This window comes from Paenibacillus konkukensis (assembly GCF_023523925.1).
GTDB lineage: Bacteria > Bacillota > Bacilli > Paenibacillales > NBRC-103111 > Paenibacillus_S > Paenibacillus_S doosanensis.
The window spans coordinates 2,910,001-3,024,196 of sequence record NZ_CP027059.1; the positions used below are offsets into that span (position 1 = coordinate 2,910,001).

Consider the following 114,196-nt stretch of genomic DNA (forward strand, 5'->3'; position numbering starts at 1 on the left):
ACACCCAAAAAAACGAAGCGGGAAATGCCGGGAATGCCTGATTTCATGCGGGTTTAGGTGGGATGGAGCGAGGTTAGCGTGACAAGTATCTTGAGAATGACAAAAAAGAAACTTAATAGAGTGAAAATGATAGAAAAAACGCCCGAAACCCTTGGTATATAAGGAAAAACGGGCGTTTCGTGTTTTTGGAATGATATTTGAGTCGATGGAGATTCCGAGCAAAAGAAGCGAAGCGTTAGAACGTTGCGTTATTAAGCGTTAAAGCTCGTTACTAAAAACTTCGGAAATCTCGGAAACCGCGATGGCACAGGCTTTTCTTGGTTGAATCATCGTCGATTATAATAACGTTTAATCATGAAAACAACGAAAAAAGTGCAGAATTGAATGGGACAAATCGTTTAATCGGTGCAGAATTGGTCCCATTGCAGCAATGGCGCGGGTTTCAGGCATTTTGAGACCTCTTAAAACCAGCTGTTTTCAAAGGGACACAATTCTGCAAAAAAACGATCATTTCGCAGCCTGTTTGCGCCCCTTGAAATGCTCCAACAAAAATCCTCCAATGAATGGGACAACAAAGAGCGCGACGACTATCAAGGCTCCCCACCACGCTACTTGCCACAAACCGAATGCCAGTATGGCAAGAATGCCATATGCAATCATGTTTTTAATTTCCTTGCGAAATATGATGACGATGACCAGCAGGATGAACAAGAGAATCAACAACATCCGGATATACCTCCTCTCACGCAGCGAATTAACATACCATAATTTTACTATAAATCGTCATTGTTTGCGATAAAAATATCGCCAACCCAGGTCAGTTATAAATCACTAGCAATTAGGTTGAAATCGCCAAAAAAATGATATAAAACTAAATCATTTAGGACATAAAAATTAACTCACGTCACTGATCCCGGCGGACAGTTCGTCTTCCGCGCCAGGTTGCGAGTTCGATGACATCCGCTTTCTGCTGTTCTGGGCGTCTTTGCCCAAACGAGCATATTTACGCTCAATAATTTCGATTGCCTCCTCTTGATTGTCTACGTCCAATGATCGCAGCTTAAGGATTAGTTCGTATTCTTCAGGACTTATGTCAAATCCCCTGTTCTCCACTTTCTCCTTCTCCACTTCCCTTTCGACACCCGTGAGAAGCCATTCCATAGACACACCACACAATTGTGACAGACGGAGCAGAATAGTTGCATCGGGTATCCTGCCCCTAGCGTAATTGTTCACTGCATTTTTGGACAAGCCAAGCACTTCCCTGGCACTGTTTTGAGTATGCCCTGCACGTTTTAGCGCTTCCTTCAAACGATCTCCAAACGTCTCTGACATTTAATCACCCCACGAAAATGTGTTTTATCAAAATAAATACCCCATAAAAGTGTGTTTTCTTTGTTGACTCCACACGAACGTGTGGTATATAATTAAAGCATGCTTTAGAACTACACCAATTCAAATTTTACCACACATCATGAACCCACAACAGGCGCAACAAAATAGCCGCCGTCTTGCACAACGGTAGGCCGTATGCTCTTTGAAAAGTGAATAGCAATATCGATTCAATCAACTACGTGCAAGCAGGAGGTGATCGCAATTGTCGCAAAACCAATGGACGCATTTGTATAAGAAGGGATTTGCTCAAATATCATCTTTCGTTGAGCAAGTCGAGGAATTCGCTCCTGAAACAGCAGACATCATGATTGAATCTCTTAATGAAACAAATAGACGGCTGCTGCAAGAGGTTCGCGCCGAAAAGGAGGAACTGGAGGAAGAACTGAAACGGTTCCTTGCTCGGGTGAATGGGAAATTATCGTATTTGAAAAGCATGGAGAACCATTTGGCGGAATGGGAGAATCACTTCGATACTTTGAAGGAAGGGGCCGCCAATGTTACTGAAGGGGGTAAACGCCATGAGAAAGAAACGCGAATTGACTCCGGTCGGCAAAGTAGTTAAAAAACGCCTGATCGAAGTTGGAATAACACACCGGCAATTAGCCCAAAAAATCGGAACAAGCGAGCAATATTTGAATTCTATTTTGTTTGGCGCTCGTTCGGGGAGAAACTACCTCCCGAAAATAGCCAGGGTACTGGACTTGGATTTGGAAAGCTTGAAGGTGTCCGCATGAAAGCGAGCAGATGCAATAAGGGAAGTACAGGGAGAAGAAGGCAACAAAAAAGGAGCGCTCCTCCAGCAAGAGTAACCGCTCCTAGTCCCGAGAATAGCAAAAAGCTATTCCCCCTTATTGTACCATGCGGGTGATGGAATGGAAAGGAGGGGAAGCCGCTTGACGGACGTGTTTGTCTCATTAGAAGACGCTGCCGGTTACGAAGGCATCAGTTATGAAGCGATCAAGAAGAAGGTTCAACGAAACCCAGCTCTATTCAATGTGAGAAAAGAGCCGGTTTCAAGTGGCGGCAAGCCTCGGATTCTAGTTGCTCTATCTTCCCTCTCAAAGAAGGCTCGGAGAGCTTACAAGGAAGCGCAGAACATCGAGGGAGGGGATGAAGTCGTGATCGAAGAACGCACCAATTCGGACGATGTGCCTTGGTACATCGACGCCGACCTGGATGAATACATCAAGAAATTCGGGAAGCGGTATTACGAAGCGGTCGAGCTGGCGAAGCACATTCAGGAATTTTTGAACTATGCCGACCGCGACCGGACGGGCTTCGCGGAAGAGTTTGCCGCCCAGCTCGGCATGAGCCAGCGGACGCTATACCGACATTCGCAAGCGTATCTCGAAGCGAGCGCCTGGGCGCTGAAGCTCGGGAAACAGGACGGCAAGAATTACGATTATTTGAAAGTGCTGGCATTATGCCGGAAGCCAAAGGAAACCTACACGTTCCCATCGCTCTCCGAGCCGATGAAAGCCTGGATCGAAAATCTGTGGTTCGACAAGCGATTCGCGGAGAACCAAGGAACCATCGATATGCTTTACACCAAGCTGCAACAAGTTGCATCTACCAACAGTTGGGACTATCCATCCTATCCGACGGTGGCGCGTTACATAGGTTACTTGATGGAAGTCAAGCGCTATAAGAACGCGCACTACCTCGCCGAAAAGGGCGAACGGATGTATCGGAACAAGAAGCTGCGCAAGGCGCTGCAAGATATGAAGTCGGTGCCGGTCATGGGATTGGTTCAGGGCGACGGTCACACCTTCGACGTGTGGGTTGAATACACCTACCCGAACGGCAAGAAGACCGCGATCAAGCCGATCCTGGTCGGTTGGATCGACACGCGAAGCCGCTGCATCGTCGGCGACATCATTTGTCACACGCCGAGCGCCCAGGTCATCAAGCAATCGATGCTTAACATGATCTATAACGAAGTCGGCGGCGTTCCACAATGGATCAAGATCGACAACGGCAAGGATTTCACCGCCGAAACACTGACGGGCCGCAAACGGACCGAGCGAATGAGTTTGGACAGCGAAGCCATCGGCTTCTATCGATCCATCGGCATTCAGGACGATTTCCGTTCGCTGCCATATCAGCCTTGGGGCAAAGCAGCGATTGAACGATTCTTCCTGACGCTGATCAACCGGTTTGAGAAGTGGTTGCTTAGCTATACGGGAACGCTGACCGGATCGCGCACATCCAGCAAGATCAAGAAGGACATTCCGGGCATGCTGGAACGCGGCGAGCTGATCACGATGGACGAGCTTTGCACCCTGTGGCGCAAATGGCGCGATGAAGAGTATCACACCCGGAAGCACCGGGGCCTCAAGGATCAAGGCGAACAGTGGCATACGCCGCTGGAAGTATTCCAAAACGCCGAGCGCTACTTCAAGGCGGTTCCGCCAAGATCGGTCGCCGCCACTTGGCTGATGCAGGCAGAAGAGCGGGTTCGCGTTTACCAGGTCGGCATTCGCCGGTTCGGGTACGAATACCGCGCCCCCGAGCTGGACGCCTACATCGACGACTATGTCAACATCAAGTGGGACGCGAACGACGTCACTCGGCTTCATGTGTATGACCGGATCACCGGTGCTAAGATTTGCGAGGCTGAAAGCCAGGAGTTGCTTCAGATTGCCCCGCGTGCGCCGCAAAAGGCGCTGGAGGAACACAAGCGGGCGCAAAATCAGCAGCTCAAGGCGGACAGACAGCGCTTGAAGGAGCTGACCACGCCGCTGGAAGAGCGGATCGGACAACACATCGCTGCCGAGGACAATATGGCAGGCGTGTTCATTGGACAAACGGCAAAAGGCAAAGCGCCCAAGGTCGTGGCGCTGCCGCAGGACAAGCAGTATAAGGAAGACGTTCGCAGCAAAAAGGCCGCTCGGCCCGCTGCTGTGGAAAACGATTATTACCAAAAACGTGCCGAGGCAGCTTTGGCTAAGCTGAAGGAACTTGGCTAACGGAGGGGTTTACACATGGCAATGGAAGCGACGAAGCTTTATACAATCAAAACGGACCTTGTCACTCGGGCAAATGAATACATGAACCGGACGGGCAGCACGATTACGGAAATGGCTCGAATCATGGGTGTCTCCAGACCGGCCTTGTCCCGGTATCTCTCGGGCAAGTACGACGCCGAGAACACCAAGATCGAACCGGCTGTCCTGAAGTTTCTCAACGAGCATGATCAAGTCGGCGAAACCTCCGCGATCCCGGCGACCGCACCGAAGTTCTTCGCCGGTCGGGACGCCCGCGACATCCTCGGCCTTTGCGCCGAATGTCAAGATCACAGCAAGCTGGGCATTGTCACCGGTCGCACCGGCTACGGGAAGAGCCATACGCTCAAGCATTACGCGAAGATGCCCCGCGTGGCCTATATCGAATGCGATGACAGCATGGGTTGCAAGGACCTGATCGACGCTATCGAAGCGGCGCTCGGCATCCCGTCCGCATCCGGTAGCATCTACCGCAAGAAACAAGGCATCATTCAATTTTTCGAGGTAAACAAGGGGTATCTGCTGATCGTGGACGAGGCCGACAAGCTGATCAATAAGTACACCCAAAAGAAGATGGAAATTCTGCGCTCCATCTACGGCGACGCCCGCGTCGGGCTGGTGATTGCCGGGGAACCGAAGTTGGAATCGCTGATCAAAGGATACCTGGAGCGCTTCGCGAACCGGGTGGATGCCCGGACGGCACTTGTCGGGCTGACGGACAAGGAAGTCCGCGACTATCTGGAAGGATTTCCGTTTGAGCCGGACGCCCTGGAAGAAATGGTCGCTCGCGGAACGAACGGCAAAACGGGCTGCTTCCGCTTGCTCGCCCGAACGCTCGACAACGTGCTGCGCGTCCACCGCGAGGACGGCGGCGAAACCATCACGCTGGACACGATTTATAAGGCCAGCAGCATGATGATGCTGTAAAGGAGGTCGAACCTATGATCAAAGTTGAAATGGAGCTGATCACATCGGAGGTCGAGCTGGCGCGGGCGGCGTTGCGATTACGCGCCCGCGACGCCTCGCAGCCATCGGCGGCGGTGTACGAACGCCTGGCCGAGAAGCTGGAGTCTGTTGGATTGTACGACTTCACGAAGCTGGAATTGGTTTGCATATCGGTCGCGCTGCATGAACTGTCGGAGCTGGCCGGGCAGATCGGCATGACCGGGCTGTCGTCCCGAGCGCTGAAGCTGTCGGATGACTTTCTTCACAAGTGCCTGATGACCGAGCCGGAAGGAATGCGTCGGCAGCTCGCCCGAGCGATAGGAGGCAGACGAAAGGCAGGTGCGCGAAGTGTCATCCGAGCAACTGGATTTGTTTCCCGACTTGCCGCAGCCGTCCGAATCGCCCGCCCCGCAGCCGGAAACCAAGTGCGCCCATTGTGATCATATCGTGGCGGTGCGCTTCCAAAGCGGAAACCTCTTCTTCTGCGCCGTTCAGCGCGGCGGGCAATATGGCAAGAAGATACGCAAAAACGCGCCGAGCTGTCCCAGGTTTTTGGCGGCCTTCACGCAGCTGATCATGCACCTGGATGGCTATTTCGGAGGCGAATACAGCCCCGGTTTGCTCCGGGGCGACATCACACCAAAGGAGGAATATGTACATGAAGGAATTTAACAAGAAAATCAGTAAAAGCGGAGCGATCATCCTTCCGGCGGCGCTTCGCCGGGACTACGGACTGACGGATGGCGAGCGGTTCAAGATCGTCGTCGATGGCGAAGATGGTTCGATCTTGCTGCAACGCACGGAAGGAAGCTGCTTGTTCTGCGGGTCGGGAAATGAGCTGATCGTGTTCAATGGCCGTTTTGTTTGCGCTACTTGCATTGAACATATGGACGGCCAAGTCGCTGATGCAAGGCTGGCCGGAGCGCTGCAAGGGGGTGCTGCCGAATGACGAACGAACGTCTGGCGAGCCTGGCCGAGCTGGTGGACCAGGGGATCGACCTCGAAAAGCAGATCAAAGAAGACACGAAGCGACTGGATGCGATCAAGGCCGAGCTGCAAGCGGCTGCGGTCGAAGTCATGGACAACAGGAATTTGAAGTGGCTGCAAATCTTCGGCAGCAACGGGCATTTCAATGTGGCCCAAAAGGAAAAATTCGATCTTGACGATTACACCGCGCTGATCGAAGTCATGGGTGAGAAGGCCAAGGCGAAGATCGTCCGCAAGGAGGAAATCAAATACGCGGTCGAAGCGCGGTTCAAGGAAGCGCTGATCGCTTTGTTCAAGAACGATTTCGCCACCGACGGCCAGACGCTAGATGGCGTGCTGCAAGGGTTGGGCCTGGACGCCGCGACCATCAAGTCGGTGAAGAAGAAGCTCAAGGGCGACTATCTCAAGGACAAGCGGGTCCTGGAGAGTGTCGGCATCACTGGCGAATGCGAGGAAGAATTGGACGCGATCCGGCAGATCAAGAACACCGAGCTGATCGACCGCTTCTTCTCCGGCCTGACCGCCGAACAGCTCGAACGCATCCGCAAATCGGTATTTGTGGAAGACCAGGTCGGCGTCGGATTGGAGTACGAGAAATGAGCCGGGCGGCGAGAACGGAGAAGCGGACTCCCGAACAAAACCGCAAGATTTGGGCGCTCGCCGGGGAATTGGGCTTCGATGAAACGTTGCTGCGCGACCTGGTCGAACGCCTCACCGGCCAGCGCAGCACATCCGTCTTGACGATCCTCCAAGCGAATCTCTTGATCGAGGAAATGAATCGGCTCGCTGGCAAGCAGACGGCAGCGCAAGCAACCCGCCGCCCTGGGATGGCGACACCGGAACAGCTCCATAAAATCCGAACGCTGGAGCGTGAATTGGGCTGGGCCGACAACCCGAAGCGCCTCCAGGCGTTCACGAAAAAATATTGCGGCGGGGTCGCTCGCCTGGAATGGCTTGGGTTCGGCCAGGCGCGGACGTTGATTGAATCCTTGAAGGCCGTTCTGCGCAGGGAGCAGAACCGGCAGCATGGATGAAGCGAAATCCAAGGTCATCGATTACCGAGCTTTATATGATCGCCTGAAAGATGGATCGGCAGCCACATGGACGCGGGAAATGGAGCTGTTTTCCCGCCTCTACTTGTGGCGGCAGAACGATACACGAAAGGAGGAACGGCCAAGTGTCGAACGCACTTGATCGATATACGCCGGAACAACAGGCTGTCATTGCGCAATATTGGGAGACGGTGCGCTGGACCCGTAGCACCGGCAAAATATCGGAGGGCATCCAGCAACGCGAACATGAATATTGGGCCAAGTATGACCCGGCCCTGGTCATTCGGGCGCTGCGCATCCACATCGAAAAGTATCCGAACATCAAAGAGAACTACACGCGCGGCATCCTGCGGAATCTCCAGAAAGGAGGCGCGGCTCATGGAAAGTCTGAAGGACATCATGCCTTCCTTGCTCGAACGGGTGCAGGCAGCCAGGGCAAAGGCCGAACGCGAGACGCCAATGCAGAAGCAGCCTTCCGCCGAAGACTTGACGGTCTATGATTGCCCGAAGTGCCGGGACGAAGGCATCATCTTCGATCTTGAACGCAACGTCGGGTATCGCTGCGAGTGCGTGGAGCGCAAGAAGCTTCAACGGATCATGAAATCATCCAACATGAGCGAGGACGCGCTGCACAAGACGTTTGATAACTTCGTCGTGAACGGCGCGGACCCCCGCGTCGCCGCCGCATACGAGCTGGCGCGGGAGTATTCGGATGGCCTGGTCGCCCGAATCAAGAAGGGACAGGGCTTGAAGGGCGTCCCCTGGTTCGGACTCCTGGGAACCTCCGGCAGCGGGAAGACGCACCTGGTGACAGCGGCGGTTGCCCCGCTGATCGAGCTGGGCGTTCATCCCCTCTTCTTCAATTGGGTGCAAAGCTTCCAGGAGTGGTTCGCGTACTATAGTCGCGAGGACGAGGCGTACATGGTGGAGGAAATCCGGCAGAAGATTTACAACTGCGACTTGCTCGTCGTGGACGACATATGCAAGGAAAGCCAAAAGGACAACTGGATCAGGGAATTTTATGGCATCGTGGATTACCGTTACCGCAAGCAGCTCCCCATCGTTTACACCAGCGAATATTTTTACGAGTTGATCGGATGGCTGTCGGAAGCGACGGCAGGCCGGTTGTTTGAGAAAACGAAAAGCCCGAAGGGCAAGAAGTACCTGGGGAAAATGCTGCTGGCCGAAGGCGAGGACCCGTTGGCCCTGAATTACCGGTTCAAGGAGCTGCTGCAATGAGGCGGCGGCATGATGTCTACACGGATTCGACGGGAGCGGCGCACGTCACCGCCGAGCGGCGCTATTTATTGTATGAGCTGTGCGACCGGCTGCGCCTGGATCGCCGGGCGATCCGCTGGAGTATGGACCTGAATTGTCATGTGCTGATCGTTCGCCACGCCAAGGACAAGCAGACGCTTCGGCAGCTTCTACATATCAACCTTAAAGGGGTGAAGCCATGCACACAAGAAAGAGCCTTACCGCCCTACTCGCGGTCAAAACGATATGCCGATCCCGGACAAGCAGGCGACGCGGAACGGATCGGCAGCGCATCCGCATCATGAGTTATCGGAAGAAGAAAAGCCAAGCCCGCCACTGGCGGAAGTGGAAAAAGCGCCTGAAAAAGCGCCTGAAATAGCGCTGGGAAGGAGTGATTCGGATGGCTTGGGCCAGTACGAAGACTAAAGCCAAGTCGAAGAGCGATCCGGTCCCGCTGGCGATGCCGAAGGACCCGAACCTTTGCTTTGTTCAGTTCCCTTCGGCGAACATGACAGCTTCGAGCATATCGGTCAGCCTGCAAAGTTTGCTCAACCAATTGCAGAAGCAGCCCGCCGCGCGACAGATCGAAGCGATTCAGTATGATTCGGAAACTCGGCGGATCGACATCAGATTCGCCCCGCATTCTCAAAATAAATGACAAACGGAGGAACGAAAAATGAGCAATCAACGGAATAATGACATGATTTTTGATAACGCAGGCAAGCCCAGCATGATGGTGCGCATCCCGAAATTCAATTTGTCGGACGTGATTGATGGTGCGCCGGATACCCCTCACCCGGCTTTTGTCGTCGGCGGTAAGGAAGTGCCGGAAATTTGGGTGAGCAAATATCAGAACGTCATCGTCGGCGGCAAAGCGTACAGCCTCCCCTTCCAGCAGCCCGCCGTTGGCGTGAACTACGACCAGGCGCGGGAAGCTTGCGAAAGCAAGGGGCCAGGCTGGCACTTGATCAGCAACGCCGAATGGGCCGCCATCGCCCTATGGGCCAAGAAGAACGGAACGCTGCCGCGCGGGAATAACAATTGGGGCAACGATCACGCGCACGAAGACGAGCGCGGCGAAACATTCGACCAGCGCAAGGTGTTGACCGGCAGCGGCCCGGCCTCCTGGTCGCACGACGGAACGCCGGAAGGTGTATATGACCTGAACGGCAATGTATGGGAATGGGTGTCCGGCCTTCGCCTGGCCGACGGAGAAATCCAAGTAATCCCCGGAAACGATGTCGCATTGCAGCCGGATCAGTCGCCAACGAGCGAGGAATGGACGGCCATCGCGTCGGACGGTTACAGCCTGAAATACGCCGAATTGGACGACGACATTCAACTGACCATCGGCACCGCCGGAGGGTATGGCGGCTGCTCGTTCTCCGAGCTGAAGGCCGACACCGAAGTTCCGTTCCTGGTGCAAGCGCTCGGGCTATTCCCTGCTGACGACGAACCGCTGACGGATTGGTTTTGGATGGACGCCGAGGAAAGCGAACAGCTCCCGATTCGCGGCGGCAGTTGGAACAATGGCGCTACTGCGGGCGTCTTTGCGCTCGACCTGGGCTACCCTCGGTCGCTCGTGAACACGCCCGTTGGGTTCCGCTCCGCTTTTGTACCGGGCATCTGAAATCTGAATGCTGGCATCTGATGGGCGCGTGAGAACGCGCCCCTCGAAAGGAGCGGAACGAAATGCAAGAAACGGAAACGAAGCTGACGACGCGGGTGATTACCGCCCAGGACTGGAAGGACATCGAGCAAAAGCTGACCCACTTCTATTCGCAAGTAAAACTCGTTTGCGACGGGTATCCGATCACCATATGCTTGGAGCGCGTCAGCCAGATGCAGAACCGCCTCCGGGTTTACGTGAACGGCGTCATCATGGGGAAGTGGTTCGTGGAGGATTGCGAGGAACGGCGGCGCTTCATGCGGCCACGAACGAAGCAATTCCGCTCGAAGAAAGAACTGGCGAAAATGCGCCGGATCGACAAGAAGTGGGCCAAGGAATGGGAGAAGCGGAACACGTACACCTATTACGAAGACGGCTGGACCTCCTTCCGTTCCCTCAAGTCCCACCTAATCAAACAGAACAAGGTCATCGAGCTGGTTGTGGCCGACGAAAGGAGCTGAAGCCATTGGAACCGGTCATTAAGACGAAGCTGGAGCTGGTCCTGAAGCTGAAGGACATCGAAGCGACCCTCAAGGCTCGCGGGATCGCCGTCACCCAGGCGAACATCAAGCGCTTGGTCGGCTTGATCCGCGACACGCCAATTTCCGCGAATCCCGAATTCTTCGAGGGCGTCCCGACAGATCGGCAAATCTTGCTCATGTACGGATTTACATTCAACAAGAAGGAGGCATCGACAAATGGCAAAATTAACGCGAGCTGAATTCATCCGCAAGCTGGCCCCTTACGCTATTGCGGATATGCATATCACCAAGGTTCCCGCCTCTCTCACCATCGCCCAGGGTATTCTCGAATCCGCCGATGGGAACAGTGGTTTGGCCGTCCAAGCGAACAACCTATTCGGCATCAAAGGGAAAGGAACGGCGGGCAGCGTCACCATGCCGACGAGGGAATATTCCGGCGGTAAGTGGATCACCGTCAATGCAGCTTTTCGCAAGTACAACAATTGGGGCGATTCGGTTGCGGATCATTCAGCCTTGATCGTCAATGGGGTAAGTTGGAACCGGAAGTTATACCACAAGGTACTTGGAGCGGATGGGAGAACGGCAGCGCGTGAAGTCGCCGCAGCCGGTTACGCCACTGATCCCACTTATGCCGACAAGTTGATCCGTCTCATGGACGACTGGAATTTATATCAATATGACATTAAGGAGGAAGATCAACCCATGACAGCAGAAGAAAAGAAGGCATTTGAGGCATTACAGGAAAGCGTCAAGGAGCAACAAGAAACCATCGCGAAGCAGGCTGAACGCATCAAGAACTTGGAGGCGCAGCGGAACATCGAACCCCCGGAATGGGCAAAGGAAGCTGCGGAATACTACTATCCGCATATGGACCCGAAAACCGGCAGCTTCGACTTCTGGCGAACGATCACCATTCAGTACAGGAAGGAAAAGGGAATCACCGTTTAACTTGACATTTTCGCAAATCTGCTATAATAGGGGGTGAATAGGCGTGGCTGGAATTGTCATCATTCCTGAATGGGCGCAGGAGCTTGAGAAAGAAGATTTGCCTGACCGTTACCACCCTGTCATCGAACTAATCGGAATGGAAAATTTTTTGAAGCTGTCGGCCTATGTGAATGGCTCGAACTTGTATTTTCCGACGATCAGTTCATGTATAGAACCGATCAGGAATCGACGAATCGTTGCGGAATACAACGGTCGAAACATTTTGGAATTGGGCCGCAAGTTCCGGCTTAGCGAGCGCCAGATCAGGCACATACTTTCTTCTGCACCCGAAGCGCCCGAGGACGAAAATCAGATGACGCTCTTCTAAATTGACGGGATGCCCCGCGAGGGCTTCCCCCTGCTATACCCTAAGTATTCACTGTAAGTCATATCCTTTAAGCTACCAGTAGGCGAAAGCCACTCGGTAGCTTTTTTTATTTCAAAAATAGGAGATGATCGCATGCAAGAAATGGCACAAGACATATTAGCCAACCTGACCCTGGCGGCGCTGACGCTGCTGTCGTCCTACGCGCTGTATTATATCCGCAAGGCGACGGCCAAGGTATCCGCCGAAGCGGCCAAAATCAAGAACGATGATCAACGGGCTCTCGCCCAGGCGGCTGTCGCCCGGTTGGATGATGTGGCGACGAAGACGGTCAAGACCATCGAGCAGACGACGGCCAAGGAGCTGCGCCGCGCGGTCAAGAACGGACAGGCGTCGAAGGAAGAGCTTGCTTCCCTCGCCAAGCAAGCCTATAGCGAAATCGTGCGCACCATGGAACCGCAATACCTCGATGCGCTCAAGGTCACGCTGGGCGACTTGGATAAGTACATCACGGCGACAATCGAAGCGAAGGTTTTGGAATTGAAGCAGAACGCGGCGATTTCCGAGGCGCTGGAGCTGCGGGAGGGCTAAGCGGATGGACTTCAATTGGGCGATGCAGACGATCACCATGCTAGGGATCGGCGTCATCGGGTATTTCCTGAAAACGTCGATGAGCGAAATCAAGGGGCAAATCAAGGAAAATGCCCAACGGGTTTCCACGCTGGAGAAGGAACTGGACGATCTTCGTTCCGACCTTCCCTTCATTTACACCACTCGGGAAGATTTCATCAGGACCATGAACAACGTGGACAAGAAGCTCGACAAAATACACGACAGTATGATCGGAGGTGGCCGCAATGGATGATCAGGCTTATCGCGGTGCCCAACACAATAAAGCGGTTCGCGGATACATCATGCGTTCCCTAGCGAAAGGGCACAACAATTCCTTGTTGTGCCGCCAGCTTGTCAACGTGATGGTGAACGATGGCGTCATCATTAGCCCGGACATATCCAAGCATTTGGATTACCTGGTCGGCAAAGGGTACATCGAATTCACGAACGACCGGATCAATTCGTACAACGCATACGCGAACGATGCCGTCATTCGCCTGACCGTCGAAGGCATCGACTTGCTGGAAGGCTCCACGCCTGACGATCCGGGAGTGTTGATCTAATGGGCGATCAGCACAAAAAGCGGCGTGTGCGTTCTAAGGTGGATGAACTGCCGATCCATCTGAAGGACCAGGTGGACGCCATGCTGCTGGATACGAAGTACACCTACTACGAGATTTCCGAATTCTTGTTCGATCAAGGTTACGAGGTTTCCAAAAGCTCCATCGGTCGGTATGCGCTTCGGGTGGGCCGGGCAACGCAGCGGCTCCAGGAAGCCCAGGAGCAGACCAAGGCGCTGATCCAGTTGATTAAGCAAAACCCTGACGCGGACTACACGGAAGGCGGCTTGCAGATCATGGCGGGCGAGCTAACCAAGAAGTTTGCGCAGGCGCAAGAGGAATGGGACGATATGCCGCTGGATAAGGCCGCCCGCGTAATGGTCGCCTTATCCCGGACGAAGATTTACAAGGATAAGATAAAAGCCGACCTGGCCGAGAAAACGAAGGTTGCGCTGGATGAATTCAAGAAAGAGGTTTATGCGGAGCTGGAAGGCATCGAGCCGGAGCTGTGCGAACGGCTGATCCAAGTCGCCAATCGCGTGGCCGAACGACTGGAGGCGGACGACGAATGAACTGGTACGTCCTCCACGTCTTGACCGGCGAAGAGCTGAACGTGCAGAAGCGTCTCGCTCGCACCGCGCCGCAAATCCGAACGCTGATCCCTCGGCGGAAGCTGATGGAACGACAAGGCGGCAAGATGAAAGAAGTCTCCCGCCTGCTTTTTCCGGGATACGTGTTCGTTTACGCATTCCTGGACAATGAAAGCTATTACAAAATTGTCGCACCGGATGGCGTCATTGAAATCCTAGGCAGACCGAACCCGGCCCCTGTGCCGATCAAGGAAATGGCCCACGTCCTCAAATGGTGCGAGGACAGCGAGCTGATCGGGCTGTCCAAAGTGGAAGACGGCGACCGGATCAAGGTTGTCAGCGGCCCCCTGAAGAACCTGGAAGGACAGATCGTTCGCGTGGATCGGCGCAAAGGCCGGGCGCGGGTGCGACTGACGTTGTTCGGGGAGCCGAAGGAAATTGACTTTGGTATCGAGGTTTTAGAACAGGCACCGGTATGAAGCGGCACCTTGTTACGGCAGGGCCGGGGATCGCCGGGAACACATGCAAGCCACAACCAGCGCCGAGTAAGGCAGCCGGGTGGCGAAGCATGCCCGCCGGAGGTGACGCATGAGCATACTTAAAGATTTTGCCAAAAAAAATGATAACGCCGCCCTCCAGGAGACGAAAGCCATTCGGCAGCTCATGGAGGCGTATTTGTATCGAGACGATTCGCCCGAACGTCTGGAGCTGCGCAAGCAGTTTCGGGACGGTAAGCCGCTGACCGGGAAACAGGGTTTGCGGCGCAAGCTCGGAGCGCTAGACCTGGAGTATTTCGGCAAAGCCTACTTCGGCCATTACTTCAATCGGGAAACGCCGGAGTTTCACCGCGAGCTTGACGAGCTTTGGAAGCGCGGCGTCCTGAAGGGTGTCGTCCCGACCGACAGCGAAGCAGCCAAGAAGGTCAATCAGCAACCGGGCAGCAAGCAAGCCATCGCCGCCCCGCGTGGTCACGCCAAGTCAACGAACGTCACATTCAAAGACGCCGCCCATGCGACGCTTTATGAATACAAGCGGTACGTGCTGATTCTCTCCGACAGCTCCGATCAGGCCGAGGGCTTCCTGGAGCTGATTCGGGATGAATTCGAGGAAAATGCCGGGATCCGCGAGGACTTCGGCGACCTCAAGGGCAAAGTTTGGAGAAACGATGTGATCCTGACCAGCACCGGCATCAAGATCGAGGCCATCGGTTCAGGGAAAAAGGTTCGGGGACGCAAACATAAGAACTGGCGTCCTGACCTGATTCTGCTCGATGACATCGAAAATGATGAAAACGTCTTGACGCCGCAGCAACGGAAGAAGCTGTCAAGCTGGTTTTTCAAAGCGGTGTCCAAGTCCGGTGATACGTACACGGACATTTTTTATATTGGCACCATCCTGCATTATGACAGCTTGCTGGCGAACATCCTGCGCAATCCGGGCTATCAGACGCGCAAATATAAGGCGGTCCTTTCCTTCTCCCCTCGCAAAGACTTGTGGGACGAGTGGGAGCTGATCCTGACCGACCTGGACAACGCAAGCCGGGAACAAGACGCTCTCGCTTATTTTGATGATCGCCGGGAGGAAATGTTGGCCGGTACGCAAGTGCTGTGGGAAGCCAAGCTCTCCTATTACGACCTCATGGTCATGAAGGTCGTCGAGGGCGAAGCGTCATTCAATTCGGAGGAACAAAACGAACCGATCAACCCCGAGGACTGTCTGTTCAACGAAGAATGGTTCGATTTCTACAATCCGCTGGCGGTGGACTTTACCGTCGGATTCGAGTTTTTCGGCTTTATCGATCCTTCCTTGGGCAAGAGCAAAAAAAGCGACTATTCGACGATCCTGACGCTTGCCAAGCATATGCAGACCGGTTATTTGTACGTGCTGGACGCCGACATCGAGCGGCGGCACCCGGACGCCATCATTACCGATGCGATGGAAAAGGAACGCTGGCTGCGCATGAGTTTCGGGCGCGGCTACACGAAGCTGGGATGTGAAACCAACCAATTCCAGTGGTTCCTCAAGGAGAAGATCGCCGAGAAGTCCGCCGAGCTGGGGCTGTATCTTCCAATAGAGGAAGTGAACCAGCACACCGATAAGACCATGCGGATTCAGACGCTTCAGCCGGATGTGAAGAACAAATATATCAAATTTGATGCACGTCATAAGCTGCTGCTGGAGCAGCTTAAACAATTTCCAATGGGCGCACACGACGACGGCCCGGATGCCTTGGAGGCTTGCCGGACGATTGCGAAGAGTGCGGGCGTCCTGGACGACAAGCTGCTGGGCGTGTTTAGGAGGTTGAGAATATGGGGTTAGGCACATGGCTGCGGCAAGCCGCTGGCGAAATCTCCAAGCTGCGCCGCCGGGTTAGCGCAATGGTTGGCCTGGGATTTTCCAGCTACAAGCTGGACAGCCGCCGGGTCGATTACGCCCTGGCCCGCAGCCTATATGACAACGAAGCCGAGCCGTACAAGCTGGGCGCAGGATTTTGCAGACCGATCATCAACGTCAAGGCCGGGTTTATGGGCGTCCCTTCCTTCCATTCGGAAGACGAGGCGGCGAAGGAGATCGTGACCAACTTCTTTTCGGGTCAGACGTCCAAGATGAACCGGACGCACAAAAAGGCGCTGCTGGAAGGCGATTGCTTCGTCTGGCTGCGGCGCGAAACGACGGATGCGGCGCTGTATCCTGAAATGCAATCACGCCTGGTCTACACCATCATCCCGAACGAGGAAGTCCACTCCATCAATCGAAATCCGATGACAGGCCGGGTCGAAGAATACGTCCTGGTATCGAATATGGAATGGACGGACGAATCCGGGAACCGGCGAAATACGAAGGTCACGCAATGGATCAGCGCGGAGCGGCGCAAGATTCGCCTGGAAGGCGATGCGATCCCCGGCTTCCCCACCGAACATGAAGAGCCGAATATGCTGGGTTTCATCCCGATTGAGCATTTCGCAAACGAGAAGGACGAAACACGATTGTTCGGTCAATCCGAGTTGGAAGCCATCGAGCCGTTTTTGAAGGCGTATCACGACGTCATGCTTCACGCGCTGCAAGGATCGAAGATGCACTCCACGCCACGCCTGAAGTTCAACCTCAAGGACGTGGCCGCGTTCCTTCGGAATAACTTCGGCATCACCGATCCGGCCAAGTACGCCCAGGAAGGCGGCACCATCACCTTGGACGGCAAGGAATTTTTGATCATGACCGAGGGTGAAGACGCTGGCTTCATCGAAGTGCGCAGCTCCACCGGCGACGCTGCCGGCCTGCTGAAGCTCATTTTCTATTGCATCGTGGCCGTAAGCGAAACGCCGGAATTCGTGTTGGGCGTTCATACGCCCAGCAGCCTATCCAGCGTCCAGGAGCAAATGCCGGTCTTCGTTCGCAATATCAGCCGCAAGCGGGCTGACTTTGCAAGCAACTGGCAGCGCTTGGCGCGGATGGTGCTGGCGATGACCAAGGCCGAAACCGGACAGGAATTCGAGACGTTTGCCACAACCTTGGAATGGGAAGAAATCGACCCGCGCGATGAAAAGGAGCTGGCCGAAACCATCAAAGCTTTGACGGAAGGGCTGAACACGGCCATCCAGGGACGGTTCATGAGCGCCGATTCTGCTGCCGAATTCCTGCGGGCCTATATCCCGACTATGAAGGAGTATGATTCCGACGATCCCGATGCGGACACCGAGCGACAGCGCATCATCATGAACCAAGTGGAGCGTGAACGACTGTCCGACGGGGCGCTGGGGATCGGCGAGATTGACGCGATCAAAAAAGAGTTGAAGAAAGGCGGTGCCGCATGAAATACCACATGATGCAGCCGGTTGTGATTGTGTCGGACACATTGAATTATGGCCTGCCGGTCGGATCGCTGGCATATGTGACCATGATTGAACCGCGCGGATTCTTCGGGACGCCTTACTTCATTCGGGTTCCGTCCGAGCAAAAGGAATACTGGACGCCGGAATGCGATTTGGAGCCTGCCGCCGATTGGTACGCCAAGGAGAGCGAAAACGTCATCCGCGATGCCTTGATCGACTTCGCTCTGGCAACCGGCAATAAGGAGCTGTTCCAGGCACAGGCCCGTCAAGGGGCGAAGCGAGAATGAAGCGCAGCGAAATCAATCAGATCAGACAAATTACCGGAGCCTATGCGCCCGAAGCGCTCAAGGCTCGGCAGGCATGGCTAGAGCTGCGCCTGCGGCAAGACCCGGAGGTTCGCAAGCTGTTCACGCGGCTGGCCGACGAAATCGCCGATACGCTGCGGCAAGGCGGCTCCGGCACGGTTGACGATTGGTTGATGGGCGCTATCGAAGGCCAGCTCCGCTATCTGATCACCGAGCTGCGGGACGGGCTAACCGAGACGCTGCACGGCCATATCGCGGAGGCGGTGGAGATCGGCAGCCGCTACAATCGCGCGGTGACGATTGACCTGATGACGCAAAAGGTATCTATTCCCCGCATCACCAAAAGCGGTTTGGAACGCATGTATGCGCGGGTCAATGAGGCGGCAGTTCGGGCGCATATCGAGCGCACCAGCTACGGCCTGAAGCTGTCGGATCGGATATGGGATTCCTCCAACGGTGCGGGCGAAGTCATCCGCAACATTATTCAGGATGGCATCGCCACCGGGAAGGACGCCATCGAAACGGCTCGTGCCCTGGAGGGCTACGTGCGCAGCGATGCAAATGTGATGTCCAAGTATTACGAAGGCATGCAGGAGCGTATGAAGGGCCGGGTGCCTGACGATTTGAGTTACCAGGCATTGCGCACCGCCCGCACGGAGACAACCGCCGCCCTGGGTCAAGGCAGCATCACATCGGCGAGGGCGTCACCGAGCTGCACCGGCATCAAGTTTTGTTTGTCGGCAGCTCACCGGGTGCAAGACATCTGCGACGTACTGGCGCGGGAGGATTTCGGCATGGGGCCTGGCGTGTATCCGCTCGACGATCCCCCGCCCTATCCGGCGCACCCGAACACGCTGTCCTATCTCGTCGAGGTGCATCAGCCGGTGGATGATTTCGTCCGCCAGCTCCGTTCCTGGGTGGATGATCCGGCCAGTCAGCCGCAGTTAAATGACTGGTACGCGACCGAATATTTGGGAGCGGCCTAGAACGCCCTCTGTGCGCCTTGGTGGATTTTACCGTCCGAATCTATGCCGGACAGGCTACACCCCCGTTATAACGCGTTATAACGGGGTCTGCGGGGCATCTGAACAGGTTGACCCTGATAAGGAGGTGATAAAACGATGGCAAAGGCGAAAAACAAACTCATTTTGCTTCCGGCGTCGATCACCGGCGAAATGAAGCCGCAGGACATCCCCCTCGCTCCTGGCGTCAACCTTGAAGCGATCAAGTCCGGCGATGAAGACCCGCTCGAAGTCGTGGTCGAAGTCCCGGCGGGCAAATCGACAAGGGGCTGGAATTACAAGCCCGAGAGTTTGAAGGCAATTGTCGATCACGTCAACCGGGATACGTTGTCCGGTTTCCTTGGGCATCAAAAGGCCGACGAAGTCGCGAACAAGTTTGACCCGCCCGTCACGCATTGGGTCGGGGCGCGGATGGAAGGAACGCGGGCTTATTTTCGCGGCGTGGTCGATGCGGCGGCGAAGGACTTGAAACGATGGATTCGCGCCGGAAGGATCAAGCAAGTCAGCATCTTCGGGATGCCTAAGCTTCAGACGGTTGCCGGGGAAACCGAGGTGATCGATTATAAACCGCTGTCTATCGACTGGACGCCGCTCGACCGCTCCGGCATGCCGACGCGGATCGTGGCCCTGGGCGAGATGGACGAAATCGACGAAGGAGGAAACGAAACGATGGATTGGAAAGAATTGATTGCGCAGCTCAAGGCCGCGCTGGCCGAAGGCAAAGCGACCTTGCAAGAAGTAATCGCCGCGCTGGATGCCGACACGGCTTCCAAGCTGGAGCTGCTGGCGAAGGTGAAGCAAGCGCTCGGCGTGACCGATGACGGTCAATTGCTGGCGAGTGTGGAGCAAGCCGGAAAGGCGCTCAAGGAGAGCCAGCAGGCTGCACTCGGCCAAGAAGTGAAAGACGCGGTTCGCGAGAAGGTCGCCGGAGAAATGGCGCAAAACCTGATCGCGAAGATGATCACGCCGAAGGAAGGCCAAACGAAAGAAGCGATCATCGGCGAGATTGACAGCTTGCTGGCTGACGAATCGATCAAGGCAATGATCAACCGCGTGTCGGTGGATACTCCGGCCTTCATCGGCGGAACCGCCGTTGACAACCGCGCACAGTCCGGGAGCGCCACCGTCCAGACGGATAGCGTCCCGATCTAACACGAACCCAAGGAGGGAAACGCAATGGATACGAGATACCAAGGAAGTCCGGTGCCGGTTACGGTGCATGAGCTGTCGCGGTCGAAAGTCAGCGATGGCAAATCCGTTACCGTCAAGGTGCCGGAAAACACGACCGTCACAGCTGGCGAATGGGCATTGCTGGACGGATTTTTCGGCCTGGTGATGCAATCGGCAACGACAGCGGCAGGCGAGACGAAAGACATCGTCCTGACCATTGAGCAAGCGGAATACGAGACAGATCAGATCAGCACCAGCCAGGCGTTCGCGAAGGGGACTCCCCTCTACTGGAACGCTACGACCAAAAAATTCACCGAAACCGAGACGGATAACCGGCTTGTCGGCCGCGTGACCAACGGCAAAGACGCGAACAACGTCATTTGGTTCCTGCTCGGTCCGCAGGCATAAGGAGGGTAAACATCTATGTTCAAGGTTATATCGTTTGAAGGCGAAAAGGCCAAGCGCCGTCAAGGCACCATTGAAAGCCGGGTGCCGTTCGTACTGGACGGCCAACGCTTTGAGGCGATCAAGAAGATCGTCAACGGCGAAATGTCGATTCCGCGCTGGTCCAAGCCGGTGGGCGAAATGCTCTCGCTGGGAAGCGCCGAAAGTTTCAAAGAGCTGCTGGGCAAGGTAACGCTCGATGTCGAGCTGGGCCGCGAGAAGGTGCCGCTGCTCTACAAGGAAATCTATGAACTGGTTTCCGATCCGAACTTGCCGGAGCTGCTGGACGCGAAATGGGCGTTATCCGGTACGGTCATCTTTGCGGAGCATATGGAGGGCCAGGAAGTGAAGTTCGGCTCCGTCCGCGCCGAACAAGGCCCGACCGCTCGGGTTGTGACGTACAGCGCGGGCTTCGAGTACACGAAGCAGATGATCGATTTCAACCGGACATTTGAAATTGACATTCTCAACCGGGGCATGGGCGAAGGCTACAACTCGCTGCTGAACCATATCCACCTTTCCCCCATCGTTTCGTTCTCGTACAAACCGGCGAACAAAACGGCGTTCCAGGGCAAGGAAGGCGAAGAGCGCTGGGTGTCCATCTGGCGGACGCTGGATGCCGCCCGCAGCGCGGCAGGAACGGCCAAGCGCCAGGGCAGCGTCTTGCTTGCCAACAGCGCAGATCAGACCGCCATCGAAACGGCGCTGAAAGGCTTCACGCATAATGGAACAACTTACGCGGCGATCAGCGGCATTACGACGGTCATCTACTATGATGGTTACTCGGTAACGGTCGGCAAAAAGGAACATAGCTATCCAGGCGTTACGCCTGGCAAGGCGTACCTGATCCGCCCGAAACGCGGCTTCAAGGAGCTGCTGAAACGCGACTTGCAGATCGAGACAACGCAGGGTGATTTGACGCGCTTAGTGCAAGCGCAAATGGTCGGTTACGCTTATCGCGGCGTGTACGCTGCGATTGAGGAAAACGTCCAGGAAATCGCGCTGCAATAACCGGCATTATCAAAATAATTGGCAAAGGAGCCGGGCGAACTCGGCTCTCTTTGTCGTGGGAGGGTTGCACATGACGCCGACGGCAGACATTCGCGAAGAGCTGCGCGAGCTGCTCGACGAAGAAATCCCCGAGGGCGGAACCGATCAGGACACCGCCTTCACCGACGCCCGGCTGGACCGGCTGATCCAGTCGGCGTCAAACCTGTATGCCGCAGCCGCCGAAGGTTGGCGGCGCAAGGCGGCGCGGATTCAAAAGCGGCTCGGAGACATCGCGTCCTATCAGACGGGTGCGGAACAATATGAACGGGTCGATCTATCCAAGGCGCTGGCCGCAGCGCTCAAGATGGCCGAAACATTTGACGGCATGGCGGAAGCGCCTGCACCTAATGCGACAGGCAGTTTCATGTTCAACGTCAAACGGCCAGGGGTGTTGTGATGATCGACGCAGCCGTTCGGAAGGCACACATCGGATGGAATATCCGACAAAACCCAACGGAGGTCACGATTCGCGTCACACAACGCGTCAAGGCAGGCGGCGGCTTTGAAGAAGTCAAGTCGCAGATCGGCCCGTTGACCGTTCGCGTGTTCGTTGGATCGCGTCCGCTCAAGGCCGATACCGTTTCGGAACGGGCTGGCCGAAAGGAAGTCAGCGACACGTATTCGCTGCTCGCCGACTATACGGCCAATCTGCCGAGTGGCCCGGACGTAACGCAGGAATTCGACGCCTATCCGCATGGGCATTTTCGGATTACCTCCGTCCATCCGCAGATCGTCCAAAACGAAATATGCGGATACGTGGCCGAGCTGGAAAGGGTGAGGTGATATGCCTCCTTTAGATAAAGTCCGGGCGAAGATCGAACGCCGGAAGGTGGCGACGCTGCTTGTTGCCAAGCAGGTCGGCAAAATCATGGAGGGTGACGCGAGACAAAAGGCATCCTGGGAGGATCGAACCGGACATACTCGGCAAGGCATCCAGGGCGGAGCTGACGTTCGCCGAAATGGCGAGGACAGAATGGCCGTTGTGTTTTTAGCGCACACGATGCGCTCCGGCCTTTATCTCGAAATAGGTACCGGTCTGTACGGTCCCAAGAAACGTAAGATCGTTCCGACAAATAAAAAGGCACTCCGCTTCCCGGTCGGCGGCGGCAAATATGTGATTGCTGGGTCTGTCAAAGGGATGAAGCCAAGGCCGATCATCAAGCCGACAGTACAACGCCATGTAGGCACGCTGCGCAAGGCGGTGCGTGATGTCTGGAGGGATTCATGATGCGCGGACTGATCCGTCAGCAGCTCATTGACCATATCCCCGACATCGCCGGGCGAGTGTATGAGACGGACGCGGCGGCAGCGGACGAAGAAAAGCCTTACTTGGTCATGACCAAAGGTTCCGAGTCCGACGAAAACGATTGGGCCGGGATCAGCACTATGATCGAGGTTTGGCCGTATGTGGCGCACACACAATTCAAACATGTGGACGCCCTAGTCGCGGCTGCGATTGATGCGCTGGACCACCGACTTCTTCAGGACGATGTAACCGGCGAAGCGATCTTGTGTCGGTTTACCGGATCAACCTCCGCCGACATGCTGGACGAAAAGTTTGACGCGATCACACGCGGCATCCAATTTGAGGTGTTTTCCCTTGGTTGGCTGCTGCATGATCCGGTCAAGCCAGATCCCGCATCGGCGTTGTCAGCCTGGACGGCAGATCGGTTCCCGGCCATGCAGACGGACCCGCGAAGCTGGAATCCGTCCGACGATGCGCCCGCTCTCTATTGGCGGATCGCGACGATCCGCAGCGTTCAGACCATGCCCTGGGGCGCATGGATCGACGCAACGATGCGCGGTCATATGCTCGTCCCCCGCGTCCCGGCCCGCAACACTTGGCTGGAGCGAACGGTGAGGCAGCTTGCGCTTGACGGCCAGATCACCATGCTGGACCAGTCGCGCATGATCATTCAGCGGGTCAGCGCCGACAGCTCCCAAGACCCGTTCCGCACCGGGCAAATTGCCCTGGACGTGCGGTTCGGTGTACTTCGGACAAGCCCGGCAGCGCCGCCGTTGAATCAGATCAACATTAACGGAGGTGCTTAATATGGCAGAAGCCAAAGAAGTCAAAACGACGAAAAAAGCGAAGCCTGAAGCCACCTACAGCAAGCAGGAAATCATGGCCGCAGCCGCCGGATTTGGCGTCTCCCCTGACGTAATGGCCGGGGCGCTGCGCCGGGTGGACAAGGACACCCTGACCCGCGCTGAAGTGGAACGGGCAATTCAAGATTTTAAGAAAAGGCAGGTGTAAGAAATGCCAGGCGAAACTTTCATCTTAGGTGAACAGAAAGTCAGACCGGACGTGTACGTCCGTTGGCACAATGCGGGCGGCGCTCGCGTGGTAACGGGTACGGTCGGCGTCGCTGCCGCCGTCGTCAAAGCCAATTGGGGTCCCCTCGGCGAAGTGATTGCGGTGGAAACGCCCGGCGATTTATCAAGGAAGTTGGGAAGCGGAAACGGCCCGGATTGCGTTCGGGAAATCTTCTCCGGCGGTGCAAGTACCGTCCTGACCGTTCGCGTCGGTAGCGGAGGCAGCCCGGCGCAATTGGAACTGGAGGATACCGCAGCCACGCCGGTCAAAGTCGTGCGGCTGCTCACGAAGTACCCAACGACAAGGACAATCACGGCGACGATCCGGGATTCGCTCGAAGACCCGGCCATGCGCGAGCTGCTGCTGCACGAAAACACCCGGCAACTGGAGCGGCTGACGTTTGGAAAAGGAACGAACGAGCCGGATCAGATTGTCGCCGCGATCACCGCGAACAGCCAATACCTCACCGCCACGAAGCTGGCCGATGGGAATGGCGAAATTGACACGCTGCTGGATGAATCACTGACCGGCGGCGCAGCTCCGACCGTTACCGGCGAAGACTATGCCGACGCCTTCGTGCTGCTGGAACGCAAGTTCTTCGATGTGGTTGTCGTTGATTCCGAGGATGTGGGCGTTCATGCTTCTCTCCAGTCCTTCGTGAAGCGGATGCTCTCCGAAGGCGGCGGGCGGATCATCGGCGTTGTCGGCGAACCGACCAGCATCCCGTTCGCGACGCGTAAGACGAATGCCCGGTCGTACAACGACTTTGCCATCGTCTACGTTGGCAATGGATTTGAAACGACGACCGGCCCGCTCGAAGGCGCGAAGGCTGCGGCCCGCGTGGCCGGGGTCATTGCTTCCAGCGCCTACAACGCGAGCCTGACCCACGTTCCGATCACCGGCTCGATTGGCGTCGTTGGGGAGCTGACGAACACGCAGTACAAAGAAGCGATTCAAAGCGGCATGCTGACCTTCTCGCTCAACCCCGACGGCCTCGCGCAGATCGACTACGGCATTAACACCAAAGTCACGCTACTGGCCGACGAGGATGAAGGTTGGAAGAAAATCCGCCGGACGCGCACCCGGTTTGAACTGATCGACCGGGTTGTGCTGACGCTCCACCCGTACCTCGGCAAATGGAACAACAACGAAGATGGCCGCGCCTTTGTCGTGACAATCGCGAACGGGATCATCCAAACGATGATCCGCGAGGGCGGCTTGGAGAGCGGGCAACTGATCGTGGACCCGGCCAACCCGCCGCAAGGCGATTCGGCTTGGTTCCAGTTTACGGACCTGGTGGACCTCGACAGCATCGAAAAGCTGTATATGGACTTTGGGTTCCAATTCTCGCCGCAAACGGCATAAGGAGGCTTGAACAGCAATGGCACAAGATGCAAGGTATATTTTTCGGGATTGCGTCCCGGACGGTTCCATCGACGTGGCAAACATCCAGGTTGGAGAGATTGTTCAACGCGCTTGGTCCTTCCGGGTGAACAGCCCGCCGGACATTCAGCAAATGCTGGATTACGGCGTTCTGGATTTCCGCAACATTTCGCGCGGATACTCCGGCGAGCTGTACGACGGAGACGGCACGTTCTTGGCGGAAGTCAATACGTGGCAAGCGCAGATCAGCGTGACCAACTCGGACTATCAGCCCGCCGGGCAGAAACATACCTGGGGGATCATGCAAAGCTACAGCATGACGCTGACGTTCACGGAAACCGTTATTCGCGACGGCATCCTGCTGAAAAAGCTGGTGGACAGCTTGCGCTCCCAAGCGCCGGACGCGGTATTCAACTTCACCGGCATTCTGCGCGCAAGTCGATAATTCATTGTTGCGCCCTGGGCCAGCCTGGGGCGCTTCCATCAAATCAAACCATTTAGGAGGGCTTACGCCATGAGTGAAGTTAAAGGAAAAGAACCGATTGCAAAGGAAGAATTGCTCGACAACGAAACCGACATCCTGCGCGGGCTGTTGGAAGCGGCGACGGATACCCAGCAAGAGCGCAAGGTTATTGAAATCGCTCGCAAAGGTAAAGTGTTCTTCCGCTTCTCGATCCGTCCGCTGTCGGAAGAGGAATACAACGCTTGCCGCGACAAGGCAACGAAGTACAAGAAGAACCGCCGCCTGGGCGGCATCAAGATGCCCGAGGACACAGACGCCGCTCGTTACCGTTCCTTCCTGATCTACGAAGCCACCGTTCCCGAAGATCAGAAAAAGGTCTGGAACAACAAAGCGGCCTGGGATCAGCTCAATGTGCTTAGTGGTGTGCAGCTTATCGATAAAGTCTTGCTGCCGGGCGAAAAGGAAGCGGTCATCGAACAGATCGACAGGCTTTCCGGTTACGACCTGGACGATGAAGGCGAAGAGGCCGAAGACGTCATAAAAAACTAATTCAAGCGGGAGGGCAAGCGACCCTCCTGCATCATATCTTCCAGCGCCAGGGGAAACTCCCGAGTGAAATACTAAAGCTGCCCGAAGGTGAGCGGCTTTTTTGTCTTGTCTCCACGAAGGTGGCGCTGGAAGCCGAGGCCGAAGAACGCCGCGCACTCTTAGCAAAGCAAGGCAAAAAGGGGTGATCGCTGGTGGCAGAAGAAGTATATCGCATTGAAATACCGGTCACGGTCGAAGATCAAAGCGAACCAGCCTTATCGAATGTGGAAAAGAAAGTCAGTCGGTTTGATCAAACGGCAGACCGCATTCAAAAAAGGTTGGACAAAATGAACCGCACTCGCTGGCAACTCGCGGTTCACGTGCTGGATCGGGCATCCATTGTCATTCAACGCATTGGGGCAACAGCCCGCCGTATCGCTAGTGGAAGCTACCGCTTAACGGTTCGCGTCCTCGACTTAGCGACATCCCCGTTCAGAGCTATCTTGCGCGGAATGAATTCAGCGCTCGGCATACTCGGAATCGGGGCCGGAACGGCGGGAACAATTGTGCTGCCGATTAAAATGGTTATCCAGCAGCAATCAATCGAAACAGCCTTTGAAGTCTTACTCGGAAGCGCGGATGCGGCGAAGCAGCGCGTTGCCGAATTGATCGATTTTGCCGGACAAACACCATTCGCACGGGATGAAATTTTTGAAGCAAGCCGCATCTTAGAGGTTTTCACCAAAGGAGTGCTATCCCAGGGAGATGGGCTTCGCATGGTCGGGGATATTGCGTCAGCTACCCAAAACGATCTTGCTAACACCGCTTTATGGATGGGCCGTTTATACGACAGTATGAAGGCCGGAAGGAAGGTCGGTGAAGAAACGTCCCGCCTGCAAGAAATGGGCGCGATTGATGGTGATGCCAGAAACCGGCTTGAAGCATTGGCCGAAGCCCCGATGGAAATCAACAAGAAATGGGCGCTTGCGGTCAAAGAGTTCCAACGCTATGACGGCATGATGCTGAAGATGTCCGACAATCTCGCCAACCTACTGCTCGGGGTCAAATCATTTTTCAATAATACCTTTGTCAAGCGCTGGGGCCAAGGCTTGGCGGATGGGATCACGCCGCTTCTGCAAGCCTTCCGACAATGGCGCAGGGAAAACCCGAAACTGATTGCCGCAATGGGTGATCAGGCGGAGCGAATGGCAGCTCGCTTCTCACGCTTCTTCGTGGACCGCATTCAAAACATTTCGCGAAGGCTGCGGGAGCTATTCAATGACAAGCAATTTCAGAACGCTGACCTATTCGGCAAGGTAAAAATCGCCTGGAACAAGATCATCAGCGAACCCTTTGCGAGTTGGTGGGCCGGTGGCGGAAAGGGACAAATAGACGCCATCGCCTCGAACATCGGCGGCGCTCTCGGAGCTGGTCTGAATAGTGTGCTGCTTGGCCTATTTGGTATGGGGAGCGAAACGGAAGCCAAGGTAAGCGAATCACCATTCATTGAAGCAGGCGCTTCAGCAGGCCGTTCCTTTCTGACGGCATTCCTGGAAGCTTTCGACGCCAAGCAAATTGCGGAAAAAGCAAAAGAGGCGTTCCTGAATTTGCAACCGACTTGGCTAGGTGGCGAAACAAGCAGCGGCGTGGGCCAGATGTTAGCCCTGGCGATGGATGCTTGGCTGATCGGTAAAGCGGTGAAAATTCTGAAAGGGCCACTCAAGGCGGGGCAAACAGTCAGAAGATGGTTAAGGGGTGGTTCTACCGCCGAAGCAGCCACAACAGCAGCCACAACAGCAGCCACGACCGCCGCAACGACCCGAACGACCGCGACAGCAGCCGAGACGGCCACGCGAACGCCTTGGTATAAACGCTGGTTTTCCAAGAGTGCTACAACAGCCGCCGAGGCGACGCCTAGCGCTCCGTGGCATCAACGCTGGTTCGGAGGCTCCAAGACTCCTGCTACACCGCCCCCGGCGGCAGCGGGACCGGCGGCAAGAATCCCACAGAACTATCGCCCGGCGGGAACAAAATTTTGGGATAACATCCCGCTGGATCGTACCTACAGCCGCGACGAGATCGTCCGCATGTCCAACGCCGGACAGCTCGGACGCTTCAATGAGCTAGAGAAGGCTTTCGCTTCCGCACCGGCTCCGAAAACAAGCTGGTGGCAAAAGCTGCTTCCAAAAGGCGGAGGCGGTCGAGGTCTTGGCTTCCTGTCGCGAACTGTCGGCAAGGTGGCGATCCCGCTGTCTGTCGGTTTGGATGTGGCGAACATCGCGTCCGCTGAAGCTGGGACCGAACGAAACCGCGCTATCGGCGGAACGGTTGGGGGCTGGGGCGGCTTCGCTGCCGGAGCTGCTGGCGGTGCCGCTATCGGTTCTGTCGTTCCGGGGCTTGGGACCGCTGTCGGCGGACTGATCGGCGGCATCCTCGGAAGCCTGGGCGGCGGTGCGATTGGCGACTGGATCGGCAGCAAAGGCGAAGATATATCCCGCTGGTTCAAATCGACCTTATGGCCGTCGCTGAAAGACGGCGCGAATGCGACGTGGACGTGGATTTCCGATACCGGCCCGCAAGCTATCGCCAAGGGCGTGGGCTTCGCTGTCGGGTATATCGGTGACACCCTGTTCAACGGCGACTGGTGGGGCGAAAAGTGGGCTGCTGTCGAAGCCTGGTCGAATGCCTCCTGGGAACGGTCGAAAGAAACATGGAACAACGCCGTCGCGGCCATTGAATCCACCATCTTCAACGGCGAATGGTGGGCCGAGAAGTGGCAAGGCGTTCAGGATTGGGCCGCAGACTCCTGGGAAGGCGCGAAAGACATCTGGAACAACACACGTGAAGCCATTGGCAGTACGCTGTTTAATGGCGAGTGGTGGCAAGGTAAATGGTCGGCGGTCGAAGGCTGGGCCTCTAACGCCTGGGAGAATATCAAAGGCAAGTGGGGCAACTTCTGGGGCAAAGTGAGCAGCGCCTTCAGTGAGGGCAAGGAAGCCGGTCAGCAGGCGGCAGCCGGTGCGAAGGCTTACGCTCGCGGCGGTTTCGTGACGACGCCGCATATCGGGCTGGTCGGCGAAGCTGGCCCCGAAGCGATCATCCCGCTATCGGCTGGCAAGCGCGACCGAGGGCTGGACCTTTGGGAACGCGCTGGTCGTATGCTGGGCGTTCGTCCCTACGCCTTCGGCGGTATTGTCGGCGCTATATCCGCACCGGAAGCGCCAATGTTTGCGCCAATCGCTCCAATGGCTCCGGCTGGCGGAGGGTTGACCATCAACGTGGGCGGCATTCAGTTCTCTATCAACGTGGAGGGCGGCGACGGCCAATGTGTGATCGATGCGATCCGGGAGCATAGCGACGAGATTGCTGACGAGATCGCGGGAAAAATCGCCGACCGGCTCGACGAATCAACGAATAACAGTGTGTAGGTGGTGGACGCATGGATTTTTATTTGACAGACACCGCAACCGGGAAACGGCTGCATTTTCCCATGAACCCGGAACGCATAACCGCCGTCACCTCCGCCCGCATTCAAACATTCGAGGCTATCGAGCTGGGCGAATACGCGTTGCCGCGTGGGTCGATGCTGGTGCGCATGACTTTCGATGGTCTGCTGCCTGGCGAGACGCGCAAGCACACCTCGCTGGTGAAGTCCTGGCGTGATCCGCGTCAAATTGCTGGCGATCTATCGGCATGGCGCAACGCCGGGACGAAGCTGCGGCTGCTGGTGACAGAAACGCCGTTCAATCATGATGTGTTCATTCAGGCATTTGAACACACCTGGGCAGGCGGCCACGGGGATATGCGCTATTCGCTTGAGCTGGTGCAGGCAAGGGACATCTTGATTCACCCTGAAGGGCAAGTCAAGTCCAAGGCCGAAGTGAAGGTTCTCTCGGCTTCTCGTTCCCTGCCCGCCCAGGCCAAGACCCATACCGTCGTTCGTGGTGACACGCTGTGGGGAATCGCTAAGAAACATCTCCACAACGGGGCGCGGTACATGGAAATTTACAATCTGAACAAGGCGCTGATCGGGCCTGATCCGAACAAGATCAAGCCCGGCCAAGTGTTGCGCCTGCCTGGTTAGGTGGTGCCGCATGATCGATATTACGAAAGTCAAGTACGACGTGGCCGTTCTCCTGCCTCAAGGAGAGCGGCTATCTTTAACAAACGTCGCCAGGGGCTTGAGCTGGTCGGAGCAATCCGGCGAGCTGGCAGCAAGTATTCAGTTTCAAATTCTAAACCAACGCCTTGGCGACGGGTGGCTGCACCAAAAGCTTCCCCTCGGAGCCAGGACGCTGCTTCGAGCCGATTGGGGCGACGGTTGGCAAGAGATACATCAAGGGATCATCTTCGATTGGGAATACGAAAACGATTCGGTCGGCATTCTCGACGTCAAGGCATACGACATCCTGATCTATCTCCTACGCAGCAAGGATGACCGGTATTACCCGTCCGGGACGAAGGCCCGCGTCATTATCGAGGACATCGCAAAGGCGTGGAGCATCCCCATCGGCCAGAACGATTTGCCGGATATGTCGCTGTCCAAACAAATTTTTCGAGGGGACACCCTCGGGGCGATGCTGGATAAGGTGCTGGATCAAGTTCACAAGCGCGGCGGCGGCAAGTACGTCATTCGCGCGAGCGGCGGCAAGATCAACATTTTGCGCCAGGGCCAGAACAAGACGGTGTATCGGTTCGTGGGGGATGTGGTACGCCGGATGACGGACCAGCAGGACATCGAAGATTTAGTAACGCGTGTCAAAATAATTGGCAAAGAAGACAAGGCCGGACGCGCTCCGGTCGTCGCCACGCTCGACGGCAGGACGGAATTCGGTATCCTGCAAGACGTAATTTATCGCGAACAATACGACACTGTAGCGGCAGCCAAAGCAGCCGCCCAAGAAGTGCTGAAAGAGCGCGGCGCTCCGCGTAAACGACGGACGCTGACCGCTCCCGACCTTCCATTCCTGCGCCGAGGGGATAAAATCTTCGCCTCGGTCGGGACTATCGAAGGTTATTTTGCTGTTGTGGGCGTCCAGCACGATGCGGATAACCGCAGCATGACGATGGAGGTGGAAGCAATATGAATGGAAAAGGAGTGAACCGGCTGGGGCAATCCATTGATAGGCGGACCGATAAACGGACCGCCTCCCCGCCGTCGATGGATTTAGGCACCATCACGGACGACGGCCTGAAGCTGGATCAGTTTGGGCCGGTCATCCCGCGCAGCGGATACCTGGTTGCGGAATGGATGGTGGACGCGCATATCCCGCCCGAATCGCGCATCTATCGAACGGCATCCCCTGTCGGATCGGCGGGTGAAGACGTTCCGAGTACAACCTATTCGCCGGTGGCGCGGCTGGACTTCGCTGGCGGCAAAGATGGCGGTCACATTCCATCTGTGGAACTGCGCTTCGCCCCCTCGCTTCGTACCGGCGACCGCGTCCTGGTGCTATGGGTGCGCGACGATCCGGTCGTGGTCAGCAAGGTGGTGCAAGCGGATGCCTAATCTATTCCCGACATTCGATGCCCCTACGCTGGCGGAAGACAGCGCCGAAAGACAGGTTCAATACCCGCAAAGCTGGCTCTATGATTTTGAGAATGGCCGCGTGGTGATTGACGGATCGGGCCGCGCTGTGATGGCCGACGGGCTGACGGCCTGGGCGCAATGGTGCATCAAAGCCGCCTCCACGTTGCGCTTTGCCAATCTCGCCTACGGGCCGGACTTCGGATGCGAACACGAAACGGCGAGACGGCAGCCGACACGTAAGGCAGCCGAATCGGAACTGGAACGAGCGATCACGGAAGCGCTGATCGTTGATCCGCGCACGGAAATGGTTCGCGACTTCACCTTCACCTGGTCGGGCGACGAGCTGCTGGTGTCATTTACGGCCATCCCTGTGATCGGCGATCCGAAACGATTGGAGGTGCGAATGAATGGCTGATTTACCTCCTTTCCTCGAAGACCAGCTCGAAGAAGTGATCCGGCAGCGGATGCTTGACCGGATGCCTGCCGACTTGGACAAAACGGAAGGCTCGATCCCCTGGGATGCGATTTCCCCGGTTTCTATCGAATTGGTGCTTGCGTCGGAGTGGGCCAAGGAAGTGCTGCGCCGGGCGTTCGTACAGACGACGTTCGGTGACTATCTGACTTACAAAGCCGACGAGAACGGCGTGAGAAGGCGGCCAGCGGAATACGCCCGCACGGCTGGGGATGACGTTTTGTTCGTCGGTGATCCTGGTTCGCCTGTTCCCGCCGGTTATCTGGTGACGACCGAAAGCACCGAAGCCACGCCCGCCAAAATCTACGAGACGCTGGCGGCTGTGACGACCGGTCAAAACGGCGAAGCACGGGTTGCTGTCCGGGCGGTTGAGGCTGGCCGGATCGGGAACGCCCCTATCGGCGCAATCCGCCACCTGACCGAATCGTTACCCGGCATCAAGTCAGTGACAAATCTCGCGCCGGTCGAAGGCGGCGTCGATGAAGAAGACGACGAGACGCTACGCGAACGGGTCCTGGAAGAGAACCGCCGCGAAGAAGGCGACGGGAATATCTCGGACTATGTGGCATGGGCCAAGCAAATCCCAGGCGTCGGAAACGTCCTGGTCGAACCGCTTTGGCAAGGCGAAGGAACGGTCCGCGTCATTATCTTGGATTTGGATGGGCGGCCAGCTCCGCAGCCAACCATCGACGCGGTTCAGGAACACCTCGACCCCGGTAGTCGCGGCATCGGTGAAGGGCTTGCCCCTACCGGATCAAGGGTGACAGTCCACACGGCCACGACAACCTATATCAGCGCTACGATCCCCGGCCTGGTGCCGGAGCCTGGCTATACAGTGGAGCAAGCCCGCCTCAATGCGGAAACGGCGCTTAACGCCTATCTGTTCCACGTCAATCCGGGCGGCGTGATCAAAATACAAGAGGCAGCGGCCAGCGTGATCAACGCCCCTGGCGTCGATAACATGGGCGACATCTTGCTGGAAGGCTCCAGGCAGGACATTTACCTGGAAGTCAATGAACTGGCCCAGCTCGGGAGCGTGGACTATCCATGACGGCCAAGGACCGCATGCTTTCTTATTTGCAGCCAGGGCAATATGACCGGGATCGGGTCATGCAGGCTGTGTACGAAACGCAAGGCGCGGAAATCGATGCACTGAACTTTACACTGGACGAGATTCTGGAGCAATACTTCATCGAGCGGGCAACCTGGGGACTTCGCTTATACGAAGAACAATACGGGCTGCCGGTGAATGAAGACCTTGACCCGGAGCTGCGCCGCAGGCTGATCATGGCAAGGAAGCGGCGCGGCAGGAACAGCCTGCTTCGCATCCTCCAAGCGGTCGAGCCTTCGCTATCTTTGGCCTGGGGGCGGCTAGTTATCCCCTTCACGCTCGTCTCGGAGGCGGATGATTACAATTTCGGCCCGCTGGTCACTTTGCTGGAACGGCACAAACCAGCGCATCTTGGATACTCCTTCCGCGTTGCTCCTGCGCAGCCGGATTCGGGTTATACGATTTACGCCAATCACTTCCGGCGTAATCGGATTAAGATGGAGCTGCTGACCGGGACGGCTCGGGCCGGACGCTGGCCGTCGTGGTCAACTTTAGGCTTCGTCCACCAGGAAGGGGTTGCGATCCGCAGCCAGTTGAACCAAGGTGATGGACTATACATTCCTGCGGGGACGTTGTATAGCGGTCCGACGCAGGGACGCGAGAACATCGGCGTTTCGCAGGAGGCGTTGGCCGCGATTGCCTCCGATCCGATCATCGGCATTGCGGAATATTCCCAAGCCGGTGATTTCAAGGCTGGGGAGCGACCAAGCGTTACAAGTAACGGCCAGCGCCGGAATGTTGACATTTATTCTGATCACAGCGTCGCAACGGGCTACAGCTCCCCCTTCCCTTGCGGCGTCTATCATTGCGGGGAGGAGGTGGCCTAGATGCTGAACCCGATCATTCTGCAAGAATTCGCCGACCATCTGGACAAGCGGATCGTCTCGGCGGACGTGCAGATCGACGGGGTGACATACCCCGCTCAAATTCGCCGCTCGTTCTTGGAAGGCGCGACGGTGCGCAAGCATATCTACCTGACGAAAGGCCCTTACGGCACCGTCACCCGCGCCCGGCTTTTGGGGGCCTCGGGCGAAATGATTGCCCAGCGCACCGATCCCCAGCAGCATAGCGCTGACAAGGGGTTGTTATTGGAATTCAAGTTTGCAATTCAGGAGGTGTAACGCATGCCATTGCGTGATGAAGCATATGAACCGCTCGAATGGGAAGACAGGGTCATCGATCAGCAAACGGGCGACGTCCTCGTTCCCGGAACGCCGGTGAACGAAGTCAATCTCAATCGAATGGAAAGCGGCATTCTGACCTCTCACCTGGATGTCGGACTGGCCGCATTGGCGGCTTTGCAGCTCGCCGCCGCGACGCAACAAGAAATGGAGAAGCTGAAAAATCAACGCATTCTCCAGGGTGAAGCCACCATTACGGCGAACCAGTCGAACGGCTATTTCCGAGACTTTGAACCCTTCATCGAAATTAGCCCGCCGGGGTTGCCGCAGATCAACACGCCGAACTACGATGTGATCCTTACCCCGACTGTCTCCGATGACTTGGGACGGGTCGGCGACCTGGTCGTTTATGACAAGACCCAAAACGGTTTCAAGGTCAAAATGACCGGCTCGGCTATGGTTGTTGTATTCATCTGGACTTTGATCAATCCAAGAGTATAGGAGGAATGAACGAATGATCATTTCCGAAGTTTCCCAAGGGAAGAAAGCCCCTTACAGTGTCATGGGAACGGTGCTGACGGTAGGGACGGTTACGATTGACCTTCAGGAGCGCCAGCAATCGATTCAAAACGTCATTAATATCTGTCTGGACAACCAACTTCAGACGATGGGCGTCGGCCTGGGAGCCTGGTATGTGGCGACCGTCATTATTCCGCCGCGCCAGCGTCAGTTGATCCCGACGGGCGAGCTGGACGAGGAAGAAAATGAGGTCATGACCGAAATTGAACTGCCGCTGGATATGAACCGGGTCGAATTGCGATTGTGGGGCTTGCCTGAAGAGTACGACCCGGAGAATGCCGAAGAGGAAGACGCCGACGAACAGACTGAAAACGAAACTGATGACGAGGTGAGCAAATAATGCCTTTTATCTTGAGTGTTAAAGATGCCTACCGCCAGGCGGTCGAAGCGGCTACGGGCGGCAAGAATACCGTCATGTACGATGACAAAGGAAACCCCTCGATCATGGTCATGGTGCCGAGGTTCAACATTTCGGATGTAATCCAAGGGGGCGCAAACACACCGCATCCGGCCTTCATCGTGAACGGCGTGGTCAAGTCGGAAATCTGGATCAGCAAGTACCAGAATATCCTTCATGACAACCGGGCTTATTCCATCCCAGGGCAGGACCCAAGGGCATCGATTCAATACGATACTGCGAAATCGGCTTGCGAAGCAAAGGGTCCCGGATGGCACTTGATGACGAATACGGAATGGGCTGCCATCGCGCTGTGGTGCAAGGCTAACGGCTTCCAGCCGCGCGGCAACAACAACTACGGTGCAGACACTTCTGCCTCGTATGAACGTGGCAAAGAAACCCACAAGGCTGACGCAACGAGAACGGGCCGCGTCGCTACCGGATCAGGACCCGCCTCCTGGGCGCACGATAACACACCGGCAGGGATTTACGACCTGAACGGCAACGTATGGGAATGGGTGCAAGGATTGAAAATCATTGACGGCATCGCCTACGTGATGACGGACAATAACTTCACAGATGCAGAATCGGCATGGGTGAATACGGGTGTGAATATCACTACCGGCATGAGCAGTGGTAACCGTATTCTGACGATGCGTGAAGGCGCGATCCCTAACACGCCGAGCATGGATTGGTCAACGCTTGCGGTTCCGGCCACTTCCAGCAGTTCCGGCTCTGCGGACTATGGAACGGATGCGTATTGGTTTAATGCCGAAGGCGAACGACTCCCGTTTCGCGGCGGCGGTTGGGACGATGGCGCTAGTGCGGGCGTCTTTGCGCTCATCCTGAGCAACCCTCGGTCGGACGTGAACACGACCGTTGGGTTCCGCTCCGCTTTTGTTTCGTTGTAATCTGGAATCTGTGATCTGATTATCTGTCCGGGCCTGCGATAGCAGGCCCCTTATATAGAAGGGTGTGTAAAATGGAAGAGCTGAAAATCCTTCAGAAGTGTTATGACATGGTCCAATACGGATACATTTGCCTGCGGCAATATCCGAAGTCGGAAAAGCATACATTGGCCGCCGAAACGAAGCAATGCATGCTGGGTCTGATCCGTCTCATGATCACCGCCAACCGAAGGTATTACAAGAAGACGACCATTCAGGATTTGGATGTCGAGCTGGATACGCTGCGATACTACACGCGGCTGGCGAAGGACCTGGGTTTCCTTCCGTTGAAGAAATACGAAAACTGGGCAAAGATGCTTAGTGAAATAGGCCGCATGATTGGCGGCTGGCAGCGAAGCATCAAGCAATGACTTTCTGGGGGACGGGTCGTAAACTACCGATTCGCGGCGGCAATTGGAACAATGGCGCTAATGCGGGCGTCTTTGCGCTCAACCTGAACAACCCTCGGTCGAACGTGAACACGAACATTGGGTTCCGCTCCGCTCTTCCCGAAAGTCAGAAGTTGCTCCCCAAGTGGGATCATCCAGTACACGGGGGAAAAGGGACCCGTCTCCCTGCCGAAAGGCAAAATACATGAAACATCGAGAAGTCAAGCGGTATGCCTGACACGCTCGATACTCCCTGATAAGTCCAGCGGTATGATGTCAAGTCCCCGAATCGGTGGAATTGGAAATTTTCTTGGCTGTAACAGCTGGGAGTGCCGAAAAAAGGACAGCTCAAACTAAACCCAGCGAAAAATCGAGATAATATCCAGATTTTAACTGGGAATTATGCCAGGGACTTTAGCAAAGGAGGCGTTAATCCTTCGCAGGCGTCACCTTCTTCCGTGGCGTATAGAGTTGGCCGTTGCGTAGCAGCACATCGACCAGACGCACAAGCTTTCTTGCGGTTAAGACGAGGGCGCGTTTATGTTGGTGCTTGGGCACTTCCTTGTATTTCTTCCGGTAGTACTCGCCGAATTCTTCATCGCGGTTCTTTACCGAGTTGGCAGCTTCAACGAGGTAATAGCGAAGGAATCGGTTGCCGGATTTAATCCGTTTGGTGTCTTCGGCTTCAAAGGCGCCAGACTGGCTCTTGCGCCAGGTGAGGCCAGCATACTTGGCGACAGCGGCTTGGTCGCTAAAGCGCTCGATGTCACCGATCTCGGCAAGGATGCCAGCGGCATAGACGCGATCAATGCCGGGAACAGAACGCAGGCACAGGGAGCCAGGGATCGTCTCGAGAATTTGCTCAATCGCCTTGTCCAAATCCTTGAGCTGAGCCTGGATGCTCCGGATTGCTTGAATGGATGTACCCAGCACAAGATCAATGGAATCCTCGACGACTTTGGACAGCCGGTAAGAGGCTCTGGCCGCTTTCTGAATGCAGCGCGCGACGTTCTCGGGATCCGGGAAGCGATTGCGCCCCTTGTCCCGCAAGTAGTCGGCCAGATCGCCGACATCCATCGTCGCGATGTCGTCCAGACTGTACTTTTCGGAGAGCATCTCAAGGATGGCATGGCCGAACACCGAGCTCTCGACTTCGGTCGTGAAGGCATTGCACTTGTAGAACAGGTTTTGCAAGAAGTACTGTTTCTCGCGCGTCAGGTTATGGATCAAGTGAAACCGCATGCGCGTTAAACGCTGGAGCGCAACATACTGCTCCTGCATGACAATGGTGGTTGTCAGCCGCCCGAAGCGCAGACGGTCCGCAATCACCCAGGCATCAAGCCGGTCGGTTTTATTCAGGTCGGGATAGGTTTCTCGGAACTTGCTGACCAACTTTGGATTCATGGTAAAGACCTTGGTATGGCGCTCCTGGAGTGTAGGGTCACTATGCAGGTACATGGCGGGATGCCAGCTGTAGACCGAGGTCGATTCAAGCCCAATGTGAATCTCGGAGACCGCGTGCTTGTCCGCTAAGGCAACGATGCGATCTCGCAGATGAGCAGCCCCCTCCAGATTGTTTTTCACTGTGAGGGTCTCGAGCTTATCCCCGTCTGTGTTCATGAAACACGTTTCCAGTTCTTTCGAACTGACGTCAATACCGACAAAAAGCGTCAAATGGAATTTCCTCCTTTCGATGAGGGATGCAGGGAATAGACTCTCCGGGATGCCTCCGGCGCACGCGCAGATCAATCACCCTCGCCTATAAGAACACGCTTCGGTCCATGAGCTGCCCTGGCTTGCTAGGCCAGGCATGGGGTGCCGAAGGGAACGGCCAGCGGGTCAGAAGCTCAGACACGTACCGGAGAAACAGACTTAGAAATGTAGACGTGCTACAGGAGGAGAAAGAATTTCCCCGATAGATCCCTATGATCTATTGTCCAGAGGCATGCGGGAAAGTCCAGTCCCTTTTGCAATTTTCAAGGTGCGATTTACTGGAAATCGAAAAGTTTGCGGCCAGTTCCCATGGGAACTGGAAATCGGCTTAAAACTTGGTTCTAGAAATACTATACGAGGAGGAAATGGAATTGAAGACGTACACCGATTTGTTCAAGGAAATTGTTTCATTTGAAAATCTGGAAGCCGCTTATCGAAGTGCGTCGAAGCTGAAGCGTTATAGAACTGACGTATTGAAATTCACTCGGAACCTGGAAGAAAATTTGATCAACATTCAGAACGAGCTTATTCATAAGACCTATGAGGTTGGGCGGTATCGCGAATTCTATGTTTACGAACCGAAGAAGCGGCTGATCATGGCCCTTCCGTTCAAGGATCGCGTCGTCCAATGGGCCATATATCGCGTCATCGAGCCGCTGCTGGATCGACAGTTCATATTCGATTCATACGCCTGTCGCCAAGGCAAGGGCGTTCAGAAGGCAGCGGACAGGATGCAATATTGGATACGCCGCTTATGGCGGCAGCATGGGAACGCGTATTACCTTAAACTGGACATATCGAAATACTTCTATAGAGTGGATCATGATGTGCTGCTGTCCATTCTGGAGAGAAAGTTTGCTGATCCCGATTTGATGTGGCTGCTTGAGAAAATCGTGCGGTCCGAACATACGGAATTTGGCATCCCGCTCGGGGATCATGGATTCGATCAAGGAAGGATCGAGGGCATAGGAATGCCCATTGGGAACCTCTCCAGCCAGTTGTTCGCTAATCTATATTTGAACGAGCTGGATCAATTCGCGAAGCACCAGCTCCGCCTAAAGTGTTATATTAGGTACATGGACGACATCGTCGCGTTGCACCCAAGCAAAGAGCTGCTGCATCAGGCGCGGCGCGAAATCGAAAGATTTCTCGAAGACAAGCTCCGGCTGACGCTCAACAACAAGACGGCCATCCGGCCAATACATACAGGCGTGGAGTTTTGCGGGTTTCGCATTTGGGGGACGCATCGGAAGATCAGGAAGGGAACGGTGCGGAAGATCAAAGGCGGGTTGCGGTTTCTGCAAAGGGCATATGCGAGGGGTGACAAGTCGCTGGATGAAGTGAATTCGGCGATCCAATCATACATCGGATACCTAAAGCATGCCGACACGTTCAACCTCCGAAAACGGATTTTTCATCGTGCCGTATTCACTAAGGGGAACCCCGAAAACCCCTCGCATTTTTGCCAAAAATCTTGAGAAGTTTTGCCAAAAATTTTGCGCGGCTACAGCCGTATGAATACCGTGCATTGCTTCCATAACCTGATACCCGATATTTCCGTTTGTCCTATGGAGCTCTCCTCTACGAATCGCATAAGCCATATCCAGAACGCCGATACCTCGCGAATTTTCCGTATAGCCGTGCGTTAACGGAATCTCCCTCCATTCGCTATCTTTCCCGGCCAGTCGGAGCAATACCGGCCCGCCGAATGTATTCGGATCGGGCACCGACAGCGTACCCTTGCTGCCGTAGATTTCAATGCGAGGCAAGCTCGTCCCTCCTCTGATATCGAAGCTCGTGATCAGCGTGCCTACAGCACCGCTGGCAAAATCAAGCACACCGGCAATATGTGTCGGCGTCTTTACCGGAATTCGCTGTCCGTACCTCGGTTCACTTGTGATGGTCCGCTCCGCGAAGGAGACGGCAGCCGAACCCGTTACACGGGTTATCGGGCCAAGCAGCGTAATGAAGGCGCTTAAGTAATACGGCCCCATGTCGAACATCGGACCGCCGCCGATATCATACAGAAAATCCGGATTCGGATGCCAGCGTTCCGGACCTGGCGACATCATGAAAGCCGCCGCGGCAACCGGTATGCCGATCCACCCGTCATCGATGAGCTTGCGGCATGTCTGAATGCCGCCGCCCAGCACCGTATCCGGCGCCACGCCGACGCGAAGGCCCTTGCGTTCGGCGAGCTCCAGTATTTCGGCCGCGTCCTCCAGCCGGACGGTCAGCGGCTTCTCCGTGTACACATGCTTGCCTGCCTCAAGCGCCGCGATACATATCTCCTTATGAGCTGCCGGGATCGTCAGGTTAATGACAATTTCAATATCCGGATCTGCGAGCAGCTCGTCCACCGAGCATGCTTTGGGCACGCCGAATTCTTCCGCTCTAGTCTTCGCCCGGTCCAGATCGAGATCCGCAACGGCGATGATTTCAAGCAGCTCAAATGACCTGCAATTGCTCAAGTATATGTCGCTTATGACGCCGCAGCCTACAATGCCTGCCTTTACTTTATCCACCCGCTTTTCCCCCTTAAATGACATCCTGTGAGTTATGAACGGACTGCATGTTATAAATGGGCTGCAGCATGAGTAAGGTCAACGGCCTTTCCCGTTTCTGCGGACGTATAGACCGCTTCCAAAATCTGTGTAACGACATAAGCTTGCTCCGCCGTAACCAATGGCTCCGTATCCTGAAGAATACATTCCAGCCACTGCTTCGCTTCCAGCACCCCGGGAGATTCTGCCTTGCCGCTGAAGTAGGCGATGCCCGATCCCGTATTCGGCTTGATCTCTACGAGCTTCCCGTATTGGGCCGTGTTGAAGACTAGCTCCGGTTTGCCCGTATTGCCCGCCTTGATCTCGGCTCCGCCCTTCACTCCGAATAACGACGTCTTGGCTTCTTTAACATCCGTCGTATTAAGCGCCCAGGAACACTCCAGGAAAATCGTTGCTCCGTCCTCCATCTTTATAAAAGCAAAAGCGGAGTCCTCCACATCAAAGGTTTTGGGGTCCCAAGGTCCGAACAAATTGCCATCCACTTGGTCCTTCATTTTATAGTAAACCGATCCCATCACAGATTGCGGTTTGTAGTTGTTCATGCACCATAGCGTCAGATCCAGCGCATGCGTTCCGATATCTATCAATGCGCCGCCGCCCTGCAACCGTTTATCCGTGAATACACCCCAGGTGGGAACGGCCTTCCGGCGGACGGCATGCGCCTTGGCCATGTAGATTTCCCCGAGATCCCCCTTGGAACAAGCGCTGTACAGCACGCGGGACTCTTCATTGAACCGGTTCTGGTAACCGATAGTCAGCTTCCTCCCGCTTTTTTTTGCCGCCTTGAGCATCGAGCGGGCTTCCTCTGAGTTAATGGCCATCGGTTTTTCGCACATTACATGCTTTCCCATCTCCAATGCTTCTATCGTGATAGGGGCATGATGAACATTCGGCGTTAACACATGCACGACATCGATGGACTCATCGGCGAGCAGTTCTTTGTAATCGGCATACACCTTGGCCCCGGCCGTCCCGAATTCGGCGGCGGCCTGAACCGCCCGTTCCTCCACAATGTCGCAGAAAGCGACCATGACGCCCAGATGAGACAGCTCGGCTAGCGATGGCATATGCTTCTGATTTGCAATCGCACCGCAGCCGATAATTCCGATGTTAAGAATATCCTTCATATTAATAATCACTCCAATAATGGTTTGGTCTTATCGAACGATTGCTGTTCTTTATTCATGATAGGTAAAGTAATATCTACCGTTGCCCCTCCATCCTTCCCGTTGGAAAAAACGATGACAGCCCGGCTGGAATAAAGCAGTTCAAGCCGTCGTCTGACGTTCCAAATCCCGATGTTCTCGCCCTTCTCATTGATCAAGTCTTGGTCCGATTGAAGCTGCGACAGAACAGCGGGAGGAAACCCTTTGCCCGTATCCTCAATACGAATAAACAGCCGTTCGGGCTCCTTCGCGGCGTTGGCAGTCACTGTCACCCGAATATGAATCGGTTCATCCATTGTGACCGCATGCTTAATCGTGTTCTCGACAAATGTTTGCATGATGAGGGGAGGTACCGGAACGAGATCCGTCGCCGGCTCCGCCGCTACTTCATACGTAAGATGGCCTGGAAATCTCATTTTCTGAATAGTAAGATAATTGCAAGTGTGACGAATCTCGTCACTTAAAGGAACAAAGCTGAGATTGCTGCGGAACATATAACGGAAATATTCAACCAAGCTTAGCGACATTTCCTTAATCAGTTCATACTTACGGGCCTGGGCCAGATGGTATATGATGTTCAGCGAATTGAGAAAAAAATGCGGATTGATCTGTAACTGCAAATGCTTAAGCTCCGCTCTTTGATGATTTAACTGCTCTTCGTAGACGCTGATCTTTAACGTTTGAATCTGCGAGACCATTTCATTGAAGGTCGCATTCATCACCTCGAACTCCCCGGATGCGGGATAATGCGGAATTTGCGCATCCCAATGGCCTTCCTTAATTCTCCTCATAGCCGTAAGCATGCGATATATCGGACGCAAAATATGTTTTCTCACTAAAAAGAGCAGCAGCAATAGTATAAAGACAAACCCGATCGGGACAAGCAGAACGATCCGTTGAAAGATAGGCAGCTTTTCCATGATCGCTTTCTCTGGAATCAATGTGACCAGTCTGAACTCGCCCTTCGCGGAAGGCTCCCCTACTTCCAAATAGGCTTCCTTGTTACCTGTAATACTGAACGGAGCTTCATCCTGTGCAAACTTGATGCCCTTGTCCCGGACGAAGTCATTATGATCCATGGGCTCTTGTTCACTGGTAACCAGGACAGCGAGTCCTGTGTCTCCGAAATCGATCAGATTCAGCGGGATCATCAATCGCTTGGCATTCACCCATGCTCCCGCATATACATTGCCGACTTTAACTGCATGCAGCAAAAAATAGCCGTTCTGCACCCGCTGCACACACCAGGACTGGATGCAGCGCGTATCCGCTTTATCTCGATGCTTCAGCAGGCCGGTGAGCAGTATTCGTGCCTGATCCCGTTGTTCGAAGGTCTGATCATTTTTCGGTCCTACGAAGAAATCGTCATTGTTGTCCGAGTAAACAAAAAACATGTCCGCCGTTTTGTAATAATTGATATCTGCCGAGATTTTATTGGACAAACGAATCTTCGCTTCCTGGTAGCGCAATGAATAATAGGAATCCGGCTGGTCCAAAATAACGAAGTCCGTTTCCTGCGCGGCCATCTGGTATAAGTATTCATCCGCTTCCTCCAGGCTGCGGTCAATTTGTCCCATATAAAGGCTTACGAGATTTTGAGTGGATTGAGCCACCTGCTCGCGGACTACATTGCCGGCGTACACGCTGTTGTATACCATCAGCGCCATCAGCGGCGTACATACGGCGACAAAAGCAAGCCCGATGCGGAATCTCAGTGTTTTGAACAATTCTTTATTCGCAAACCTCATGTGGTCGACCTCCATGATACGTTCGTCATGATGACCAAATTATATACCATGGGGAGGGTAACCGGAATGCTCCGATTACCTCTTATCCAATCAACGGCAAAGGTTGTCTTACCGCTTCACATCCGTTTATGCCCGGACGTCTCCCAACGTTTGCAGCAATGATTCCAGATTACGGTAGCTGAGCGCAACACCTTCCAACTCATCGCCGGAAGTAACATCCTGCTCCACAAACACGTACTCGGCATGTCCCAGCTTGGCGGCCTCTTGCAAAATCGACTTGATGTCCAAAACGCCTTCTCCGATCTGCGTGAAGTCTGTGGCGAGTTGCGTCTTGTACAGTTCGTCAATCGTGATAAGGCTATCCGCGCCGAAGACATCGAACCAGTTCACAATCTGCACCGCAGCGGGCAAATCCTTCTGATGAAGCATACGGCATCGGTCTCCCAGCTTGTGGAGCCAGCTCACGGGATCAACCCCGCCTCTTACCGCCCAATAAGAGTCCAGCTCGAATTTGACCAGCTCCGCATCTGTATGCTCCAGCATCAGATCCATGACGGTCTGCCCTTCAAACACCTGAAATTCTTGAAAATGATTATGATAATATAGTTGCATACCATGCTTGTGTAACAGCTCTCCATACCGATTGAACGAGCGGCAAAAATCGAGCACATCTTCTTTATTGGAGAAAAATGCGATGGAGCAGCCGATATCTTTGTTGCCTATTTCCTGGTTCGCGGCAATGATGCCTTCCCACTCCGTCTGGCTGTCTACCCGGGTATGGCAACCTACCGCCTTCATCCCGAGACGATCCAACTGATTTCGCAGCTGTGCCGGCGTGATATCTCCTCCGAAGCTTAGCCCTTCGTCCGTCTTGCGGATGACGAGCTCCAAATTCCTGTATCCGATCGCGGCAAGCCGCTCCAATGTACCGACATAGTCTTCTTTTAATGCATTTTTCACGGAAAATAATTGCAAGCCAATAGAAATGCTCATTGAAATTGCCTCCTATTTAACACTTATTTGGTTTTGGTCCATTCATCGATCTGCTTCTGCTTCTCGGCAATGATCTTGTCGATACCGGCCGACTTCAGCTTCCCAATGAAATCAGGAAGCGCCGCTTTGGGATCGAGCGTTCCAGTTTCAAGTCCGGCCCGGTACTGATTCATTACATTCGTTACGGCCGCAACCTCCGTTTTGACCGGGGACGAATCGAAGGTGAAGCCAAGCACAGGCGATTTCAAAGCTTCTTTATTGAATTGATCGGTTTGCTTATATATATCTTCAGGATCTCCATTGAAGACGTAAGACTTGAACTGATCCCCGAACAGCCAGCCCTGGTTCAATCCGTAAGGTACGCTCTTGGCATCCACGCCTTGCGGGTAATCAATGACATTGTCCGATTTCTTGACGTAATCTCTTCCTTCGATGCCCCAAGAAAGCAGGTTGATCAAATCTTTATCGGAATACATCAGATTAAGCAGCATCATCGTTCTTGCCGGATCTTGCGAGCTGTTGGCGATAGACCACATGAAACGAGTAATATGGCTTGTATTGGAGACCGGTTTCGATATTTTATATTCCACCATCTCGTAACCCGTCGTCCGCGCCGTCTGCGTGACATTTCCCGGTTTGGAAGTGATGAAGTAGGAAAATGCGCGTCCCGCTTTCACCAAGTCGCTGCCATTATCTTTGGACGTAGCCGCATCCTTCAAGATATAGCCTTTGTCATACCATGCTCTCGCCGTGTTGAGGTAATCGGCATATTGGGGCGTTTCGAACAGGTTCAGAACCTTCAAATCTTTATTCGCATAATCGATGACACCGATCCTGTCACCAAGTATGTCAAAGTCCGAGTTGACGAATTGATCGGCCGGCGTAGTGCTGCTCGTATACAGGACAAGCGGGGTAATGCCCGGCTCTTTGTCTTTGATCGTCTGGAACACACTGTCGAGATCTTTATATGATGTCAGCTTGCTCAGGTCGATTTTATATTTGTCGATCAAATCTTTTCTCATCAGCAGCGAGCGGTCCGCCGCCAAATCTCTGTTGCTCGTAATCCCATACAGCTTACCGTTGACTTTGGCCGCCTGGATGAAGGCAGGGTCCAGCGTCTTCGTAATGTCCCCTCCGTACTTGGCAAGCAAGTCGTCCAAAGCAAGCAACCGTCCCTGAGCTACTTGCGTGCTGTAGGTTCCCCCTACGCCGCTGACCAGCAGGTCGAGTTTCTCGTTGGAAGCTCCCATCAGATTGAGCTGCTGCGCATAGGACCCGAAGCTGATCGGTACGAATTTAACCGTAGCGTTAAGCTTTTTCTTAGTAATCTCGTTGACCGCTTTTTCCACCTCGGTAATGCCCTGCGTCTGGGATGTCGTCGTAAAAAACGCCATTTTGATCTCATAAGGCTTCAATTTCCCTGCATTGCCGGAGTCCGCATTCGAAACCGCGTTATCCGGAGCTTTGCTGCCTGGGGAACATCCCGCGAGGATGAGGGTAAGCGAGAAGACGGCGGCGGCTGTCGTGCGCAAACGTTTTGCTTTTGTAAACATACTACTCCTCCTATCATGTATGACTAACCGGCGATGACCGGGTATTGCCTAACCTTTTACCGCGCCTACCGTAAGTCCCTTGACAAAAAACTTTTGGAAGAACGGATACGTTATCAATATGGGAATTACGCCGATGACCGCCATCGCCATACGGACTCCTTCCTTCGGCAGCGAAGCCAGCGCTTCCGCCTGGTTCCCTCCCATATCGGAGGTGCTTAAGAATTGAATGTCGAGCAAAATTTTATTCAGCATGTATTGCAGCCCGAACAGCTTGCTGTCGGTAATAAAAATCAGACTGTTGAACCAGTCATTCCAGTAATTAATGATTTGAAACAAACCGATGGTCGCCAATATCGGCAAAGATAGCGGCAGTACGATCTTGTAAAAGATTTTGAATTCGCCTGCACCGTCGATATAGGCGGACTCGATGATCGGTACCGGAATCGAGGTCATGAAGAACGTTCTGGCCAGAAGAACATAAAATCCGTTTAATAACAGGTACGGTATAATAAGCGCAAGAAAAGAATTCTTCAAATCGAAGATTTGGGTATAGACGTAATAAGTCGGCACTAGCCCGCCGTTAAACAGCATCGTGAAAAAGACGAAAAACGCGAGAAATTTGCGGAACGGCAAGTCTTTTCTGGACAACGGATAAGCGAGCAGCGAGATGATGCACAAGCTGACCAAGGTTCCTATCACCGTAACCAGGATGGAGATACTATAGGCGCGAACGATGGCGGAAGCGTCGCGAAACAAATACCCGTAAGCCGCGAAGCTGATTTTATCCGGAAATAACGAATACCCGCTCTGAATGATCTCATTTTCATCCGTAATGGAAGATGTGAACAACAGCAAGAAGGGAAGCAGGCACAGCACCGAAACGACGATAAACACAAGATGCAGAATCCACTGGGATTGTTTCTGTTGCGGTTTCATCCAAATTCCTTCCTTTCCTTTAGAATAACGCGTTTTCGCTGTTAATTTTACGGACGATATAGTTGGATACGATAACGAAGATGAATCCGACCAATGATTGATATACGCCTGCCGCCGAAGACATCCCGATATCCCCGAGGGTCAACAACGCGCGGTACACATAGGTATCGATCACGTTCGTAACGGGGCTGAGGGCTCCCGCATCGAGCGGTACTTGATAGAACAAGCCGAAGTCGGAATAAAAAATACGGCCGATCGCAAACAGCGTCATGATCGTAATTACCGGCGTAATAAGCGGAATTGTAATGCTGCGGATTTGCTGCCACCGGGAGGCTCCGTCAATGGTCGCCGCTTCGTAATATTCCTGATCGATACCTACAATAGCAGCCAAAAAAATGATACATAAATGACCCGCGCCTTTCCATACGCTGACCATCGTCAAAATATACGGCCAATATTTAGTCTCGCTGTACCAATTGATCTCATGCATACCTAATAACGGTAAAATTTTATTATTCAACATCCCCGAATCACCGCTCAGCAGCGCGAAGACCAAATAACCGATGATCACCGTCGAAATAAGGTACGGAAGCAGCACGGCGCTTTGATAAAACCGGGACAGCCAGCGGTTCTTCAGCTCGTTCAGCAAAATAGCCAAGGCAATAGCTGCGATTAAATTCAATACGATGAAAGCGACATTATACAAAATCGTGTTTCGGGTTATGATGTAAGCATCCGTTGTCTTGAACAGAAACTCGAAGTTTTGGAGCCCCACCCAATCGCTGTTGAAAAAACCTTTGGCATAATTGATATCCTTAAAAGCGATTACAACTCCAAGCATCGGTAAGTAATTGTTAATTAGAAGATAGAGTATGCCCGGTACTGTCATCAGAAGCAGCACACCGTAACGCCTTGTCTTTTTCCACTTCTTGGTCCGAACCTTCGGCAATCCGGCTTCACGTACAACCGCAGCCTGTCCCATCATCTGTTCACCTCTCCCCTTCTCTAGTTGGCACTGGTAACACTTAGAATTATAAGCGAATGGCGCCGTTCTCCCCTACCCGGAATCCGACTTGTATTGACGTTTTGACGACCTGAACGTAATTGAGGCATGGATAGAAAAATACGGAGAAAATGAATCATGGACAGCTTGTTTTTCCGTGATATAATATCGAACAAACCTCAGCATTTACGCTGAGTGCCTTGCTGGAAGCATTCGGAATTATTCTGTGCAGTGAAGTCTTGTACGCTTGCTGCTGCTGCAAGATAAGGGGAGGATAGCATGTATCGTTTATTGATCGTAGATGATGAAGTTCATGCAGCGCATGGTATTGAATCCGGAATTAACTGGGGAAGCTCGGCTTCGCCTATGTCCATGTCGCCTACAACATTCGTCAAGCCAAAGAAATTTTCTCGCATCACAACGTCGATATGATGATCTGCGATATAGAAATGCCTCAAGGCAACGGCCTGGAATTACTGAGATGGGTACGGGAGCATTATCCGGCTACCGGAGCGCTCTTCCTGACATGCCATGCCGAATTTGATTACGCCAAGCAAGCTATGCAGCTCGGAAGTCTCGATTACTTACTGAAGCCGGTACGCTATGAAGAACTGGAGGCTACAATCGATAAAGCGCTGCAAGACATCGTCGCGGAGCGTGAAAAGCAGAAGTTTACCGAGACGCTGCAGCATTACTATGAGCTGTGGTCCATGCACCATCCGCTGCTCATCGAGCGTTTCTGGCTTGATCTGGTCCGTCAGAGCGTTCCATCCGATAAGGAACAAATCCGCCAAATGATGATCAAGATGCAAATTCCGTATGATACGTCCATGTCGTTCATTCCTATTGTTATTGCGGTTCAAGAATGGCATAAGCCTTTATCGGCGCGTGAAATCAAAATTATGGAGTATGCGTTAAACAACGCCATGGAGCATACTCTCAAATCAAAGGAGCTGCAAGGCCAAGTCATCCAGCTAAACGAAGGCATCTTGCTGGTCGTTCTCCCCGTCTTCTCTGCAGAAGACCAGAATCCGCTGCCGGCTGTCGATGCGTGCCATCACTTCATTCTCTCTTGCAATCAATACTTTTATTGCGATTTGTCTTGCTATATCGGCGAAGCCGTGTCGGTCGACGAGGTTCGTCACATGGTAGAAGCTCTGATCCAAATGGATGCCGATAATGTAACCCTCGTCAATCAGGTACTGCAGCTTCATGAACGGGCGGAGACACACAGGATGGTTGACATTCGGGATCTGGAGCATTGGCTGGAATGGCTGAAGCTGGGGAATAAGTCGGAGCTGCTGGCGGCGATCGAGCGGTATATGGAGACGTTAAAGCGAGACGGTTGCGATGCCAGAATGCTTCAAGAATTTTATCAGGTGTTTCTGCAGATGATTCATCATACGCTTCAATTGAAAGGCTTGCTCGCCAATCGTATTTTCTCTGACAGCCTGTCGCTTGAGCGGGCGCAAACGGCAGCGCGTTCCGTCAGCCATCTGCGGGACTGGGCCTGTTATGTCGCGGAGACCGCTATCGATCATATCCGTTCCGCTCAGGAATCCCATACCGTCGTCGATCGGGTCAAAAGGTTCATTGCCGAGCATATCGATCAAGATTTGTCTCGCGACGACATTGCCGAGCATGTGTTCTTAAACCCGGACTACTTGACCCGCATATTCAAGAAAGAAACCGGAGTCTCCGTATCGGATTACCTGCTTGAAGCACGTTTCAATTATGCCAAGCAGCTGCTTGTCCAAACGGATGAACCGGTCAGCGTTATTGCCGCTACGATAGGATATACTAATTTTTCCCATTTTTCGAAAATGTTCAAAAGAGTCTCCGGCCTGAACCCTCAAGATTACCGCAAGCAGTATCAGCAAATATGGTCAGAAAAAAAATAACGGAGCGCCCCCTTCTCCGTAAACATCCAAGGATTGCTTTTTTTCGATAGAAAGCCGCCCCGGCCTTCTCCCGGCTTCATAAACAAAGGCGGGAGAGGAACCGACCGGCAGTCAAGGCCGGGGCATTCCGTGCAGGATTAGCTTAGGGCGTACAGCTTGTCAGCGGAAGCCTCCGCTTGTTCTCCCCGGATCATTGCCGTAGAGCCGGTTCTCGCTATCTCCAATACACCGTACGGTTGAAGAAGCATGACGAAGGCTTCGATCTTTTCGGATTCGCCGACCGCCTGCACAATAACGGAATTAGGCCCGATATCGATGACGGAAGCACGAAACGTCTCTACGACACCGAAAATCTCAGGGCGCAAGGCAGGCTCGGCCTTCACTTTAATCAGAGCGATTTCTCTGGACACGCTGGAGCCGGAGTTTAGATCGGTGATAGCAATAACGTCGATCAGCTTATTGAGCTGCTTTTGAACCTGTTCCAAAGTTGCCTCGTCTCCGGTCGTAACCAGGGTCATTCGCGATAATCCGGCCTGTTCGCTGCCGCCGACCGTGATGCTCTCAATATTAAAGCCGCGGCGGCCGAAGAGGCCGCATACCCGCTGAAGCACCCCAGGCTGGTCATTCACCAATACAGAGATCGTATAGCTGCGTATGTTTTTATCGTTTGTCATTTTCGATATCCCCCATAACCATTTGATCTAACGTCATCCCGCTGAACACCATCGGATATACATTTTCTTCCTTCGGAACAACGAATTCGATCAGCACAGGACCGTCCGTCTCCAGCGCCTCCTGCCAAACCGCGTATGCCTCCGCTTTATTGCGTGCCCGCAGCCCTTTGATTCCGTAGGCTTCAGCCAGCTTCACGAAGTCGGGGCTGCCGGCCAGATCGATATGGCTGAACCGCTGTTCGTGAATCAGCTCCTGCCATTGCTTCACCATCCCCAGAACCTGATTGTTGATAACGACAATTTTGACCGGAATCTTATGGATGGCGCAAATGGCCATCTCTTGGGCGCACATCTGCATCCCTCCGTCCCCGTTAATGGAGATGACCAATCGGCCGGGATTCCCTACTTGTGCTCCGATAGCTGACGGAAATCCGAAGCCCATCGTTCCAAGGCCGCCTGAAGTAATCAGGGAACGGGGTTGATTGAACCGGTAAAACTGGCCTACCCACATCTGGTGCTGTCCAACGTCCGTTGTCACGATCGCTTCGCCGCGCGTCGTCTCCTGCAGCATTTCAATGACGAATTGAGGCTTAAGCTCCGTATCGGAATCTTCATAGTTAAGCGGGTGCTTGCTCATATTAGCCTGAATCGTTGCAATCCATGCCTTGGAATCCGCCTGCTGCGCCTTCGTATTGGCGTACTGCAGAACCGCCTTGATGTCACCTACGCAGGCGATATCGGTCTTGATATTCTTGCCGATCTCAGCGGGATCAATATCGATATGCGCGATTTGCCGCGCCTTCGGTGCGAAGCCCTCTAATTTCATGGTGAGACGGTCATCGAACCGGGAGCCGATGGAGATGATGAGATCGGCATTCTGAATAGCCGTGTTCGCCGTATACGTCCCATGCATACCCGCCATGCCCATCCACAGCTCGTGACCGCTCGGAAAACCGCCGTGACCGAGCAGTGTCGTCGTTACCGGAATTTGCGTCCGGTTGACGAATTCTATCAGCTCCTCCGATGCGCCGGAGTATACGACGCCGCCTCCCGCGATGATTACAGGCCGCTCCGACTCCCGTACAGCTTGAACGAGCCTGTCGATCTGATCCGGCTCTATCCGCGACTCCGGCTTATACCCGCGAATGTCGAGTTGAAGGGGCCGCTTATAAATCAGCTGATGATTCGATACGTCCTTCGGAATATCGATAAGCACCGGCCCTTTCCTCCCTGTGCTTGCAATGTGAAAAGCTTCGCGGATGATGCGCGGCAGTTCCGTAACATCCCGCACCAAATAGCTGTGCTTCGTAATCGGCATCGTAATGCTCACAATATCCGCTTCCTGAAAAGCGTCCGTACCCATGACCGTAGTCGGAACATTGCCTGTTATAATAACGAGCGGCACGGAATCCATATACGCCGTAGCGATGCCGGTGACCAGATTCGTCGCCCCCGGGCCTGAAGTAGCTATACAAACGCCGACCTTGCCGGTCGAGCGGGCATACCCGTCGGCCGCATGAATAGCCCCCTGTTCGTGGCGGGTCAAAATATGCTTAAATTCCGGGTTGCCGACCATCGCATCGTAAATATACAGTACGTTGCCGCCGGGATAGCCGAAGACGCATTCGACGCCCTCCAGCAGCAGCCCGCGCAGCAAAGCCTCGGACCCGGTGACCAGATCTCCCTCCTGAACCTGATAGGGAGGATGAGGCAAGCGTCCGTCAAGTTCAGCCGCGTGATGCTGCGCCGCTGAATTCGGCTGAGCTGCTGCCCGTTCGGCTTGAACTGCATTTTCGCGGGCCGGCTCCGTTCGATGAGTGTCCGCTCGATTCGTGTCCGGTCCGCCGATTTCTGTCCGGTTCGGTTCGAATCGTTTGCTCTCAGTTCGTCTTGCCCCTGCTCTGCCTGTTTCCGCTGCGCCGGAATGGGTCCGGAACGGCGCTGTTTGAATCGGATCTGTTTGGATAGGTTCCATAAGTAGGTGCCTCCTCATAAAATAAAAATCCCCTCTCATCTCAAGCCGGCGCATAATAGCCGTACTTTAGGGACGAAAGGGGTTATTTTCCGCGGTACCACCCTGATTCGCCACTCGTCTCGCGACGGCGGCCTTACGAGGTAAGGAAGCTCCTTACCTGCGGCACGATAACGTGTGCTATTCCGTTCGGGACTACTCGCCTACCGGACCGATGAACAGCCGACCGACAGGCTTTCGAGCGAAAGCTCCGAGATGACAACGCGCTAACGGATTACGGCAAAGGTTTCAGCTTTCCCTCTGCTCTCTGGGCATAAGTGCCGCTGCGCTTATTCTCTTCATCGCTTTTTTCATTTAAAATTGAGCCAGAAAAACATCAAACCCCCTCCATCCTGCTGCCGGCATAGCTACGCCGGACATAGGGACGAAAGGGGTTATTTTCGCGGTACCACCCTGGTTCACCGCTCATCTCGCGACGGCGGTCTCATGAGGTAAGGTCACTCCTTACCTACAGCACGATAACGTGTGCTACTGACGTTCGGGACTACTCGCCTACCGGACCGATGAACAGCCGACCGACAGGTTTTCGAGCGAAAGCTCCGAGATGACAATGCGCTAACGGATTATGGCAAAGGTTTCAGCTTTCCCCCTGCTCTCTGGGCATAAGTGCCGCTGCGCTTATTCTCTTCATCGCTTTTATAAGTTTAAAAACTGAGCTTAGGAAAACAGTAAACCCCTTCCATCCTGACGACGGCATATTCATGCCGTACATAGGGACGAAAGGGGTCAATTTCGCGGTACCACCCTGATTCACCGCTCATCTTGCGATAGCGGTCTCATGAGGTAAGGATGCTCCTTACCTACAGCACGATAACGTGTGCTATTCCGTTCGGGACTACTTGCCCATCCGGCTGATATACAGCCGACCGACAGGCTTTCGAGCGAAAGCTCGGAGATGACGGCACGTTAGCGGATTACGGCAAAGGTTTCAGCTTTCCCCCTGCTCTCTGGACATAAGAGCCGCTGCGTGGATTCTCTTCATCGCTTATTGAACATTCTGAATATTTCTATATTATCACAAAGTTTAAAAATGTAAACTCTCTACAAACAATATTTTTCGTAAGGAACGTAAATCTTCTGCTCACAGCATAAAACCAATAATTCTTATCTATTTTATCAACTTTCTTCTTGACGCCTATTGTGGAGCAATGCTACGATTTACGTAACATTCGTAAAGCCTCCTTTATCGCATCCGATTTTTCAAGAAAAAACAGGCTGCAAGCCGAACCCGAGTCGGAGGAGTCATAAGTAAGTCGACCAGACGACTGGAGACTCCCCCTTGTAAGGGCCGGAGTCTTTTTTGCGCTGCGCGGGAACGATTAATCCGGCCGGATTCCATGTTTCCAAACCATATTTTTAGGAGAGTGAAACTTATGTCCAAAGTAACCGTCATTTCCGGCAGCCCGTCAGCAAGCTCCCGCTTGAATGGAGTGCTGCAAGCCGTTCAGACCCATTTGAACGCCGCTTCCCTCGATATCGCCACAATCGACGTGCGCAATCTGCCGCCGGAGGATCTGATCTATACGAATTTCGAAAGCCCGGCGATCGTCGCCGCCAATCAAAGCGTCGCCGAAGCGGATGCGGTTATCGTCGCTACGCCGATCTATAAGGCATCTTATACCGGTGTGATCAAAACCTTCCTCGATTTGATTCCGCAAAAAGGTCTGGAAGGCAAAGTCATTTTTCCCGTCGCCATCGGCGGCACAATCGCTCATCTGCTCGCTCTGGAATATGCGCTCAAACCCGTTCTTGCTGCGTTAGGCGCCAGAACCCAGCTCGCCGGCGTGTTTGCTTTGGATTCCCAGGTTAAGCGCAACGAAGACGGCTCTTTCGAGCTTGCGGAAGAGCTGGAGCAGCGTTTGGCGGCAGCGGCCCGGGAATTCATCCGGGAGATCGAGCTTCGCTTGGCATCCCGCAACGCAGCGCTCTGATCGCAGCGAAAACAGCGCCGGCCGTCGCCGGTCCGGCGATCCGCAGCCGCAATAAAGCGATTAAGCATCATTTTCGAATATTTTGCCCACTTCCCATCCCCGCTGCAATTTGTTACACTTACATATAAATAGGTTGTATGTGACTGGCGATGAAAGTGGAATCAACCACAAGGGAGCATACAATAGGAACGTGCCGTTCGCCTGGGAAAAGTATTTCAATAGCTGCGTCTTCGATGCGGTTATTGGAATGCTTTTTTTGTTTTCTCCGCTCATTACGATATTCAAGTACAGGAGGTATTCGAAATGACTGTTATGATGAAAGCAAAAGAAGCGGCCGATCTCGTATACGAAGCGGTCCGCACCCGCGTCGAGCAGCTGAACGGCAAGGGAGTTCGGCCGCAGCTCGCCGCTCTGCTGGTCGACGGAGATCCGGCCTCGGCCTACTATGCCCAGGCCAAACGGAAAGTCGCCGACAAGCTGGGAGTACAGTTCCAGCTGCACACCTTCGATAAAAACGTAAGCGAGAAGCAAGTCCTCGATCTCATCGACCGCCTAAATAAGGACCCGGAGGTGCACGGAATGATGCTGGAGCTGCCGCTGCCCGATCACCTCAATACACCAGCAATCGTCAAATCCGTCTCTCCCGCTAAAGATATCGACGGTATCACGCCGGATAACAAGCTGGCTACAATAACCGGCGAGATCGGGCTGTATCCCGCTACCCCGCAGGCTTGTATCCGGCTGCTCAAGCATTACGGCTACCGTCTCGCAGGAAAGCACGTCGTGCTTGTCGGACGCGGCCAAACGGTAGGCCTCCCCTTGTTCCATATGCTGCAGCGGGAGCAAGCGACCGTTACGGTATGCCACTCCCGCACGCCGGACATCGGGGCGCATCTGCGGCATGCCGATATTGCGTTCGTCGCCGTCGGCCGTCCCGAAACCGTTAACCGGCATCTGGTTCATTCCGAATTGGTCGTTATCGACGCCGGAATCAATGAAGGGGACAACGGCCGCATGATCGGCGATGTAGCTCAGGACGTGGCGGAGCATGTCGCTGCCATCACGCCGGTGCCGGGCGGGGTAGGCACCTTAACGACCGCTCTGCTTTTTGAAAACTTGCTCAAAGCCGTCGACATTCAGCTTCAGGCAAGAGGAGGGGAACTATGATGAGCGCAATATCATGGGACCAATCGATTCGCAGCTTTATTCAGCAGACGGGCAGTTCCAAGCCTACGCCCGGCGGCGGAAGCGTAGCCGCTCTGGTTGCCGCGTTGGGCGCTTCTATGACCTCTATGGTCGGCAATCTCTCAACGGGAGAAAAGTTCGCAGAGCATGAGCCGTTAATGACAGATGTTCTTCAAAAAATGACAGACTTAAGCAGCGTCTGCGAACAACTGCTCGCCGACGATATTCGCTCCTTCGATACGTATATGGAGGCTCTCAAGCTTCCCAAAAGCACGGATGAAGAAAAACGGCTGCGGCAGCAGACGATCGGCCAAGCGACGGCGGCGGCGGTCGAAGTGCCGCTTCGCCTTATGGACGTCTGCAGCCAGGCGATGCAGCACACTTGCAGCATTGCCGAAGCCTGCAACAAGAACGTTATCTCCGATCTGGGCATCGGAGCGATTCTGTTTGAAGCGGCGGCGCAATCCGCTCTGCTTACCGTAGATATTAACCTCGCGTCGATGAAGGACAGCGATGCCAAGCATGGGTACGCGGAACAAGCCGCCAGATGCATGCAGCATATTCAAAACGCTAGGAGCGAAGTGCTGGAGACAGTACGGCGCAGAATCCGGGGACAATCTTAATCACGGAAACTTGTCCTAGTCAACAACAAAAAAGGATCACCTCTCTCCCAAGCGGCTTGGCTTCGGCAGATCAGGCGATCCTTCTCTTATGCATAAAACTAGCGTTTCATTTCATCAAAGAACGTGCGAAGGGCAAGACTTCCATCAATCCGGTACGATAAAATAATCCTTACCGTACAAGTGGACGACTTCTTTACTCTCTGCCTTGTTCGAGCTGCGTCTGGCAAGCGATTGAATATATTCATAGGCAGCCTTCTGATCCAGCTCGTTCAATCCATCCAACAAATGCAGCAGCTTTTCTTTGTAGACCATGTGAAATCCTCCTCTCAAATTGTACAACAGTTGAGGCGGGAAGACTTTTTTTGCTTGGAGGGTGCACGAAAAGCACAAGGGTAGACCTTGTGCTTTAATAAGCAAATCTATCCTTCCCACTCCGCTTACGAGGTTAGCTGTCGGATTCGGGCAGTGAGAATTCGCCCTACAACATGCAGTTGACTGCACATTGATTCACCCCATGATACTTGGGTCCCCCGTTTTTCTTAAAAAAGAAAACTCAGCGACATTAACTACTATTTAGTTATACCTTATTTTAACTCGATTTGAAACGCATTGTAAAGTCCAATTTATTTCCAGCTCGCTTCCTCTGCGCAACGAGACTGTCCCGGCATTATCTCCCAAAATAGCAAAAAGACGTGCCCGGAAGCTCCGAATAGCACGCCTTTCTTATTTCATTGATTCAGCTCCGCTTAAAATGCGGCCCGTTCAGCGTTGTCTCCTGCCGCTTGAAGCGACGTTATTCTCACGCCTTCAGCCCTACTTCGGACGATACGGCCCAATCGCCAACCGGAACGACGGTATACGAGGCCCCTTTGGCCAGCTTGCCGTCCTGCGTCAGATCGAATATTCCCGTTGCGCCTTTGCGGCTCGAATATTTATACGTTGCGGTCAGCTTATGGCCGTCGGCATCGGTCAATTCCACACTGCGTCCGGAGAACAGCTCGTCCTGCGGGTCCTCGGACAAAGTAACGGCGATCGAGGTTTCGCTGATAGCCTCAGCCTTGGCGATTTCCAGCGGAGCAATCTCCTTGGCTGTAAATGTCGGGCTCGCCATCTGCGCCCAATCCGAGGTTACGGTATATTTCGTTCCCGGCTGCAGCGTCTGGCCTTCAGGCAAGCGGAATTTAGGCTCTTGCTTACCGTCCGTCGATTGGGTGAACGGAACATACCTCGCTACGATCGGCTGTCCGCCTTCCGGCGTGATCGTGACTTCTCTTGCCTGACCGGAGGAAATGATCTGGTAAGTGCGGCCGTCTGCGCTGTTGTTTTCATCCAGCACGAACGCATCGGCTCCGCGGCCGGCGCTGTAAGCGGAGATGACATATCCGTAGTCTACGACTCCGTTCGTCTTGAGTGCTTCCAATTCGAACGTATCGCCGGTAACCTGCCTTGCCTCGGTCATGTCCAGCTTCTGGGCGCTGCCGGTAAACGTCCCGGCCTCCTTGCCTTTATACGTCAACGTATATGTCGTATCCGGCTTTTGAACGGAGGTCGGCACGATATAAGTGGCGACCGATCCCGTTTTGAGCCGCGGCAGGTTGGTTAACGCAAGCCCGTCGTTAAAGGCGAAATCTTCTTTCGCTTTGGCGAACAGTTCATTTTCGGCCGTTAACGGGGCGTCGAAGGTGACGATCAGCGTAATGGCGTTCAGCGAGCGAACGCTCGTTATTTGGGCGTCGGCCGAAGGGATCGCTTGACGCGCGATATTCAACAGATATGCCGCCTCGCCGCGGGTGACAGAATGATCGGCCGAACCGAAGCTCTCCGACCAGTAATTCACGGATTTTGCGTCGCGGCTTAGCGCCTTGGACACGATCTGCACCAGCTCCGTGCCGGTCACGGTTTGTCCCGGATGGAATTGGCCGTCTTCCGACGGCATCAGGTTTTGCGCTGCCGTCTCGGCGGCGTAGCTGTAATACCAGTCGTCTTGAGTTACATCCGCGAAGCCCGATCCTTGTCCCGCCTTGCCTTGCAGAGCAAACGTCAAGACGAGCAGCTTCGCCAGCTCGGCGCGATTGATTGGCGTTTCGGCCCGCAACGAACCGTCTTCGTAGCCTTGCATAACGCGGAGCTCCTGAAGCTTATTCACCGCTTGCTGGATGTCTTGCTCGGACAGCGCCGCTGCGGCAGCTTGCGCTTGCGGTACGTGAAGTGGAAGCGATGCCGTTCCCAGGACGGCGGACAGCATTAAGGCTGTCAATGCAGCAGATGTTTTTTTCATGGATGAGTCCTCCTCTTGGATAGTTCCTGATTAGATAGTCCCCGATTGGATAGAGCCCGAAACGACGGTACCTTTAAATAAAGCAGCCGCTCGTTTCGATCTTCTTGCAACGGCTTCGGCAGAGCATGAAGCTTCCACCAGTACGATGCTCGCTTCGTCTCCTACTTTCGGCCAAACCTGATTGCCTTCATCGTCAAGCGGCGTCTTGCCGCCGGTAATGAAATAAAGCGTCTGCGCCAGCGACCGTTCGTCGACCCATTTGGATATTTGCGCCAAACGGCCTGCTCGTTCCAAAATATCTCCGTTTCCGAAGGGCGACCATACATCGAAAATATTATCGCAGCCGACGGCCACCTCTACCCCCTTTCCGCGCAGCAAGCCTACGGGAGGGAACATTCGGCCCATCGGCACGCTCGTAATGACGGCGACGCCCGCATCGGCCAGAATGTCCCCCATGGCTTCCGCCTCGGACGGTGAAATTTCACCGAGTCCGAAGGCGTGACTAACCGCAACCTTGCCTTGGAGGCCGGCTTCTTTGGTCAGCCAGGCCAATCTTTTGATGGTAAAAACCCCCAGGTGGTCAGGATCATGCAGATGCAGGTCGATGCCTGCGTTCCCTTCTACCGCAAGCTCTACCATTGCCTGCAAGGACGCTTCGATATCGCCGTCCACCATGGCCGGGTCGACGCCGCCTACCAGACTTGCGCCCTCGCGAAGCGCTTCCTTTACTAAAGATTGGGCCTTCGTGCGCAATAATCCGTGCTGCGCAAATGCGACGATCTCGTACGTCAGCTTTCCCTCGAACGTTTGCAGCGCCTGCCGCACGGCATGCAGATGGTTCAGTCCGGCCTCCGGAAAAATATCCACATGGGTGCGCACATGCGTCACTCCGGCTTGCAAATATATTTCCAGCAGCCTTTCCGCGCGTTCTTGCATCGTCGTCCGCAGTGAAGGAATCACTTCCTTCTCGATCTCAAACCGTTCGAAGATATTCGCTGCCGGCGTTACCGCACGCCAGCGGTCGCCCAGCATCGTTTTATCCAAGTGGCAATGCTTCTCTACAAAAGAAGGCAGCGCCAGCCGCCGCCGCGCGTCCTTGCGAGGCAGCCCGTCCGTAATGACGGTATCGGAAGGCGCGATCTGCGCGATATTCCCGTCCCGGATCAACAGATGAAAGCATCCCGTATTCGTGCCTGCAATGACGCCCTGCTCAACCTGATAGCCCGTTTCCAGCAAAACATTGGTTAACCAAAATGCGGAACTCATATAAACATCCTCCTTCTTGCTTATTTCATGGTCGCAAGCGATCCGGCCGCCAACTTGCCTTGAAATACGACAACGGCTCTGTCCGCTCTCCTTGCCACCGCTTCGGCCGAGCAGCTTGCGTCGACGAGAACGAAATCGGCGGCGTCGCCCGCGCACGGCCACAGCCGCTTGCCCGCTCCGTCCAAAGGGGTGACGCCCCCCGTAATAAAGCCAAGCGCTTGTCCGAGCGAGCGCTCGTCGCTTAAGCCGAATCGTTCCGCTAACGCCCCGGCTTTTTCCAAGCTGTCTCCTTTGCCGAAAGGCGACCAGTGATCCGTGATGCTGTCATCGCCGAGGGACACTTGCACTCCCTGCTCCCGCAATAAAGGGATCGGAATCGTTCTGCCCGGCGGAACGGACGAGGTTACCGCAATGCCCCGCAGCGCGAGCGATTGCGCGACCTCCTTCGCTTCCTCAGGCGAGACGTCGGCCAATGCCAAAGCATGGCTGATGGTGACTCTTCCCTGCCAGCCGGCTTCCTCCGTCAGCGCGGCGAGCCGCCGGAACGTAAAGATGCCGAGATGGCCAGGATCATGAATATGAAGATCAATATCCGCATCGGCTTCGACCGCAAGCTCCATAACCGCGTGTAAAGACGCTTCTATATTTCCGTCGACGGTTGCCGGATCGACGCCGCCGACCAGCGAAGCTCCGCTTCGCAGCGCTTCTCTCACGAGCGGGACGGAGCGGCTGCGCAGCAATCCGTGCTGCGGAAAGGCGACAATTTCGACAGACGCTTTATCCGTGTAGGCTTCCGCCGCCCGCATCGTAGCCTCCAGATTGCGCAGCCCGATCACAGGATCGATATTGCAATGCGCGCGAATGCGCGTCGTGCCTGAGCGGATCAGCAATTCCAGCAATCGTTTGGCTCTTTCTTCAGCGACAGGCAGCAGGCGCGGAAGAAGCTCGCGCTCTTCCTCAAGCCTCGTCCATATCCCCTTAGCAGGAATCGTCGGCGCCCTCCAAGGGCCCCCGTAATACGTTTTATCGAGATGAATATGCATATCCCGAAACGACGGAAGCATTAAGCGGCCGTTGGCGTCCCGCTGGAGCAAATCCGTCTGCGGAGGCGCAGCGTCAGCTGACACGATCTCGTGAATGCTCCCGTTCCCGATGCGAAGATGAACCAGCTCCGTATTCGTGCCCGTAACCGCGCCGTTCTCATAGCGGAAGCCGGCTTCCAATCGCACATTCATTAACCAGTAGCTATGCTCCGTCATCGTTCTATGCCCCCGCCTTTTGCAGGATCGCCGCAATTTCCCGGAAGCCCCGGTTCTGCGCATGTTCCAGCGGCGTGATCCCGTCCCTGTCTCCGAGCTTCACATCGGCTCCATGGTCGACCAGCAGCCGTACGATGCTCTGATGCCGCTCTCCGCCGCTGCCCAAAATAACCGCTTCCAGCAAGGCCGTCCAATGCAGGTTGTTGATATGATTGACGTCGATGTCGGAATGGGCCAGCAGTTCTTGCACCACCTCGACGTGACCGCGTTCCGAAGCCGGGATCAGCGCCGTTCCCCCGAACCGGTTCGTCAGCCTGGTATCCGCCCCGGCGGCAATCGCCAGCTTGACGATATCCAGATAGCCTTCGGCTCCGGCATACAAGAGCACATTGTTTAAGCTGCTGTCGCGAAGATTAATATCGGCGCCATGGCCGATCAACGCTTTGACCGTATCCGCCTTATTGTTGTAAGCTGCCGCCATGACGGCCGTTCTGCCGCGTTCGTCCGTGGCGTTGATGTCGGCTCCTTCCTGGAGCAGCTTTAATACGTTATCCGTATCTCCTGTCTCTGCCGATACAATCAACGATTGATTCAATGCATTCACCTTCCCTTTGTCAGCTTGCGCTTCTTCCATGACTCTCTGAGAATATCCGGGGTCCGTGTGGCACGCAGCCAGCAGAACAACCAATAGGAGCGTCAAAAGCCGATTCACCGCCATCCCTCCTCGCTGCCCCGTTTCTATTCCTAATGCTAACATGAAGATCGATGAACGAAAAATATATATAAAATTAGTTTTACTAAGGTTTTTCATATACCAAAAAGAGGCAAGGATTTTGCCCCTGCCCCTCGTACATACCCAATCCATTTGGGAATGACTAGCTATTCCGTTTATCTATTGAAATAACGATCAATCGTTTCCACAAACACTTTCGGTTCGTCGACGGCAAACCGCCGAATCCCCATATCCAGAAGCTCGAACATGGAGTCCTGATCGAAGTGAAACGGCAATACTTCCAGTTCCAATCCGGCTTCGTTCACATGCGTAAGCGCCTCCTGCAAAAACTCGCGCTGCAGCCTGTATCTCCATCCTCCATCCGCCCGGTCATCGACCAAATGAATTTGCACGATGTCCAGGGAGTCGAACCCGGTTTCCCGCGTCTCTTGAAATCTGAAATCAACCGTTTGATCGGAAATCCATTGCATCGTGCGCACCTCGGGCGCTAGCCGTTTAACCGTCTTGCAGTTCTCATGATCGCAGTGGCAAAAAATAATTTGTCGTCCAATTCCATATTCCTTAATAAGCAATGCCATTTGTTCCAAGTCGACCTCTTTGAAATCCAGATACAGCTCACGCTCAGGGTATTGAGCTAACACGGAGAAGATTTGAGCAAGCGAGGGGACCCTCTCCCCCCTATACGGTTCGCTGAATTTGATCCCCGCGTCCCATTGTTGAACCTCGTCAAACGTACATTCCGAAATCGGCCGATCCCGCTGCGATTCAGGTGCGTCGGTTGTTCGCTTCGGCGTTGCATCATGCATACCGATAATAACGCCGTCGGCAGTTTGCCTAATATCGAGTTCCGGAATGCCGCCCAGCTCCCAGGCATATCGCATGGCCGCCAATGTGTTCTCAGGCACCTCGGTATTTGTGCTTTGATGGGCTTGCCAGTGAACCTTTTGATTTGCTCCTTTACGATCCGCTGTCATCATGAAAGTCCGCTCCTCACGTTTATTTCGCCAGAATTCTATCGGTTTCTTTCTTAAAGGTCGACAATGTTGATTGTATATCTTTACTATCATACATAATCGCTTCGGTTGCCGACAAGAATTCCTTATTTACCTCAGGCCAAGCAACATCCTTGTTCGTATCCACCGCATATTGAAGCTGATCGTAAGCAACTTTACGGTTAGGCTCCTTCGCCCATAATTCTTTAATTTCTTTAGATTCGACCATAGCTTTTGTAAACGGCAAGTATCCGGATTGCAAAATGAACTGCAGGCCTCCCTGCGGGTCCGTCTCCACCCAGCGCATAAACTCCCAAGCCGCTTTTTTATCGGCGGCAGACGACAGCATAGCTATATTGGCTCCCCCGGTCGGATTAGCGAATACTTTGTCCTTAGGCAAGAATGCGGTTACATAATCGAATTTAACGATACCGCTGAAGCTGCCGATGTTGCCTGTCGATTGATAGAAAATACCTACTTTACCATCAATGAACATCTGATTGGTAATCTCGCCGGAATCTTTGGCAGGAGGATAGTATAACGCACCTGTGCTTTGAAGATCCTTCAAAAATTTGAACGTTCTCAGTCCGACCCCGTTATCTACAAAGTCAACCGTTTTCTTATCATCGCTGAAGAACTTTCCTCCGGCTTGACTAATCATCGCCAAAGGATACCAAGTATCATACGGCATCGTCATACCATAGCGTTTGTATTGCCCATTTTCTTTGACGACCAGCGCTTCGGATACTTTCTGCAATTCATCCCAAGTCGTCGGAATGGCAAGTCCCTTCTCGTCGAGCAAGGTTTTATTAATATGCATGATCGGAGTCGAACGATTTAACGGAAGGGATACCAGCTTTTTATTAAAGGTCGAATGTCCCATAAATCCGGGTATGAAAAAATCCTCGCTCAAATTGGAGCCTTTGAGATACGGGTTCAGATCTTCGAGCACATCCGCATCTGCAAAAAACTCAACGTAAGCACGCTCCAGCATCGTAATATCCGGTCCTTTTTTGGCGGCAATAGATTGCTGCAGCTTGGTTACAGTTTCATCATAGCTGCCTTGGAAAGTACCGACAACCTCAATATCTTTGTGGCTCTCATTGAAGCGTTGGATTAAGCTATCCATGTACTCCCCGTTCTTCCCACCTAAGGAGTGCCAGAACTGAACGGTCGTCTTTCCCGTCTTAGCGGACTCCGACGTTTTTGCCGTTTCAGCCGGATTGGATTCATTCGCTTGCTGCGTACCTCCGGAGCAGCCTGCCAACAGGCTCAGTACTAGCGGTGCTGTCATCATGACACTTAACTTATTGCTCATTTTTGAAATTCCTCCCGTTTCGTCTCGTATTTGGGTTAAATAGAAAGCGACCGTTACTTAATACCAGAGTAAACAAACGCTTTAACGATTTGCTTGGAGCAGAACAAATACACAATAAGAATAGGAACAACCAAAACGACGTTACCCGCCATAATGATATTCCAATTGCTGATCCCTTCGGTCATCCGCAGCATCGCGATACCGATCGTCAGCGGTCTGATTGAGGCCGTATCCGTCATAATAAGCGGCCAAAAATAATCGTTCCAATGAGTGACAAAGCTGAACAACGCAATGGTTGCAAGCGCCGATTTCGACATCGGGATCATAATGCTCCAAACAATCTTAAACTCACTGGCATTATCCAGCTTGGCCGCTTCGATGATTTCTTCAGGAATTTGCATAAAATATTGACGCAGCAGAAAAATCCCGAAAGCATTGGTCATAAACGGAATGATTTGCGGAAGCAGCGTTTTGCCGATCCCCCAATCCGCCATCATTAAATAAATCGGAATAAAGGTTACCTGGCCGGGAATCATAAAAGCCAGCAAAACAAAGCCGAATAACAGATGCCGTCCGGCAAATTTATATTTGGCAAACGCATACGCCGCCGGTATCATAACAATCATTTGAATAACAATGATGGAAACCGTTATAATCACGGAGTTTCTTCCGTACGTCAAGAAAGGTCCTGCTTTCATCGCATCCGCAAAATTGATCCATTGGGGCCATTCCGGTATGATTGTGGGCGGAAACGCCATCGTTTCCTCAAAGGTCTGAAGCGAGGTTGAAATCATCCATAGAAACGGGACGATAAATATCATTAATACGGCCGCTTTCAGGATAATCTCCAATACCGACTTCAAGGAACTGAATTCATAAGTCTTCAAGTAGGGATTCTCCTTTTTTGTTGGTTATCGTGCTTTATTGATAATGCACCTTTTTGGATAACACCCGGAAGTATACAAAGGTTAAAATTCCGATGATAGCCATAAGAATCACACCCGTCGCTGCCGAATAACCAATATTCGTTGTGCGGTATTCGTAAATGTAATATACAAGCGTGCTGGTTGCGTTATTAGGACCGCCGCCCGTCATGACCTGCACCGTATCAAACACTTTAAAAGAGCCGATCGTCATAATAATCAGGATGAAAAACAGCTGCGGCGAAATCAGCGGAATCGTAATCTTGTAAAATACCTTGAATTTGCTGGCATTATCCAGCGCAGCGGCTTCATAAATGGTAGGCGGTATGCTTTGCAGCGCAGCCACAATAATGAGCGTATAATAACCGATGTTATGCCACACCGAAACGATAATAACCGAAATAAGCGCCGTCTTCGAGCTTTGCAGCCACTGGGAGGGCGGTAACCCTACAGCCTTCAGTATGTAGTTAAGCAAGCCTTGACTGGGCTCCATCAGCCATAGCCATACAAGCGCAATCGAGACGATCGAAATGATATGCGGCGTAAAAATACCTGCCTGCACAAATGCGTTAAACCGCTTTTGCTTGCTAAGCCACAACGCCATTAACAAGGAAAGCAGCATGGTGAGCACGACGACGCCGACCGTATAAAGCGCCGTATTTGTCAGTGCCTGATAAAAATCTTCCCTGCTAAAGATTTGCATGAAATTGTCAAACCCGACAAATTTGCTCCTTGCTTTATTTAGCAGGTTGTATTTGTAAAAGCTTAAATAAATCAAATAAAGGATAGGATAAATAACAAATAAGCAGATGCCGATCATCGCCGGAACAATCAACAAGTACGGGCGGATTTTTTCCAAAACGGTTTTCTTATCCATGCTTTTGTCCCCTCAGCGCCTCCAAATACGTACGGAAGCCGCTATCGCTCTCTTGAAGCCGGTTTTCATCCGCCCCGAAGAAAAACAGCTTGGACGCCTCAACGCCTAAATAAACCTCTTGATCTACGTTAAACCGGTCCTCGATGCATTTGATCATAAAGGAGTGGCTGCCGGTTTTCACCTGGTACAACGTTTCCGACCCAAGCATTTCTCTAGTTGCGATCACGCCCCGCGTACAATAATGGACATCGGCGGGAGTTAGAGATAATACCGCGCTCTCCGGACGGAACCCGAATTTCACTCCGTTTGTACCCAGTTCTCCGACATTCATCGGCGGAACGCCGATAAATTGTGCGGCGAACAAATTGTTAGGCTGACGGTAAATGACATCGGGCGGCGCCTCTTGTTGAATCAAGCCTTGATTCATTAAAACGATCGTATCCGCCATGGACATCGCTTCCACTTGATCGTGCGTTACATAAACGAAGGTAGTGCCAAGCTTTTTGTGCAGCTCGATCAATTCGATACGCATCTGCGCCCGGAGCTTGGCATCCAGGTTGGAGAGCGGCTCGTCCATCAGAAACACCGACGGCTTCTTCACCATGGCGCGCGCCAATGCGACGCGCTGGCGTTGTCCGCCGGATAAAGTCGACGGTTTGCGGTCAAGGTAGTTGTTCAAACCGACCGTAGCGCTGATGCTTTCCACGAGCCTTGTTCTTTCTTCCTTGCCCACCTTATTGTTTTTGAGTCCGAACTCAATATTTTCCCTAACAGACATCGTAGGGTAAATGGCATAGTTTTGGAATACCATGGCTACTCCTCTTTGACCGGGTGCAATTCGCGTGACATCTTTTCCGTTTATAAGCACCGAACCGGAGGTCTGAGGATCAATTCCGGCAATCATACGAAGAAGCGTCGTTTTCCCGCAGCCTGACGGACCGACCAGAACCGTAAACTTCCCGTCTTCAATTTTTAAATCCAAGTCTTTGATCACATCGTGCTTGTCAAACGACTTGGTTACCTTCACGAACTCTATGGATGCCAAGAGAAATCCCTCTCCTTTTACAACAATTCAAGCCAGCCAAGGAGCTGGCTGTGATTTGATTTTCTTTTTTCGAGCCCGATTTGGATTAACGCCCGATACGCCTTTAGACTCTTCCTGGAAACTCCCTTTTACAATTGCAAAGCTTCAACACCTATTCAAGTTCACCTCCTGATATTCACGAAGCTAAAATACCGGCTAACCCCATTTATGAATGCGCATACAATAAAGGCTCTAACCGAAATCATGATGCCTTCTCATGCTGCAAGCATCGGTTAAAGCTAAGATCATGTTATTATTTTAGTTCAATTGTTTTTATTTGTAAATGTTTATTTTCATTTAACGATCTTTTGTTTTCGATTTCTGTCGTTAATCAGATTCGTTTTTAGGTTTTTTTATTCAAAACTAAAGTTTTTACATATTCCGATTAGAATTTGATCATTCAACAGCGTGTCCCCTCTATATAAATAATTAACAAAAATCACTAAACAACAAAATAAGATATTAATCGTTGATGAATAAATTACGAAAAACGCTATTATCAGAACCGCAATCCAATACTGATCTTCAACGAAAAACGGTAATTTTCCGCAAAAAAACCACTCCTTTTCCCCGCAAGGAATAGGAGTGGCTGCACTCTCTACGATAAATCGCGCCGATTTGAATATTACTTCGCCTTCTGCATCGGCTTTTGATCCTTATACTGCAGCTCGTACAGACGATGGTAATAGCCGCGCATCGCCAGCAGCTGATAATGGTTGCCGATCTCGCGTACTTTGCCCTTATGCATAACGATGATTTGATCGGCATGCTGAATCGTCGACAGCCGGTGGGCGACGATCAGCGTCGTCCGGCCTGCGGAGATGTTATGCAGCGCGTCCTGCACGACAAGTTCGGTCTCCGTATCGATGTTCGACGTCGCTTCGTCGAGGATTAGTATTTCGGGACGGAACGCGATAGCCCGCGCGAACGACAGCAGCTGGCGCTGACCGAGCGACAGATTGACGCCGCGCTCCCCCAGCGGAGTTCCGTAGCCTTGCGGCAAATCGCGGACGAATTCGTCGATATGCACCATGCGCGCGGCTTGCTCCACTTGTTCGTCCGTGATGTCCCGGTTGTTCAGGCGTATATTGGAGGCAATATCCCCCGTGAACAGAAATACGTCCTGCTGTACGATGCTGATGCTGCGGCGCAGCTCGTCAAGCGGAATCTCGCGGATATCTACGCCGTCGAGCCGGATGCTGCCTTGCTGAATGTCGTAGAATCGGTTGATGAGCTGAATAATCGAGCTTTTCCCCGCTCCCGTCGCTCCGACGAAGGCGATGGTCTGTCCCGGCTGGATCGTGAAGCTGACATCCCTCAGCACCCAATCCTCGCCGTTGTAGGCGAACCATACATGATCGAACGTAATTTCGCCGCGGGCCGGCTTCGGTAAACTTCTCGTTCGGGGCGCGTCGACAATCGCCGGCTGTTCGTCGAGCATATCGAAAATTCGTTCGGCCCCTACCATTGCGGTCTGAATCTGATTGTATTTCTCCGCCAGACTCATCAGCGGCTGGAAAAACTGCCGGACATAATGCGTAAACGCGTACACGATACCGAAGGTGATGCCCCCCTCGATCACGCTCGCTCCCCCGTACCAAAGCAGGAGGGCGATCGCAACGTTGCCGATAAAGCCGATAGCCGGCTGGAAGATCGAGTTAATGACCGTTCCGCGCATCCCCGCCCGGTAATATTCCGTATTATGATGGTCGAACTGCTCCCACTGCCGCTGCTCGCGGATGAATAGCTGGGTAATCCGGATGCCGGATAAATTTTCGGCGAGGAAGGCGTTTAGCCTGGACAAGATGACCCTCGATCGGCGCTGCGCCTCCCTAATGACCGAGCGGTACCAGAATGTCAGCACTGCCAGGAACGGAATGACCGCAAACGACAGCAGCGCGAGCTTCATGCTCATCTGCATCATAATGGCGATCGTGCCGAGCAGGAAAATAACATCCTTGACCAGATTAACGACAACCTGGGAGTACAGCTGGTTGAGCGATTCCGTATCCTGGGTGACGCGAACGACCAGCCGGCCGACCGGATTCCGGTCGAAGTACGACATGGACATTTTACTCAAATGGCGGAACAGCTGCTGCCGAATGTTGAAGATGATCGTCTGCCCGGTGAACTGCAGCAGATTGCTCTGCAAATAGTTCAGAATCGCCCCGGTCACTACCGTGAGCAGGAAAAGAATGCCGAGACGCGTAAATCCGCTGTAGTCCTGCTTCTGAAAAGCGCCGATAGCTTCATCGTCCATAACGATAGCATCGTACAGCTTCCCGTTCGCCGACAGCCGGGCGCGGTCACCGTCCGCGGCTTCGGCCAGCGTCACTTCCGTCTGCTGGGCCGGCAGCCAGCCGGCGATCATATACTCTTGATCTCCGATGCTGACAATCTGCCTCGGCTCCGCCCCTTCCGGCAAAACGGCCGACGCCGCCTTCTCCGGCTCCAGCCGGGCGTAATCCTGCCCATTCCAAGCGGCGGTCGAGCCGCCGTACGTCTCAAGCTTGGCCGCATCGCCGGAGGCGACGGCGACCATCGGTTTATGCAAGCCGTTGATATGGCCGTCAATGGCTATTTTCATCAAATACGGCCGGGCCAAATCCGCTACGACGATAAGAAACGACAGCAGGATGCACAGCAGAATCATTTTCCAATACGGTGCAGCATAGGACATAAGTCTTGACAACAGCTGGCTGTCCTTGAACGACTTGACTTCTCTCTCCGAATGGATATTCATGCTCCCGCTCCCCCTTGTGCAAAGCCCTTGCCGACGCCGCGGTCCCGGCCTTCCTGCCTTTCGGCCTCCTGATCCAGCAGCTGCTTATGATACATATCCGCATAAATCCCGTTTTGCCGCAGCAGCTTCTCATGCGTTCCGGATTCTACGATCTCTCCTTCGTCCATGACGATAATTTGGTCGGCGGCCTGCACGGAGGAAATCCGGTGGCCGATAATGATTGTCGTCCGCTTGTTCATAACCGATTTCAAGCCTTCGAGAATCAAGTCTTCCGTAATCGTATCTACGGCGGACAAGCTGTCGTCGAAGATGAGAATCGCCGGACGCTTAATAATTGCCCGGGCAATGCTCACGCGCTGACGCTGGCCTCCCGAGAGGGAAATCCCCCGTTCTCCGAGCGCGGTGTCGAACTGCTCGGGAAATTCCGCGATGTTATCGTACACTTGAGCGACTTTGGACGCTTCGACAACCTGCTCATCGGTATACGGCTTCGGATCGAAGCCGATATTGTCGCGAATCGTAGAGGAGAACAGGAATTGATCCTGCGGCACGATCCCGATCTGCCCGCGCAGCGTCTGCAGCGGAATTTCATGAATGTCGCGCCCGTCGATAAACACCGTACCCTGCGGCGGATTATACAGTCTGACCAGCAAATGAACCAGGGTGCTCTTGCCGCTGCCGACTCTTCCGACGATCGCCAGACTGCTGCCCTTGCGCACCTTGAGCGATATGTTCTTAAGTGTCGGACGGCTCGCCTCCGGGTAAGAAAACGTTAAATTGCGGATCTCGATATCGCCGTCGATAAGATCGATCCCCGGCTTTGCCATCACATCGTCCACGATATCGGGCTGTGTGTTGAAAATTTCCATCAAGCGAAGCTCCGACGCTTTGCCTCGCTGCATCAGGTTGACGACCTTGCCCAGATTCTCTATAGGTCCCATTAACAAGGACAAGTACGTATTGAACGCAACGAATTCGCCCAGCGTGATGACATGCTTCAGCACCAGCACACCCCCGAATATAACCGAGACGAGGAAGCTGAAGCCGACGATGCCCGAGCTGAGCGCGCCGAACAAGGAGTTGGAGCGGACGAACCTGCGGTTCATATTTACCGCGTGCTGATTGTCCTTAGTAAACAGCTTACGCTCCTCTTCTTCCTGCACAAACGCTTTGACCACGCGAATCCCTGCCGTAAACTCCTGTACGCGGCTCGTCAAATCCGAGATAGCCCTCTGCATGTCCACCGACTGCCGTTGGATGCGGCTGTTAAACCGGTAAGCAAGCAAACTGAGCAAGGGCAGCGGCAGCATCGTCACGAGCGTCAAAAGCGGATTGACCGAGCTGACCATGGCGATGACGGAAACGACGATCAGCATGGCCGCCTCCATTATATTGAAGTATCCCTGCATCGTAACCTCGCGTATGACGCCTACGTCGCTGATTGCATGCGACATCAAATCGCCGATCCGCTGATTGTTGAAATATTGGGCAGACAGCTTCTCCCAATGGTGAAACAATTCCCCTCTGACGCGCATTTCCAGCATTCTGGATAACCTGTACAAATAAATTCGGCTGGTCGAACGAAAGAACGCGATTCCAAGGCCGACAACAGACATCCATAAAGCGAATTTTATCGTCTCGTTGTAAGTCAAGGTCGAACTTTGCAATTTGTCGGTAAACTGGCCGAGCAAAAGCGGAATGAGCAGCTGAAGCATACTGGATATGGACAATAATGCAAATCCCATCAAGTACGCCCATCGGTTCCTCTTAATGTGACTCCAAAAAATATTCTGCCTCTCCATCCGTTTTCCCCCCGCGAGCTTCCGTATGGAAGCCGTCATCTCAAGCGATAGCCGTATCTTGTTATAAGGCTATTGATAAGATTACCGCGATTGGATAGAAGTTACCATGGATTTACTTGCTTCAAAAAATGGACTATTTTACTTTTTCAAACTGCCATATATGGACTTTGGCCGCGCCTCCTTTTACCCATTGTTCAAGCTCACTCCAAGCCGTCACGGCAAAACGACCGCCCTCCGGCAGCGCCGCCGCGTCTTGCTCCGAACGTGCTCTGACCTGCTTCATCGCCCGAAATTCTTCCTCCGTCATTCCGCTCCAAATTTCGACAATAACCCCCGGCTGGTCCGTCCCTTCATAAAATTCAACTTCCGGATAATTCGCCCGCACGTCCTTCAACCATTTTGAATAATTTGGCCTGTAATCGGGTAAGATTTGATATTCAACAAATACCTTGGACATATTTTTGACCCCCATTGCTTTATTTTAATGTAGAAAATGATACACTAATAATATGCTTACCCGCCTGCTTTTCACAATCATATGAAAACGGGCGTGCCTTACGAATCGTATAACTATAGCTTTAGCATATGCTTACGAAGAAAGCTTTCCTTGCGGAAAGCTCAGTACATGCTTACGAAGAAAGCTTTCCTTGCGGAAAGCTCTTAGGAGGAAAAACATCATGGACAGCGGAACACATCTAGTGATCGGATTCGGTCTGGCCGGTCTCGCATACGTCGATCCCGTCGTAGCCTCAGACCCTACGGTGGCTACCGCCGTGCTCATCGGAACCGTGCTCGGACAGCAGGCTCCCGATGCGGACACGCTGCTGCGTCTTAAGGACAACGCGACGTACATTAAGAACCACCGCGGCCGGTCCCATTCGCTGCCGGCTCTGTTTATCTGGACGGCGCTCATTACGCTCGGGCTCATGCTCGGCTTCGCCAATCTGCCGGTCTGGCATGTGGCGATGTGGGTGTTTATCGCGGTAGCGTTTCACGTCTTTATCGACCTGTTCAACACCTACGGAACGCAAGCGCTCAGACCCTTTTCGGAAAAGTGGGTTTCGTGGAACATCATTCATATATTCGACCCTGTCATTTTTATTTCCCACGTTATCGCTATTTTTATATGGTGCGTCCATCTGGCGGACCCGGCGACCATTTTCCCCATTTTATACCTGTTCTTAGCAGTGTATTATATTTGGAGATCGTGGTATCATCATTACTTGGAGTCTCATCTGTACCAAAAGGATACGCGATATGAGCAGGGCGACCGGTACTACCTGATCCCTACTTTTCATCTATATGTATGGCAAATCGTCAAGCATAAAAAGAACGGCCATTTCGTGCTCGGCGAATACCGCCACAATACGATCAAATGGGTCGACGAAACGTCCTGCGCCGTGCATCCGGCGGTGGAAGCGTCCAAAAAGCATAGCGATATCGCGGCGTTCTTATATTTCACTTCCTTCGCCTGCGCCGATATCCGCCATCATGAATGGGGGTATGAAGTGCGCTGGGCCGACGTCAGATACCGCCACCGCAGGCAGTATCCGTTCGTAGCGGTAGTCATGCTGGATAAGGAACTGAACCCGCTGGATTCATACGTCGGATGGCTGAGCGATTCCAGGCTGGAGAAGAAGCTGCGCGTCAATACGTAGAATGCGAAGCGAGTTAGCAGAACAGACGGAAGATCGGACTGCGGAGGCGGCCCTTTTTTTTCATCGTTGCGGGGCCAGCGCCTCCTCCGGATTACTTTCGGGGGAGCCTCCGGATATCCACAGGAAATTTGCTGCGCATCATTTCCTATACAACAAAAAAGCCCAAGGAGTGACTCCTTGAGCTTCTATGTCTGTGACCATTCTCGATTAACGGAATTGACCTGCCAGCGATTGCTCAGCGATTTGGACCAGACGACGAGTGATGTGACCACCGATCGCGCCCGTGTCACGAGATGCCATGTAACCGTAGTACCCGTCTTGTGGGATTTGAATACCCAACTCTTGAGCTACCTCATACTTCAATTGATCTAAAGCTTGGGAAGCTTGTGGAACTACCAATGTGTTACTGTTGCCGGATTGTCCTTGTGCCATGATGATCAGCACTCCTTTCAATCTGAATGATATCTTTGATGTATTTGCAAGCTTGCAAAGTTATTATGTGACGTACACCAAAAACTATTCACACATTTTGAAAAAATCTTACCGATTTTCAAATACTCTTCGGAAAGGCGGTACAACCCGCATGAACAAAGGACTAGCCCTCTTCTTCGCTGTCGTCGGCACCGTGCTTCTGGCCTGCATCAGCCTCGCTCTCAGTCTCGGAAACGTCTGGCTCGTGTTGTTATTTACGATATTGTCCGTTGGTTTTATCGGCTTCGGCTTCGTCGTCAAAGCCAAGATGAGAAAGCGAAATGGCGGTTAAAGAACGATAAAGCCCATTCTTTCCTTCACTTGGGTGAGCACTTTCTCCGCTTGCTGCGACGCTTTGTCGGCGCCTTGACGCAAAATATCGTAGAGTTCTCCGGATTTACGGATCTCCTGATAGCGCTGCTGAACCGGCTCCAGAACAGCTACTACCTGCTCGGCCAGCTCTTTCTTGAACGGTCCGTATCCGAGACCTTCGTATTGCGCTTCGATTTCGGCGATCGTCTTGTCCGAGCATTGGGCGTAGATGCTGATCAGATTACTGACCTCAGGCTTGTTCTGGGGATCGAATCTCACTTCACGGCCCGAGTCGGTTACGGCTCGGCTTATTTTTTTGCGGATAACGTCCGGCGTATCGAGCATGGCGATGAAGCTGCCTTGGTTCGCGCTGCTTTTGCTCATTTTCTTGGAAGCGTCGTCCAGCGACATGATGCGCGCGCCCACCTTCGGGAAATATCCTTCCGGAACGGTGAACGTGTCGCCGTAGCGCTGATTGAATCGCTGCGCCAAATCGCGCGTCAGCTCCAAATGCTGCTTCTGGTCGTCTCCTACCGGAACCAGATCGGCGTTGTACAGCAATATATCCGCGGCCATCAGGGAAGGATACGTGAAGAGACCCGCCCCGACCGAGTCTTTGCCGGCCGCCTTATCCTTGAATTGGGTCATCCGCTCCAGCTCGCCCATATAGGTCAGCGTCGTCAGCATCCAGCCGAGCTCGGCGTGCTGGCGCACATGCGACTGCAGGAAGACGGTCGATTTGGCGGGATCGATGCCGGCCGCAATGTACAGCGCCACCACCGCTTCGCTCTGCTCGCGCAGCGCCGCGGGGTCCTGAGGGACGGTAATCGCGTGCAGATCGACCGCCATAAAATAACAATCATGCGTGTGCTGAAGCGCTACGAAGTTTTTCAACGCCCCGATGTAATTGCCCAAGGTCAATTGTCCGCTCGGCTGCATGCCGGATAATACTCTTTTCATGATGTGATTCCTCCTAAATATGATGGATACTGCTGCTTTTCCCCACGCAAAAAGGCCCTTCCGCCGCAAGGGACGAAAGGACCGTGGTGCCACCCTAATTTGCCTCGACGTTCGCCGGAATATGTTCCGGATCGGAATCGAAGCCTTCACCTCTTATAACGGAGAGTACCCGGACCGGCCTAACCGCGCCGATAGCGTACAAGCCTGCCGCTTGCCCCGCTTACTTGCGCATCGTTCAGCCGTCAGCTCAAGGACCCATTCAACGCCATCCGTCTACCGGTTCACAGCACCCACCGGCTCTCTGCAAGACTGTAATGCCGCCTACTTGCTCCTGTCATCGCTTGCTGTCTATCGAAATGTGACTCATGTGAAAAGCTTGCTTGTTGTTTATCATAAACAAACGGCTTGGCCATGTCAACTTTTTGCGAAATCTCCCTTAAGGCGCCGCATCCGCCCGCCCGGCGGAATTTTTCTTGCGTTGCATGTCCTATATACGGCTTATCCCGCATATTATATAATGATAATTATTACGAATTAAGACAAAGGGAGAAATGTCCATTGCACACATCCATCATGCGCTGGAGCACCCATGTGCTCACCCTAATTTGCGTTGTCATGCTGTTTCTCATCTACACCCAAAAGCAGCCGCTCGACCTCAGCTTCCTAAGCAGTCCGGCGATGCAGAGCTTCAAGACGCTGTTTCTGAGCATCATTCTGGAGGCATTTCCCTTTGTGCTGCTGGGTGTACTCGTGTCCGCCGTGCTCCAGATGTTCGTGTCCGAGCAGACGATCCGCCGTCTTGTGCCGCGCAATCCGCTGCTCGGCATCCTGTTCGCCTGCGTAGTCGGCATTATTTTTCCGCTGTGCGAATGCGGCATGATCCCGGTCATCCGGCGGCTGCTGCGCAAAGGCATGCCCGTCTACGTGGCGGTCGTCTTTATCCTGGTCGGACCGATCATTAACCCGGTCGTTTACGCTTCGACCTACATGGCTTTCCGCAGCCGTCCCGAAGTCGCTTATTCCCGGATGGGACTCGCCTTTATCGTAGCGCTGGCCATCGGCTTAATCATCTATAAATTCGTCCGCTCGAACCCGCTGCGCGGCGCATCCATCCCGGTCGTTCCGAGCGCTCGGGACCATCTACATACGCATTCCCACGGTCATGACCACGGGCAGGTTCATCGCCATGCAGGCCAGAGCCACCGCGGACATTTGCCTGTTCAGCAAAGGCATCAGCCTCAAGGACATAGCCATTCGCATGACCATGCGCACTCGCATCATGAACATTCTCATCTACATCACGACGCTCATGATCACGCCGGTCATAATCACGATCATTCGCACGGAGGGCATACCGGATTTACGGGGCGCATCTTGGGCGTGCTCGGCCACGCTTCCGACGAATTTTTCGAGATGGGCAAATACTTAATGTTCGGCGCGCTCATCACAGCGGCTCTGCAGACGGTCATTTCCCGGGACAGCCTCGTATCCATCGGGCAAGGGGAAATTCAATCGCATCTGTTCATGATGGCCTTCGCTTTTATTTTGTCCTTATGCTCTACCTCGGACGCGTTCGTGGCTTCTTCGTTCGCCTCGACGTTCTCGACCGGATCGCTGCTGACGTTCCTCGTCTTCGGTCCGATGCTGGACATCAAAAGCCTGCTGATGCTGCTGTCCGCCTTCAAGACGCGGTTCGTCGCCGCGCTGTCCGTACTGATCGTCGTTGTCGTTTTCGTATGTTCCCTGCTGTTCGAGCGTTTATTTCTCACTTAAAGGAGCGTGCCGTCTGTGAGTCCGCGATTACTGGGCCTTCATCAATTTATTAAATCCGCCATTTTGTTCGGATTCGCGGTATACATCGCTTATTTGATCAAAACGGACAATATCCTGTTCTACATCGCTCCCCGGATGGTCGATTATGTCAAGTGGTCGGCGATCGGCTTCTACGCCATAGCGGTGTATCAAGTGTATTTGGCCATCCGTTCCATGTGGGGGAGCGCAGCCTCATGCGATTGCGACCATGATCATACCCCTTCGCGGTCCGTGCTCAAAAATGCCGTCATTTACGGCTTATTCGCCATTCCGCTGCTGCTTGGGTTTCTGCTCCCGGATACGTCGATGGGCAGCAGCCTCGCCGCCAAGAAGGGAATGAACCTGAACAGCGCAGGCTCCGTACGCAAGGACGCTACGGCCGCTGTCCCCTCTTCTCCGCCGCAGACAGGGCAAAATCCGCCCGCAGGCGGCGCTGCGGCGCCAAACACACCGGCACAGCAGCCGGGAAATGCCGCAACTAACGCACCCGGAGGAACCGCCGATGCCGCTTCGGGCAATTTGGACGACTTGTTCCCGTCGGATAAATTCACGGCGCAGTACGCCAAATTCGCCAAGCAGCTGTACACGTCGGATCTGATCAAAGTCAAGGAAGATTTGTTCATCGAGACGCTGACGTCCGTCGATTTGTACATGGACCGCTTTGTCGGCAAAAAAATGGAGATGACCGGCTTCGTCTACAGGCAGGAGGATATGAAGGACAATCAATTCGTCGTCGGCCGCTTCTCGGTTCAATGCTGCTCCGCCGACGCCACTCCGTTCGGCGTTCTCGTACAGTATGACCGCGCCCAAAACTTCGCCGACGACTCCTGGGTTACCGTAACCGGAACGATTGAAAAAACCAAATTTAACGATATGGAAATCATGATGCTAAAAGTCGAGAAAATCGCCAAAGCCGAGCCCGCGAAATCGCAATACGTCTATCCGAACTTCGATTTCGGCACATGAGCATCTAACATGTCACTCGCCATTATAAACGCCCGCTCTTGTCATTGACCGCTCTTCCGGGCAAGGTCTCCATTGCCTCATGACAGATCGTACAAGGTTTTGATACAATGGAGGCGTCGTTACATAACGAATCCGATCCCATATACCTTTTTGCGCAAAGGAGACCTCATCTTATGATCAAGCAAATCGATTGGCAAGGAACACCCGCCTATACGCTGGAGAACGATCGACTTATCGTCTCGATCTGCCCTGCCATCGGCAACAACGTATACAGCATTTGGGACAAAACGCTGCAGCGCGAAATGCTGCGCGTTCCCGCAGCGCCGTCCGCCATGGCGGAGCAGCCGGTGCAGTACGGCACGCCCATTCTTATGCCGCCGAACCGGATACGCCAAGGGAAGTTCGAATTCAAGGGCCAGTCGTACCAGTTCGATGTGAATCACGCTACCGGACACCATATTCACGGCATGCTGCGCAGCCAGTCATGGACCGTTACGGCAACCGGCGAACAGGACGGCAAGCTGTTCATTACCTCGTCCATCCGTCTCGAAGACGACGCCAATGTCCAGCGTCAATATCCGCATCCGTTGGTGCTGGAGGTCACTTATGTGCTGGAAGGCAGCCGCTTAAGCCATCGGCTGAAAGTTCTTAATCAGGGAACGACGCCGGCTCCGTTCGGCTACGGGCTGCATACATGGTTCCTGCTGGACGGCAAGCCGGAGAGCTGGACGCTGAAGGTTCCCGTCAGCGGCATCTGGGAGCTCGACGAGGCCAATATTCCTGTCGGGCATCTAATCCCGCTCGGCAAGTACGAAGCGCTGCTGCAAGGCGAACGGCTGGAAGGGCATAATCTGGACACCGTCTTCCAAATCGGCGAAGGCAATCCTTGCCTTGCCGTGCTATCCGGCGACCGCGCGGAAATCCGCTACGGCGGCTCCGCAGAATTCAAGCAATGGGTCATTTATACGAAAGGGGAAGCCCGCGACTTCATCTGTCTGGAGCCGTACACTTGGGTGACGAACGCTCCGAACATCGATCAGCCTGCCGAAGTGACAGGATTGCGCGGGATTGAGCCGGGCGGCTCCCTGGAGCTCGAAGTAACGCTAGAGGTCGTGTATAAATAAGCTTGCAGGAACATCCCCCGGTTAAGCGGAGGTAGTGGGATTGTTTCCCTGCACCTGCACCAGAAAAAGACGGCGGGCTTGGAACGGTTATCCGTTTCCTTAAGCCCACCGTCTTTTTGCTTACGCCTCGCCGAACAAACCTTCGGGAACCCGCGCCTCCCATTGCCCCGGAATCGGTAAACCCAGCGCCCGGCAGACGACCGCCGACGTATCGATCAGCCCTAGCCCTTCAGGCACCGCGGAGCCTGCCGCTATCCCCGGGCCCGAGCACGTCCAGAACACCGTCTTATCGAGCGGATGGTCGGTGCCGTGCCCTTTCGGATTGACGCCGCCGCCGCCATGATCCGTCGTCATCACAATCAGGCTGTCCTCCAGCATACCCGCATCCTCCACGGCCTGCATAATGACGCCGGTCATCCGGTCCGTTTCGGAAATCGCCCGCAAATAATCCGGCTCCCCGTACCCGTACTGATGCCCCGCACAATCGGGCAGATCGAACTGAACGAACAGTACGTACACATCCGGGTTGCTTCGGATATAATCCGCTACGGCCAGCGCAAGCTCGGGATCGGGCATCGACACTTTATGCACCCCTATCCCTTCCTCGATGATGCCCTCCATTATCGGCTTCCAGCAGGTGAAGGCAGCCAATTTGCGCTCCGGATACGCCTCATGCGCGACTCGGAATAAGGAAGGATACGGGGAGTCGCCCGGATATTTCTCGACTGCCGCCTTATCGTTATTCAACCCGTGCTTCTCCGGCGTTACCCCGTGCAGCAGCGATCCCCAGCATTCCGCGCTAATCGTGGGAAATACCGTCTGGGCCCCCAACGTAGCTCCCCCCCGCGCCATCCATCGGTCGAGCACCGGCGTCTCCGCCTGCTCTACGAAGCTTCCCGCTCCGTCCCAGCCTATAATAATCGCCCTGCGAATTTCCTTGCTCTCCACCTGATTCATACCGTCGTCATCCCTCTCCGCCATGATCTTGTAACCACGATAAAAGCACCATCACCTATCATTGTATGTGGATTTGCAAATTAGTCAATAGAAAATACAACTAAAGACAACTATATACAATTAAATACATATACAAACACACATCGCACTTCCTTTCTATCGTAAAGAGAACGTTGGGCCTCTAGAAGGGTGGTGAAAAAGTCCCTGTTATTACAAAATGAAGCCGTCAAAGTTACCAAAAAAACGGAACCCTGAGCATGTAGTGGAGCAAAGATACTGGGGACAGCCTGTTATCTTGGCGAGGACGGCGCAGGAAAGTGCACCAGCCCGTGGCCTTCTGGCTTTGAATCGGCACAGTCGCTTTAAATTCTGGACCATGGCCGTAAGTGTAGCTTGCTCTTGCATGCGATCAAGACCGCGGCTGCGGGCTCGATCGAGTCCATGTCTTCCTTTGGCCTCCGCAAAGGCATGTTCAATACGCGCACGCAGGGCTTGGATGTGCCGGTATGCACCATGACGCTGAATATTTTTTGCAAAATTGTAAGCCTGGATCTCCTTCTGTTTGAGACGGCGTTTGGCTTTTCGAACGGGATGCAATGCTCGGGTCTTGTAAACCGGGAATTCTTGCAGCTTGAGACTACGCAACCGGATGAGTGGGATGATGCCAAGTTCATGGAGCTGAACCAGATAGTCTGCTGACTCATACCCTTTATCTGCCGAAAGCGTTCGGATTTGGAGATGAGGATGACGAAATCGAATCGCTTGCACTTGCTTCAGGCTGACTTCTCTTTCTGCTGTACCGGATGCTAAAGAAGCCCGGGTGTCCAGGATCACGCCGGAGTGAACATCGATCAGATCATGCACCAAATAACGCAGATGAGCTTCCTGCCCTTTGCTTTTCTTATACAAACGGGCATCGGGGTCGCTGGTACTACGGTGCGTACGGTTGGAAAAGGTTTTGCCATGAAAATCTTCGTGAATAGCCTGTTCCTCTACCTCCGAATGATCGTTCCTCGTAGAGGGAGGTTTAGGGGCATCCTCCTTGTCGGTTTTCGTGTCTTCGGTATCCTCCTTGGCTTGGCGTACTAAATACGCCTCGATAGATTCGACAGGGGCCAGTTGGATTTCTGCCAAACTGTGAATGGACGCATTCGCGCGTACTTGTGTTCCGTCCACGGCCGCATCCATTTGCGGCTTAACGAGTCCTGCGATGATGCACTGGTCAACAATGTCGCGCATCAGGTCGTCAAACACCTGATGGTCCCGCCAAAACTTTCGGGTTTTCACCAGAGTGGTCCGATCCGGCAAGGCCAGCTCGGCTTCTTCGGGATGCAGAACGGCTTCAAAGTCGAGGCCGCAAAACCACAAGTAGCCCGCATGCATAGGCAGCAAATTGTACAGAGCACGCTCACTGTGGTTGAACAGATAACAAAGAACCATCAAGCGTAGCTGAAGTTCAGGATCGCTCACGGGACGACCCATATTTTCGGAATACAGAGCACGTGTACGTTCGTGAATCATGCTCCAATCAATAACACGATCCAGTTGACGAAGAAGATGGTTTTGGGGAACAAGCGCCTCCATCTCGACCATTTGAAATAGTCGAGGTTGGGTGCCTTGGCGTTTGGAAACTAGCATAAGTTTTGGCCTCATTTCTCATCGATCAGTTCCATTTATTTTACCATTTCTATCGTGTCATGACTGTACAATGCCACTTTTTCACCACCCTTCTAAAAGGGTGGTGAAAAAAGAGCGGAGGGGCCATTTGAATCTGGAAAAGCGTAAGCGTTCGCCTTTGAAAGCGGATTCTCTCCACAGAAAACGAAAAAACAATCCAAAGAATCCGTTTTCAACAGTTATCATGAACGAGACAGACTCCCCGTCAGTGCAATGTCTTAGGTTAATTTTGGGAATAATGGTGTAGTAGAAGCTAAACCAAAACCAAAATCAGAGCTAAATTGCAAAGGAGAGTCTGTACTATGAAGGATACCATAAAATACGTAGGCTTAGACGTATCGAAGGAAAAAATTGCTGTATCTGTAGCAGATCCAGGTAGAGAAGGCGCTCGGTATTTGGGTACGATTCCTCATACGGAGTATCACATCTTGAAAACATTGAGAAAGTTAGGCGAACCCAATGAGTTAAGCATTTGTTACGAGGCAGGACCAACAGGATATCCTTTAGTTCGTTTGCTAACCGCACACGGATATGACTGTATAGTTATCGCCCCTTCACTCATGCCGAGTCGTCCAGGAGAACGGGTAAAAACGGATCGCAGGGATTCGATGCGTCTGGCACAATTACTTCGAGCAGGTGAATTAACCCGTGTGCATGTACCTAGCCAAGAGGAAGAAGCACTTCGTGATCTGGTACGGATGCGTGAAGATGTCAAGGAAGATCGGGCTCGAATCCGGCAGCGGATCGGGAAGTTTCTTCTTCGTCATCAGATTGCACCTAAAGAGCGGCTTCGCCGCTGGACGGCAAAGTATCGGTTGTGGTTAGGACGTATTCCATTGGAGTCTGCTACTCAGCGTTTGGTTCTGCAGGAAATGCTGCATCAGATGGATGAAAATGAAGAACGTCTGAAACGTATAGAAGCAGCCATTCACGAGGAAGCGACGAAGGGGCACCACGCTCCATTAATACAAGCCCTTCAAACCTTACGTGGCGTAGCTGAAACGACCGCAACAGGTATCGTAGCCGAAGTATGTTCATTTACCCGGTTTGGAAATGCGAAGGCTTTTATGGGGTACACAGGTTTGGTGCCGCGGGAATACTCAAGTGGTCAAAGCCGATGGCAGGGAAGTATTACGAAATCAGGGAATACCCACCTTCGCCGTTTGCTGGTCGAATCCGCTTGGAGTTATCGCTATACACCTGCGTTGAAAGGAGAGTTAAAGAAACGTCAACAAGGAAAAACACCTGAAATACAGGCCATATCCTGGAAGGCACAGCATCGGTTACATCGAAAATATACGAAAATGCTGTCAAAGGGGAAGCCAAGTGGCAAAGCAGTTGTGGCTGTGGCGCGAGAATTAAGTGGATTTATTTGGTCGATTGCCAGAGAACTTGAAGAAAAAAGAATACATGGATGAGTCGCCTCTTTAACAGGACTCTTGTTATACCAAAGTTCAATTTTGTTGATTCAAGGTAATCCCATGCCTCCAATGCAAGTGGAGATGAAAAGCTGAGTTAGAAGGCAAAGGGAAAAGCCGTAAGAGAGAATCCACGTAATCGCTATGTGCCAACCCTAAAAGGGAAAGATGCACGACAACAGTTCGTGGTGCCACTCTCTATAGACGGAGAGAAAACATGCGGTATATCCGAACCCGCGAATATCAGACTGCTCACCGTTGATAGCTTTTGCCTTCTAGTTCAGCTTGTTCACCCCTCTTGTATAAAAAGGGGCAAGGGAAAACCAAGGGGAGTTACAAACTGCCTATTGACAGTCTCGTTCATATCAGCGATTGGAGGATCAAATGGACGCCGCAGCGGACTTTTTCACCACGCTTCTAGGATAAGAAAAGAACGGGACCGGCGCCATCCATCGGCGCTGGTCCCGTCTATTTCAACGTCCTTGCAATCCTTGCCCTTTACCTTTACTTTTACTTTTATCTCAAGGGGTGTATATATTCGGCTGCGCCGGCGTGCTCATGCCGTTTCCGAGGAAGAAGCTCGTATGCGGCGGCTGGTTATACCCGACGTTCTGCCAGGCGACGCCGAGACGGTAGACCGGATCGTGCATCAGCGTCCACAGCCGGTAATTGGTCACATCGGTCGTCGTATAGATGCGCAGCGCCGTGCTGTCGGTCGTGCGCCATACGGCCTCTTCCCGCCAATCGCCGAGCAGGTCGGCCTGCAGCGTCGGCGTCGCCTTGGTTCCGTTATTGGACGCGGTTCCCGAAGCGGTAAGCAGATTACTGGTCGTCGAATTGGTATAATTCCATTTATCGATGCGGATGTCGTCGAGCAGCTCGCGCTGCAGATCGCCGTCCCACCAAATGCCGAAATTCGTGGAAGACGGAAGCGTCGAGCCGATCTTCGTTCCGGTGCTCGTGTACAAGCCGCCGTTCGCCCACACTTCTTCACCCGGATAACGCGGATCGATATCCGCCGACATGCCTCGCCCTACATCTTTGCCCGCATAGACGCCCCAGATCGTCTGCCCGGTCTTCGCATCCCGGTACTCCAGCCCGTATGCGGCGGAAGTATTCTCATGCACCTGGAATACTTCGAGTCCCGGACGGTTCGGGTCGAGATCGCCCAGATGCATCGCGTCCCCATGCCCCAATCCGGTCGTATACAAGCCCGTGCCGTTGTCGTCGACCGCCATCGCGCCGTAAATAATTTCATCCTTGCCGTCTCCGTCGACGTCGGCGATGCTCAGGTTATGGTTGCCTTGTCCGGCGTAAGCGGAGTTGCCGGAAGCGTCCGAGTCGAAGGTCCACAGCTTCGTCAGTTGGCCGCCGCGCCAATTGTAGGCGACGAGAACCGTCCGGGTATAGTAGCCGCGGGCCATAACGAGGCTCGGCTTTTGTCCGTCCAAATAAGCGATGCCGGCCAGAAAGCGGTCCACCCGGTTGCCGTAATTGTCGCCCCAGTCGTTGACATTGCCGCGCGGAGGATCGTAGTTGACCGTCGCCAGCGCCTTGCCCGTCGTCCCTTGGAACACCGTCAAATATTCGGGTCCGCTCAATACCCGCCCGGCCGAATTGCGATAATCCGCCGTTGCGCTGCCGATCACCACGCCGGTGCCGTCCTTGGTGCCGTCGGCCGTCTTCATGGCGACCTCGGCTTTGCCGTCGCCGTCCAGATCATAGGCCATGATCTGCGTATAATGAGCGCCAGCGCGAATGTTTTTGCCCATACTGATCCGCCACAAGCGGGTGCCGTTCAGCTTGTACGCATCGACGAAGACTTCCCCGGTATAGCCGTCCTGCGAATTATCCTTGGAATTGGACGGGTCCCACTTCAGAATAATCTCATACTGCCCGTCTCCGTCGAGATCGGCCACCGTCGCGTCGTTCGCGCTGTACGTGTAATTAACGCCGTCGGGAGTCGTTCCGCCCGCCGGCTTCTGCAGCGGAACGGTCAGATAATTCGTCCCCCAGACGCTTACCGTTGGGGAAGCGGTCTGCTCGGTCCCTCCGACGACGGCCCGGACGTAATAAGTCGAGCCGGTCGTACCTCCCGAATCCAGATAATTCGTGCTGCCCGTAATCGGCGAGCTGTTCAGCTTCGTGCCGTTACGGTACACATTGAACGAGGTGGCGGCGGCTTCCGTGCCGAGCAAGCGCCAGCTGACGAATACTCCGTTGCCCGTCTTCACGGCCACCAGCCCTCGGTCCAGCTTCTCCATCTGCCTTGCGGGTCCTGCCGCTTGAGCCCTCTCCGGACTTACGACGGCCTGCAGCGGAATAAGCAGCGAGCTCGCCACCAGGCAGCTCAGCAGCATCGTACCCGATCGTTTCAGCTTGCGCTTGCGGTTCATTGAAATTTGCATCATAGGTTCCTCCTTAACATGGTATAAGCCTAAACTTTCAGCAAAAATCATGCGCATCCTCTCCGCCGGTCAGGATGTTTCCGCAGACATTCTCATCATCTCACCCCCCGCTAAAGTGTACGGCCGCCGCAGTCCCCGAAACGAACCGCGGCCGGGCACGCGTTATTTCGCCTTGGCGTCTTGAATCCGCTTGTTAGCCTCCTCCTCGGCCTTGCGCAGAGCCGTGTTCATATCGCCGCTCAGCGCGTTGCCGACCGCTTGCGTGTACGGCGATTCCAGCTGCAGATCGTAAATCGACTTGTACGGAATCGGCGCGAACTGGTTGTAAAATATCGCTTTCAAATTTTTATCCTTGAATTTGCTGTCGGTGCCGAACAGTTGCTTGATCTCCTCTTTCTTCGCGGCCGGCATGACGCCCATCTTCGACAGCTTCGTCTGCATCTCGTCGGAGGCGAGATACGCGATGACGTCCATCGCTTCGTTCTTATGCTGACTGTTCGACGTCACGCTGAAATAGGTCGGATACGGCTGGGAGCCTACGCCCGGCAGGTCCGGGAAGGTCGGCAGCGCGACCATGTCCCAATTCATCGTCTCGAAATTTTTATCGATAAAAATGCTGGAGGACAACAAGGCGAACGTCGCCACCCCGTACGTTTTGAAAAATTCATTCGTATACGGCGTTTTGCCGGTCGCTTTGACGAATTCTTCCCAGCCTCCGGCAGTCTGCGGCTCCAGAAAGACCGTCTGGATAAACTTTTTCCACTGCTCGTCGTTAATCGTCGCGCTGCCCGTTTTCTCGTCCACATAAGGCAAGGAGAGCTGATTCATGCGGAACACATGCGTGCCCGAGTAGGCGTAGCCGGCATACTGCTTGTTGCCGTCGTTGCGGACAAGCTTCTTGACCAGATCGGAAAACTCGCTCCAGGTCATGCCGTCCTTCGGATAAGGAACCCCCGACTTGTCGAACAGATCTTTGTTGTAGTACATCACGACATTGTTATTGAACACGGGGACGCCGTACATCTTGCCGCCGGACAGCTGCTTCATCGCCTCGATCGTGCCGGGCTCCAGCGTACCCAAATCGACATTGGACTGCTTGATCAGATCGCTCATATCGTACTGCAGTCCATTGCCGAGCAGACCGCCCGTCAAGAAGCTGATGGAATCGAAATATAGATCCATTTGCTGGCCGGCGACGAGCATTTCCTTAATGCCGTATTCTTTTCTGGAAGGAATGTACTTGATCGTATAATTGGGAAATTTGGATTTGATAGCGTTTCCAAATCTTTCGTTGAAGCTGTCCTCCGAATCCCCGCTGGTAGAGACGACGACAAGCTCGACCGGTTCGCTCGGATTGGATTTGGATTGCACCGGGGCAGGTTCCGTACCTGCCGTCTCCCCCTTCCCTCCGCTGCAGGCTGTTACCGATGCGGCAAGAGATGCTATAATGAGCATCAACGAAGCATTTTTCCAAGACATAAGGCTTGCTCTCCTCCTCTTTTGCAAACGGATTCACGGATTCATGATCACATCCGATTGTTTTTGGAAATCTTTCCTTATTTTTGAATCCATTATATTACATGCCTGATTAGGGGGAAATGACGGATATGGCTAGTTTTTTGCACAATACTGCTAATGAAAATCTGACCACCGTTCCCGGCATCTTGATTTCCGACCACTACATCCGGCCTTCCGGCTATATGGTCAAACGTTCCAAAGGCACGCAAGATTTTTATTTGACCTATACGGTCTCGGGGAAAGGCATATTCCATAACGGAGTCGAGAGCAAGGAATGCGGCGAAGGCGAAATCACGATCATCACTCCCGGCACTCCCCATTATTACGGGACCAAAGAACAGGAGACATGGCAGTTTTATTGGTGCCATTTCATGCCCAAGGAAGAATGGGCTTCGCTTCTGCTGCTGCCCGAAGGAATTAAAGGGATCAAATGGCTTGCCGTCGAGAACGCCTCGATAACGGCCCGTATCGCCTCCGCCTTCGCCAATCTGGTGCAGTACAGCAACGAATCGGGGCCGTTCTCCGAGCGGCTTGCCGTAAACGCCTTGGAGGAGGTGCTGCTGCTGACCGCCGGAAGCCGAGCCGCCGAAATCCGGAAGATCGACCCCCGCGTTCAAGAAGCTCTGGATCTTCTGTCTCAACATTACAGCCGCCCGTTCACCGTAGCTTCTCTCGCCTCCGAGGTAAGTCTGTCTCCCTCCCGCTTCGCCCATCTGTTCAAAAAGCAGACCGGGGAGTCCGTGATGGAAACGCTGATCAAAATCAGGCTTAGACATGCCAAAAAGCGGCTGGAGCATACGTCCCTGTCCATCGCCGAAATCGCCGCCGAAGTCGGCTTTAATAACCCTTTTTATTTCACTCGTCAATTTACGTCCTTTTTCGGGTGCCCGCCGGCTACTTTCCGCAGAAAAATGCTCGCTCTTCAGCCTGCTGCTCCTTCCCAGACGCATTGATTCCCTCTGAGCTCTGACCGGCAATCGGCCTGTAAGCGGCAAAGGCTTGCGTGCGCGCATACAAAATAACCTCCGCGAAAAGCTCTGCGCAAGCTTTCCGGGAGGTTCTGCTTCTTAAATATATGGGTTTAGATTTGCCCGCCGGGGTACAGCGTGGAGCTGTACAACCGCTTGCTCTGCGGCAGCGGAATGCCGGAGGGAGCCCGATTCCAATCGATCGCCCGGCTGGCAAAGACGGACGCCGTCTCATCGTCGTAGATGATCACCTGCTCGGTTCCTTCGCCCAGCAAATCGGCATGGACGACGTAGCCGTCCGCCGGAAATTCGACGACCGCATTCATCTCCCCGTCATACAAGGTCGGACGTATGCCTCCGCCTCTGCGGTAAGCGAGAATATAGTCCCGCCGCCCTTCATCCCAGCCGCGGATCGTCTCGATAATGGTCAGCCAGCCTTTGCTCTTGCGGTCTTCCTTCCACACTTCATGGCCCTCTCCGTCCAGCAGGAACAAGCCGTCTTTGCCGTTCTCATTGCCGCGCACGATCCGGTCCAGACCGGCAATTTGCAGGCCCGGCATATCGGCGCGGAATTTGCCCAGCGCGACGTGCTGCGACTCGATCGACCCTTCATAGCGCCACAGCTCAGCACCGTGCCGGTCGTACATGACGGTGACGCTGCCGCCGATCACCAGCTCGGCTTCCCCGTCGCCGTTCACGTCGCCGACCCAAATGCAATCCGCATGGTCGCTCAAATCCCGGCACGACCAGCGCACTTGTCCGTCCGGGCCCAGCAGATCGTAGCCCGCCATCACTTCATCGCGGCCGTCGCCGTCCAGATCGTACGCCCAAGGGAAATGGCCTACGTTGCCCCGATGCGTCCACAACAGCTTGAACTCCTTGTCCATCGCCCACATCTGCTTATAACGGTTTTTCAATATAATATCCTGCGGGTGCGGGCCTCCGCTCAAGTTGGCGACGATGATGCAGTCGTGCGCGGACGGGTCGGGCAGCTCGTAGACGGCTTTGGCCCTGCCGGTGGCTCCGTCCAGTATATGGAACCGTCCGTCCATGACACATAAAACTTCCAGCTTCCCGTCGGCGTCGATATCGTAGATCTGTACCGGATAATCCGATCCGGGGCCTCCCGGATGTTCGCTCGGCGTCCCCGTCTGCCACAATACATTGCCGAGCAGATCGATGGCAGTCAAGCACTGCACTTGATGCGGAACATAGCGGTCGTCGATGCCTCCGTCAGGCTGGGCGAGCAGCAGCTCCATCCGGCCGTCTCCGTTCAGGTCGCCGACCAGCATTTTGCAGCGAAGCCCCGCGGCCCGGATATCGATTTTCCCCAGGCAGACGGGAGCTGACGTCGTATTTGACATAGCGGTTGATCCCCCTTACAGTCCTTTGCTGCTGCAAAGGTACCATAGTACGGCGGACGGAACCATACACGATACTGCTCTTTTGCTCCAGCATTCTGCTATCTATGATTTCAACCGCTGCGCCGGACGACTCATCTCTCCAGCAGCTCGCGAACGACCTTCACCGTATCGGCGAAGTAAGGACGGTAATCCAGCCCTTCGATGAACTGCAAATATTGCCTGGCGACCGCCTCCACCTGCGGCCTGTATTCTGCCAGCGGCACCTTATAGGCTCCGAGCTCTCTGGCCTCCCCCTGTTCGCGCTCCTCCAGCTCCGTAAGCTCAAGGCAGCTCTCCCCGAGATGCCTGACGCGAAACGAGTATCCCCGGCATTCCGGGTCTCCGCAGCCGCAGCAGAAAAACGGCATGAGCTGCCACTGATCCGCAGCCGCCCAGCGGTTCGGCTCCACATTCTCGCTTAAGCTAAGCAGCATGGCCGGAAGCCCGACATCGACGCATAAAGGCTCGTCGATCAGCTTGTCTCCGTCGATTTCCAGCCGGACATCGGCATGTATAATCTGCAGGTCCCGGTCCCAGGACCATCCTTGGCATGTCAGTAAAAACACGGTAATCCACTCCTCTGCCTCTAAACGCACGAGCGTACGCCTTGCCTTCTTGTCTTTCCATTATAGAAAAAGCATTGCGGGTTGTATAGAAGGAACGGGCAGGCCTTTTCACTTGGTGTTAATTTCCAATTTATTTCATGTGTATAATTTTACTTTTGGCACATACTACCTAACGAACGGAGGTGATTAACATGGCACAAGGACAATCCCGCAGCAGCAACACTTTGGTCATTCCTCAAGCTTCCCAAGCTTTGGATCAACTGAAGTATGAAGTGGCACAAGAATTGGGGATCCAAATTCCTCAAGACGGTTACTATGGTTTCATGGCAACTCGTGACACAGGTGCAATCGGTGGCCACATCACTCGTCGTCTGGTTCAAATCGCCGAGCAGCAATTGGCAGGCAAGTTTACAAGATAACGATTGACTTCGATACTTACCGGAGGCGGTCCGATAGGACCGTCTCTTTTTGTCGGCCAGCCCTGACGCCTGACTGTAAGAGAAACATTCCGGAACTTAAACAAAAAAAAGCCCGCCGACTACTCGAGTCAGCAGGATACCGATCCAATTCCAATGAATAATGAATAATGAATAATGAAATAAAAAGAGAAAAATAAGGGCATAAGCTAAAAGAATCGGCAAGTCGTATACATCTTACATAGTTATATTTTTCTTTTTTTCTCTGCATCGGCAAGAACGCTTGCCATATTGTAGTTCGACTCGAAAGAAACGCTTGTGCACAGCGTGTTCTTCTTCATCGCGAATTCGAATAAAATTTCCCCGTGAGTCCAACGCTTCAGCTTGAGCGACTCCAGTGCGGTTTGCCTAAATGATTGCACGTGCAGCTCAGACAGCCCCGAATCCATCATTTGAAGTTGTCCTCCTTTACTTTCCAGAGGAAATGCTCTTACCCCAAACTTCCCGATGACGTTATTGCGAATTTGCACGAACACTGTTCCTGAGGTCAGTTGGGTCAGCTCATCCTTAATTTCGCGGAACACGATATCAAGCTGTCTGGCCAAAGGTACATTTTCTAAAATCATTAAGATCCCTCCCATCTAGTCTGTTTCTCAAGATTTTGTGTATGTAGTTCTAGTGCTGTAGCCCCATTATATGTAAATTTTATATGTTTATCAACAATTAATAACATTTTTCAGAAAACTTCCTATATTTCTACACGATCAAACAAATTTAGACAAAATATTCTAGGACTATCCAAATTATTACTTATAAGGGTAAATTAAACTATATACGTAAAGGCAAACAAATACCGGAAGGGAATCCCTTCCGGCTTCGGCGCGTTCAAGCTCCCTTAGCAAAACCGTTCATCTTCGGCTTTCGGGCGCTGACTTTTTATTCCTCGTCGCAAACATCGGCGTTCAGCTCGATGACATTATGATCGGGGTCCAGCACATAAATTTGCGGGAAACCGGCCCTCGCATGCGGTCTCGCTTCATAAGGAATTCCTTGCGATTCCAGCCACAGCCGGGCGGCTTTGTAGCTGGCGACGCGAAGGGCGAAATGGCCGTCACGGGTGTCGATCGGCCCCTCCCTTAACGTCTCCCCGTTGTGCACGATCAAATGAAGCTGCTGTCCCGAAGCGCCCACCGCATACCAGGCTCCGGAGAAATCGAACGGAGGGCGCTCGATCTCCGTAAGGCCCAATTTCCCGCCATAAAACGACTTGGCTTTTTCCAAATCGCGAACGCATACGCTGACATGATGAATCGTTTGAACATCGAGCATAGATCATCTCTCCCGGATCGTTTCATTTTTAAAAAAAGCGGTCAGAGCCTATAGTCCCATAACGCGAATTTTACAAAGAACCGCGTGGCAATCATAGGAGAAAAGCTATAGACCATGGTACTTTTGGGTGATATAATTCATCATAGTAATAATTTAACATTCAATGTAAAGGGGACTTGCTGATGGACCGGATTCAAAGCTTGTCGTTTAAAAAGAAACTGCAGCTCGGCTGCTACTTGCTTGTGGCCATTTATTCGATCGCCTTTCTCATCATGGTTCTCCAAACGGATCATCTTATTATCGGCATCGCCTTCCTCGTGATCATGGCCGGACTCAGCTTTCCTTTTATAAGCTGGTTTGAGAGAACGCTTACAGAGCCGATCAACAACATTTCCCGTGTCGCCCTGAACATCTCTAAAGGCGATTTTTCACAGAAGGTAGCCGTCCAATCCGATGACGCGTTAGGAGAGCTCGGCAATGCTTTCAACAAGATGATGGACAAGCTTCGCGAAATTTTGCACGATACCGGAAATATGTCGAAGCATGTATTCGACTCCAGCCGCGACATTTTCTTCAAAAACGAAGGCTTGAAATCGGTGCTTGAGCAAGTAGCCATCTCCTCGGGCGAGCTCGCCGCCGGCGCCAACCAAATTTCGGAGGAAATCTCCGGCATTTCGATCGCTACCAAGGACATTGAGCAAAAAGTCACCTCTTACACCGCCTCGACCAAGGAAATGGACTCCCGCTCCGGGCAGATGATCACCCTTGTGGAGAAGGGACTGCAGGCCGTCGAAACGCAGAGCGAAGGTATGAAGCGCAACGTCGCCGCTACCGCCAACGTATCGCAGACGATCGACAAGCTGGCCGAGCAGGCGAACGGCATCTCGCAAATTACCCGCACGATCTCCGATATTGCGGAGCAAACGAATTTGCTGTCGCTGAACGCGTCTATCGAAGCGGCCCGCGCCGGAGAGCACGGCAAAGGATTCGCCGTTGTCGCTCAGGAAGTGCGCAAGCTGGCCGAAGAGTCGACCACCTCGACCAAGGAAGTGTTCTTCCTCGTGCGCAACATCGAAGAAGGCATTCGCGAAGCGTTGGCACATATTACCGAAAACGAACAAATCGTACATAAGCAAACCCAATTGATCGACGAAACCGAAACCGTCTTTGCCGAAATCGTAAATAGCGTGAAGTTTATATCCGAGCAAATTACGGCCTTCGCCCGTGAAAGCGAGCAAATGCTGGACAGCGCCCAGCGCATTTCGGCAACGATGGAGAACATATCGGCCATTACGGAGCAGTCCGCCGCCGGCACGCAAGAGGTATCCGCCTCCATGAACGAGCAGATCAGCTCGGTTCAAGCGATCGTCGAGCAATCCGAGCAAATGACCAAGCTGGTTACCAAGCTGCAGCAAACGATTCAAATTTTCAAACTGTAAGCCGCCGAAAGGGCCGGAGTGAGTCAATCACTCCGGCTTTGTCATGTCGGGCGTAGCGTCAAGACTAGCCCCCTGGCAGCCGCTTCGCCGGCCCGGCTTCCTGGCTCCCCGCCGCCTATTCCGTCAAGCTCATGAACGCTTTGACGTCCTCCAGCGACAAATCCATCGCACGCTGCCAGAAATCCGGCTGGCGCAAATTGACGCCCAAATGCTTCTCGGCCAGCTCCTCCACGGTCATGCTTCCCGTGTCGCGGAGCAGCGCGATATATTTGTTCTCGAACGCATCTCCTTGCCGCAGCGCTTCGGCGTAAATGCCGGCGCTGAACATATAACCGAACGTGTAAGGAAAATTGTAGAACGGCACTTCCGTAATGTAAAAATGCAGCTTCGACGCCCAGAAATGAGGATGATATTCGGCGAGCGCGTCCCTATACCCCTCCTTCTGCGCCTCGACCATCAGCTCGTTCAGACGTTCGACGCTGACGATTCCTCGGGCTCGTTCCTCGTAAAACCGCGTTTCGAACAGGAAGCGCGCATGAATGTTCATGTAGAACGCGACCGAGCGCTGAATTTTATCCTCCAGCAGCGTCAGCCGCTCCTCCTCGGTCGAAGCGCTCTTCACCGCCGCGTCGGCGACCACCATCTCGGCGAAGGTCGAGGCCGTCTCGGCTACGTTCATCGCGTAATTTTGGGCCAGCGCGGGCAGATCGTTCATCACATGCTGATGATAGCCATGGCCAAGCTCATGCGCCAGCGTGGCGACGTTGGAGGCGGTGCCCGCGTAGGTCATGAAGATGCGCGTCTCCTCCGCGATCGGGAACGATGTGCAGAAGCCGCCCGGTCTTTTGCCGGGACGGTCTTCCGCTTCAATCCAGGCGGATTCGAACGCCATCTCGGCGAACTCGGCCATTTTGGGGCTGAAGCGGCGGAACTGCTCCACGATGAGCTGCGCCCCTTCGTCATAACTGAAATGCTTGCTGCCCTGCCCCACCGGGGCTTCCACATCGCTCCAGCTCAGCTTGCCGATCCCGAGCAGCTTCGCTTTGCGGTCCAAATACTGTACGAATGCGTCCTTGCCCCGCTCGATCACGCCCCACATCGCGTTCAGCGTCTCCTTGGACATTCGGTTGATCGCAAGCGGTTCCTTATGTATGCCGTCCCAGCCGCGCCGCTCGTACAGCTTCAGCCGGAAACCGGCCAGATGGTTCAGCGCGTCGGCGCAATAATCGGCATGTTCCGCCCATTGCTCCTCCCACAGCTTGAACAGCTTCTCCCGAACCGCGCGGTCGGGGCTGTGCATCCGGTTCGCCGCCTGACCCGCGGACAATTCCGAGGTTTTGCCGTTCTCCTCCCACAAAATGCGGAATTTGCCGACCGTCGTATTATAAGCTTCTCCCCAGCCGTGATAGCCGTCGACGGCCAGATCGTTCGCCAGCGCCTCCAGCTCCGGCGGCAGTTTCTCCGCGGCCAGCGCCCGGCGCTCGCTCAAAGGATAAGCGACGGAGGCCAGCTCCGGGCTTGCGGTAAGCTGCGACCATACGTCGTCGCCGATACCGGTCAGCAGCTGGTCGAAGCGAGTCAAGGCGGACGCGTAGGAAGCGGACAACGTCTTCACCTTGCCGCCCAAAATGACGGCTCGTTTATCCGCCTGATTTTCGGCTGCAAGACAGCCTACGAAGGAATCGGCTTCCCTGATCTTATTATCTATCGTCTGCAGCAACTCCAGTGCGGGCATCAACCCGGCAGCGTCCGCGGTTTGCGGCGGCGCAAGCTCCCCCAGCATAGCCGAGAAGGCGGCAACTTCTTGCTCCAGCGTCTCCAAAAAGCTCTGGAACGCTTCGGAACGGCTCCCTCCGGAAAAAAAACGTTCCAAATTCCACGTTTGCGGCAGTGGCGTTTTCATGCAAACATCGCACCTTTCCGTAAAATTAGATACAATACATATTAAACCATAAAACACGTATAAGCCCAAACGGCCGATCCACCAAATTTTGGTTGAATTGTGAGCAAGGGTGTGTTTAAATGGTGACTATAGATCTATTGACAGGAGTGGTAGACAACATGAAACCATTACAGATCTCGCCGGAGACAGCCCAGAAGCTGGCCAAGCAATTAAACGTTCCATTGGAGCATCTGATGCACATGCCCCAGCATATTTTACTGCAAAAGCTGGCAGAGCTTGCTAAAAGCGCTTCCAGTGATGAGAACAACGAGGACAATGGGAACGAGCATTCCGAAAGGAAGTCCTGATCGTATGATACCCTTCGAGAATACATGGCCCTACGAGCAAATCCAAGAGGATATTTACGTTCAGGAATGCCCTTTTTGCAGCAAGTCCAATGTCCTCCTCCCTTTCAAACGGAAAGATCTTTCCGAAATTAGTCAAGGCGTTAAACGATTGTTGGTATTCCCCTGCTGCCATAACAAGGTTACGGTGGTAGAAGCGGATCGCGATTATTTGCTAGCCAATCAACCTTTAAGAAACCGACGCTGACCATAGGACGGGTTGCAGCGAATGCCGGCTCTAATCAGGAGTGGAACTCATAGCATGTACGATATGCCCTTTACGCACGCCTGCACATTAATTGCTCTTAGCTACGCGGCATTAAAATTGAAAAACAGGCTGTTCATGGAACGGTACGAGACCGTCAGCGCTTCGCTGTTGACAGGACTTGCCTGCATCATTATGATGCTGCAGCCGTTTCCGAGCGATTCTCCGCTGACCGACCTGCGCTTTGCGCCGATCGTGATGGCGGGGCTTCGTTTCGGGCCGTCCGTTTCATTGTTATCCGTGCTGCTCCCGTCCTGCTACATTATTGGGACCGGAGAGGCCCATGGGCTTGTCCAAATTGTGCTGGATTTGGCGCTCCCCGCTCTGGTCAGCTCGTTCTTTCACCGCAAGGACTGCAATAACGGCCACGCAATGATTCCGTTCATGGACGGTATCCACGTCTGCCTAGTTCTGGCTGCGGCCCGTTTAGCGGTGCACGGGTATATGGATTTCACGTTTTCCGTGCCGCTGCTCTTCTCTCACTTAATGATGCTGGTAGTATCGAGTTTGGCCGTAGTCGTGCTGATCATGATGTACAACGATGACAACCGCACCTGGATGCTGCAGCGGCGGCTTGAGCTGCAGGCCAATCAAGACGGACTGACCGGGCTTCCGAACCTGCGCAGCTTTATGACGATTGCAGGCGACACGATCCGGCGGCATCCGATATCCATCATGATGATCGATATCGATAATTTCAAGAGGTATAACGATACGTTCGGACATCCGCAAGGGGATCTGCTGCTGCGGGAAGTCGGACAACTGCTGCGCGCTTCCATCAACGAGAAGGATTACATAGCCCGTTACGGCGGCGAAGAGTTTATTATTATGAGCCACTCCGTCGACTACGGCCATTTGCAGAGCTATGCGCAGCAACTCTGCGATACGGTGGCGGAGCGATGCTTCGGCGCCGACAACTCCCAAACGACCGTCTCCATAGGAATTTCCGTCTCGCTAAGCTGTGAAGACGAGCTGCTGCAGATTATATCGGAGGCCGATGAAGCGCTTTATATTTCCAAGCATAGCGGCAAAAACCGGTTCTCCGTCTATTGGCCGGAGCTGTTTACGGCCGCAGCCAAATAACGCATCAAGCATACGACCTCTTTCGCGCGCGGCGCTCTATCATAGGCCCGAGTCGGTCCCACGCGCGCAGTCCGGTTTCAGCTTCATGCGTTATTGATGTTTAAGCTATGCCGCACTCGTTCTCTAGGCCAATTCTTCCGGCGGCTCCATCCGTTCCGCCAGCATCTCTTCGCGGGTAGCGGTCCACTGCTCCCGGCAGGCGCGTATCATCGCCGAATCCATAATTCGCTTGTCGTTGACGACCCGGCTGAACCATTGCACCGCTTCGTGGTAGCGGCCAAGCCGCCGGTTCAATTCTCCGAGCAAGTACATCAGTCTCGCGTTATTGAGCTCGGCTCCTTCCGTTTCGAACACTCCCGTATAAGCTTCAAGAGCGAATTGCAAAAAGCGCCGCTCCTGCTCTTCATCGTTCTTATACCGGTACAGCCAGGCGATATGATGAAGCAGGCCGGCTATGACGCGCCCTTTCTCGTTCTTCAGCTGCGCGCATACAAGGGCCAGCTTGTAAGTCTGCATCGCATCATCCCAATTGCGTTCCAAGCCGTAATCCTTATTCGTCCATTGAGCGGCGATTTTCGTCTGAAACATATCCCTCTGCGCGGGAGAGAACTGCTCGGACATATTTTCCGTAGCGGCGTAACCGCATGCCGGGCAAACGCGAACGACGTAATAATCCGGATTCACGTCTTTGTAATGGACGCAGAAATCGGTGTCCGTTCGCGTCGCTTTTTTAAAGCTCGGTCTGACTCTCGACGTCTGAAAGGACGTTTCGCAGTATGCGCAATCGATCTTGACTTGAAATAAGGGCTCGACAGCCACAAGCTCACTTCCTTCTAGGATGATGTCTTATTAATGAAATGATAAGCGGGACCTTTCAATCTCTCCAGAATGAAGGTTTTCACTTCGGCTTCAAGTCCCAAGGAGTCCAAAGCCTGACGCATGCAGCCCAGCCATGCTTCGGCCCGCTCCGGAGTAATCTCGAAGGGCAAATGCCGGGCCCGCATCATCGGGTGCCCGTACTGATTCGAATATAGCGGCGGTCCGCCGAAAAATTGAGTCAGGAACATATACTGCTTTTCCATAACCGGATGGATGTTTTCCGGGAACAGCGGGCCTATGAGCGAGTTCGCCTGCACCAGCGGATAAAATGCCTCTACAATTCGGCGGATCGTCTCAGCCCCTCCCATCAGCTCGTAAGGGGTGAGCTCCTGCCGCAAGTCCTGTTGATCGGACATATCGTTCTCCTCACCTGACTTTCAGAAAGGGTATAAGCAACAAAAAGATGCTAATGCTCGCGCGATTAGCATCCGATCTGAAGAATCCGCTGCTCTGTAGCGGAAGGGTGCGTTTAACTTTCCAAATCCTCTTCACCGGAGGTCATCAAGGTTTCCCTGATGACATACACAAAAGCACATACGAGAATTCCAGCAATCACACCTGTCATTCGGATCAACCCCTTATTCTCATATTGGTACTATTGTACCATACCTTATTCGTAAATTCAGCAATTTTGCGGCAAACTATCATATTTTTCTGACAGTTTGTCCGCTTCGGGCCCAGGCATGTCTCGCACACCTTGTACATATAAGTAAATGACGGTCTCACTCGTGCTTAGGAGGATTGTGCCATGCTACTGAAGAAATATGCCGCCATGACGTTAGTCTCGGCGCTGCTGCTATGTTTGCTGCTCCTCATGCTCGCCTTCCCCGCGGAAGTGTTCCGCGCGTCCCTCAAAGGCCTGTCCATTTGGTGGGATGTCTTGTTCCCGGCGCTTTTCCCTTTTTTTGTCATATCCGAAATGATGCTCGGGATCGGTCTCGTCCATTTCTTCGGCACGCTGCTCGATCCGCTGATGCGGCCGGTATTTCGCATCCCGGGCATCGGAGGCTTCGTCGTAGCCATGGGCTTCGCCTCCGGGTACCCGATCGGGGCCAAGCTGACAAGCCAGCTGTGGGAGCAAAAGCTGATCAACCGGGAGGAAGGCGAGCGGCTGGTCTCCTTTACCACCTCGTCCGATCCGATCTTCCTGATCGGCGCGGTTTCCGTCGGCTTCTTCCATGACGCCGGCCTGGCCGGCATCCTGGCTGCCGCGCATTACGGCACGGCTATGCTGCTCGGGGTGCTGATGCGTTATCACGGGCGCAAGGGCGAGCCGTCCTCGCCGCTTGCCGCCGATTCCGCAGCCTTATCCAAGGCGGGATCGAACATTTGGACGCGCGCCTTCGAGACGATGCACGCCTCCCGTATGCGGGACGGGCGTCCCATCGGAGAGATGCTCAAGCAGGCCGTTTCGTCGTCGCTGCAGCTTGTTTTCGTGTTGGGAGGGTTGGTCGTACTCTTCTCCGCAGTAATTGAAGTGATGAGCTCTGCGCATATCATGAACATTTTCTACATAGGGATAAATGCGGTGCTTCAGCAGTTCGACGTTCCTCTGCCGCTCTCCCATGCGGTAGTCAACGGCATTTTCGAGGTTACGCTGGGCGCCAAATCGGCGGGCGGAGCCGGGGACGGCATCCCGCTTATGTACAAAGTGGCTATCGCCGCTTTCGTGCTTTCCTGGGCGGGATTATCCGTACATGCCCAAGTCGTCAGCGTGCTGCACCGCACGAATTTACGGTATTTTCCTTTTTTCGTATCCCGTCTGCTTCATGCTTTAATGGCTTGTTTCGCCGTATTTGTGCTGTGGGAGCCGATGCAGCCTTCCCGCAGCGCGCTGGCCGCCTTCGTTCCCGCTATGGACGTCACATCGCCATTGACTACTCTATGGCGTTTCACGCTGCCCTGGGGGGTGATGACTTTTGCACTTGTCCTCATGCTGTTCATCCTGTTATTCATCCTGCGCTTCGTAGTGAAAGCATGTATGAAGAGGTTGGTATAACAAGATAATAAGAGCGTCCAAGTGACGTACGAAGCAAAGGTTGGTGATGGCATGAATACAAAATTTCCTTATACGGACATGAATCTTCCCCAAGCGATACAACGCTTGCCCGAATTGGCATACAACGTATGGTTCAGCTGGAATCAAGATGCTTTGGAGCTGTTCGCCCAAATTGACAGGGAGCGCTGGGATCAAATTCTCCACAATCCCGTTCGCCTGCTAGTCGAGACGGACCCGGCCGTCTGGGAAAGCCTGAGCCGTGATGACCGTTTTCTTCAGCGATACGAGCACGTGCTCAAACAGTGGGATCATTACCGCAGCGAACCGACCTGGTTTGAAAAAACGTACCCGGAGCAGCTCGCTTACCGAATCGCTTATTTTTCCGCCGAGTTCGGCTTTCATGAATCGCTGCCCATTTACTCCGGCGGCTTGGGCATTCTCGCGGGCGATCATTGCAAATCGGCGAGCGATCTCGGCATCCCTCTTACCGGAATCGGATTGCTCTACAAAAAAGGCTATTTCAATCAAAAAATCAATACGGCAGGGTCGCAGCAAGCCGAAGACGTCGTCTATGACTTTACGAAGCTTCCTTTGCTCCCGGTACTGACCGATCAAGGAGAACGTCTCGCCGTCCAGGTAAACTTGGGAGATCGCATCGTCACGCTGCATATATGGCAAGTGCTCGTCGGACGCAACTCGGTATACCTGCTCGATGCGGACATCGAAGGCAACAGCCCGTGGGATCGTGAGCTTACCGGTCAATTGTACGGCGGCAACCAGGATATTCGGATCGCCCAGGAGGTGCTGCTTGGCGTTGGCGGCGTCAAAGCGCTGCGGGCGCTTAATCTGCCTACCGCCGTGTACCATATCAATGAAGGGCATGCCGCCTTTCAGGCGATTGAACGTATCCGGGAGCAGCTTGAGAACGGTGTCCCTTTCCATGTGGCGGTCGAGATTATCCGTGCCAGCTCGGTATTTACGACCCATACGCCCGTTCCGGCGGGCCACGACGCTTTTCCGATCCCTATGGTCGAATATTACTTCAGCACGCTGTTCTCCCGGTGGAAAGAGCATAAGCAGGCTTGGATGAAGCTGGGGCTTGAGGACAGCAAACCGCTGTTCAACATGACTCATCTGGCGTTGAACACCGCCGCGCTGCGCAACGGCGTCAGCAAGCTTCACGGTCAAGTGTCCCGCGAGATGTTTCGTTCCTTCCACGGCAATATCGACGAGCGCGAAGTGCCTATCGGCCATATTACGAACGGCGTCCATCTTGCTACCTGGCTGGCTCCCGAGCTAAAAGAACTGTACGATCGCTTCCTCCCCGGCAATTGGCAGGCCAATCAGACGAACGCGGATTTATGGCGCTCCATCGAGCTGATCCCGTCGGAATCGTTATGGGAAATCCACAGGCAATTAAAGGAACGGCTGATCCGCTATGCGCGTGCCAATCTGAGGGAGCAGCGCAGGCGCAACGATCTGCCCGCGGACAAAGTCGAGGAAGTACGCGGATTTCTATCCGCGGATGCGCTGACGATCGGCTTCGCGCGGCGGTTTGCCACTTATAAAAGAGCCAATTTGATCTTCAACGACTTGCAGCGGCTCGACCGGCTGGTCAATGATCCGCAGCGTCCTGTGCAGTTTCTGTTCGCAGGCAAGGCGCATCCTGCGGACCACCCGGGCCAGGAGATGATCCGCGAGATTTACCGGGTATCCCAAATGGACCGGTTCCGCGGTAAAATCGTCCTTCTGGAAAACTACGATATGAACTTGGCCCGCTATCTGGTGCAAGGCGTGGACGTATGGCTGAACAATCCGCGCCGGCCTTATGAAGCCAGCGGCACCAGCGGGCAAAAGGCTGCTCTGAACGGCGTCATTAACTTCAGCATCCTTGACGGATGGTGGGAGGAAGGCTACGACGGCAGCAACGGCTGGAGCATCGACGGCAGCCAAGAAGCGGATTGGCAGATGCAGGAGAAGGAGAACACCGAATCGATCTATCGCAAGCTTGAACAGGAGATCGTTCCGCTCTATTACAATCAAGGCAAGCTGCCGCATCAATGGGCCGCCCGGATGAAACGCTCGATTCGGACGCTCGCTCCGGTATATAATACGGATCGGATGGTCATGGACTATACGAACCAGACTTATATTCCGACGTTAAAGCGGATTTTGTCGCTGATTGCGGACGATTACGACGCGGTAACCAAAGTCGCCGACTTCAAGCAGTTCGTTTACGCCAACTGGCATTTTGTCCGTATTCTGGAGGTCAACGACGGCGCGAACGGAAAGCCGTCACCGCCGAAAATAACCGATGCGCGCCAGCCCTCCAAGGAAGTGACCGCGACGATCCGGTTCGGGCCGATCTGGTATCGGGATACGGCCGTCGAGCTCGTGTATTACGAAGAGCGCCCGGACGGCTGGCATCCAGTCGTGGTCGCCATGGAGCCGCTTAAGGAGCTGGGCGACCGGGTCGTCCAATATCGGGCGGTCATCCCTTCCCATCTGCAGCATAGAGCCCATTTTTCCGTCCGCGTTCATCCGGTCAGCGCAAACTTCGCAAGCTCCTTCGAGCTTCCGCTCGTTACCAGCTTATAGTAGAGCCAACGGCATATCCATAGCTCCCTGCTTTCAGGCCTCTTAGGTCTTTAGTAGGGAGCTTTTTCAAGTTCCTGACGCAGCCGGCATTGTGTTATGGGGAAATATTGATTATTATGGAATTATGTTTATTACTATGACTCTATGGTGATCCTATGAATTGGAACCAAGCCTTGGCTTTTGAAATGGTTGTTCCTCGTACGAACTGCAATCTGATTATCGTCGGCGAGACGAAAGAAGGCATGCCGTTCTGCTACGAGGATAGTTTTATGCTGCAAAAAGTAGACGAACAGCAGCTCGTCGCCACGATGGAATTTCATACGATGAATCCGCTCGAGAAGCTGCATCATGTATGCTTTATCGAATTCTCTTTCCGCGAGCGGGGGATTCTATACTACGCCTTCGTCGATCTGCTCCATGTCGAAACCAAACGCAATATTTGCTCGTTGACTTTATCGGCTCCGCAAGAGCTCAATACGTTCCAAAACCGGCGGTTTCAGCGTATTCATCTGCCGGCGCGTACTCCGCTTACCTGCCGCATCATCGGCGTGCGCAAAGCCTCGACCCATCAAGGCATCGCTTTCTCGGGGCAGATTCAGGACATTTCGGCAGGCGGATTGTCGTTCGTCACGAATACGCGTATTTTTTACCCGTTGTTTTTGGAGCTCAGCTTCGTTTTGCCGGATCATCCGCATAAATTTGTCATTAACGGCGAGATCGTCCGGGTCTCCCATTTCAGCAATGATTCTTATCGGATTGCCGTTGAATTCCGGAACATTCCGGAAAGCCTTACTCACCAAATCGACGAATATTGTACCCGTTCGGGCGAATAAGCGGACGGTACCCGTAGGATAACCGTTAGGAGGATATTTCTTTTGAAGTATAGTGTCATTCACCGCGGCGACGATATATCGTTTCAATTAATGCAAACTTTCCATACTCTGATCCGGGAACGCGGTTTGCATCATGACGAAGCGAATCCCGATGTGGTGCTGTCGATCGGCGGCGACGGCACCATGCTGCACGCGTTCCACAAGTATAAGGATCAGCTGGATACGATCGCTTTTGTCGGGATACATACCGGACGGCTCGGTTTTTTTGCCGATTGGAAGCCTGACGAAGTGGAAATGCTGGCCGACATGATGGGCGAGAGCGCGCAGCAAAACGATCTGCGGGTCGTCAAATACCCGCTGGTGGAAATACAGATTACGACGCCTCAAGGAATCGAAACACAGCTGGCCTTCAACGAGTTTACGTTAAAAGGCGTCGATGTCACGCTGATGGCCGAGCTTCATATTAACGACGAACCGTTCGAAACGTTCCGGGGAGACGGTATTTGCATATCGACCCCTCCGGGCAGCACGGCGTATAACAAGAGCTTGGGCGGAGCCATCGTACATCCATCGCTCGACGCCATCCAGATTGCCGAGATCGCTTCGATTAACAATCGCGTGTTCCGTACGCTCGGTTCGCCGATTTTGCTGCCGAAGCATCATCACTGCGATATTTATCCGCGGGCCGGACAGAACATTCTGCTCTCGCTCGACCATATTATTATGCAGCGGGACGACATTCTCTCGATCCGCAGCATGGTGGCGGCAGGCAAGAAGGTCAAATTCGCTCGTTTCCGCCCGTTCCCGTTCTGGAGCCGCGTGCGGGAAGCGTTCATAGGATACGAACCGATTCACGAAAAAAAGCCTTGACCGGTGCCGGTCAAGGCTTTTTGCCGCTTCCCGGGAGCTCTTTGCCCTCGAAAGCGAAGTCTAAGCAATTTGTGATAGGCCCGTTTGGCTGCTTTAAGCCCGTCACGGTAAAGGCAGCGAGCCAAACCGGCTTAACGCCGGCCCGCCCCTTCTCTCCGTCTATTGCTTCACATGCTGCTGATTGTGCTGCGCCTGGCGCTGCTGTCCTTGCTTGTGATGATTCCGGTGCTGTCTGTGATTCGATCCGTTAGAATTATTTTTACGGTTAGGCTGATTTTGATTTTGCTGTTGGGGCGGTCTCTCCGACGGAGCGTGCTGCTTCTCCGAATGAGGCTGCTTTTCCGAATTAGACTCTTTTGACGAGTCATTGGCCGGCTTATTTCTTTCCTGTCTTTCCGCTCGCTCCGGCCTTTCCGGTTTTTCCAGTCGCTCCGGCTTCTCCGGCTGTTCCACATCAAGCTGATCCTCGCGCTTAGGCTCCTGACGGCTTTCCTCGGCTTCTCCGGCAGGCTCGCTGTCGTGCTGGCCGTTCTGCTGCTTGGAAGAGACCTTCTCGATAATAAAATAAGCGCAGCCAAAATTGCAGTACTCGTTCAAATAATCCTGTAACGTGGCGATAGAGGATTCCTTCGTTGCCTTGGGGTGCGTATCCTTGAAGAAACCTCGCAAACGAAGCTGATTGTAGCCCCAATCTCCGACGATGAAATCATACCGTTCCAGCACCTCGCTGTACCGGTCGCGGAAGGCTTCGGGCTTCCAGCCGTTTTTGTGGTCGACTACCACTTCGTACGTTTTATTGGCAATATGGATCACGAATTCGGTCCCCTCCTGACTGTTTGCCCCATTTCTAAAAGATATGCCGACTGCCCGTGCGCAAACTATTCCGTTCGATGCTGCTCCCCGATTCTGGCTGCAGTGCAGCCGTTATCGGTCATACGGACGTTAAGCCTGCTTTACCGATTTGACCTGTTCGTGAGCATGATACGAACTCCGCACCATCGGACCGGACTCGACATGGCTGAAGCCGCGCTTCATGCCCTCCGCCTTCAAATCGGCGAATTCGGACGGCGGATAATATTTCGTTACCGGGAGATGGTTCAGCGACGGCTGCAAATATTGTCCGATCGTCATAATGTCGCAGTCTACTTCGCGCAAATCGTCCATCGTCTTTAAAATTTCGTCCCATTCCTCGCCAACGCCCAGCATAATGCTCGACTTGGTTGGAATTTGCGGCGCGATGTGCTTCGACCGCTCCAGCAGTTGTATCGAACGGCGGTATTTGGCCTTAGCCCGCACTTTGTCGGAAAGCCGCTCCACCGTCTCGATATTGTGATTCAAAATGTCCGGCTTTGCCTCGAGCACCATCCTCAGCGATTGTTCGTTGCCCAGGAAATCGGGGATCAGCACCTCGACGCTGCACAGCGGCAGCCGCTTGCGAAGCGCCTTGATCGTGGCGGCAAAGATCGACGCGCCTCCATCCGCCAGATCGTCCCTTGCGACCGACGTCACGACGACATGCTGCAAGCCCATTTGTTCCGCCGCTTCGGCTACGCGTTCGGGTTCCTGCAGATCAAGCTCCGTCGGAAGCCCGGTCTTTACGGCGCAAAACCTGCACGCTCTGGTACATATATCTCCTAATATCATGAAGGTCGCCGTCCGGTTCGCCCAGCATTCGTGGATATTGGGGCATTTGGCTTCCTCGCATACGGTATGCAGCGTTTTGCCGCGCATCATATTTTTCAGTTCTTTAAAATTATCCCCGGTGGTCAGCTTGATTTTAAGCCAATCCGGTTTACGCTCTATTTGACGAGTAGACATAGTTCTGTCCCTGCTTTCTGAATTCTTTGTCCATACTCTTTACGCTATTATATCAACGAACGCCGGAACAATCCACTTTCCATTTTATTTGTGATAAACTAGGAAAGAACGCAAACAGGCTGCAAAACGCCTCTATTTAATACATAATGTCCGGGGGAATGCTTTTTTTATGATAAATGTAGATGCAATCTTAAAGCTCGTTCGTTCGGGCGATCTTGACGTCGCAGAAGCCCGGAAGCATCTGGACGAGCTGATGGCTGCGGACGCCTCTCCGGCTGGCCGCGTCGACGATCTCGGCTTCGCCCAACTCGATCTGGACCGGGAACGCAGAACCGGCTTCCCGGAAGTCATTTACGGGGAGAGCAAGACGGCGGAGCAGATCGCGGCCATATTCGGCCGGCTCGTCGAACATTCGGATCGAGTGCTGGCCACACGTGTCAGCGGCGATAAAGCCGAATTCGTGCAAAGCCGGATAGAAGGCGTTTCCTACCACAAAGAAGCCCGCGTCATGACCTGGTTCCGCACGGAAGCGGCGCGCAAGCCGGAAGGCTCCGGATATATCGCCGTCGTCTGCGCCGGCACTTCCGATCTGCCGGTCGCCGAGGAAGCGGCCTTGACGGCGGAATGCATGGGATGCCGCGTAGAAAGAATCTACGATGTCGGCGTAGCCGGCATCCACCGCCTGTTCCGCAGGCTCGACGTCATCCGCGATGCGACGGCTATCGTCGTAGCGGCCGGCATGGAAGGCGCCTTGACCAGCGTCGTCGGCGGCCTGGTGGCCAAGCCGATCATCGCCGTGCCGACCAGCGTCGGATACGGCGCCAGCTTTCAAGGTCTCGCCGCGCTGCTAACGATGCTCAACTCCTGCTCTTCGGGCGTGTCCGTCGTCAATATCGATAACGGCTTCGGTGCGGGCTACAACGCCGCACTCATTTACAAAACTACATTAAAGAGGGATTAACGATGAAAATAGCTTATTTGGATTGTTTCTCCGGCATCAGCGGCGACATGACCTTGGCCGCCTTGGTCGATGCGGGCGCAGACCGCAGCTACGTTGAGGAAGAGCTTCGCAAAATCAAGATCGAGCCCTTTGCTTTGGAGTGGAAGCGCGTCAACAAAAAAGGAATTTCGGCGCTGAAAATGGACGTTATTCTCGATCCCGACAACCCGCCGTCGCATCACCGTCATTATTCGGAGATCGTAAAGATCATTCATCAGGCCGGATTCAATGAGCGCGTGGTCAAAATGAGCCTGGACATTTTCGAAAAAATCGGAATCGCCGAAGGGAAAATTCACGATCTTCCGCTCGATAAAGTGCATTTCCACGAAGTCGGCGCGATCGATTCCATCGTCGACGTAATCGGCGTCGCCTTGGCGCTGGATTCTCTGGACGTAGAGAAAATCTATTCGTCCCCGGTCCCTCTCGGCTCCGGAACGGTTCGCTGCGATCACGGCATTTATCCCGTTCCCGCTCCGGCCACGCTTGAAATGATGCGCGGGCTGCCGATTGCGCCGACGTCCTACGCCGTGGAAATGACCACGCCGACGGGCGCCGGGATTATCTCCGGCCTGGTCGACGAATTCGCCAGAAGCTATCCTCCGATGATCGTAGAGACCATCGGCTACGGAGCCGGAACGCGGGATCTGCCGAACCAGCCGAACGTGCTGAGAGTCGTTATCGGCAAAGCCGATCCTTACAAGCATAAATTTCAAATGATTCATGAAGACATTCATCATACCCATGAGCATCACCATCATGAACATGAACATCATCATGATCATAACCATTCTCACGATCATCATCATGATCATAACCATCATGATCATAACCATCACCATCATGACCATGATCATTCGCACGATCACCATCACGGCCATGAGCACGGTCATTCACATTCGCATTCGCACGACCATGACCACACTCATGAACAACCTCATGCCCACAGCCATGAAGAGCATAACCATAGCCACAGTCATTTGCATGAGCACAGCCATGAGCGGCACGATCATGATCACGGCAGTCCGACATCTTCCTGCATCAAGCAGTAGAATCGGACGAACGATGCGTAAAGAGCCGACAATCGCTTCCGCCGATTGTCGGCTTTTTTCTCTTCTGGTTCAATTATTGCTTTCGTTTAAAAATAATCTTCGCACCTCGTCGTATACTTGCTTGAGCGGGACTCCGTAAGTTAGCGCGGCTTGCTCGCATTCCTTGAATTCCGGCGCAAACTGCACCATCGTTCCATTATGGTACCCCGCTTTCACGCTGATCGCTCCCCACGGCGTCTCCACCTTTCGGAATTGCCGGCCCAGCCTGTGGCAGGTTGCACGCATATACCGCAAACCGATGGTCGTCGTCTCCCGGAAAATAATGTCTTCTACCTGCGCCAGCTTCGCTTCATCGGCCAGCACGTTCAGCATAACGCCGGGACGTCCTTTTTTCATAATAATCGGAATCCAGTACACATCATTCGCACCGGCCTCGAACAGCCGGTCGCCGACATAGGAGCACAGCTCCGGGTTCATGTCGTCGATATTCGCTTGAAGCAGCAGCATTCCTTCATCCCTATGCTCTTCCCTATGTTGAAAATCCATCCCTTACCCCTTCCGTGTCCGACGGCAAATGTCGACCTTGCAAATTGTCCACATTATATCAAAAATTGGAGCGGTTGAAAATCATTCCTGACATCCGTATCCGGGCGGCTTGCCTTGGATAAAATTATTATCCGCTTCACATCCTATAGCTAACTAAATGTGTGTGGAGGTTATTCGCTTATGGCAGCGAGATGGTTGCACCCTATTGTTGCAATTTCATTATGCGGCAGCATTCTCTTCGGAGCGGTTTGCCCTGCACAGGCTGCTCCCGCCGCTACAGCTCCAAAACCGGGGACAGACGCCAAAAGTATGAAAATCGTTTTTGCCGAACGCAAAGATCTGTTCGAGAAGGTCGGCGCGGTGACGGGCATCCCCTGGTACTACCTCGCAGCGCTCGATCAATACGAACGGACGATCAATCTGGCCCGCAAACGTCCTGCAAATGACGGACTGGTCGGCATCTACTTCTCCGAGCTTCAATGGGGCGGGATGATGAATCCCGATCATGACGATACCAATCCCGGGACGATCGCTTTATTCGACGGAATTGGCAGAGACGGGTCCGGAGACGGACGAGCCGACCGCAAGAACGATCTTGACGTTCTGTATTCGATGGCAATGCTCCTGCTCAAGCACGGCTCCGTCGAGGAAGATTTGCGGATCGGGTTATGGGAATATTACCAAAATACCCGCAGTGTGGAACGCGTCCAGCAATTCGCCAAAATATACGGCAAATTCGATACGCTGGAGCTGCATGAGCATGCTTTTGTGCTGCCGCTTAAGGCCGACTACTCCTACCGCAGCACTTGGGGAGCAAGCCGCGGTTGGGGCGGTTACCGAATTCACGAAGGAACCGACTTGTTTGCCGGTTACGGCGTACCCGTGCGCAGCGCGGCTTATGGAATTATAGAAGAAATGGGTTGGAACCCGTACGGTGGATGGCGGGTAGGCATTCGCGATCTTAATAATGTGTATCACTATTACGCTCACCTATCCGGCTTCAATAAAGAAGTAAAGACCGGAGATATCGTCACCCCAGGGCAAGTCGTCGGCTGGGTCGGCAGCTCGGGCTACGGCAAGCCGGGCACTTCGGGCAAATTTCCGCCTCATTTGCATTACGGCATGTACCGGGATAACGGGTTAACGGATTGGTCTTTCGACCCATATCCGCATCTGCGCAAATGGGAGCGCGAAGAACGCATGCGCAAAAAGAAATGACCGGTCGGTTCCGTGAACTCCGCGCCCAAAGGGCCGGAGTTTATTTCGGTAGAAAATAGTAAAGTTGCTGTTAATATCGGATAGACGGACCGGTACCTGCTTTATCTTTGCCGGGCGAAATACGCGGGCTGTGCCGCGTCTCTCGAAGGCGCAGCGTACGCAAAGCGCTTAAGGCCCACGCCGCAGCGCAGCGGCCTTAAGCCGGGAGCCTAACGGCACCCGGCTCGTTTACTTGGCAGCCGATTCTGCGCCGCTCTTGGCGCTTCCGGCTGCAGCGCCCGCTCCCGTTCCCGCGGCGGCGGAGCCGTCCTTGTTCATCATGCTGTTGATGCCCGGAGGCAGCGCCAAGCTCGGCGGAGGCGTATTGCTGCCCGCCGGATTTCCCTTGCCGTCGAAGTAATACGTCGGAACGTCGCCCACGACAAGAGCGTAAGATACGGGAACCTCCGTCTCCACCACTTCCGGCTCGGAATCGAACGGGATGATCACGCTCACTTCGGCGACGATATGGATATACACCTCCACCAGAATCATGTTAATGCCTGCATTTTGATACCTGGTGTTCAAATCGACCTTTACATTGCCTGCCGGGACCAGCCGGACGGGAATATTCGGGCCGAACGAAGCGAGAATGGAGCTGTGCATAGCCTGACCGAGCGGAATATGCTCCGGAATCGACTGCAGGTTAAGCAGCTGTCCCTCTACCGTCTTGATCGTATCCGACGTAATGCGCATATGCTCCGAGTAGTTCAGCATGAAGCCGGTAATTTTGCCGTTCTTATCCGTTCTCCAGTCGATCAGCTGCTCGTAGTTCGTCCCCAGCGACAATCTGTCGGAGATCGCCGTATTGATCGACTGGGTGGCGATCTGCTTCAGGCGTACTTTCGCCAAATTGACGAGCGGCGGCCACAAGTTTTTTTCCAAGTAAATAAACGACTGCACCGCAAACAATACAAAAATGAGAAAGAGGAGCAGCAGATTGCGTCTCATTTTTTTCGCGCCTGTGGGGCTGCTCTTCCACCTTCGTTTCAGCATCGGCATCCGGTTCCCCCCTAACGCAAAGCGTAACAAGCCGGGCCGCGGGCGCCACGCTTGTATTTTTCTTAAGACGGCCTCGGCATGTACGTTACAGCTTATGCGCCCCCGGGCAAAAAAAGAAGAGCAAGCCCGCTTCTCCCCCGGAACAAATCCCCCAAAAGCCATCCATGCCGCCGACGCGGCACCACAGACAATGGAAATGGGGTACCAAGAGTAATTTCCAGGGTAGTGGCGTGATGCTCTGAAGCTTATTCCGTCCGCATCCGGCTTCAGCTGGATCGGCGTCTAACCCTTCCTCTGGGATCGTTCTAGGGCTAGACTTTCCTTTCGGGGGAGCCCCAAAACTTATAAATTCCGTCAAAAAAGGGACGCGCCGCAAACGGCGCCCCCCTATGACCGATCCTATAGTTATGATGGCTTTAAGACATTAGCTGCGAAACGAGCCACTGATAAGACTGCGCTCCCGAGATTTCATGCTTGCCTTCGAATATTTCGTAACCGAACGCTTCGCCGTTATTGGCGCTGTCATAGATGCGCTGCAGTCTGGCGACTGCTTCGCGGGAACCGCGGATCGGAAATACCGTGTCTCCGCTCCCCGATTCAATGAAGAGCGGCCGCGGCGCGATCAGGCCGATCCAGTCCGGCATTTCGCCGTACTGCAGCAGTCCCGGAACATAGTTGTCGAGACAATGGTTACGGTCCATAATGCTCGTCTTAAACAGGTTCGTATAGCCGCTGACGACCGTCGCCCCGAAGCGCTCGTCAAGCGCCGAAGCAAGCGCCGTCACCATACCGCCGCCGGACATTCCCATGACGCCGATCCGCTGCGGATCGATCTCCGGACGGGTGAAGGCGTAATCGACGGTGCGGAGCAGCTCGTACACTCTGACGCCCGCCAGCGATTGCCCCATCAGCATCAGAGAAGAGGCGAGGCGGAAGCAGGAATTGCCGCCCGGCTCGGCCTTCGCATCCTCGGCCATCCTGCGTTCTCCGAAGCCGAGCAGCTCCGGCGCAATGACGACGAAGCCGCGCCTTGCCAGCTCTACGGCGAAATGCTTGTACAGATTCGGATTGCCGGTATTGTCCTCGCCCGTCGGCGTTAAACCTACAACCTCCTTGCTGCCGTAGCCATGCCCGTGAACGGCCAGCACCGCAGGGCGTCGCTCGGAACCGGACGCGGCGGCGGCCTTCGGCACCAGCACATAAGCCAGCGTCGTCAAGTCGTCATACGTGCGGAACTCAACCTTCTCCCGTATGTAATCGCCGCAATCCACGCTTTCCATGACGACCGCGCTCAGCTCGTCCGCCTGCTCCGGAATCGAGCCGAGCAGCTCTTTCAGCTTGCCTCTCAGCTCCGCTCTGGCCGCTTCCTGCTCCTCAAGAGGCAGCGCGGCGATATCGGCGTGCTTGCTTACGCTTCGCTCATACAAGCGGTTGATCAGCGCGTTTGGGCGCCAAGCTTCGGGCATTCCATGATCGGGAGCCATCGCGCTACACCTCCGCCAGATGCTTCAGCACATAATCGCGGGATAAATCCATATGCTCGATTTGGACGCCTTCCAAAGTAATATGAACCTGCGGTTTATGCTGCTGGACCAGCTCCATAAACATCCGATAGTTCAGCATGCCTCTGCCGGAGGAGACGGTCTCCAGCTTCCCGTTCTCATTCACCCGCATGTCCTTGGCATGGACGCTGACAACGCGGCTGCCGAGAAGGCGGAACGCTTCCTGCATCACTTCATGCTGGTTCTCGTAATTGCTTTGCGTCATCAAGTTAACCGGATCGATAACGACGCCGATATTGGAGGACGGGATCTCATCGATCAACTCCGCAAGCTGCGGCGCAGAGCCGATCAAATGACGGTTGGCCGCTTCGAGGCCGATGAACACGCCCCATTTCTCCGCCTCTTCGGCAAGCTCCTCAACGGCGGATTTCAAACGCGCCTGATAACGGTCGAATTGATCCGTATCCGGCACGCCGGTTTCCGTAGCGACGATGGCCGTACCGAAATGCCGGGCCATTCTTAAATGCTCCTTGAACCGGTCCACATTGCGGCGGAAAGCGGCGTCGTCAAGCTCGATCAAACTGACGTAACAGCCTAGCACGGGAATTTTTACGCCGTTTCTGTCGAATGCCTCGGCGATGTTGTTCGCAAGCCCCGGGCTTAATTTGCCCAAGCTGCAATCGACGTCCGAAATCGCTTTGGACAAAGCAAGCTGAACATATTTGAATTGGTAAGAGGCTACCTTGGCCGCCAGCTCTTTATACGGCAGCGTGCCTACGTTATGCGCTAAAATTCCTACTGACATGTTGTTTCCCATCTCCCTTGTAAAAGTGTGGCGAAATCGACGGCTGCACATGCGTGAGACATCTTTCGGCCGCTGCGGTCCCCGGATTTCCTTAACCCGGGAACATGTCGAACGCTTCCGCTTCCATGATACCAGTTTCCTCTGCCACGTTAAAGCGATTCTGCAAGCGGCGAAGAAGGCAGCTTTTTCTGATACAGCAAAATATTATCGGTTTGATGCCCGAGTCCGTCGTAAGCCGCGGCAAAAAACGGCCTTCCGCCGCAGTACGCCGGCATGCGCCCGCGCACGCCCAGCATCGCGGCCGCCAGATGCAGCAGCGCCAGCGGCTCCAGCGCATCGAGCTTCGCATATTCGTGATCGGGGCTTGGCATGAACAGCCCGCGATGGAAGCGGTACAGCACGATGCGGTCGCCGACTCTTTGGGCCAGCTGCAGAAACTTGCGCTGCCCCGTCGTCTCGAACAGCTCCAGCAGCGCGAAGATAGCGACAGGATCGGCGGTTTGAAGCTCCGACGGCAAGTCCGTTGCTCCTCCTTCCGGCGTGCCGATATCGCCGAAGCCCAGGCCGCCGCCGATGCTTCTGGCCAAGGTCCACAGCTTGGCATTCCCGGACAGCCGATATGCCTTCACATACGACCACAGCAGCAGCACATCCGCCTGAGCCGCCTTGAGCTGTTCGCCGGCACGTCCGTAGTAACCGCTCTTCTCCATCACGAGCCCGGTCAATCTCGTCCCGTTCGTCAGCATAGGATGAAACGAATGATCGAACGGGTCGTAAGCAT

Annotated in this window: 119 protein-coding genes, 2 riboswitches and 1 other annotated feature (1 of these 122 cut by a window edge); of the genes, 74 read left to right on the top strand and 45 right to left on the bottom strand. The window is 53.8% G+C overall.

The features are described 5' to 3' along the window. Nucleotides 1-507: 507 nt before the first annotated feature. Nucleotides 508-726: a hypothetical protein gene (locus SK3146_RS12340; protein WP_018749818.1), complete on the bottom strand. Its 219-nt coding sequence runs from the start codon at nt 724-726 to the stop codon at nt 508-510. A 168-nt stretch (nt 727-894) separates the two neighbouring features. Next, nucleotides 895-1,335, bottom strand: coding sequence for a helix-turn-helix transcriptional regulator (locus SK3146_RS12345; protein WP_018749819.1), 441 nt, complete (start codon nt 1,333-1,335; stop codon nt 895-897). 262 nt (nt 1,336-1,597) lie between these two features. On the opposite strand from SK3146_RS12345, the gene SK3146_RS12350 reads away from it, so the two are divergent. From SK3146_RS12350 to avd, 50 genes are all read left to right on the top strand, one after another. Continuing rightward, the gene (locus tag SK3146_RS12350; protein WP_249865341.1) at nt 1,598-1,957 is read left to right on the top strand and encodes a hypothetical protein; all 360 of its coding nucleotides are present in this window, start codon (nt 1,598-1,600) and stop codon (nt 1,955-1,957) included. Then, complete coding sequence (locus SK3146_RS12355) at nt 1,914-2,129, top strand: helix-turn-helix domain-containing protein (RefSeq protein ID WP_083930057.1); 216 nt, start codon at nt 1,914-1,916, stop codon at nt 2,127-2,129. Before SK3146_RS12350 ends, SK3146_RS12355 begins: the two co-directional genes overlap by 44 nt. 168 nt (nt 2,130-2,297) lie before the next feature. After that, complete coding sequence (locus tag SK3146_RS12360; RefSeq protein WP_349655219.1) at nt 2,298-4,364, top strand: Mu transposase C-terminal domain-containing protein; 2,067 nt, start codon at nt 2,298-2,300, stop codon at nt 4,362-4,364. Nucleotides 4,365-4,379: 15 nt separating this feature from the next. Continuing rightward, complete coding sequence (locus SK3146_RS12365; protein ID WP_111153865.1) at nt 4,380-5,327, top strand: AAA family ATPase; 948 nt, start codon at nt 4,380-4,382, stop codon at nt 5,325-5,327. 14 nt (nt 5,328-5,341) lie between these two features. Beyond that, nucleotides 5,342-5,785 carry a hypothetical protein gene (locus tag SK3146_RS12370; protein ID WP_249865343.1) on the top strand — a complete coding sequence of 148 codons (444 nt, stop codon included), beginning with the start codon at nt 5,342-5,344 and terminating at the stop codon, nt 5,783-5,785. 7 nt (nt 5,786-5,792) lie between these two features. Next, nucleotides 5,793-6,017, top strand: a complete 225-nt coding sequence (locus SK3146_RS12375; protein ID WP_249865344.1) for a hypothetical protein — start codon at nt 5,793-5,795, stop codon at nt 6,015-6,017. Next, complete coding sequence (locus tag SK3146_RS12380) at nt 6,004-6,294, top strand: AbrB/MazE/SpoVT family DNA-binding domain-containing protein (protein WP_249865345.1); 291 nt, start codon at nt 6,004-6,006, stop codon at nt 6,292-6,294. The genes SK3146_RS12375 and SK3146_RS12380 overlap by 14 nt, the downstream gene beginning before the upstream one ends. After that, complete coding sequence (locus tag SK3146_RS12385; RefSeq protein ID WP_249865346.1) at nt 6,291-6,932, top strand: ABC transporter permease; 642 nt, start codon at nt 6,291-6,293, stop codon at nt 6,930-6,932. Before SK3146_RS12380 ends, SK3146_RS12385 begins: the two co-directional genes overlap by 4 nt. Then, nucleotides 6,929-7,366, top strand: coding sequence for a regulatory protein GemA (locus SK3146_RS12390; protein WP_249865347.1), 438 nt, complete (start codon nt 6,929-6,931; stop codon nt 7,364-7,366). Before SK3146_RS12385 ends, SK3146_RS12390 begins: the two co-directional genes overlap by 4 nt. Nucleotides 7,367-7,509: 143 nt before the next feature. Beyond that, nucleotides 7,510-7,884 carry a hypothetical protein gene (locus tag SK3146_RS12395; RefSeq protein ID WP_244919030.1) on the top strand — a complete coding sequence of 125 codons (375 nt, stop codon included), beginning with the start codon at nt 7,510-7,512 and terminating at the stop codon, nt 7,882-7,884. Beyond that, nucleotides 7,844-8,623: a DnaA ATPase domain-containing protein gene (locus SK3146_RS12400; RefSeq protein WP_244919031.1), complete on the top strand. Its 780-nt coding sequence runs from the start codon at nt 7,844-7,846 to the stop codon at nt 8,621-8,623. The genes SK3146_RS12395 and SK3146_RS12400 overlap by 41 nt, the downstream gene beginning before the upstream one ends. Continuing rightward, nucleotides 8,620-8,946: a hypothetical protein gene (locus SK3146_RS12405; protein ID WP_249865348.1), complete on the top strand. Its 327-nt coding sequence runs from the start codon at nt 8,620-8,622 to the stop codon at nt 8,944-8,946. Before SK3146_RS12400 ends, SK3146_RS12405 begins: the two co-directional genes overlap by 4 nt. 95 nt (nt 8,947-9,041) lie before the next feature. Next, nucleotides 9,042-9,299: a hypothetical protein gene (locus SK3146_RS12410; RefSeq protein ID WP_111157427.1), complete on the top strand. Its 258-nt coding sequence runs from the start codon at nt 9,042-9,044 to the stop codon at nt 9,297-9,299. A gap of 18 nt (nt 9,300-9,317) precedes the next feature. Then, the gene (locus SK3146_RS12415) at nt 9,318-10,271 is read left to right on the top strand and encodes an SUMF1/EgtB/PvdO family nonheme iron enzyme (RefSeq protein WP_249865349.1); all 954 of its coding nucleotides are present in this window, start codon (nt 9,318-9,320) and stop codon (nt 10,269-10,271) included. A 62-nt stretch (nt 10,272-10,333) separates the two neighbouring features. Continuing rightward, complete coding sequence (locus SK3146_RS12420; RefSeq protein WP_111153869.1) at nt 10,334-10,771, top strand: hypothetical protein; 438 nt, start codon at nt 10,334-10,336, stop codon at nt 10,769-10,771. Nucleotides 10,772-10,776: 5 nt separating this feature from the next. After that, nucleotides 10,777-11,031, top strand: coding sequence for a hypothetical protein (locus SK3146_RS12425; RefSeq protein WP_111153870.1), 255 nt, complete (start codon nt 10,777-10,779; stop codon nt 11,029-11,031). Beyond that, nucleotides 11,009-11,740, top strand: coding sequence for a glycoside hydrolase family 73 protein (locus SK3146_RS12430; RefSeq protein WP_111153871.1), 732 nt, complete (start codon nt 11,009-11,011; stop codon nt 11,738-11,740). Before SK3146_RS12425 ends, SK3146_RS12430 begins: the two co-directional genes overlap by 23 nt. Before the next feature lie 43 nt (nt 11,741-11,783). Beyond that, nucleotides 11,784-12,107: a Mor transcription activator family protein gene (locus SK3146_RS12435; protein ID WP_111153872.1), complete on the top strand. Its 324-nt coding sequence runs from the start codon at nt 11,784-11,786 to the stop codon at nt 12,105-12,107. Between the two features lie 132 nt (nt 12,108-12,239). After that, complete coding sequence (locus tag SK3146_RS12440; protein ID WP_111153873.1) at nt 12,240-12,695, top strand: guanylate kinase; 456 nt, start codon at nt 12,240-12,242, stop codon at nt 12,693-12,695. Nucleotides 12,696-12,699: 4 nt separating this feature from the next. Then, nucleotides 12,700-12,969, top strand: a complete 270-nt coding sequence (locus SK3146_RS12445) for a hypothetical protein (RefSeq protein WP_018749838.1) — start codon at nt 12,700-12,702, stop codon at nt 12,967-12,969. Then, entirely contained in the window at nt 12,962-13,279 is a 318-nt protein-coding gene (locus tag SK3146_RS12450; protein ID WP_018749839.1) for a hypothetical protein, read from the top strand. The genes SK3146_RS12445 and SK3146_RS12450 overlap by 8 nt, the downstream gene beginning before the upstream one ends. After that, nucleotides 13,279-13,848 carry a phage protein Gp27 family protein gene (locus SK3146_RS12455; RefSeq protein ID WP_111153874.1) on the top strand — a complete coding sequence of 190 codons (570 nt, stop codon included), beginning with the start codon at nt 13,279-13,281 and terminating at the stop codon, nt 13,846-13,848. Before SK3146_RS12450 ends, SK3146_RS12455 begins: the two co-directional genes overlap by 1 nt. After that, nucleotides 13,845-14,345, top strand: coding sequence for an antiterminator LoaP (gene loaP, locus SK3146_RS12460; RefSeq protein ID WP_249865350.1), 501 nt, complete (start codon nt 13,845-13,847; stop codon nt 14,343-14,345). Before SK3146_RS12455 ends, loaP begins: the two co-directional genes overlap by 4 nt. 109 nt (nt 14,346-14,454) lie before the next feature. Next, the gene (gene terL / locus SK3146_RS12465) at nt 14,455-16,185 is read left to right on the top strand and encodes a phage terminase large subunit (RefSeq protein ID WP_249865351.1); all 1,731 of its coding nucleotides are present in this window, start codon (nt 14,455-14,457) and stop codon (nt 16,183-16,185) included. Further along, nucleotides 16,176-17,678: a phage portal protein gene (locus SK3146_RS12470; RefSeq protein ID WP_249865352.1), complete on the top strand. Its 1,503-nt coding sequence runs from the start codon at nt 16,176-16,178 to the stop codon at nt 17,676-17,678. Before terL ends, SK3146_RS12470 begins: the two co-directional genes overlap by 10 nt. Then, nucleotides 17,675-17,983 carry a hypothetical protein gene (locus tag SK3146_RS12475; protein WP_111153878.1) on the top strand — a complete coding sequence of 103 codons (309 nt, stop codon included), beginning with the start codon at nt 17,675-17,677 and terminating at the stop codon, nt 17,981-17,983. Before SK3146_RS12470 ends, SK3146_RS12475 begins: the two co-directional genes overlap by 4 nt. Next, on the top strand, nt 17,980-18,987 hold the full coding sequence (locus SK3146_RS12480; RefSeq protein ID WP_249865353.1) for a retron-type reverse transcriptase: 1,008 nt from the start codon (nt 17,980-17,982) through the stop codon (nt 18,985-18,987). Before SK3146_RS12475 ends, SK3146_RS12480 begins: the two co-directional genes overlap by 4 nt. A gap of 135 nt (nt 18,988-19,122) precedes the next feature. Next, on the top strand, nt 19,123-20,175 hold the full coding sequence (locus SK3146_RS12485; RefSeq protein ID WP_249865354.1) for a transcriptional regulator: 1,053 nt from the start codon (nt 19,123-19,125) through the stop codon (nt 20,173-20,175). Between the two features lie 24 nt (nt 20,176-20,199). After that, nucleotides 20,200-20,601, top strand: coding sequence for a DUF2190 family protein (locus SK3146_RS12490; protein ID WP_249865355.1), 402 nt, complete (start codon nt 20,200-20,202; stop codon nt 20,599-20,601). Nucleotides 20,602-20,616: 15 nt separating this feature from the next. Next, complete coding sequence (locus SK3146_RS12495; protein ID WP_249865356.1) at nt 20,617-21,648, top strand: phage major capsid protein; 1,032 nt, start codon at nt 20,617-20,619, stop codon at nt 21,646-21,648. 70 nt (nt 21,649-21,718) lie between these two features. After that, entirely contained in the window at nt 21,719-22,084 is a 366-nt protein-coding gene (locus tag SK3146_RS12500; protein WP_249865357.1) for a hypothetical protein, read from the top strand. After that, a complete protein-coding gene (locus tag SK3146_RS12505) occupies nt 22,084-22,470 on the top strand; it encodes a hypothetical protein (protein ID WP_018749850.1) in 387 nt (128 codons plus the stop codon). Before SK3146_RS12500 ends, SK3146_RS12505 begins: the two co-directional genes overlap by 1 nt. 1 nt (nt 22,471) lies before the next feature. After that, nucleotides 22,472-22,915, top strand: coding sequence for a tartrate dehydratase (locus tag SK3146_RS12510; protein ID WP_249865358.1), 444 nt, complete (start codon nt 22,472-22,474; stop codon nt 22,913-22,915). Next, entirely contained in the window at nt 22,912-23,739 is an 828-nt protein-coding gene (locus SK3146_RS12515) for a 3'-phosphoadenosine 5'-phosphosulfate sulfotransferase (protein WP_249865359.1), read from the top strand. The genes SK3146_RS12510 and SK3146_RS12515 overlap by 4 nt, the downstream gene beginning before the upstream one ends. Before the next feature lies 1 nt (nt 23,740). Then, complete coding sequence (locus SK3146_RS12520; RefSeq protein WP_111157037.1) at nt 23,741-23,944, top strand: YqzN/YkzM domain-containing protein; 204 nt, start codon at nt 23,741-23,743, stop codon at nt 23,942-23,944. A gap of 3 nt (nt 23,945-23,947) precedes the next feature. Then, the gene (locus SK3146_RS12525; protein WP_249865360.1) at nt 23,948-25,369 is read left to right on the top strand and encodes a phage tail sheath subtilisin-like domain-containing protein; all 1,422 of its coding nucleotides are present in this window, start codon (nt 23,948-23,950) and stop codon (nt 25,367-25,369) included. 16 nt (nt 25,370-25,385) lie between these two features. Next, complete coding sequence (locus SK3146_RS12530) at nt 25,386-25,832, top strand: hypothetical protein (protein ID WP_018749855.1); 447 nt, start codon at nt 25,386-25,388, stop codon at nt 25,830-25,832. A gap of 69 nt (nt 25,833-25,901) precedes the next feature. Continuing rightward, nucleotides 25,902-26,399, top strand: a complete 498-nt coding sequence (locus SK3146_RS12535) for a phage tail assembly chaperone (RefSeq protein WP_018749856.1) — start codon at nt 25,902-25,904, stop codon at nt 26,397-26,399. A gap of 191 nt (nt 26,400-26,590) precedes the next feature. After that, a complete protein-coding gene (locus SK3146_RS12540; protein ID WP_249865361.1) occupies nt 26,591-29,806 on the top strand; it encodes a hypothetical protein in 3,216 nt (1,071 codons plus the stop codon). Between the two features lie 11 nt (nt 29,807-29,817). Continuing rightward, a complete protein-coding gene (locus SK3146_RS12545; protein WP_249865362.1) occupies nt 29,818-30,462 on the top strand; it encodes a LysM peptidoglycan-binding domain-containing protein in 645 nt (214 codons plus the stop codon). Between the two features lie 10 nt (nt 30,463-30,472). Beyond that, entirely contained in the window at nt 30,473-31,465 is a 993-nt protein-coding gene (locus SK3146_RS12550; RefSeq protein ID WP_018749859.1) for an XkdQ/YqbQ family protein, read from the top strand. Next, nucleotides 31,462-31,887, top strand: coding sequence for a peptide methionine sulfoxide reductase (locus tag SK3146_RS12555; RefSeq protein ID WP_249865363.1), 426 nt, complete (start codon nt 31,462-31,464; stop codon nt 31,885-31,887). Before SK3146_RS12550 ends, SK3146_RS12555 begins: the two co-directional genes overlap by 4 nt. Continuing rightward, a complete protein-coding gene (locus tag SK3146_RS12560; protein WP_249865364.1) occupies nt 31,880-32,323 on the top strand; it encodes a DUF2634 domain-containing protein in 444 nt (147 codons plus the stop codon). Before SK3146_RS12555 ends, SK3146_RS12560 begins: the two co-directional genes overlap by 8 nt. After that, nucleotides 32,316-33,431: a baseplate J/gp47 family protein gene (locus SK3146_RS12565; RefSeq protein ID WP_111155667.1), complete on the top strand. Its 1,116-nt coding sequence runs from the start codon at nt 32,316-32,318 to the stop codon at nt 33,429-33,431. The genes SK3146_RS12560 and SK3146_RS12565 overlap by 8 nt, the downstream gene beginning before the upstream one ends. Next, nucleotides 33,428-34,318, top strand: coding sequence for a putative phage tail protein (locus SK3146_RS12570; protein WP_249865365.1), 891 nt, complete (start codon nt 33,428-33,430; stop codon nt 34,316-34,318). Before SK3146_RS12565 ends, SK3146_RS12570 begins: the two co-directional genes overlap by 4 nt. Further along, nucleotides 34,319-34,612 carry a hemolysin gene (locus SK3146_RS12575; protein ID WP_111155669.1) on the top strand — a complete coding sequence of 98 codons (294 nt, stop codon included), beginning with the start codon at nt 34,319-34,321 and terminating at the stop codon, nt 34,610-34,612. 3 nt (nt 34,613-34,615) lie between these two features. Further along, the gene (locus SK3146_RS12580; RefSeq protein ID WP_249865366.1) at nt 34,616-35,113 is read left to right on the top strand and encodes a signal transduction protein; all 498 of its coding nucleotides are present in this window, start codon (nt 34,616-34,618) and stop codon (nt 35,111-35,113) included. Nucleotides 35,114-35,126: 13 nt separating this feature from the next. Further along, a complete protein-coding gene (locus tag SK3146_RS12585; protein ID WP_249865367.1) occupies nt 35,127-35,531 on the top strand; it encodes an AAA family ATPase in 405 nt (134 codons plus the stop codon). Nucleotides 35,532-35,542: 11 nt separating this feature from the next. Next, nucleotides 35,543-36,499 (top strand): SUMF1/EgtB/PvdO family nonheme iron enzyme, encoded by a 957-nt coding sequence (locus tag SK3146_RS12590; RefSeq protein WP_349655204.1) that lies wholly within the window; start codon nt 35,543-35,545, stop codon nt 36,497-36,499. A 71-nt stretch (nt 36,500-36,570) separates the two neighbouring features. Beyond that, nucleotides 36,571-36,906 carry a diversity-generating retroelement protein Avd gene (gene avd / locus SK3146_RS12595; RefSeq protein WP_018749868.1) on the top strand — a complete coding sequence of 112 codons (336 nt, stop codon included), beginning with the start codon at nt 36,571-36,573 and terminating at the stop codon, nt 36,904-36,906. A gap of 447 nt (nt 36,907-37,353) precedes the next feature. On the opposite strand, the gene SK3146_RS12600 is transcribed toward avd, so the two are convergent. Further along, entirely contained in the window at nt 37,354-38,598 is a 1,245-nt protein-coding gene (locus SK3146_RS12600; RefSeq protein WP_249860219.1) for an IS110 family RNA-guided transposase, read from the bottom strand. Nucleotides 38,599-39,002: 404 nt separating this feature from the next. Between SK3146_RS12600 and SK3146_RS12605 the strand changes: the two genes are divergently transcribed. Then, nucleotides 39,003-40,115: a reverse transcriptase/maturase family protein gene (locus SK3146_RS12605; RefSeq protein ID WP_249865369.1), complete on the top strand. Its 1,113-nt coding sequence runs from the start codon at nt 39,003-39,005 to the stop codon at nt 40,113-40,115. On the opposite strand, the gene SK3146_RS12610 is transcribed toward SK3146_RS12605, so the two are convergent. The 7 genes from SK3146_RS12610 to SK3146_RS12640 all read right to left on the bottom strand — a co-directional run bounded on the left by SK3146_RS12610 (nt 40,011) and on the right by SK3146_RS12640 (nt 48,579). Beyond that, complete coding sequence (locus tag SK3146_RS12610) at nt 40,011-41,162, bottom strand: Gfo/Idh/MocA family protein (RefSeq protein WP_249865370.1); 1,152 nt, start codon at nt 41,160-41,162, stop codon at nt 40,011-40,013. The genes SK3146_RS12605 and SK3146_RS12610 overlap by 105 nt on opposite strands. A 50-nt stretch (nt 41,163-41,212) precedes the next feature. Continuing rightward, the gene (locus tag SK3146_RS12615) at nt 41,213-42,328 is read right to left on the bottom strand and encodes a Gfo/Idh/MocA family protein (RefSeq protein ID WP_249865371.1); all 1,116 of its coding nucleotides are present in this window, start codon (nt 42,326-42,328) and stop codon (nt 41,213-41,215) included. Between the two features lie 8 nt (nt 42,329-42,336). Next, a complete protein-coding gene (locus SK3146_RS12620) occupies nt 42,337-44,115 on the bottom strand; it encodes a sensor histidine kinase (protein WP_249865372.1) in 1,779 nt (592 codons plus the stop codon). A 126-nt stretch (nt 44,116-44,241) separates the two neighbouring features. Beyond that, nucleotides 44,242-45,108 (bottom strand): sugar phosphate isomerase/epimerase family protein, encoded by an 867-nt coding sequence (locus SK3146_RS12625; protein ID WP_249865373.1) that lies wholly within the window; start codon nt 45,106-45,108, stop codon nt 44,242-44,244. A gap of 23 nt (nt 45,109-45,131) precedes the next feature. Then, nucleotides 45,132-46,661 (bottom strand): ABC transporter substrate-binding protein, encoded by a 1,530-nt coding sequence (locus SK3146_RS12630; RefSeq protein WP_249865374.1) that lies wholly within the window; start codon nt 46,659-46,661, stop codon nt 45,132-45,134. Nucleotides 46,662-46,709: 48 nt separating this feature from the next. Then, nucleotides 46,710-47,597, bottom strand: coding sequence for a carbohydrate ABC transporter permease (locus SK3146_RS12635; protein WP_249865375.1), 888 nt, complete (start codon nt 47,595-47,597; stop codon nt 46,710-46,712). 19 nt (nt 47,598-47,616) lie between these two features. Next, nucleotides 47,617-48,579: an ABC transporter permease gene (locus SK3146_RS12640; protein ID WP_249866278.1), complete on the bottom strand. Its 963-nt coding sequence runs from the start codon at nt 48,577-48,579 to the stop codon at nt 47,617-47,619. A gap of 425 nt (nt 48,580-49,004) precedes the next feature. Here SK3146_RS12640 and SK3146_RS12645 point away from each other — a divergent pair, with 425 nt between their 5' ends. Beyond that, complete coding sequence (locus SK3146_RS12645; RefSeq protein ID WP_249866279.1) at nt 49,005-50,501, top strand: helix-turn-helix domain-containing protein; 1,497 nt, start codon at nt 49,005-49,007, stop codon at nt 50,499-50,501. A 137-nt stretch (nt 50,502-50,638) separates the two neighbouring features. On the opposite strand, the gene ilvN is transcribed toward SK3146_RS12645, so the two are convergent. Both ilvN and ilvB read right to left on the bottom strand, forming a co-directional pair. Beyond that, on the bottom strand, nt 50,639-51,175 hold the full coding sequence (gene ilvN / locus SK3146_RS12650; RefSeq protein WP_249865376.1) for an acetolactate synthase small subunit: 537 nt from the start codon (nt 51,173-51,175) through the stop codon (nt 50,639-50,641). After that, entirely contained in the window at nt 51,162-53,150 is a 1,989-nt protein-coding gene (ilvB, locus tag SK3146_RS12655) for a biosynthetic-type acetolactate synthase large subunit (RefSeq protein WP_249865377.1), read from the bottom strand. Before ilvB ends, ilvN begins: the two co-directional genes overlap by 14 nt. 1,430 nt (nt 53,151-54,580) lie before the next feature. Between ilvB and ssuE the strand changes: the two genes are divergently transcribed. The 3 genes from ssuE to SK3146_RS12670 all read left to right on the top strand — a co-directional run bounded on the left by ssuE (nt 54,581) and on the right by SK3146_RS12670 (nt 56,946). Further along, nucleotides 54,581-55,138 carry an NADPH-dependent FMN reductase gene (gene ssuE, locus SK3146_RS12660; protein WP_249865378.1) on the top strand — a complete coding sequence of 186 codons (558 nt, stop codon included), beginning with the start codon at nt 54,581-54,583 and terminating at the stop codon, nt 55,136-55,138. Nucleotides 55,139-55,267: 129 nt separating this feature from the next. Beyond that, nucleotides 55,268-55,352, top strand: a riboswitch (ZMP/ZTP riboswitch). An 89-nt stretch (nt 55,353-55,441) separates the two neighbouring features. Continuing rightward, the gene (locus SK3146_RS12665; RefSeq protein ID WP_249865379.1) at nt 55,442-56,305 is read left to right on the top strand and encodes a bifunctional 5,10-methylenetetrahydrofolate dehydrogenase/5,10-methenyltetrahydrofolate cyclohydrolase; all 864 of its coding nucleotides are present in this window, start codon (nt 55,442-55,444) and stop codon (nt 56,303-56,305) included. After that, nucleotides 56,305-56,946, top strand: coding sequence for a cyclodeaminase/cyclohydrolase family protein (locus SK3146_RS12670; RefSeq protein ID WP_434006894.1), 642 nt, complete (start codon nt 56,305-56,307; stop codon nt 56,944-56,946). Before SK3146_RS12665 ends, SK3146_RS12670 begins: the two co-directional genes overlap by 1 nt. Nucleotides 56,947-57,090: 144 nt before the next feature. Here the strand turns inward: SK3146_RS12670 and SK3146_RS12675 are convergent, their stop codons facing one another. The 13 genes from SK3146_RS12675 to SK3146_RS12735 all read right to left on the bottom strand — a co-directional run bounded on the left by SK3146_RS12675 (nt 57,091) and on the right by SK3146_RS12735 (nt 72,678). Continuing rightward, the gene (locus SK3146_RS12675) at nt 57,091-57,258 is read right to left on the bottom strand and encodes a hypothetical protein (RefSeq protein ID WP_249865381.1); all 168 of its coding nucleotides are present in this window, start codon (nt 57,256-57,258) and stop codon (nt 57,091-57,093) included. A gap of 107 nt (nt 57,259-57,365) precedes the next feature. Then, a riboswitch (cyclic di-AMP (ydaO/yuaA leader) is annotated at nt 57,366-57,515 on the bottom strand. A 230-nt stretch (nt 57,516-57,745) separates the two neighbouring features. Next, a complete protein-coding gene (locus SK3146_RS12680) occupies nt 57,746-59,224 on the bottom strand; it encodes an S-layer homology domain-containing protein (protein WP_249865382.1) in 1,479 nt (492 codons plus the stop codon). Nucleotides 59,225-59,254: 30 nt separating this feature from the next. Further along, complete coding sequence (locus SK3146_RS12685) at nt 59,255-60,490, bottom strand: amidohydrolase (protein WP_249865383.1); 1,236 nt, start codon at nt 60,488-60,490, stop codon at nt 59,255-59,257. A 20-nt stretch (nt 60,491-60,510) separates the two neighbouring features. Beyond that, complete coding sequence (locus tag SK3146_RS12690; RefSeq protein WP_249865384.1) at nt 60,511-61,749, bottom strand: amidohydrolase family protein; 1,239 nt, start codon at nt 61,747-61,749, stop codon at nt 60,511-60,513. A 4-nt stretch (nt 61,750-61,753) separates the two neighbouring features. Beyond that, nucleotides 61,754-62,344 carry an ankyrin repeat domain-containing protein gene (locus SK3146_RS12695; RefSeq protein WP_249866280.1) on the bottom strand — a complete coding sequence of 197 codons (591 nt, stop codon included), beginning with the start codon at nt 62,342-62,344 and terminating at the stop codon, nt 61,754-61,756. A 293-nt stretch (nt 62,345-62,637) separates the two neighbouring features. Continuing rightward, nucleotides 62,638-63,459, bottom strand: coding sequence for a glycerophosphodiester phosphodiesterase (locus SK3146_RS12700; RefSeq protein ID WP_249865385.1), 822 nt, complete (start codon nt 63,457-63,459; stop codon nt 62,638-62,640). Nucleotides 63,460-63,478: 19 nt separating this feature from the next. Then, a complete protein-coding gene (locus SK3146_RS12705; RefSeq protein ID WP_249865386.1) occupies nt 63,479-64,792 on the bottom strand; it encodes an ABC transporter substrate-binding protein in 1,314 nt (437 codons plus the stop codon). Between the two features lie 53 nt (nt 64,793-64,845). After that, nucleotides 64,846-65,613: a carbohydrate ABC transporter permease gene (locus tag SK3146_RS12710; RefSeq protein ID WP_434006895.1), complete on the bottom strand. Its 768-nt coding sequence runs from the start codon at nt 65,611-65,613 to the stop codon at nt 64,846-64,848. A gap of 100 nt (nt 65,614-65,713) precedes the next feature. Next, the gene (locus tag SK3146_RS12715) at nt 65,714-66,592 is read right to left on the bottom strand and encodes a carbohydrate ABC transporter permease (RefSeq protein WP_249865388.1); all 879 of its coding nucleotides are present in this window, start codon (nt 66,590-66,592) and stop codon (nt 65,714-65,716) included. Next, a complete protein-coding gene (locus SK3146_RS12720) occupies nt 66,585-67,637 on the bottom strand; it encodes an ABC transporter ATP-binding protein (protein WP_249865389.1) in 1,053 nt (350 codons plus the stop codon). Before SK3146_RS12720 ends, SK3146_RS12715 begins: the two co-directional genes overlap by 8 nt. 664 nt (nt 67,638-68,301) lie before the next feature. Beyond that, nucleotides 68,302-70,419, bottom strand: coding sequence for an ABC transporter ATP-binding protein (locus SK3146_RS12725; RefSeq protein ID WP_249865390.1), 2,118 nt, complete (start codon nt 70,417-70,419; stop codon nt 68,302-68,304). Continuing rightward, the gene (locus tag SK3146_RS12730; protein ID WP_249865391.1) at nt 70,416-72,164 is read right to left on the bottom strand and encodes an ABC transporter ATP-binding protein; all 1,749 of its coding nucleotides are present in this window, start codon (nt 72,162-72,164) and stop codon (nt 70,416-70,418) included. Before SK3146_RS12730 ends, SK3146_RS12725 begins: the two co-directional genes overlap by 4 nt. A 190-nt stretch (nt 72,165-72,354) precedes the next feature. Further along, the gene (locus tag SK3146_RS12735; RefSeq protein ID WP_249865392.1) at nt 72,355-72,678 is read right to left on the bottom strand and encodes a hypothetical protein; all 324 of its coding nucleotides are present in this window, start codon (nt 72,676-72,678) and stop codon (nt 72,355-72,357) included. Between the two features lie 220 nt (nt 72,679-72,898). Between SK3146_RS12735 and SK3146_RS12740 the strand changes: the two genes are divergently transcribed. Further along, entirely contained in the window at nt 72,899-73,879 is a 981-nt protein-coding gene (locus SK3146_RS12740) for a metal-dependent hydrolase (RefSeq protein ID WP_249865393.1), read from the top strand. A gap of 207 nt (nt 73,880-74,086) precedes the next feature. Here SK3146_RS12740 and SK3146_RS12745 read toward each other — a convergent pair whose 3' ends face one another. Further along, nucleotides 74,087-74,311: an alpha/beta-type small acid-soluble spore protein gene (locus SK3146_RS12745; protein ID WP_028549480.1), complete on the bottom strand. Its 225-nt coding sequence runs from the start codon at nt 74,309-74,311 to the stop codon at nt 74,087-74,089. A gap of 151 nt (nt 74,312-74,462) precedes the next feature. Between SK3146_RS12745 and SK3146_RS12750 the strand changes: the two genes are divergently transcribed. Continuing rightward, nucleotides 74,463-74,642, top strand: coding sequence for a DUF5325 family protein (locus SK3146_RS12750; protein ID WP_249865394.1), 180 nt, complete (start codon nt 74,463-74,465; stop codon nt 74,640-74,642). Here SK3146_RS12750 and trpS read toward each other — a convergent pair. Further along, nucleotides 74,639-75,622 carry a tryptophan--tRNA ligase gene (trpS, locus tag SK3146_RS12755; protein ID WP_249865395.1) on the bottom strand — a complete coding sequence of 328 codons (984 nt, stop codon included), beginning with the start codon at nt 75,620-75,622 and terminating at the stop codon, nt 74,639-74,641. The genes SK3146_RS12750 and trpS overlap by 4 nt on opposite strands. A 65-nt stretch (nt 75,623-75,687) precedes the next feature. Next, nucleotides 75,688-75,969, bottom strand: a binding site (T-box leader). A 226-nt stretch (nt 75,970-76,195) separates the two neighbouring features. Between trpS and SK3146_RS12760 the strand changes: the two genes are divergently transcribed. From SK3146_RS12760 to SK3146_RS12770, 3 genes are all read left to right on the top strand, one after another. Continuing rightward, on the top strand, nt 76,196-77,395 hold the full coding sequence (locus SK3146_RS12760; protein WP_375295586.1) for a permease: 1,200 nt from the start codon (nt 76,196-76,198) through the stop codon (nt 77,393-77,395). Between the two features lie 15 nt (nt 77,396-77,410). Beyond that, complete coding sequence (locus tag SK3146_RS12765; protein WP_249865397.1) at nt 77,411-78,400, top strand: TIGR03943 family putative permease subunit; 990 nt, start codon at nt 77,411-77,413, stop codon at nt 78,398-78,400. A 173-nt stretch (nt 78,401-78,573) separates the two neighbouring features. Beyond that, on the top strand, nt 78,574-79,524 hold the full coding sequence (locus tag SK3146_RS12770) for an aldose 1-epimerase (protein ID WP_249865398.1): 951 nt from the start codon (nt 78,574-78,576) through the stop codon (nt 79,522-79,524). Between the two features lie 120 nt (nt 79,525-79,644). Here SK3146_RS12770 and SK3146_RS12775 read toward each other — a convergent pair whose 3' ends face one another. Together SK3146_RS12775 and SK3146_RS12780 are read right to left on the bottom strand one after the other, a co-directional pair. Next, nucleotides 79,645-80,505 (bottom strand): alkaline phosphatase family protein, encoded by an 861-nt coding sequence (locus SK3146_RS12775; protein ID WP_249865399.1) that lies wholly within the window; start codon nt 80,503-80,505, stop codon nt 79,645-79,647. A gap of 186 nt (nt 80,506-80,691) precedes the next feature. Next, entirely contained in the window at nt 80,692-82,119 is a 1,428-nt protein-coding gene (locus tag SK3146_RS12780) for a transposase (protein WP_434006873.1), read from the bottom strand. A gap of 341 nt (nt 82,120-82,460) precedes the next feature. Between SK3146_RS12780 and SK3146_RS12785 the strand changes: the two genes are divergently transcribed. Continuing rightward, complete coding sequence (locus SK3146_RS12785; protein WP_249861352.1) at nt 82,461-83,576, top strand: IS110 family RNA-guided transposase; 1,116 nt, start codon at nt 82,461-82,463, stop codon at nt 83,574-83,576. A gap of 521 nt (nt 83,577-84,097) precedes the next feature. On the opposite strand, the gene SK3146_RS12790 is transcribed toward SK3146_RS12785, so the two are convergent. Together SK3146_RS12790 and SK3146_RS12795 are read right to left on the bottom strand one after the other, a co-directional pair. After that, a complete protein-coding gene (locus SK3146_RS12790; RefSeq protein ID WP_434006896.1) occupies nt 84,098-85,972 on the bottom strand; it encodes a rhamnogalacturonan lyase in 1,875 nt (624 codons plus the stop codon). 174 nt (nt 85,973-86,146) lie between these two features. Beyond that, on the bottom strand, nt 86,147-87,463 hold the full coding sequence (locus tag SK3146_RS12795) for an ABC transporter substrate-binding protein (RefSeq protein WP_249865400.1): 1,317 nt from the start codon (nt 87,461-87,463) through the stop codon (nt 86,147-86,149). Nucleotides 87,464-87,591: 128 nt separating this feature from the next. Between SK3146_RS12795 and SK3146_RS12800 the strand changes: the two genes are divergently transcribed. Beyond that, on the top strand, nt 87,592-88,455 hold the full coding sequence (locus SK3146_RS12800; RefSeq protein WP_249865401.1) for a helix-turn-helix domain-containing protein: 864 nt from the start codon (nt 87,592-87,594) through the stop codon (nt 88,453-88,455). A 128-nt stretch (nt 88,456-88,583) separates the two neighbouring features. Here the strand turns inward: SK3146_RS12800 and SK3146_RS12805 are convergent, their stop codons facing one another. Further along, entirely contained in the window at nt 88,584-89,834 is a 1,251-nt protein-coding gene (locus SK3146_RS12805) for a hypothetical protein (RefSeq protein ID WP_249865402.1), read from the bottom strand. A 131-nt stretch (nt 89,835-89,965) separates the two neighbouring features. Then, the gene (locus tag SK3146_RS12810; RefSeq protein ID WP_249865403.1) at nt 89,966-90,439 is read right to left on the bottom strand and encodes a hypothetical protein; all 474 of its coding nucleotides are present in this window, start codon (nt 90,437-90,439) and stop codon (nt 89,966-89,968) included. Nucleotides 90,440-90,630: 191 nt separating this feature from the next. On the opposite strand from SK3146_RS12810, the gene SK3146_RS12815 reads away from it, so the two are divergent. Further along, entirely contained in the window at nt 90,631-90,858 is a 228-nt protein-coding gene (locus tag SK3146_RS12815; RefSeq protein WP_249865404.1) for an alpha/beta-type small acid-soluble spore protein, read from the top strand. A 242-nt stretch (nt 90,859-91,100) separates the two neighbouring features. On the opposite strand, the gene SK3146_RS12820 is transcribed toward SK3146_RS12815, so the two are convergent. Continuing rightward, nucleotides 91,101-91,481: an O-methyltransferase gene (locus SK3146_RS12820; RefSeq protein WP_249865405.1), complete on the bottom strand. Its 381-nt coding sequence runs from the start codon at nt 91,479-91,481 to the stop codon at nt 91,101-91,103. 310 nt (nt 91,482-91,791) lie between these two features. Continuing rightward, complete coding sequence (locus SK3146_RS12825; protein ID WP_249865406.1) at nt 91,792-92,184, bottom strand: VOC family protein; 393 nt, start codon at nt 92,182-92,184, stop codon at nt 91,792-91,794. 182 nt (nt 92,185-92,366) lie between these two features. On the opposite strand from SK3146_RS12825, the gene SK3146_RS12830 reads away from it, so the two are divergent. Then, on the top strand, nt 92,367-93,623 hold the full coding sequence (locus SK3146_RS12830) for a methyl-accepting chemotaxis protein (protein WP_249865407.1): 1,257 nt from the start codon (nt 92,367-92,369) through the stop codon (nt 93,621-93,623). A gap of 115 nt (nt 93,624-93,738) precedes the next feature. Here SK3146_RS12830 and SK3146_RS12835 read toward each other — a convergent pair whose 3' ends face one another. Next, nucleotides 93,739-95,526 (bottom strand): M3 family oligoendopeptidase, encoded by a 1,788-nt coding sequence (locus SK3146_RS12835; protein WP_249865408.1) that lies wholly within the window; start codon nt 95,524-95,526, stop codon nt 93,739-93,741. Nucleotides 95,527-95,684: 158 nt separating this feature from the next. Here SK3146_RS12835 and SK3146_RS12840 point away from each other — a divergent pair, with 158 nt between their 5' ends. The 3 genes from SK3146_RS12840 to SK3146_RS12850 are packed head-to-tail and all read left to right on the top strand — an operon-like array spanning nt 95,685 to nt 97,257. Further along, nucleotides 95,685-95,873, top strand: coding sequence for a YycC family protein (locus tag SK3146_RS12840; protein ID WP_249865409.1), 189 nt, complete (start codon nt 95,685-95,687; stop codon nt 95,871-95,873). A 4-nt stretch (nt 95,874-95,877) separates the two neighbouring features. Further along, a complete protein-coding gene (locus SK3146_RS12845) occupies nt 95,878-96,117 on the top strand; it encodes a hypothetical protein (protein WP_249866282.1) in 240 nt (79 codons plus the stop codon). Nucleotides 96,118-96,171: 54 nt separating this feature from the next. After that, nucleotides 96,172-97,257 (top strand): diguanylate cyclase, encoded by a 1,086-nt coding sequence (locus SK3146_RS12850; protein ID WP_249865410.1) that lies wholly within the window; start codon nt 96,172-96,174, stop codon nt 97,255-97,257. A gap of 123 nt (nt 97,258-97,380) precedes the next feature. Here the strand turns inward: SK3146_RS12850 and SK3146_RS12855 are convergent, their stop codons facing one another. Both SK3146_RS12855 and SK3146_RS12860 read right to left on the bottom strand, forming a co-directional pair. After that, nucleotides 97,381-98,076, bottom strand: coding sequence for a DUF2225 domain-containing protein (locus tag SK3146_RS12855; protein ID WP_249865411.1), 696 nt, complete (start codon nt 98,074-98,076; stop codon nt 97,381-97,383). A gap of 14 nt (nt 98,077-98,090) precedes the next feature. Then, entirely contained in the window at nt 98,091-98,492 is a 402-nt protein-coding gene (locus tag SK3146_RS12860; RefSeq protein WP_249865412.1) for a globin domain-containing protein, read from the bottom strand. A gap of 392 nt (nt 98,493-98,884) precedes the next feature. Between SK3146_RS12860 and ylbJ the strand changes: the two genes are divergently transcribed. The 4 genes from ylbJ (at nt 98,885) to SK3146_RS12880 (ending at nt 104,436) form a co-directional block, all read left to right on the top strand. After that, nucleotides 98,885-100,135: a sporulation integral membrane protein YlbJ gene (gene ylbJ / locus SK3146_RS12865; protein WP_249865413.1), complete on the top strand. Its 1,251-nt coding sequence runs from the start codon at nt 98,885-98,887 to the stop codon at nt 100,133-100,135. A 51-nt stretch (nt 100,136-100,186) separates the two neighbouring features. Further along, on the top strand, nt 100,187-102,733 hold the full coding sequence (gene glgP, locus SK3146_RS12870; RefSeq protein WP_249865414.1) for an alpha-glucan family phosphorylase: 2,547 nt from the start codon (nt 100,187-100,189) through the stop codon (nt 102,731-102,733). A gap of 155 nt (nt 102,734-102,888) precedes the next feature. Continuing rightward, a complete protein-coding gene (locus tag SK3146_RS12875) occupies nt 102,889-103,566 on the top strand; it encodes a flagellar brake protein (protein WP_249865415.1) in 678 nt (225 codons plus the stop codon). Between the two features lie 42 nt (nt 103,567-103,608). Continuing rightward, on the top strand, nt 103,609-104,436 hold the full coding sequence (locus SK3146_RS12880) for an NAD kinase (RefSeq protein WP_249865416.1): 828 nt from the start codon (nt 103,609-103,611) through the stop codon (nt 104,434-104,436). A 159-nt stretch (nt 104,437-104,595) separates the two neighbouring features. Here the strand turns inward: SK3146_RS12880 and SK3146_RS12885 are convergent, their stop codons facing one another. Both SK3146_RS12885 and lipA read right to left on the bottom strand, forming a co-directional pair. Continuing rightward, the gene (locus SK3146_RS12885; RefSeq protein WP_249865417.1) at nt 104,596-105,249 is read right to left on the bottom strand and encodes a YutD family protein; all 654 of its coding nucleotides are present in this window, start codon (nt 105,247-105,249) and stop codon (nt 104,596-104,598) included. Nucleotides 105,250-105,378: 129 nt separating this feature from the next. Next, entirely contained in the window at nt 105,379-106,254 is an 876-nt protein-coding gene (lipA, locus tag SK3146_RS12890; protein ID WP_249865418.1) for a lipoyl synthase, read from the bottom strand. Nucleotides 106,255-106,423: 169 nt separating this feature from the next. Here lipA and larB point away from each other — a divergent pair, with 169 nt between their 5' ends. Next, nucleotides 106,424-107,215 (top strand): nickel pincer cofactor biosynthesis protein LarB, encoded by a 792-nt coding sequence (larB, locus tag SK3146_RS12895; protein ID WP_249865419.1) that lies wholly within the window; start codon nt 106,424-106,426, stop codon nt 107,213-107,215. Nucleotides 107,216-107,217: 2 nt separating this feature from the next. Beyond that, nucleotides 107,218-108,303, top strand: coding sequence for a nickel pincer cofactor biosynthesis protein LarC (larC, locus tag SK3146_RS12900; RefSeq protein ID WP_249865420.1), 1,086 nt, complete (start codon nt 107,218-107,220; stop codon nt 108,301-108,303). Between the two features lie 69 nt (nt 108,304-108,372). Here larC (SK3146_RS12900) and larC (SK3146_RS12905) read toward each other — a convergent pair whose 3' ends face one another. Next, nucleotides 108,373-108,849, bottom strand: coding sequence for a nickel pincer cofactor biosynthesis protein LarC2 (gene larC / locus SK3146_RS12905; protein WP_249865421.1), 477 nt, complete (start codon nt 108,847-108,849; stop codon nt 108,373-108,375). Between the two features lie 180 nt (nt 108,850-109,029). Between larC (SK3146_RS12905) and SK3146_RS12910 the strand changes: the two genes are divergently transcribed. Next, nucleotides 109,030-110,067 carry a M23 family metallopeptidase gene (locus SK3146_RS12910; RefSeq protein WP_249865422.1) on the top strand — a complete coding sequence of 346 codons (1,038 nt, stop codon included), beginning with the start codon at nt 109,030-109,032 and terminating at the stop codon, nt 110,065-110,067. A gap of 228 nt (nt 110,068-110,295) precedes the next feature. Here the strand turns inward: SK3146_RS12910 and yunB are convergent, their stop codons facing one another. The 4 genes from yunB to SK3146_RS12930 all read right to left on the bottom strand — a co-directional run. Continuing rightward, on the bottom strand, nt 110,296-111,057 hold the full coding sequence (gene yunB, locus SK3146_RS12915) for a sporulation protein YunB (protein ID WP_249865423.1): 762 nt from the start codon (nt 111,055-111,057) through the stop codon (nt 110,296-110,298). Nucleotides 111,058-111,524: 467 nt separating this feature from the next. Further along, on the bottom strand, nt 111,525-112,592 hold the full coding sequence (locus tag SK3146_RS12920) for an alpha/beta hydrolase family protein (RefSeq protein ID WP_249865424.1): 1,068 nt from the start codon (nt 112,590-112,592) through the stop codon (nt 111,525-111,527). 4 nt (nt 112,593-112,596) lie between these two features. After that, on the bottom strand, nt 112,597-113,415 hold the full coding sequence (locus tag SK3146_RS12925) for a sugar phosphate isomerase/epimerase family protein (RefSeq protein WP_249865425.1): 819 nt from the start codon (nt 113,413-113,415) through the stop codon (nt 112,597-112,599). Between the two features lie 149 nt (nt 113,416-113,564). Further along, on the bottom strand, nt 113,565-114,196 hold the final stretch of the coding sequence (locus tag SK3146_RS12930; protein WP_249865426.1) for a hypothetical protein. It continues 1,009 nt past the right edge of the window; the window shows 632 of its 1,641 coding nt (coding positions 1,010-1,641); its start codon lies off the right edge, out of view; the stop codon is at nt 113,565-113,567.

Excerpts from the sequence above, each read along its gene's own strand:
- SK3146_RS12340 (WP_018749818.1), bottom strand. The coding sequence starts at position 726 with ATGTTGTTGATTCTCTTGTTCATCCTGCTGGTCATCGTCATCATATTT.
- SK3146_RS12345 (WP_018749819.1), bottom strand. The coding sequence starts at position 1,335 with ATGTCAGAGACGTTTGGAGATCGTTTGAAGGAAGCGCTAAAACGTGCA.
- SK3146_RS12355 (WP_083930057.1), top strand. The coding sequence starts at position 1,914 with ATGAGAAAGAAACGCGAATTGACTCCGGTCGGCAAAGTAGTTAAAAAA.
- SK3146_RS12365 (WP_111153865.1), top strand. The coding sequence starts at position 4,380 with ATGGCAATGGAAGCGACGAAGCTTTATACAATCAAAACGGACCTTGTC.
- SK3146_RS12370 (WP_249865343.1), top strand. The coding sequence starts at position 5,342 with ATGATCAAAGTTGAAATGGAGCTGATCACATCGGAGGTCGAGCTGGCG.
- SK3146_RS12380 (WP_249865345.1), top strand. The coding sequence starts at position 6,004 with ATGAAGGAATTTAACAAGAAAATCAGTAAAAGCGGAGCGATCATCCTT.
- SK3146_RS12385 (WP_249865346.1), top strand. The coding sequence starts at position 6,291 with ATGACGAACGAACGTCTGGCGAGCCTGGCCGAGCTGGTGGACCAGGGG.
- SK3146_RS12390 (WP_249865347.1), top strand. The coding sequence starts at position 6,929 with ATGAGCCGGGCGGCGAGAACGGAGAAGCGGACTCCCGAACAAAACCGC.
- SK3146_RS12400 (WP_244919031.1), top strand. The coding sequence starts at position 7,844 with ATGCAGAAGCAGCCTTCCGCCGAAGACTTGACGGTCTATGATTGCCCG.
- SK3146_RS12405 (WP_249865348.1), top strand. The coding sequence starts at position 8,620 with ATGAGGCGGCGGCATGATGTCTACACGGATTCGACGGGAGCGGCGCAC.
- SK3146_RS12410 (WP_111157427.1), top strand. The coding sequence starts at position 9,042 with ATGGCTTGGGCCAGTACGAAGACTAAAGCCAAGTCGAAGAGCGATCCG.
- SK3146_RS12415 (WP_249865349.1), top strand. The coding sequence starts at position 9,318 with ATGAGCAATCAACGGAATAATGACATGATTTTTGATAACGCAGGCAAG.
- SK3146_RS12420 (WP_111153869.1), top strand. The coding sequence starts at position 10,334 with ATGCAAGAAACGGAAACGAAGCTGACGACGCGGGTGATTACCGCCCAG.
- SK3146_RS12430 (WP_111153871.1), top strand. The coding sequence starts at position 11,009 with ATGGCAAAATTAACGCGAGCTGAATTCATCCGCAAGCTGGCCCCTTAC.
- SK3146_RS12440 (WP_111153873.1), top strand. The coding sequence starts at position 12,240 with ATGCAAGAAATGGCACAAGACATATTAGCCAACCTGACCCTGGCGGCG.
- SK3146_RS12445 (WP_018749838.1), top strand. The coding sequence starts at position 12,700 with ATGGACTTCAATTGGGCGATGCAGACGATCACCATGCTAGGGATCGGC.
- SK3146_RS12450 (WP_018749839.1), top strand. The coding sequence starts at position 12,962 with ATGGATGATCAGGCTTATCGCGGTGCCCAACACAATAAAGCGGTTCGC.
- SK3146_RS12455 (WP_111153874.1), top strand. The coding sequence starts at position 13,279 with ATGGGCGATCAGCACAAAAAGCGGCGTGTGCGTTCTAAGGTGGATGAA.
- loaP (WP_249865350.1), top strand. The coding sequence starts at position 13,845 with ATGAACTGGTACGTCCTCCACGTCTTGACCGGCGAAGAGCTGAACGTG.
- terL (WP_249865351.1), top strand. The coding sequence starts at position 14,455 with ATGAGCATACTTAAAGATTTTGCCAAAAAAAATGATAACGCCGCCCTC.
- SK3146_RS12470 (WP_249865352.1), top strand. The coding sequence starts at position 16,176 with ATGGGGTTAGGCACATGGCTGCGGCAAGCCGCTGGCGAAATCTCCAAG.
- SK3146_RS12475 (WP_111153878.1), top strand. The coding sequence starts at position 17,675 with ATGAAATACCACATGATGCAGCCGGTTGTGATTGTGTCGGACACATTG.
- SK3146_RS12480 (WP_249865353.1), top strand. The coding sequence starts at position 17,980 with ATGAAGCGCAGCGAAATCAATCAGATCAGACAAATTACCGGAGCCTAT.
- SK3146_RS12485 (WP_249865354.1), top strand. The coding sequence starts at position 19,123 with ATGGCAAAGGCGAAAAACAAACTCATTTTGCTTCCGGCGTCGATCACC.
- SK3146_RS12490 (WP_249865355.1), top strand. The coding sequence starts at position 20,200 with ATGGATACGAGATACCAAGGAAGTCCGGTGCCGGTTACGGTGCATGAG.
- SK3146_RS12495 (WP_249865356.1), top strand. The coding sequence starts at position 20,617 with ATGTTCAAGGTTATATCGTTTGAAGGCGAAAAGGCCAAGCGCCGTCAA.
- SK3146_RS12500 (WP_249865357.1), top strand. The coding sequence starts at position 21,719 with ATGACGCCGACGGCAGACATTCGCGAAGAGCTGCGCGAGCTGCTCGAC.
- SK3146_RS12505 (WP_018749850.1), top strand. The coding sequence starts at position 22,084 with ATGATCGACGCAGCCGTTCGGAAGGCACACATCGGATGGAATATCCGA.
- SK3146_RS12510 (WP_249865358.1), top strand. The coding sequence starts at position 22,472 with ATGCCTCCTTTAGATAAAGTCCGGGCGAAGATCGAACGCCGGAAGGTG.
- SK3146_RS12515 (WP_249865359.1), top strand. The coding sequence starts at position 22,912 with ATGATGCGCGGACTGATCCGTCAGCAGCTCATTGACCATATCCCCGAC.
- SK3146_RS12520 (WP_111157037.1), top strand. The coding sequence starts at position 23,741 with ATGGCAGAAGCCAAAGAAGTCAAAACGACGAAAAAAGCGAAGCCTGAA.
- SK3146_RS12525 (WP_249865360.1), top strand. The coding sequence starts at position 23,948 with ATGCCAGGCGAAACTTTCATCTTAGGTGAACAGAAAGTCAGACCGGAC.
- SK3146_RS12530 (WP_018749855.1), top strand. The coding sequence starts at position 25,386 with ATGGCACAAGATGCAAGGTATATTTTTCGGGATTGCGTCCCGGACGGT.
- SK3146_RS12535 (WP_018749856.1), top strand. The coding sequence starts at position 25,902 with ATGAGTGAAGTTAAAGGAAAAGAACCGATTGCAAAGGAAGAATTGCTC.
- SK3146_RS12545 (WP_249865362.1), top strand. The coding sequence starts at position 29,818 with ATGGATTTTTATTTGACAGACACCGCAACCGGGAAACGGCTGCATTTT.
- SK3146_RS12550 (WP_018749859.1), top strand. The coding sequence starts at position 30,473 with ATGATCGATATTACGAAAGTCAAGTACGACGTGGCCGTTCTCCTGCCT.
- SK3146_RS12555 (WP_249865363.1), top strand. The coding sequence starts at position 31,462 with ATGAATGGAAAAGGAGTGAACCGGCTGGGGCAATCCATTGATAGGCGG.
- SK3146_RS12560 (WP_249865364.1), top strand. The coding sequence starts at position 31,880 with ATGCCTAATCTATTCCCGACATTCGATGCCCCTACGCTGGCGGAAGAC.
- SK3146_RS12565 (WP_111155667.1), top strand. The coding sequence starts at position 32,316 with ATGGCTGATTTACCTCCTTTCCTCGAAGACCAGCTCGAAGAAGTGATC.
- SK3146_RS12570 (WP_249865365.1), top strand. The coding sequence starts at position 33,428 with ATGACGGCCAAGGACCGCATGCTTTCTTATTTGCAGCCAGGGCAATAT.
- SK3146_RS12575 (WP_111155669.1), top strand. The coding sequence starts at position 34,319 with ATGCTGAACCCGATCATTCTGCAAGAATTCGCCGACCATCTGGACAAG.
- SK3146_RS12580 (WP_249865366.1), top strand. The coding sequence starts at position 34,616 with ATGCCATTGCGTGATGAAGCATATGAACCGCTCGAATGGGAAGACAGG.
- SK3146_RS12585 (WP_249865367.1), top strand. The coding sequence starts at position 35,127 with ATGATCATTTCCGAAGTTTCCCAAGGGAAGAAAGCCCCTTACAGTGTC.
- avd (WP_018749868.1), top strand. The coding sequence starts at position 36,571 with ATGGAAGAGCTGAAAATCCTTCAGAAGTGTTATGACATGGTCCAATAC.
- SK3146_RS12605 (WP_249865369.1), top strand. The coding sequence starts at position 39,003 with ATGGAATTGAAGACGTACACCGATTTGTTCAAGGAAATTGTTTCATTT.
- SK3146_RS12615 (WP_249865371.1), bottom strand. The coding sequence starts at position 42,328 with ATGAAGGATATTCTTAACATCGGAATTATCGGCTGCGGTGCGATTGCA.
- SK3146_RS12620 (WP_249865372.1), bottom strand. The coding sequence starts at position 44,115 with ATGAGGTTTGCGAATAAAGAATTGTTCAAAACACTGAGATTCCGCATC.
- SK3146_RS12625 (WP_249865373.1), bottom strand. The coding sequence starts at position 45,108 with ATGAGCATTTCTATTGGCTTGCAATTATTTTCCGTGAAAAATGCATTA.
- SK3146_RS12630 (WP_249865374.1), bottom strand. The coding sequence starts at position 46,661 with ATGTTTACAAAAGCAAAACGTTTGCGCACGACAGCCGCCGCCGTCTTC.
- SK3146_RS12635 (WP_249865375.1), bottom strand. The coding sequence starts at position 47,597 with ATGAAACCGCAACAGAAACAATCCCAGTGGATTCTGCATCTTGTGTTT.
- SK3146_RS12640 (WP_249866278.1), bottom strand. The coding sequence starts at position 48,579 with ATGGGACAGGCTGCGGTTGTACGTGAAGCCGGATTGCCGAAGGTTCGG.
- ilvN (WP_249865376.1), bottom strand. The coding sequence starts at position 51,175 with ATGACAAACGATAAAAACATACGCAGCTATACGATCTCTGTATTGGTG.
- ilvB (WP_249865377.1), bottom strand. The coding sequence starts at position 53,150 with ATGGAACCTATCCAAACAGATCCGATTCAAACAGCGCCGTTCCGGACC.
- ssuE (WP_249865378.1), top strand. The coding sequence starts at position 54,581 with ATGTCCAAAGTAACCGTCATTTCCGGCAGCCCGTCAGCAAGCTCCCGC.
- SK3146_RS12665 (WP_249865379.1), top strand. The coding sequence starts at position 55,442 with ATGACTGTTATGATGAAAGCAAAAGAAGCGGCCGATCTCGTATACGAA.
- SK3146_RS12670 (WP_434006894.1), top strand. The coding sequence starts at position 56,305 with ATGAGCGCAATATCATGGGACCAATCGATTCGCAGCTTTATTCAGCAG.
- SK3146_RS12675 (WP_249865381.1), bottom strand. The coding sequence starts at position 57,258 with ATGGTCTACAAAGAAAAGCTGCTGCATTTGTTGGATGGATTGAACGAG.
- SK3146_RS12680 (WP_249865382.1), bottom strand. The coding sequence starts at position 59,224 with ATGAAAAAAACATCTGCTGCATTGACAGCCTTAATGCTGTCCGCCGTC.
- SK3146_RS12685 (WP_249865383.1), bottom strand. The coding sequence starts at position 60,490 with ATGAGTTCCGCATTTTGGTTAACCAATGTTTTGCTGGAAACGGGCTAT.
- SK3146_RS12690 (WP_249865384.1), bottom strand. The coding sequence starts at position 61,749 with ATGACGGAGCATAGCTACTGGTTAATGAATGTGCGATTGGAAGCCGGC.
- SK3146_RS12700 (WP_249865385.1), bottom strand. The coding sequence starts at position 63,459 with ATGATGACAGCGGATCGTAAAGGAGCAAATCAAAAGGTTCACTGGCAA.
- SK3146_RS12705 (WP_249865386.1), bottom strand. The coding sequence starts at position 64,792 with ATGAGCAATAAGTTAAGTGTCATGATGACAGCACCGCTAGTACTGAGC.
- SK3146_RS12710 (WP_434006895.1), bottom strand. The coding sequence starts at position 65,613 with ATGATATTTATCGTCCCGTTTCTATGGATGATTTCAACCTCGCTTCAG.
- SK3146_RS12715 (WP_249865388.1), bottom strand. The coding sequence starts at position 66,592 with ATGGATAAGAAAACCGTTTTGGAAAAAATCCGCCCGTACTTGTTGATT.
- SK3146_RS12725 (WP_249865390.1), bottom strand. The coding sequence starts at position 70,419 with ATGAATATCCATTCGGAGAGAGAAGTCAAGTCGTTCAAGGACAGCCAG.
- SK3146_RS12730 (WP_249865391.1), bottom strand. The coding sequence starts at position 72,164 with ATGGGATTTGCATTATTGTCCATATCCAGTATGCTTCAGCTGCTCATT.
- SK3146_RS12735 (WP_249865392.1), bottom strand. The coding sequence starts at position 72,678 with ATGTCCAAGGTATTTGTTGAATATCAAATCTTACCCGATTACAGGCCA.
- SK3146_RS12740 (WP_249865393.1), top strand. The coding sequence starts at position 72,899 with ATGGACAGCGGAACACATCTAGTGATCGGATTCGGTCTGGCCGGTCTC.
- SK3146_RS12745 (WP_028549480.1), bottom strand. The coding sequence starts at position 74,311 with ATGGCACAAGGACAATCCGGCAACAGTAACACATTGGTAGTTCCACAA.
- SK3146_RS12750 (WP_249865394.1), top strand. The coding sequence starts at position 74,463 with ATGAACAAAGGACTAGCCCTCTTCTTCGCTGTCGTCGGCACCGTGCTT.
- trpS (WP_249865395.1), bottom strand. The coding sequence starts at position 75,622 with ATGAAAAGAGTATTATCCGGCATGCAGCCGAGCGGACAATTGACCTTG.
- SK3146_RS12760 (WP_375295586.1), top strand. The coding sequence starts at position 76,196 with ATGCGCTGGAGCACCCATGTGCTCACCCTAATTTGCGTTGTCATGCTG.
- SK3146_RS12770 (WP_249865398.1), top strand. The coding sequence starts at position 78,574 with ATGATCAAGCAAATCGATTGGCAAGGAACACCCGCCTATACGCTGGAG.
- SK3146_RS12775 (WP_249865399.1), bottom strand. The coding sequence starts at position 80,505 with ATGGCGGAGAGGGATGACGACGGTATGAATCAGGTGGAGAGCAAGGAA.
- SK3146_RS12780 (WP_434006873.1), bottom strand. The coding sequence starts at position 82,119 with ATGCTAGTTTCCAAACGCCAAGGCACCCAACCTCGACTATTTCAAATG.
- SK3146_RS12785 (WP_249861352.1), top strand. The coding sequence starts at position 82,461 with ATGAAGGATACCATAAAATACGTAGGCTTAGACGTATCGAAGGAAAAA.
- SK3146_RS12790 (WP_434006896.1), bottom strand. The coding sequence starts at position 85,972 with ATGAACCGCAAGCGCAAGCTGAAACGATCGGGTACGATGCTGCTGAGC.
- SK3146_RS12795 (WP_249865400.1), bottom strand. The coding sequence starts at position 87,463 with ATGTCTTGGAAAAATGCTTCGTTGATGCTCATTATAGCATCTCTTGCC.
- SK3146_RS12800 (WP_249865401.1), top strand. The coding sequence starts at position 87,592 with ATGGCTAGTTTTTTGCACAATACTGCTAATGAAAATCTGACCACCGTT.
- SK3146_RS12805 (WP_249865402.1), bottom strand. The coding sequence starts at position 89,834 with ATGTCAAATACGACGTCAGCTCCCGTCTGCCTGGGGAAAATCGATATC.
- SK3146_RS12815 (WP_249865404.1), top strand. The coding sequence starts at position 90,631 with ATGGCACAAGGACAATCCCGCAGCAGCAACACTTTGGTCATTCCTCAA.
- SK3146_RS12820 (WP_249865405.1), bottom strand. The coding sequence starts at position 91,481 with ATGATTTTAGAAAATGTACCTTTGGCCAGACAGCTTGATATCGTGTTC.
- SK3146_RS12825 (WP_249865406.1), bottom strand. The coding sequence starts at position 92,184 with ATGCTCGATGTTCAAACGATTCATCATGTCAGCGTATGCGTTCGCGAT.
- SK3146_RS12830 (WP_249865407.1), top strand. The coding sequence starts at position 92,367 with ATGGACCGGATTCAAAGCTTGTCGTTTAAAAAGAAACTGCAGCTCGGC.
- SK3146_RS12835 (WP_249865408.1), bottom strand. The coding sequence starts at position 95,526 with ATGAAAACGCCACTGCCGCAAACGTGGAATTTGGAACGTTTTTTTTCC.
- SK3146_RS12840 (WP_249865409.1), top strand. The coding sequence starts at position 95,685 with ATGAAACCATTACAGATCTCGCCGGAGACAGCCCAGAAGCTGGCCAAG.
- SK3146_RS12845 (WP_249866282.1), top strand. The coding sequence starts at position 95,878 with ATGATACCCTTCGAGAATACATGGCCCTACGAGCAAATCCAAGAGGAT.
- SK3146_RS12850 (WP_249865410.1), top strand. The coding sequence starts at position 96,172 with ATGTACGATATGCCCTTTACGCACGCCTGCACATTAATTGCTCTTAGC.
- SK3146_RS12860 (WP_249865412.1), bottom strand. The coding sequence starts at position 98,492 with ATGTCCGATCAACAGGACTTGCGGCAGGAGCTCACCCCTTACGAGCTG.
- ylbJ (WP_249865413.1), top strand. The coding sequence starts at position 98,885 with ATGCTACTGAAGAAATATGCCGCCATGACGTTAGTCTCGGCGCTGCTG.
- glgP (WP_249865414.1), top strand. The coding sequence starts at position 100,187 with ATGAATACAAAATTTCCTTATACGGACATGAATCTTCCCCAAGCGATA.
- SK3146_RS12875 (WP_249865415.1), top strand. The coding sequence starts at position 102,889 with ATGAATTGGAACCAAGCCTTGGCTTTTGAAATGGTTGTTCCTCGTACG.
- lipA (WP_249865418.1), bottom strand. The coding sequence starts at position 106,254 with ATGTCTACTCGTCAAATAGAGCGTAAACCGGATTGGCTTAAAATCAAG.
- larB (WP_249865419.1), top strand. The coding sequence starts at position 106,424 with ATGATAAATGTAGATGCAATCTTAAAGCTCGTTCGTTCGGGCGATCTT.
- larC (WP_249865420.1), top strand. The coding sequence starts at position 107,218 with ATGAAAATAGCTTATTTGGATTGTTTCTCCGGCATCAGCGGCGACATG.
- larC (WP_249865421.1), bottom strand. The coding sequence starts at position 108,849 with ATGGATTTTCAACATAGGGAAGAGCATAGGGATGAAGGAATGCTGCTG.
- SK3146_RS12910 (WP_249865422.1), top strand. The coding sequence starts at position 109,030 with ATGGCAGCGAGATGGTTGCACCCTATTGTTGCAATTTCATTATGCGGC.
- yunB (WP_249865423.1), bottom strand. The coding sequence starts at position 111,057 with ATGAGACGCAATCTGCTGCTCCTCTTTCTCATTTTTGTATTGTTTGCG.
- SK3146_RS12920 (WP_249865424.1), bottom strand. The coding sequence starts at position 112,592 with ATGGCTCCCGATCATGGAATGCCCGAAGCTTGGCGCCCAAACGCGCTG.
- SK3146_RS12925 (WP_249865425.1), bottom strand. The coding sequence starts at position 113,415 with ATGTCAGTAGGAATTTTAGCGCATAACGTAGGCACGCTGCCGTATAAA.